General features: G+C 66.9%; 102 protein-coding genes and 1 pseudogene (2 of these 103 running past the window's edge). 47 read left to right on the plus strand and 56 right to left on the minus strand.

Annotated elements, in window-relative coordinates; translation table 11 throughout:
• Together JC881_RS13755 and JC881_RS13760 are read left to right on the plus strand one after the other, a co-directional pair.
• Positions 1 to 527 carry the final stretch of an amidase gene (locus JC881_RS13755; protein WP_198786264.1) on the plus strand. The gene continues 652 nt to the left of window position 1, outside the view, so 527 of the gene's 1179 nt are visible here — the last part of the coding sequence; the start codon falls outside the window, past its left edge; its stop codon occupies positions 525 to 527.
• A gap of 67 nt (positions 528 to 594) precedes the next feature.
• Complete coding sequence (locus JC881_RS13760) at positions 595 to 984, plus strand: cupin domain-containing protein (RefSeq protein ID WP_198786265.1); 390 nt, start codon at positions 595 to 597, stop codon at positions 982 to 984.
• A gap of 3 nt (positions 985 to 987) precedes the next feature.
• Here the strand turns inward: JC881_RS13760 and JC881_RS13765 are convergent, their stop codons facing one another.
• Genes JC881_RS13765 through JC881_RS13775 form a run of 3 tightly spaced genes read right to left on the minus strand, consistent with a single transcriptional unit; the run spans position 988 to position 4215 of the window.
• A complete protein-coding gene (locus JC881_RS13765; RefSeq protein ID WP_198786266.1) occupies positions 988 to 1503 on the minus strand; it encodes an ureidoglycolate lyase in 516 nt (171 codons plus the stop codon).
• Entirely contained in the window at positions 1500 to 2945 is a 1446-nt protein-coding gene (locus JC881_RS13770) for a UdgX family uracil-DNA binding protein (RefSeq protein WP_198786267.1), read from the minus strand. The genes JC881_RS13765 and JC881_RS13770 overlap by 4 nt, the downstream gene beginning before the upstream one ends.
• Positions 2946 to 2955: 10 nt before the next feature.
• On the minus strand, positions 2956 to 4215 hold the full coding sequence (locus JC881_RS13775) for a putative DNA modification/repair radical SAM protein (protein ID WP_198786268.1): 1260 nt from the start codon (positions 4213 to 4215) through the stop codon (positions 2956 to 2958).
• 124 nt (positions 4216 to 4339) lie between these two features.
• Between JC881_RS13775 and JC881_RS13780 the strand changes: the two genes are divergently transcribed.
• Genes JC881_RS13780 through JC881_RS13790 form a run of 3 tightly spaced genes read left to right on the plus strand, consistent with a single transcriptional unit; the run spans position 4340 to position 5558 of the window.
• The gene (locus JC881_RS13780) at positions 4340 to 4690 is read left to right on the plus strand and encodes a Rieske (2Fe-2S) protein (protein ID WP_198786269.1); all 351 of its coding nucleotides are present in this window, start codon (positions 4340 to 4342) and stop codon (positions 4688 to 4690) included.
• Between the two features lie 23 nt (positions 4691 to 4713).
• Entirely contained in the window at positions 4714 to 5274 is a 561-nt protein-coding gene (locus tag JC881_RS13785; RefSeq protein ID WP_198786270.1) for a YbhB/YbcL family Raf kinase inhibitor-like protein, read from the plus strand.
• Between the two features lie 50 nt (positions 5275 to 5324).
• On the plus strand, positions 5325 to 5558 hold the full coding sequence (locus tag JC881_RS13790; RefSeq protein WP_198786271.1) for a hypothetical protein: 234 nt from the start codon (positions 5325 to 5327) through the stop codon (positions 5556 to 5558).
• On the opposite strand, the gene JC881_RS13795 is transcribed toward JC881_RS13790, so the two are convergent.
• The gene (locus tag JC881_RS13795) at positions 5543 to 6487 is read right to left on the minus strand and encodes a LysR family transcriptional regulator (RefSeq protein ID WP_198786272.1); all 945 of its coding nucleotides are present in this window, start codon (positions 6485 to 6487) and stop codon (positions 5543 to 5545) included. The genes JC881_RS13790 and JC881_RS13795 overlap by 16 nt on opposite strands.
• A gap of 145 nt (positions 6488 to 6632) precedes the next feature.
• Here JC881_RS13795 and JC881_RS13800 point away from each other — a divergent pair, with 145 nt between their 5' ends.
• The 22 genes and pseudogenes from JC881_RS13800 (at position 6633) to JC881_RS13905 (ending at position 30745) form a co-directional block, all read left to right on the plus strand.
• Complete coding sequence (locus tag JC881_RS13800) at positions 6633 to 8777, plus strand: 3-hydroxyacyl-CoA dehydrogenase NAD-binding domain-containing protein (protein WP_198786273.1); 2145 nt, start codon at positions 6633 to 6635, stop codon at positions 8775 to 8777.
• Positions 8778 to 8789: 12 nt separating this feature from the next.
• Positions 8790 to 9980, plus strand: coding sequence for an acetyl-CoA C-acyltransferase (locus JC881_RS13805; RefSeq protein WP_198786274.1), 1191 nt, complete (start codon positions 8790 to 8792; stop codon positions 9978 to 9980).
• A gap of 10 nt (positions 9981 to 9990) precedes the next feature.
• Positions 9991 to 11199, plus strand: a complete 1209-nt coding sequence (locus JC881_RS13810; protein ID WP_198786275.1) for an acyl-CoA dehydrogenase family protein — start codon at positions 9991 to 9993, stop codon at positions 11197 to 11199.
• Between the two features lie 11 nt (positions 11200 to 11210).
• Positions 11211 to 12365, plus strand: a complete 1155-nt coding sequence (locus JC881_RS13815) for an acyl-CoA dehydrogenase family protein (RefSeq protein ID WP_198786276.1) — start codon at positions 11211 to 11213, stop codon at positions 12363 to 12365.
• Positions 12362 to 13174 carry an oxepin-CoA hydrolase, alternative type gene (locus tag JC881_RS13820; RefSeq protein WP_198786277.1) on the plus strand — a complete coding sequence of 271 codons (813 nt, stop codon included), beginning with the start codon at positions 12362 to 12364 and terminating at the stop codon, positions 13172 to 13174. The genes JC881_RS13815 and JC881_RS13820 overlap by 4 nt, the downstream gene beginning before the upstream one ends.
• Before the next feature lie 142 nt (positions 13175 to 13316).
• The gene (locus JC881_RS13825; protein WP_198786278.1) at positions 13317 to 14525 is read left to right on the plus strand and encodes a CaiB/BaiF CoA transferase family protein; all 1209 of its coding nucleotides are present in this window, start codon (positions 13317 to 13319) and stop codon (positions 14523 to 14525) included.
• Between the two features lie 52 nt (positions 14526 to 14577).
• Positions 14578 to 15576 carry a Bug family tripartite tricarboxylate transporter substrate binding protein gene (locus JC881_RS13830; protein ID WP_198786279.1) on the plus strand — a complete coding sequence of 333 codons (999 nt, stop codon included), beginning with the start codon at positions 14578 to 14580 and terminating at the stop codon, positions 15574 to 15576.
• 48 nt (positions 15577 to 15624) lie between these two features.
• Positions 15625 to 17568, plus strand: coding sequence for an acyl-CoA synthetase (locus tag JC881_RS13835; RefSeq protein ID WP_198786280.1), 1944 nt, complete (start codon positions 15625 to 15627; stop codon positions 17566 to 17568).
• Between the two features lie 46 nt (positions 17569 to 17614).
• Complete coding sequence (locus JC881_RS13840) at positions 17615 to 18604, plus strand: Bug family tripartite tricarboxylate transporter substrate binding protein (protein WP_198786281.1); 990 nt, start codon at positions 17615 to 17617, stop codon at positions 18602 to 18604.
• A 34-nt stretch (positions 18605 to 18638) separates the two neighbouring features.
• Positions 18639 to 19388, plus strand: a complete 750-nt coding sequence (locus tag JC881_RS13845; protein WP_198786282.1) for an electron transfer flavoprotein subunit beta/FixA family protein — start codon at positions 18639 to 18641, stop codon at positions 19386 to 19388.
• Between the two features lie 2 nt (positions 19389 to 19390).
• On the plus strand, positions 19391 to 20323 hold the full coding sequence (locus tag JC881_RS13850; protein WP_198786283.1) for an electron transfer flavoprotein subunit alpha/FixB family protein: 933 nt from the start codon (positions 19391 to 19393) through the stop codon (positions 20321 to 20323).
• Positions 20324 to 20327: 4 nt separating this feature from the next.
• Positions 20328 to 21289 (plus strand): annotated as a pseudogene (locus tag JC881_RS13855) (NAD(P)H-dependent flavin oxidoreductase).
• A 471-nt stretch (positions 21290 to 21760) separates the two neighbouring features.
• Positions 21761 to 22030 (plus strand): hypothetical protein, encoded by a 270-nt coding sequence (locus JC881_RS13860; RefSeq protein ID WP_198786284.1) that lies wholly within the window; start codon positions 21761 to 21763, stop codon positions 22028 to 22030.
• 910 nt (positions 22031 to 22940) lie between these two features.
• On the plus strand, positions 22941 to 23591 hold the full coding sequence (locus JC881_RS13865; protein WP_198786285.1) for a hypothetical protein: 651 nt from the start codon (positions 22941 to 22943) through the stop codon (positions 23589 to 23591).
• 120 nt (positions 23592 to 23711) lie between these two features.
• The gene (locus JC881_RS13870) at positions 23712 to 24314 is read left to right on the plus strand and encodes a tetratricopeptide repeat protein (RefSeq protein WP_233101772.1); all 603 of its coding nucleotides are present in this window, start codon (positions 23712 to 23714) and stop codon (positions 24312 to 24314) included.
• Positions 24315 to 24458: 144 nt separating this feature from the next.
• Positions 24459 to 24896, plus strand: a complete 438-nt coding sequence (locus JC881_RS13875; protein ID WP_198786287.1) for a hypothetical protein — start codon at positions 24459 to 24461, stop codon at positions 24894 to 24896.
• Between the two features lie 141 nt (positions 24897 to 25037).
• Complete coding sequence (locus tag JC881_RS13880) at positions 25038 to 25481, plus strand: hypothetical protein (protein ID WP_198786288.1); 444 nt, start codon at positions 25038 to 25040, stop codon at positions 25479 to 25481.
• 39 nt (positions 25482 to 25520) lie between these two features.
• On the plus strand, positions 25521 to 25943 hold the full coding sequence (locus JC881_RS13885; RefSeq protein WP_198786289.1) for a hypothetical protein: 423 nt from the start codon (positions 25521 to 25523) through the stop codon (positions 25941 to 25943).
• Positions 25944 to 26475: 532 nt separating this feature from the next.
• Positions 26476 to 27063 (plus strand): TRAP transporter small permease, encoded by a 588-nt coding sequence (locus JC881_RS13890; protein WP_198786290.1) that lies wholly within the window; start codon positions 26476 to 26478, stop codon positions 27061 to 27063.
• Complete coding sequence (locus JC881_RS13895) at positions 27060 to 28358, plus strand: TRAP transporter large permease (protein ID WP_198786291.1); 1299 nt, start codon at positions 27060 to 27062, stop codon at positions 28356 to 28358. Before JC881_RS13890 ends, JC881_RS13895 begins: the two co-directional genes overlap by 4 nt.
• Before the next feature lie 47 nt (positions 28359 to 28405).
• A complete protein-coding gene (locus JC881_RS13900; RefSeq protein ID WP_198786292.1) occupies positions 28406 to 29443 on the plus strand; it encodes a DctP family TRAP transporter solute-binding subunit in 1038 nt (345 codons plus the stop codon).
• Between the two features lie 246 nt (positions 29444 to 29689).
• Positions 29690 to 30745 carry a nucleoside hydrolase gene (locus tag JC881_RS13905; RefSeq protein WP_233101773.1) on the plus strand — a complete coding sequence of 352 codons (1056 nt, stop codon included), beginning with the start codon at positions 29690 to 29692 and terminating at the stop codon, positions 30743 to 30745.
• Positions 30746 to 30874: 129 nt separating this feature from the next.
• On the opposite strand, the gene JC881_RS13910 is transcribed toward JC881_RS13905, so the two are convergent.
• The 6 genes from JC881_RS13910 to JC881_RS13935 form a co-directional block, all read right to left on the minus strand.
• The gene (locus JC881_RS13910; RefSeq protein WP_198786436.1) at positions 30875 to 31612 is read right to left on the minus strand and encodes an amino acid ABC transporter ATP-binding protein; all 738 of its coding nucleotides are present in this window, start codon (positions 31610 to 31612) and stop codon (positions 30875 to 30877) included.
• A gap of 35 nt (positions 31613 to 31647) precedes the next feature.
• Positions 31648 to 32337, minus strand: coding sequence for an amino acid ABC transporter permease (locus JC881_RS13915; RefSeq protein WP_198786293.1), 690 nt, complete (start codon positions 32335 to 32337; stop codon positions 31648 to 31650).
• A gap of 1 nt (position 32338) precedes the next feature.
• Positions 32339 to 33070, minus strand: coding sequence for an amino acid ABC transporter permease (locus JC881_RS13920; RefSeq protein WP_198786294.1), 732 nt, complete (start codon positions 33068 to 33070; stop codon positions 32339 to 32341).
• A gap of 91 nt (positions 33071 to 33161) precedes the next feature.
• Positions 33162 to 34061: an amino acid ABC transporter substrate-binding protein gene (locus tag JC881_RS13925; protein ID WP_198786295.1), complete on the minus strand. Its 900-nt coding sequence runs from the start codon at positions 34059 to 34061 to the stop codon at positions 33162 to 33164.
• Positions 34062 to 34240: 179 nt separating this feature from the next.
• The gene (locus tag JC881_RS13930; RefSeq protein ID WP_198786296.1) at positions 34241 to 35695 is read right to left on the minus strand and encodes an aspartate ammonia-lyase; all 1455 of its coding nucleotides are present in this window, start codon (positions 35693 to 35695) and stop codon (positions 34241 to 34243) included.
• Between the two features lie 172 nt (positions 35696 to 35867).
• Positions 35868 to 36860: a LysR substrate-binding domain-containing protein gene (locus JC881_RS13935; protein ID WP_198786297.1), complete on the minus strand. Its 993-nt coding sequence runs from the start codon at positions 36858 to 36860 to the stop codon at positions 35868 to 35870.
• Positions 36861 to 36921: 61 nt separating this feature from the next.
• Between JC881_RS13935 and JC881_RS13940 the strand changes: the two genes are divergently transcribed.
• On the plus strand, positions 36922 to 38364 hold the full coding sequence (locus tag JC881_RS13940; RefSeq protein ID WP_198786298.1) for an amidase: 1443 nt from the start codon (positions 36922 to 36924) through the stop codon (positions 38362 to 38364).
• Positions 38365 to 38487: 123 nt separating this feature from the next.
• On the opposite strand, the gene JC881_RS13945 is transcribed toward JC881_RS13940, so the two are convergent.
• Together JC881_RS13945 and JC881_RS13950 are read right to left on the minus strand one after the other, a co-directional pair.
• Positions 38488 to 39426, minus strand: coding sequence for a 2-hydroxyacid dehydrogenase (locus JC881_RS13945; protein WP_198786299.1), 939 nt, complete (start codon positions 39424 to 39426; stop codon positions 38488 to 38490).
• A 43-nt stretch (positions 39427 to 39469) separates the two neighbouring features.
• A complete protein-coding gene (locus JC881_RS13950; protein ID WP_198786300.1) occupies positions 39470 to 41302 on the minus strand; it encodes an ABCB family ABC transporter ATP-binding protein/permease in 1833 nt (610 codons plus the stop codon).
• A gap of 41 nt (positions 41303 to 41343) precedes the next feature.
• On the opposite strand from JC881_RS13950, the gene JC881_RS13955 reads away from it, so the two are divergent.
• Entirely contained in the window at positions 41344 to 41769 is a 426-nt protein-coding gene (locus JC881_RS13955) for an acyl-CoA thioesterase (RefSeq protein WP_013539309.1), read from the plus strand.
• Positions 41770 to 41878: 109 nt separating this feature from the next.
• Here the strand turns inward: JC881_RS13955 and JC881_RS13960 are convergent, their stop codons facing one another.
• The 13 genes from JC881_RS13960 to JC881_RS14020 all read right to left on the minus strand — a co-directional run bounded on the left by JC881_RS13960 (position 41879) and on the right by JC881_RS14020 (position 55476).
• A complete protein-coding gene (locus JC881_RS13960; RefSeq protein ID WP_198786437.1) occupies positions 41879 to 42985 on the minus strand; it encodes an ABC transporter substrate-binding protein in 1107 nt (368 codons plus the stop codon).
• 197 nt (positions 42986 to 43182) lie between these two features.
• Positions 43183 to 43947 (minus strand): enoyl-CoA hydratase, encoded by a 765-nt coding sequence (locus JC881_RS13965; RefSeq protein WP_198786301.1) that lies wholly within the window; start codon positions 43945 to 43947, stop codon positions 43183 to 43185.
• A 43-nt stretch (positions 43948 to 43990) separates the two neighbouring features.
• On the minus strand, positions 43991 to 44584 hold the full coding sequence (locus tag JC881_RS13970; protein WP_198786302.1) for a 2-hydroxychromene-2-carboxylate isomerase: 594 nt from the start codon (positions 44582 to 44584) through the stop codon (positions 43991 to 43993).
• A 34-nt stretch (positions 44585 to 44618) separates the two neighbouring features.
• Positions 44619 to 45365: an SDR family oxidoreductase gene (locus tag JC881_RS13975; RefSeq protein WP_198786303.1), complete on the minus strand. Its 747-nt coding sequence runs from the start codon at positions 45363 to 45365 to the stop codon at positions 44619 to 44621.
• Between the two features lie 4 nt (positions 45366 to 45369).
• On the minus strand, positions 45370 to 46206 hold the full coding sequence (locus tag JC881_RS13980; RefSeq protein ID WP_198786304.1) for an acyl-CoA thioesterase: 837 nt from the start codon (positions 46204 to 46206) through the stop codon (positions 45370 to 45372).
• A gap of 31 nt (positions 46207 to 46237) precedes the next feature.
• The gene (locus tag JC881_RS13985; RefSeq protein ID WP_198786305.1) at positions 46238 to 47173 is read right to left on the minus strand and encodes an alpha/beta hydrolase family protein; all 936 of its coding nucleotides are present in this window, start codon (positions 47171 to 47173) and stop codon (positions 46238 to 46240) included.
• 156 nt (positions 47174 to 47329) lie between these two features.
• On the minus strand, positions 47330 to 48532 hold the full coding sequence (locus JC881_RS13990) for an acetyl-CoA C-acyltransferase (RefSeq protein WP_198786306.1): 1203 nt from the start codon (positions 48530 to 48532) through the stop codon (positions 47330 to 47332).
• On the minus strand, positions 48529 to 48948 hold the full coding sequence (locus JC881_RS13995; RefSeq protein ID WP_198786307.1) for an endonuclease domain-containing protein: 420 nt from the start codon (positions 48946 to 48948) through the stop codon (positions 48529 to 48531). Before JC881_RS13995 ends, JC881_RS13990 begins: the two co-directional genes overlap by 4 nt.
• 68 nt (positions 48949 to 49016) lie before the next feature.
• Positions 49017 to 51446 carry a 3-hydroxyacyl-CoA dehydrogenase/enoyl-CoA hydratase family protein gene (locus JC881_RS14000; protein ID WP_198786308.1) on the minus strand — a complete coding sequence of 810 codons (2430 nt, stop codon included), beginning with the start codon at positions 51444 to 51446 and terminating at the stop codon, positions 49017 to 49019.
• 102 nt (positions 51447 to 51548) lie between these two features.
• Positions 51549 to 51983: a DUF2147 domain-containing protein gene (locus JC881_RS14005; RefSeq protein WP_198786309.1), complete on the minus strand. Its 435-nt coding sequence runs from the start codon at positions 51981 to 51983 to the stop codon at positions 51549 to 51551.
• A gap of 40 nt (positions 51984 to 52023) precedes the next feature.
• A complete protein-coding gene (locus JC881_RS14010) occupies positions 52024 to 53820 on the minus strand; it encodes an acyl-CoA dehydrogenase C-terminal domain-containing protein (RefSeq protein ID WP_198786310.1) in 1797 nt (598 codons plus the stop codon).
• 78 nt (positions 53821 to 53898) lie between these two features.
• Entirely contained in the window at positions 53899 to 54591 is a 693-nt protein-coding gene (locus JC881_RS14015; protein WP_198786311.1) for a TetR/AcrR family transcriptional regulator, read from the minus strand.
• 126 nt (positions 54592 to 54717) lie between these two features.
• Positions 54718 to 55476, minus strand: coding sequence for an SDR family oxidoreductase (locus JC881_RS14020; protein WP_198786312.1), 759 nt, complete (start codon positions 55474 to 55476; stop codon positions 54718 to 54720).
• 116 nt (positions 55477 to 55592) lie between these two features.
• Between JC881_RS14020 and JC881_RS14025 the strand changes: the two genes are divergently transcribed.
• Positions 55593 to 56477 (plus strand): LysR family transcriptional regulator, encoded by an 885-nt coding sequence (locus tag JC881_RS14025; protein ID WP_198786313.1) that lies wholly within the window; start codon positions 55593 to 55595, stop codon positions 56475 to 56477.
• Between the two features lie 12 nt (positions 56478 to 56489).
• Here the strand turns inward: JC881_RS14025 and JC881_RS14030 are convergent, their stop codons facing one another.
• The 20 genes from JC881_RS14030 to JC881_RS14125 all read right to left on the minus strand — a co-directional run bounded on the left by JC881_RS14030 (position 56490) and on the right by JC881_RS14125 (position 76958).
• Complete coding sequence (locus JC881_RS14030) at positions 56490 to 57353, minus strand: isocitrate lyase/PEP mutase family protein (protein ID WP_198786314.1); 864 nt, start codon at positions 57351 to 57353, stop codon at positions 56490 to 56492.
• A complete protein-coding gene (locus tag JC881_RS14035) occupies positions 57350 to 58774 on the minus strand; it encodes an FAD-dependent oxidoreductase (protein WP_198786315.1) in 1425 nt (474 codons plus the stop codon). The genes JC881_RS14030 and JC881_RS14035 overlap by 4 nt, the downstream gene beginning before the upstream one ends.
• Positions 58771 to 59385: a cysteine hydrolase family protein gene (locus JC881_RS14040; protein WP_198786316.1), complete on the minus strand. Its 615-nt coding sequence runs from the start codon at positions 59383 to 59385 to the stop codon at positions 58771 to 58773. The genes JC881_RS14035 and JC881_RS14040 overlap by 4 nt, the downstream gene beginning before the upstream one ends.
• On the minus strand, positions 59382 to 61436 hold the full coding sequence (locus tag JC881_RS14045) for a hydantoinase/oxoprolinase family protein (protein ID WP_198786317.1): 2055 nt from the start codon (positions 61434 to 61436) through the stop codon (positions 59382 to 59384). Before JC881_RS14045 ends, JC881_RS14040 begins: the two co-directional genes overlap by 4 nt.
• Positions 61433 to 63118, minus strand: coding sequence for a hydantoinase B/oxoprolinase family protein (locus JC881_RS14050; protein WP_198786318.1), 1686 nt, complete (start codon positions 63116 to 63118; stop codon positions 61433 to 61435). Before JC881_RS14050 ends, JC881_RS14045 begins: the two co-directional genes overlap by 4 nt.
• Before the next feature lie 120 nt (positions 63119 to 63238).
• Positions 63239 to 64207: a Bug family tripartite tricarboxylate transporter substrate binding protein gene (locus tag JC881_RS14055; RefSeq protein WP_198786319.1), complete on the minus strand. Its 969-nt coding sequence runs from the start codon at positions 64205 to 64207 to the stop codon at positions 63239 to 63241.
• A 32-nt stretch (positions 64208 to 64239) separates the two neighbouring features.
• The gene (locus JC881_RS14060; protein WP_198786320.1) at positions 64240 to 65571 is read right to left on the minus strand and encodes an MmgE/PrpD family protein; all 1332 of its coding nucleotides are present in this window, start codon (positions 65569 to 65571) and stop codon (positions 64240 to 64242) included.
• Positions 65561 to 66073, minus strand: coding sequence for a LeuD/DmdB family oxidoreductase small subunit (locus tag JC881_RS14065; protein WP_198786321.1), 513 nt, complete (start codon positions 66071 to 66073; stop codon positions 65561 to 65563). The genes JC881_RS14060 and JC881_RS14065 overlap by 11 nt, the downstream gene beginning before the upstream one ends.
• Entirely contained in the window at positions 66070 to 67374 is a 1305-nt protein-coding gene (locus JC881_RS14070; protein WP_198786322.1) for a 3-isopropylmalate dehydratase large subunit, read from the minus strand. Before JC881_RS14070 ends, JC881_RS14065 begins: the two co-directional genes overlap by 4 nt.
• A complete protein-coding gene (locus tag JC881_RS14075; protein ID WP_042580266.1) occupies positions 67371 to 68327 on the minus strand; it encodes a tripartite tricarboxylate transporter substrate binding protein in 957 nt (318 codons plus the stop codon). The genes JC881_RS14070 and JC881_RS14075 overlap by 4 nt, the downstream gene beginning before the upstream one ends.
• A 40-nt stretch (positions 68328 to 68367) precedes the next feature.
• Entirely contained in the window at positions 68368 to 69078 is a 711-nt protein-coding gene (locus JC881_RS14080) for an ABC transporter ATP-binding protein (protein WP_198786323.1), read from the minus strand.
• Complete coding sequence (locus JC881_RS14085; RefSeq protein ID WP_198786324.1) at positions 69075 to 69836, minus strand: ABC transporter ATP-binding protein; 762 nt, start codon at positions 69834 to 69836, stop codon at positions 69075 to 69077. Before JC881_RS14085 ends, JC881_RS14080 begins: the two co-directional genes overlap by 4 nt.
• Positions 69829 to 70809 carry a branched-chain amino acid ABC transporter permease gene (locus JC881_RS14090; RefSeq protein WP_198786325.1) on the minus strand — a complete coding sequence of 327 codons (981 nt, stop codon included), beginning with the start codon at positions 70807 to 70809 and terminating at the stop codon, positions 69829 to 69831. Before JC881_RS14090 ends, JC881_RS14085 begins: the two co-directional genes overlap by 8 nt.
• On the minus strand, positions 70806 to 71678 hold the full coding sequence (locus JC881_RS14095; protein WP_198786326.1) for a branched-chain amino acid ABC transporter permease: 873 nt from the start codon (positions 71676 to 71678) through the stop codon (positions 70806 to 70808). The genes JC881_RS14090 and JC881_RS14095 overlap by 4 nt, the downstream gene beginning before the upstream one ends.
• Before the next feature lie 13 nt (positions 71679 to 71691).
• Entirely contained in the window at positions 71692 to 72897 is a 1206-nt protein-coding gene (locus tag JC881_RS14100; RefSeq protein ID WP_198786327.1) for an ABC transporter substrate-binding protein, read from the minus strand.
• A gap of 21 nt (positions 72898 to 72918) precedes the next feature.
• Positions 72919 to 73701: a GntR family transcriptional regulator gene (locus JC881_RS14105; protein ID WP_198786328.1), complete on the minus strand. Its 783-nt coding sequence runs from the start codon at positions 73699 to 73701 to the stop codon at positions 72919 to 72921.
• 53 nt (positions 73702 to 73754) lie between these two features.
• Complete coding sequence (locus JC881_RS14110; RefSeq protein WP_198786329.1) at positions 73755 to 74585, minus strand: AraC family transcriptional regulator; 831 nt, start codon at positions 74583 to 74585, stop codon at positions 73755 to 73757.
• A 21-nt stretch (positions 74586 to 74606) separates the two neighbouring features.
• Positions 74607 to 75455: a fumarylacetoacetate hydrolase family protein gene (locus JC881_RS14115; protein WP_198786330.1), complete on the minus strand. Its 849-nt coding sequence runs from the start codon at positions 75453 to 75455 to the stop codon at positions 74607 to 74609.
• Positions 75456 to 75480: 25 nt separating this feature from the next.
• Positions 75481 to 76227 carry an SDR family NAD(P)-dependent oxidoreductase gene (locus JC881_RS14120; protein ID WP_198786331.1) on the minus strand — a complete coding sequence of 249 codons (747 nt, stop codon included), beginning with the start codon at positions 76225 to 76227 and terminating at the stop codon, positions 75481 to 75483.
• Complete coding sequence (locus JC881_RS14125; RefSeq protein ID WP_198786332.1) at positions 76224 to 76958, minus strand: SDR family oxidoreductase; 735 nt, start codon at positions 76956 to 76958, stop codon at positions 76224 to 76226. The genes JC881_RS14120 and JC881_RS14125 overlap by 4 nt, the downstream gene beginning before the upstream one ends.
• Before the next feature lie 133 nt (positions 76959 to 77091).
• Here JC881_RS14125 and JC881_RS14130 point away from each other — a divergent pair, with 133 nt between their 5' ends.
• The 11 genes from JC881_RS14130 to JC881_RS14180 all read left to right on the plus strand — a co-directional run bounded on the left by JC881_RS14130 (position 77092) and on the right by JC881_RS14180 (position 89189).
• The gene (locus JC881_RS14130; RefSeq protein WP_198786333.1) at positions 77092 to 77799 is read left to right on the plus strand and encodes a FadR/GntR family transcriptional regulator; all 708 of its coding nucleotides are present in this window, start codon (positions 77092 to 77094) and stop codon (positions 77797 to 77799) included.
• A 60-nt stretch (positions 77800 to 77859) separates the two neighbouring features.
• Complete coding sequence (locus JC881_RS14135) at positions 77860 to 78873, plus strand: sialic acid TRAP transporter substrate-binding protein SiaP (protein WP_198786334.1); 1014 nt, start codon at positions 77860 to 77862, stop codon at positions 78871 to 78873.
• Positions 78874 to 78965: 92 nt separating this feature from the next.
• Positions 78966 to 79523 (plus strand): TRAP transporter small permease, encoded by a 558-nt coding sequence (locus tag JC881_RS14140; RefSeq protein WP_198786335.1) that lies wholly within the window; start codon positions 78966 to 78968, stop codon positions 79521 to 79523.
• A 45-nt stretch (positions 79524 to 79568) separates the two neighbouring features.
• A complete protein-coding gene (locus JC881_RS14145; RefSeq protein ID WP_198786336.1) occupies positions 79569 to 80966 on the plus strand; it encodes a TRAP transporter large permease in 1398 nt (465 codons plus the stop codon).
• A 2-nt stretch (positions 80967 to 80968) separates the two neighbouring features.
• The gene (locus JC881_RS14150) at positions 80969 to 82495 is read left to right on the plus strand and encodes a UxaA family hydrolase (protein WP_198786337.1); all 1527 of its coding nucleotides are present in this window, start codon (positions 80969 to 80971) and stop codon (positions 82493 to 82495) included.
• A 110-nt stretch (positions 82496 to 82605) separates the two neighbouring features.
• Positions 82606 to 83634, plus strand: coding sequence for an ABC transporter substrate-binding protein (locus tag JC881_RS14155; RefSeq protein ID WP_198786338.1), 1029 nt, complete (start codon positions 82606 to 82608; stop codon positions 83632 to 83634).
• 6 nt (positions 83635 to 83640) lie between these two features.
• Positions 83641 to 85152 (plus strand): sugar ABC transporter ATP-binding protein, encoded by a 1512-nt coding sequence (locus tag JC881_RS14160; RefSeq protein ID WP_198786339.1) that lies wholly within the window; start codon positions 83641 to 83643, stop codon positions 85150 to 85152.
• A gap of 74 nt (positions 85153 to 85226) precedes the next feature.
• Positions 85227 to 86141, plus strand: a complete 915-nt coding sequence (locus JC881_RS14165) for an ABC transporter permease (RefSeq protein WP_198786438.1) — start codon at positions 85227 to 85229, stop codon at positions 86139 to 86141.
• Positions 86138 to 87136 carry an ABC transporter permease gene (locus JC881_RS14170; protein ID WP_198786340.1) on the plus strand — a complete coding sequence of 333 codons (999 nt, stop codon included), beginning with the start codon at positions 86138 to 86140 and terminating at the stop codon, positions 87134 to 87136. Before JC881_RS14165 ends, JC881_RS14170 begins: the two co-directional genes overlap by 4 nt.
• Before the next feature lie 46 nt (positions 87137 to 87182).
• On the plus strand, positions 87183 to 88124 hold the full coding sequence (locus JC881_RS14175) for an SMP-30/gluconolactonase/LRE family protein (RefSeq protein ID WP_198786341.1): 942 nt from the start codon (positions 87183 to 87185) through the stop codon (positions 88122 to 88124).
• Positions 88125 to 88127: 3 nt separating this feature from the next.
• Complete coding sequence (locus JC881_RS14180; protein ID WP_198786342.1) at positions 88128 to 89189, plus strand: malate/lactate/ureidoglycolate dehydrogenase; 1062 nt, start codon at positions 88128 to 88130, stop codon at positions 89187 to 89189.
• 127 nt (positions 89190 to 89316) lie between these two features.
• Here JC881_RS14180 and JC881_RS14185 read toward each other — a convergent pair whose 3' ends face one another.
• The 5 genes from JC881_RS14185 to JC881_RS14205 form a co-directional block, all read right to left on the minus strand.
• Complete coding sequence (locus JC881_RS14185) at positions 89317 to 90840, minus strand: catalase (protein ID WP_198786343.1); 1524 nt, start codon at positions 90838 to 90840, stop codon at positions 89317 to 89319.
• 134 nt (positions 90841 to 90974) lie between these two features.
• Entirely contained in the window at positions 90975 to 91835 is an 861-nt protein-coding gene (locus tag JC881_RS14190) for a class I SAM-dependent methyltransferase (RefSeq protein ID WP_198786344.1), read from the minus strand.
• Between the two features lie 168 nt (positions 91836 to 92003).
• Positions 92004 to 92651, minus strand: coding sequence for a nucleoid occlusion factor SlmA (gene slmA, locus JC881_RS14195; RefSeq protein ID WP_198786345.1), 648 nt, complete (start codon positions 92649 to 92651; stop codon positions 92004 to 92006).
• Between the two features lie 66 nt (positions 92652 to 92717).
• Entirely contained in the window at positions 92718 to 93611 is an 894-nt protein-coding gene (gene argB / locus JC881_RS14200) for an acetylglutamate kinase (RefSeq protein ID WP_093441736.1), read from the minus strand.
• 47 nt (positions 93612 to 93658) lie between these two features.
• Positions 93659 to 94756: a glycosyltransferase family 4 protein gene (locus tag JC881_RS14205; RefSeq protein ID WP_198786346.1), complete on the minus strand. Its 1098-nt coding sequence runs from the start codon at positions 94754 to 94756 to the stop codon at positions 93659 to 93661.
• Positions 94757 to 94801: 45 nt separating this feature from the next.
• Here JC881_RS14205 and JC881_RS14210 point away from each other — a divergent pair, with 45 nt between their 5' ends.
• Together JC881_RS14210 and JC881_RS14215 are read left to right on the plus strand one after the other, a co-directional pair.
• Positions 94802 to 95572, plus strand: a complete 771-nt coding sequence (locus tag JC881_RS14210; RefSeq protein ID WP_198786347.1) for a glycosyltransferase family 2 protein — start codon at positions 94802 to 94804, stop codon at positions 95570 to 95572.
• Between the two features lie 79 nt (positions 95573 to 95651).
• Positions 95652 to 97706 (plus strand): acyltransferase family protein, encoded by a 2055-nt coding sequence (locus JC881_RS14215; protein ID WP_198786348.1) that lies wholly within the window; start codon positions 95652 to 95654, stop codon positions 97704 to 97706.
• A 3-nt stretch (positions 97707 to 97709) separates the two neighbouring features.
• Here JC881_RS14215 and JC881_RS14220 read toward each other — a convergent pair whose 3' ends face one another.
• The 3 genes from JC881_RS14220 to JC881_RS14230 are packed head-to-tail and all read right to left on the minus strand — an operon-like array spanning position 97710 to position 101612.
• The gene (locus JC881_RS14220) at positions 97710 to 98762 is read right to left on the minus strand and encodes a glycosyltransferase family 2 protein (protein ID WP_198786349.1); all 1053 of its coding nucleotides are present in this window, start codon (positions 98760 to 98762) and stop codon (positions 97710 to 97712) included.
• Positions 98763 to 98790: 28 nt separating this feature from the next.
• Entirely contained in the window at positions 98791 to 99795 is a 1005-nt protein-coding gene (locus tag JC881_RS14225; RefSeq protein WP_198786350.1) for a glycosyltransferase family 2 protein, read from the minus strand.
• Positions 99792 to 101612, minus strand: a complete 1821-nt coding sequence (locus JC881_RS14230) for a glycosyltransferase family 2 protein (RefSeq protein WP_233101776.1) — start codon at positions 101610 to 101612, stop codon at positions 99792 to 99794. The genes JC881_RS14225 and JC881_RS14230 overlap by 4 nt, the downstream gene beginning before the upstream one ends.
• 93 nt (positions 101613 to 101705) lie before the next feature.
• Here JC881_RS14230 and JC881_RS14235 point away from each other — a divergent pair, with 93 nt between their 5' ends.
• Genes JC881_RS14235 through JC881_RS14245 form a run of 3 tightly spaced genes read left to right on the plus strand, consistent with a single transcriptional unit; the run spans position 101706 to position 104632 of the window.
• Positions 101706 to 103124: a mannose-1-phosphate guanylyltransferase/mannose-6-phosphate isomerase gene (locus tag JC881_RS14235; protein ID WP_198786351.1), complete on the plus strand. Its 1419-nt coding sequence runs from the start codon at positions 101706 to 101708 to the stop codon at positions 103122 to 103124.
• Positions 103121 to 103924 (plus strand): ABC transporter permease, encoded by an 804-nt coding sequence (locus JC881_RS14240; RefSeq protein ID WP_198786352.1) that lies wholly within the window; start codon positions 103121 to 103123, stop codon positions 103922 to 103924. The genes JC881_RS14235 and JC881_RS14240 overlap by 4 nt, the downstream gene beginning before the upstream one ends.
• Before the next feature lie 3 nt (positions 103925 to 103927).
• Positions 103928 to 104632, plus strand: coding sequence for an ABC transporter ATP-binding protein (locus JC881_RS14245; RefSeq protein WP_198786353.1), 705 nt, complete (start codon positions 103928 to 103930; stop codon positions 104630 to 104632).
• Here JC881_RS14245 and JC881_RS14250 read toward each other — a convergent pair whose 3' ends face one another.
• From JC881_RS14250 to gmd, 3 genes are all read right to left on the minus strand, one after another.
• The gene (locus tag JC881_RS14250; RefSeq protein ID WP_198786354.1) at positions 104633 to 108643 is read right to left on the minus strand and encodes a glycosyltransferase; all 4011 of its coding nucleotides are present in this window, start codon (positions 108641 to 108643) and stop codon (positions 104633 to 104635) included.
• Positions 108644 to 108681: 38 nt separating this feature from the next.
• Positions 108682 to 111219: a glycosyltransferase gene (locus JC881_RS14255; RefSeq protein ID WP_198786355.1), complete on the minus strand. Its 2538-nt coding sequence runs from the start codon at positions 111217 to 111219 to the stop codon at positions 108682 to 108684.
• Between the two features lie 99 nt (positions 111220 to 111318).
• The gene (gmd, locus tag JC881_RS14260) at positions 111319 to 112356 is read right to left on the minus strand and encodes a GDP-mannose 4,6-dehydratase (protein ID WP_198786356.1); all 1038 of its coding nucleotides are present in this window, start codon (positions 112354 to 112356) and stop codon (positions 111319 to 111321) included.
• 453 nt (positions 112357 to 112809) lie between these two features.
• On the opposite strand from gmd, the gene JC881_RS14265 reads away from it, so the two are divergent.
• Positions 112810 to 113085 carry the beginning of an NAD-dependent 4,6-dehydratase LegB gene (locus JC881_RS14265; protein WP_198786357.1) on the plus strand. 723 nt of this gene lie beyond the right edge of the window, so only the first 276 of its 999 coding nucleotides appear in the window; its start codon is at positions 112810 to 112812; its stop codon lies beyond the right edge, outside the window.

Below are 113085 nucleotides of genomic sequence, written 5' to 3' on the forward strand. Positions count from 1 at the left end.
CGCTCCAGGCCGCGGCCGACCGCGTGCAAAGCCTGCTCGGCCCCGCGCAGGGCACGGCGGTGGCGATGGAATCCTTCGACGCGATGTACTGGCACTTCCGCTACCTGCAATCGCGCGAGGCCTGGCTCACCGACGGCCCGCTGATCGAGCGCTACGCGCCGCCGCTCGGCCCGGGCGTGGCCGAACGCTTTGCGTGGTCGCGCGAAGTGACCGATGCGCAGGTGGCGACGGCACGCGTCTTCCGCACGGCCTTTCGCGCGCACCTGAGCGACCTGCTCGGCACCGACGGCGTGCTGCTCCTGCCGACGATGCCCGACATCGCGCCGCTGCGCAGCGACAGCGAGGCCTCGCTGGAGGACTACCGCAACCGCGCGATCCGCATGCTGTGCATCGCGGGGCTGGCGGGCTTTCCGCAGCTCTCGATGCCGCTGGCCACGCGCGAGGGCGCGCCGCTGGGCATCTCGCTGCTCGGGCCGGCGGGGTCGGACCGGTCGTTGGTCGCGTTGGCCGAGCGCATCGCCGGGTAGCGGAGGGTAGTGCAGGGTCGTCCAGCCTGGGTTAGCCTGACGCTCCCACGTCCTGCACAAAAGCCCCATGCCGAACACCACCCAGACCACTCAGGTCACCACCCCCAAGGAAATCGCCGCCTCGCTCACCGAATTCTGGTCGCCGCGCGTCGTCGCCGAAGTCGACGATGCGTACATCAAGGTCGCCAAGGTCCACGGCTCGCTCGCGTGGCACAGCCATGACGACGAAGACGAGCTGTTCATGGTGCTCAAGGGGCACCTGCGCATCGAGATGGAAGCCGGCCCCGTCGAACTCGGCGAGGGCGAGATGTTCGTCGTGCCCAAGGGCGTGCGGCACAACCCGGTCGCCGACGAGGAATGCCACCTGATGCTCATCGAGCGCAAGACCACGCTGCACACCGGCAGCACGGTCACCGAGAAGACGCGCTCGCTGGCCGAGCAGCTGCGTCCGGTCTGAGCTCTAGCTGGTCATGACGCGGGCAGGCGCCCGCAGCCGGCAGACATCGCAGTCGACACCCGCCGCAGCCCGCTCGATCACCACGAAGTCCCCCGCATCGACCGCGAGCAGCGCGTGGTGCCAGGTGCCCGGCGCGAGCACCACGCCTTGATGCCCGTCGGTGACGAAGGCCGCGAGGTCGCTGTGCGACACAGGCGCATCGCCAGCCCGCGCCACCACGATCACGAAGCGCCGCTCGCCCAGGGGCACGAAGGTCTGGCTGCCCAGCGCGTGCCGTTCCATCTCCGCGACCTCGTGCGGAAAGCTTCGCGCCTGGGCGCGGAACAGCGCGAGCAGCGGCCGGCCGCCTTCGGCATCGAGCTGCAGATCGCCGAGCAGGTCGAAGCGCCGTGCGTTGCCGCCGTTGATCGGACGGCCTTCGCCGGCCGGCGCGCCGATCACGGTGCCATAGGGCGCGAAAGCCTTCGGTGTCAGCGGCTGCGCAACGCGCAGCGCTGCGGCGGGTGATTCGTCGTTCATGCCGCGGTTGCAGCAGAAACCGTGCCGCGCGCGCGTTCGAGGTCGTCCAGCCAGCGGGCATAGGCCTCGGCGCGCTCGCCGTCCGCGAGGCGCAGCAACGCGGAAGGATGCAGGGTCACGAACACGGGCCGGCCATCGCGGCGCTCATGCAGCCACGCCCCGCGCTCGGCCTGCACCGCGACCGGCCGGCCCAGCAAAGCGCGCGCCGCGGTCGCGCCGAGCGCCACCAGTCCCTGGGGCCTCACGAGCGAGATCTCGCTGTCGAGCCAGTGCGCGCAGGCTTCGGCTTCGCGCTGCGCCGCGGTCTTGTGGATGCGCCGCTTGCCGCGCAGCTCGTACTTGAAGTGCTTCACGGCATTGGCGAGGTACACGGTGTCGCGCGCCCAGCCCAGTTGCGCCATCGCGCGGTCGAGCAGTTGGCCGGCCGGGCCGACGAAGGGGCGGCCGGCCAGGTCTTCCTGGTCGCCGGGTTGTTCGCCGACCAGCATGTGCCGCGGCGCCAGCGGGCCTTCGCCGCACACGGCCTGCGTGGCGAGCGCGCCGATCGGGCAATCGCGGCAGGCGTGCGCGGCGGCGCGCAGTTCGGCCAGGTCGGCGGGCGCCACGCCATCGGCCGGCCGCAGGTGCAGCGCAATGGGCGCGCGGATGCGCCGCGCCGCCGTGGGCGGCGCATCGATCATCGACTGGCTGCGCGCCTGGGCCGCGCCCGTGATCGGCTGGATCAGCGCGGCCTCGGGCAGGTTGTGCCAGTAGCGGCGCGGCATCTCGCGCCGCATCATCGCGACCTTCAGCCGCGCCGGGTTGAAGATGTGCTCGTAGTAGGTGAGCCAGAGCTGCTCGCCCGCATCGGGCGGCGGCTTCTCTCGGCGGTCGGCGCCCTCGCCGAAAGCCAGCGCCTGGCCGTCCCACTCGACGCAGCGCTCGGGCGTGAGGATGGCCCAGCGCATCTGCGCGAAGCGCCGTGCGAAGAACGGCGCGTTGGCCTCGACGATGTGGTGGTCGGGCTCGAACCACGCGACGTGGCGCTCCAGCCCGTCTTCGCCCATGACCTTGGTGAAACGCACGAACGCGCGCATCTTGTGGATGTCGCGGTGCACGGCCTTGGCCATCAGCTGGGCCTGCATCATGTCGGCATCGAGCGGGTCGTGTCGCAATGCGGGCTCGTGCGCGAGACGCCAGAGCAGGCGGTACATCAGCGCGAAACGCTGCGGGTCGCGGTGCAGGATCACATCGCCGCACAGCGCGACGAAGGAGGCCGGCACGGCGTGCGGCGCGCCGGCAATGGACGGCGAAGGCGCGGCGTCGTTCGCTTCGTCGAACAGTCCGGCACCCCGCTCCCCGTTCCATTCGACACGGTCCGGCGGAACGCCCTCGGCCAGCAGTTGCCGCGCATGCTGCCGGAAGGCATCGAGATCGATCGGGTCATCGAGCCGCACGCGCATGACGTCGCATTCAGAACAGCGACGCCTGCGCCGCTGGCGGCCGCGCAACAGGCGCCGCCGCAGCCATGGCGCCCGCCGCGGGCCGGTGCCCGTCGGCCACCACGAACGGCAGCACCTTGCGCGCCGGCACGTGCAGCCTCCGCAGGTCGTCCGCGCGCACCCGGCGCACGCGCCGCGCCTGCAGCAGCCGCTCCACGGCTTTCACGCCGAGCCCCGGCACGCGCAGCAGCATCTCGCGCGGCGCGTGGTTCAAATCGACCGGAAAGCGCTCGGCATGCGCGAGCGCCCAGGCGAGCTTGGGATCGACATCCAGCCGCAGCAGGCCGTCGGGCGCGGCGACGATTTCCTGGTGCTCGAAGCCGTAGAAGCGCATGAGCCAGTCGGCCTGGTAGAGCCGGTGCTCGCGCATCAGCGGCGGCGCCACCAGCGGCAGCGCGCGCGCTGCATCGGGGATCGGGCTGAAGGCCGAGTAATAGACGCGCTTCAACTTGTAGGCGCCGTAGAGCGTGGCGCTGGAGGCCAGGATGTGCCGGTCGTCGGTGGCGTCGGCGCCCACGATCATCTGCGTGCTCTGGCCCGCGGGCGCGAAGGGCGGAGGCTTCGCGGCGGCGGGCGCCGCGCCGGGGAGCGCGCGGATGGGCACCACGCGGCGCGCCTCCTCGCGCGTGTCGTCGATGCGCAGGCGCAGCCGCGCCATCGAGCGGCGGATCGCGCTCTCGTCCTTCTCGGGCGCGAGCGCCTGCAGGCCTTCGGTGGTGGGCATCTCGACGTTGATGCTGAGCCGGTCGGCATAGCGGCCGGCGCGCGCGATGAGCTCGTCGCTCGCGTCGGGAATGGTCTTCAGGTGGATGTAGCCGCGAAAGTCGTGGTCCTCGCGCAGCTGGCGCGCCACCTCGACCACCTGCTCCATCGTGTGGTCGGGCGACTTGACGATGCCGCTCGAAAGAAACAGCCCCTCGATGCAGTTGCGCCGGTAGAAATCGAGCGTGAGCTGCACCACCTCCTCGACGCGGAACCGCGCGCGCGGCACGTTGCTCGATGCGCGGTTGACGCAGTAGAGGCAGTCGTACTGGCAGTGGTTGGTGAGCAGCACCTTCAGGAGCGAGATGCAGCGGCCGTCGGGCGCATAGCTGTGGCAGATGCCGGCGCCCTCGGTCGATCCGATGCCGCGCCCGCCCAGCGAATCGCGCGGCTGCGAGCCGCTGGACGCGCACGAGGCGTCGTACTTGGCGGCGTCCGCAAGGATGGCGAGTTTGCGCTGGAGGTCCACGGCAGGTTCGAGCTGGAAAATACTGTATGAATATACAGCTTTCAAATCCCCATGTCAGAAGAAGGCGCAAGCTGGCCGCGTTGCATTGCGCAGGGCCCGACCCCTCGGCTACGCTCGGCGGCAGATGACTTCCCCTGCCCCCAGCGACACCGCAACCCCCCGCCTGATTTCCCCGAGCCTCGCCGACGGCGGCCTCGCGGCCACATTCACGACGCCCGATGGCGCGCCGGCCTTCGCAGTGCGCTGGCACGGCACCGTCTACGGCTATCTCAACCAATGTCCGCACGCCGGCGGCCCGCTCGATTTCGAAGGCCAGGTCCTCGAAAGCTCCGGCCGCTTCCTGATGTGCGCGCGGCACGGCGCGATCTTCGAGCCGGACACCGGCAAGTGCGTCGGCGGCCCCTGCCGCGGCGCGCGGCTCGCACCGCTGGCGGTCCGTGAAAAAGCGGACGGCAGCGTGTGGCTCACCGATTGACAACAACCACCCCTGGAAAACACATGCGCACCCTCTCCCTCTCCCTTTCGACCCTCGCCGTCGCAGCCCTCCTCTCCGGCTGCGGCGCCATGGCCCCCGCCACCGGCGGCAAGGCCCCCACCGGCCTGAAGGTCACCTCGTCCGCCTTCGCCGACAACACCGTCATCCCGGCCGAACACGCCGGCGTGGGCGACTGCGGCGGCAAGAACGTCTCGATGCCCGTGGCATGGACGCAGTTGCCCGCCAAGGCAAAGTCGGTCGCCGTGCTGCTGTCGGACCCGGACGGCGCGCTGGGCCTGGGCGTCTCGCACTGGGTGGCCTACAACATCCCGGCCGAGCGCGGCCAGTTGAAGGCGAACGAGACGGGCGGCTTCACCGTGGGCCCGAACGTGGCGGGCGCGGCGGCCTACCGCGGCATGTGCCCGCCCGTCGGCGACCATCCGCACCACTACGTGCTGACCGTGGTGGCCTCCGACCTCGCGCCGGGCGCGCTGCCGGCGGGGCTCACGCGCGATGCGCTGCTCGCGGCGCTCAAGGGGCACGCGCTGGGCGGGCAGAGCGTGGTCGGGCTCTACAGCCGCTAAAGTCGCAGGCTCCTTTCACGTCACACATGCGCAGCGATGCGCATCCACCGATGCGCCGCTTCACCGCACTCCTGGCTCTTCTTCCCATCGCGCTCGTCGCCGCCGGCTGCGCCTCCTCGCGGCCCGCGCCGCGCGTCAGCTTCCTGGGCGACGGCGTCTTCAAGTCGCCCACCGCGCAGGACGCCGAAGCCTACTGCCGCAACTTCGGCGCGCCGCTGCGCTACCTCGACCCGAAGGCGGCGCGCCTGGCGCCCGACAGCGAAGTCACCTACCGCTGCGACTGAACGGCCATTTGAGCAGCCAGCTGACCGCCCGGCTGCGCGCCGGCCGCCCGCACCCGCTCCAGGATGAAGTCGATGAAGGTGCGGATCGCGCGCGTGTGCTGCCGGTTGGGCATGTAGAGGATGAACATCTGCGTGCCGAAGATCGACAGGCGCCAGTCGTCCAGCGTGGTCAGCACCTCGCCCTTGCGCACGTCTTCCTGCACCACGTAGTCGGGCACGAGGCCGATGCCCAAACCCGCGAGGATCGCCTGGCGCAGGAACAAAAAATTTTCCGAGATCAGCGTCGGCTCCAGGATCACCTCGCGCCGCGTTTCGCCCCGGTAGGCGGACACGCGCAGCTGCCGGCCGATGACCGCGGCGGTGACCACGGGCGCGCCCTGCAGTTCGTCCAGCTGCACGGGCAGCGGATGTTTTTCCGCATAGGCGCGTGAGGCGCACGCCACGTAGCGCACGGGCCCCAGGTCGCGCGCCACGAGGTTCTGCGGCGGCTCGGGAATCACGCGCACCGCGATGTCCACTTCGTCGCGCAGCAGGTCCTCGATGCGGTTCTCGAACACCACGTCCAGCACGATGCCGGGGTACTGCCGCTTGAAGTCGATGAGCCAGTCGGCCATCACCAGCTGCCCGTAGCCGCTGGGCACGCTCAGCCGCACGCGGCCCTGCAGGCCTTCGCCCAGCGTGGTGACCGACTCGCGCGCGGCGATCAATTCGGTCTGGATGGCCACGCCGTGCTGGTACAGGCGCAGGCCGATTTCGGTCGGCTCGGCGCGCCGCGTCGTGCGCCGCACGAGCTGCGCGCCGACCGAGCGCTCCAGCTGGTTCAGGTGGTAGCTGACGTTGGCGCGGCTCATCTTGAGCCGGCGGGCGGCGGCGCTCAGGTTGCCGGCGTCAAGGATTTCCACCAGCAGGGTGAGCGATTGGAGGTCCATGTGACGATTGTGTCAAAAATCCTTTGACAGTCTGTCAACTGTCTATGCAATTGTCAAAGCGCCGATGCGGGCCAAGAATGCGGGGTTCACCCCAGAGCCTCGGGCCCCTCACGCAGCAGGGCCCGCCAACGCAAGAGACAAGCACATGGCCACCACCACCCCGAGCACCCCCACGTCTTCCGGTCCCGTGACCTTCGAGCCGTCCCACCTTCACGGCGACGTGTTCGTGGTGACCATCGACAACCCGCCCGTCAACGCCCTGGGCGTGGATGTGCGCCGCGGCCTCGTGGCCGCCATCGCGGCGGCCAAGGCCGACAGCGGCGCGAAGGCGGTGTTGATCGTCGGCGCGGGCCGCAACTTCATCGCGGGTGCGGACATCCGAGAATTCGGCAAGCCGCCGCAGTCGCCCTCGCTGCCCGAGGTGTGCCTCGCGATCGAGAACTGCACGAAGCCGGTGATCGCCGCCATCCATGGCGCGGCGCTCGGCGGCGGGCTCGAGGTGGCGCTCTCGGCGCACTACCGCATCGCCTCGCCCACGGCCAAGCTCGGCCTGCCCGAAGTGGCGCTGGGCCTCCTGCCCGGCTCGGGCGGCACGCAGCGCGCGCCGCGCCTCATCGGCGTGAAGCCCGCGCTCGAACTGATGCTCAGCGGCCGCCATGCGGGCGCGAAGGAAGCGCTGTCGCTCGGCCTCGTCGATCGCCTCTGCACCGACGCCGACGCACGCGCCGAAGGCCTCGCCTACGCGCAGGAACTCATCGCCGGCAACGCCCCGGTGCGCCGCACGCGCGAAGCCGCGGGCCTGGCCGACAAGGACGCCGCCCGCGCCGCGCTCGACGCCGCGCGCGCCGACACCGCCAGGAAGAGCCGCGGCCTCTTCTCGCCGATGAAGATCATCGAAGCCGTCGAGGGCGCGCTCACGCTGCCCTTCGACGAAGGCATGGCGCTGGAGCGCAAGCTCTTTTTGCAGTGCATCGACAGCCCGCAGCGCGCGGGCCTCATCCACGCCTTCTTCGCCGAGCGCGAAGTGCTCAAGGCGCCCGAGACCCGGTCCGCGAGCCCGCGCAAGCTCGAATCGGCCGGCATCGTGGGCGGCGGCACCATGGGCGCGGGCATCGCGGTGGCGATGCTCGATGCGGGCCTGCCGGTGACCATGATCGAGCGCGACGAGCCCAGCCTCGCGCGCGGCCGCCAGCACGTGGAGAAGGTGTACGACGGCCTCATCGCCAAGGGCCGCATGACGCCCGAGGCCAAGGCCGCCGTCATGGCGCGCTTCAGCGGCTCCACCTCTTATGACGCGCTGGCCGACGTCGACATCGTGGTCGAAGCCGTGTTCGAAGAGATGGGCGTGAAGAAGGCCGTGTTCGCCGAGCTCGACCGCGTGTGCAAGAGCGGTGCGGTGCTCGCCACCAACACCTCGTACCTGGACATCGACGAGATCGCCGCGAGCATCAAGCGCCCGCAGGACGTGGTGGGCCTGCACTTCTTCTCGCCGGCCAACATCATGAAGCTGCTGGAGATCGTGGTGCCCGCCAAGGTGAGCGCCGACGTGGTGGCCACGGGCTTCGAGCTCGCCAAGAAACTGAAGAAGGTGCCGGTGCGCGCGGGCGTGTGCGACGGCTTCATCGGCAACCGCATCCTCGCGGTGTACCGCCAGGCGGCCGACCACATGATGGAAGACGGCGCCTCGCCCTACCAGATCGATGAGGCCGTGCGCGAGTTCGGCTACCCGATGGGCCCGTTCCAGGTGTCGGACCTCGCGGGCGGCGACATCGGCTGGGCCACGCGCAAGCGCAAGGCCGCCACGCGCGATCCGCAGGCGCGCTACGTGCAGATCGCCGACCGCATCTGCGAGCGCGGCTGGTTCGGCCAGAAGACCCAGCGCGGCTACTACCTGTACCCCGAGGGCGCGCGCACCGGCTCGCCCGACCCGGCGGTGCTGGCCATCATCGATGCCGAGCGCGAACGCGCGGGCATCGTGCGGCGCAGTTTCACGAACGAGGAAATCATCCGCCGCTACATGGCCGCGATGGTGAATGAAGGCGCCAACGTCGTGCTCCAGCGCATCGCGCTGCGCCCGCTCGACGTGGACGTGACCTTCCTCTACGGCTACGGCTTTCCGCGCCACCGCGGCGGCCCGATGAAGTACGCGGACACCGTGGGCCTGGCCAAGGTGCTGGCCGACATCCGCGAGTTCGCCAAGGAAGACCCGATCTTCTGGAAGCCATCGCCGCTGCTCGTGGAGCTTGTCGAACGCGGTGCCGATTTCTCGAGCTTGAACCAACCCGAATAAAGGAGATATCCCATGCGTGAAGCCGTCATCGTTTCCACCGCCCGCACCCCGCTCACCAAGGCGCACCGCGGCGAATTCAACATCACCCCCGGCCCCACGCTGGCGGCCTTCGCGGTGAAGGCCGCGGTCGAGCGCTCGGGGCTGGACCCCGCGCTGATCGAGGACGCGATCCTGGGCTGCGGCTACCCCGAAGGCACGACCGGCCGCAACGTCGGGCGCCAGGCGGTCATCCGCGCGGGCCTGCCGATCAGCATCGCCGGCACCACCGTGAACCGCTTCTGCGCCTCGGGCCTGCAGGCGATCGCGATGGCCGCGGGCCGCATCGTGGTGGACGGCGCGCCGGCCATGATCGCGGGCGGTGTCGAAAGCATCTCGCAGATCCGCTCGCGCAGCGCCACCGATGCCGGCGACAGCGGCATGGACCCGTGGATCGTCCAGCACAAGCCCGACCTTTACATGGCGATGATCGAGACCGCCGACATCGTGGCCAAGCGCTATGGCATCAGCCGCGAGGCGCAGGACCGCTTCTCCGCCGAGAGCCAGCGCCGGACCGAAGAGGCGCAGCTGGCCGGCCGCTACAAGGACGAGATCGTCGCCTGCACCACCACCATGGCCGTGACCGACAAGGAGACCAAGGAAGTCACCTACCGCGAAGTCACCGCCACCGAAGACAACTGCAACCGCCGCGGCACCACCTACGAGGCGCTGGCCAAGCTCAAGCCGGTGATGGGCGAGGACAAGTTCGTCACCGCCGGCAACGCCTCGCAGCTCTCCGACGGCGCCTCGGCCTGCGTGCTGATGGAAGCCAAGGATGCCGAGCGCGCCAACATCAAGCCACTCGGCGCGTTCCGCGGCCTCGCGCTGGCCGGCTGCGAGCCCGACGAGATGGGCATCGGCCCGGTGTTCGCGGTGCCCAAGCTGCTCGCGCGCCATGGCCTCAAGGTCGAGGACATCGGCCTCTGGGAACTCAACGAGGCCTTCGCATCGCAGTCGATCTACTGCCAGGACAAGCTGGGCATCCCGTCGGAACTGCTCAACGTGAACGGCGGCGCGATCTCCATCGGCCATCCGTTCGGCATGACCGGCGCGCGCCTGACGGGCCATGCGCTCATCGAAGGCAAGCGCCGCGGCGCGAAGTACGCGGTGGTCACGATGTGCATCGCCGGCGGCATGGGCGCGGCGGGCCTGTTCGAAATCTACTGAGGAGCCAGCGATGGACCTGAACTTCACCCCCGAAGAAGAAGCCTTCCGCGCGCAAGTGCGCGCCTTCCTGGCCGACAAGCTGCCCGCCCGCCTCTCAGCCAAGGTCAGCGGCGGCCAGATCCTCAGCAAGGCCGACATGCAGGAATGGCACGCCATCCTGAATGCGCGCGGCTGGCTCGCCAACCATTGGCCCGAGCAGTACGGCGGCCCGGGCTGGACGGCGGTGGAGAAGTTCATCTTCGAGAACGAATGCGCAGTGGCCTTCGCGCCGCGCATCGTGCCCTTCGGCGTGAACATGCTCGGGCCGGTGCTCATCAAGTACGGCAACGAGGCGCAGAAAGCGCACTGGCTGCCGCGCATCCTCGACGGCTCGGACTGGTGGTGCCAGGGCTATTCGGAACCGGGCGCGGGCTCCGACCTCGCGGCGGTGAAGACCTCGGCCGTGCGCGGCATCGATGCGCAGGGCGACCACTACATCGTGAACGGCCAGAAGACCTGGACCACGCTCGGCCAGCACGCCAACATGATCTTCTGCCTGGTGCGCACCAACCGCGAGGCCAAGAAGCAGGAGGGCATCAGCTTCCTGCTGATCGACATGACCTCGCCCGGCGTGGAAGTGCGCCCGATCATCACGCTCGACGGCGAGCATGAAGTCAACGAAGTGTTCTTCTCCGACGTGCGCGTGCCGGCCGAGAACCTCGTGGGCGAAGAGAACAAGGGCTGGACCTGCGCCAAGTACCTCTTGACCTACGAGCGCACCAACATCGCGGGCGTGGGCTTCTCGGTGGCCGCGCTCGAACAGCTCAAGGGCATCGCCGGCAAGCAAACGAAGAACGGCAAGCCGCTCGCCGAAGACCCGTCGTTCGCCGCGCGCATGGCGCGCGTGGAGATCGACCTGGAGAACATGAAGACGACGAACCTGCGCGTGATCGCCGCGGTGGCGGGCGGCGGCGTGCCGGGCGCTGAAAGCTCGATGCTGAAGATCCGAGGCACGGAGATCCGGCAGGAAATTTCGTCGCTGGCCCGCCGTGCGATGGGCGTTTACGGCCGCCCCTTCGTCGAGGAAGCGCTGCACGACGGCTTCGACGGCCAGACCTTCGGCCCCGCCTACGCAAAGGCCGCCGCCGCGCGCTACTTCAACAACCGCAAGCTGTCGATCTTCGGCGGCTCCAATGAAATCCAGAAGAACATCATCTCCAAGATGATCCTGGGCCTGTAAGGAGACATGCAGTGAACTTCGAACACACCGAAGACCGGCGCATGCTCGCCGACAGCCTGAACCGTTTCATCGCCGAGCAGTACGCGTTCGATGCGCGCGACCGCATCGCGAAGTCCGCGCACGGGTTCAGCAAGGAAACCTTCCAGCAGTTCGCCGAACTGGGCGTGATCGGCGCGCTGTTCAGCGAAGCCGATGGCGGCTTCGGCGGCGGCGGCTTCGACATCGCCGTGGTCTTCGAGGCGCTGGGCCGCGGGCTCGTGGTCGAGCCGCTGCTGGGCGCCGTGATGGTCGGCGAAGCGCTCAGCGCCGCCGGCAGCGATGCACAGAAGGAAAAGCTCGGCGACATCATCAACGGCGTCGCCGTCGCGGCCTTCGCGCACGACGAAGCCGACACGCACTACGAACGCGCGCATGTGGCGACCCGCGCCGAGCGCAGCGGCGATGGCTGGGTGCTGAACGGTGCCAAGGCCGTCGTGCCGCAGGGCGAGCAGGCCGATCTGTTCCTCGTCTCGGCGCGCACCTCGGGCAACGTGGACGACGAAGCCGGCATCTTGCTGTTCCTCGTGCCCGCGAAGACTGCCGGCCTCACGGTGCGCGGCTGCCCCGCCATCGACGGTGGCCGCGTCGCCGAACTCGCATTCGACGGCGTGAAGCTCGGCGCCGACGCATTGCTCGGCGCCGAAGGCCAAGGTGCCGCGACACTCGAACGCGCCATCGGCCGCGGCGTGCTCGCGCTGTGCGCCGAGGCCCTGGGCGCGATGGAAGCCGCCAAGACCGCGACGCTGGAGTACCTGCGCACGCGCAAGCAATTCGGCATCCTCATCGGCAGCTTCCAGGCGCTGCAGCACCGCATGGCCGACCTGCTGCTGGAGATCGAACAGGCGCGCTCGGCGGTCATCAACGCCGCGGCCGCCATCGACGGCACCGACCGCGTGGCGCGCGAGCGCGCGCTGTCGGCCGCCAAGTTCAGCATCGGCCGCATCGGCGCGCTGGTGGCCGAAGAGAGCATCCAGATGCACGGCGGCATCGGCATGACGTGGGAGCTGCCGCTGCCGCACTACGCCAAGCGGCTGGTGATGATCGACCACCAGCTGGGCGACGAAGACCATCATCTGCAGCGCTACATTGCCCTGAGCAAAGAGTCCGCCAAGGAGGTTGCGGCATGACGGACAAGACCGTCCTGATCTCGCAGGAAGGCGCCGTGCGCATCCTGATCAACAGCAACCCCGCCGCGCGCAACGCGATCACGCCGACGCTGTATGCCGAGCTCTCGGCCGCTCTCACCGATGCGCAGAACGACGCCGAAGTGGGCGCCATCGTCTTCACCGGCGCGGGCGATTTCTTCTGCGCCGGCGGCGACTTGAACCTGCTGGCCAAGCGCCGCGAGCTGCCCGCCTCGGCGCGCCGCGAAAAGCTCGAAGGCCTGCACGACCTGATCCGCGCGATCCGCGATTGCGGCAAGCCGGTGATCGCGGCCGTCGAAGGCGGCGCGGCCGGCGCGGGCCTCTCGATGGCGCTGGCTTGCGACATGCTGGTGTCGGCGCGCGATGCGTTCTACACGGTGGCCTACGTCAAGGTCGGCCTCACGCCGGACGGCGGCGCGACCGCGTTCCTCGCGGAGTTCGTCTCGCGCCAGGTGCTCACCGAGATGTGCCTCACCGGCGACCGCATGCCGGCCGAGCGCCTGCACGCGCTGGGCGCGGTCAACCGCCTGACCGACAAGGGCGCAGCGCTCGCCGAAGCCATCGCGCTCGCAGCCAAGGTGGCGAGCGGCCCGCAGCGCGCGAGCGCGCGCATCAAGACGCTGTGCCGACAGGCGCACAGCGCCACCCTCGAGGAACAGCTCGATGCCGAGGCCGTCTTCATGGTCGAGTCGCAAGCCGATACCGAAGCGGCCGAAGGCATCGGCGCCTTCCTCGGCAAGCGCAAGGCGGACTTCAGCGCGCTGCGTCACAACAAGCAGGACGCGCCCTGACGCCTCTGCCTGATTCACTCCGAACAAGAACCGTTCGGGCTGAGCCTGTCGAAGCCTCGCGCGGCGCTTCGACAAGCTCGGCGTGAACGGTTCTGGCGCATTTCATGGAACCCATCCGCTCTCACGTTTTCCTGGAGCCCTCATGCCACTGCTGAATTCCTCGCTGCCGCTCGCCGGCGTGCGCGTCCTCGACTTGTCCCGCATCCTCGCGGGCCCCTGGTGCGGCATGGTGCTGGCCGACATGGGCGCCGAAGTCATCAAGGTCGAGCACCCGGGCCGCGGCGACGACACGCGCGACTGGGGCCTGCGCGTGGGCAAGACCGAGACCGCCTACTTCAACAGCGTGAACCGCAACAAGCGCTCGGTCACGCTCGACCTGCAGACGCCCGAAGGCCAGCAGATCGCGCGCGATCTGGCCAAGCAGTGCGACGTGGTGATCCAGAACTTCAAGTTCGGCGGCATCGACAAGCTGGGCCTGGGCTACGCGCAGCTGCGCAAGGAAAACCCCGGCCTCATCTACTGCTCGATCTCGGGCTACGACCGCACCGGCCCCGAGGCCGCGCGCCCGGGCTACGACCTCGTCGTTCAAGGCGAGGCGGGCCTCATGGCGCTCAACGGCGAAGCGAACCAGCCGCCCCTGAAGTTCGGCGTGGCGGCGGTGGACCTGTTCACCGGCATGTACTCGGCGCAGGCCGTGCTCGCCGCGCTCTACCAGCGCGAGAAGACCGGCAAGGGCCGGCATGTGGAGATGGCGCTCTTCGACTGCGGCCTGATGATCACCGCCTACTACGGCCTCGAAGCGCTCCTGATGGGCGAAGACCCGCCGCGCTACGGCAACTCGCACCCGTCGATCGTGCCCTACGGCGTGTTCGATGCGGCCGACGGCCCGCTGGTGATCACCGTGGGCAACAACGCGCAGTTCGCGCGCTTCTGCACCGAGGTGATCGAGCGGCCCGACCTCGCGGCCGACGAGCGCTTCAAGACCAACATCCTGCGTTCGGCCAACCGCGCGGTGCTGCTGCCCGAGCTGCACGCCGAGCTGGCCAAGCGCCAGCGCGCGGACCTGCTCGCCAAGCTCACCGCCTCGGGCATTCCGTGCGGCGAAGTGCTGGGCCTGCTCGAAGCGCTGCAATCGAAGCGCGCGACCGATGCGGGCCTCGTGACCGAGCAGCCGCATCCGGTGGCCGGCACGGTCAACGTGCTCGCGCCGCCCTACCGTTTCGATGGCGAGCGCCTGCCGGTGCGCAGCGCGCCGCCCACCCTGGGCGAAGGCACGCACGACGTGCTCAAGTCCCTGCTCGGCCTGTCGGATGAGAAGCTGGCCGCGCTGAAAACAAGTGGCGTCGTCTGAAGAAGACGCCTGTGCATTCCCTGATCCCCTGAAGAAGTAGCAACTGAAGTCCATGGCCTCCCTCGTTTCCCGTTCCCTCCGCAATCCCGTTCGCCGTGCACTCCTCGCCCTGGCCCTTCCCCTCATCGCCGGCAGCGCCTTCGCGCAGGCCTGGCCCGCCAAGCCGATCACGCTGATCGTGCCCTTCCCGCCCGGCGGCCCGACCGACGTGGCCTCGCGCATCGTGGCGCAGAAGATGTCCGCCGCGCTCAAGCAGAACATCGTCATCGACAACCGCAGCGGCGCCTCGGGCACCGTGGGCGCCGCCGCCGCGGCACGCGCAGCGCCGGACGGCTACACCTTCGTGATGCTGGCCACGCCCACGCTGCTGGCCTCGCACCTCTACGGCCCCACGAGCTACGACATCTTCAAGAACTTCGCGCCCGTGGGCTCGGTGTACGACCTGCCGATCGTGCTGGTGGTGAACCCGAAATCGCTGCCCGACGTGACCACCCTGCAGGGCCTGATCGCCAAGGCCAAGGCCGAGGGCGGCAAGCTCAACTACACGACGGCCGGCGCCGGCAGCTTCGGCCATCTGACGACCGAGCAGCTGAAAACCATCGGCAAGTTCGACATGCAGCACGTGCCCTACCGCGGCAGCGCGCCGGCCGTGACCGACCTCATCGGCGGCCAGGTGCCCGCGATGTTCTCGGACCTGGTGGCCGTGCTGCCGCACATCCGCGCCGAGAAGCTGCGCGCCATCGCCGTGGGTTCGGGCCAGCGCGTGAGCCTGTTGCCCGATGTGAAGACGGTGGCCGAGCAGGGCTTTCCCGGCTTCGACGCGACCTCGTGGGGCGGACTGCTCGCACCCGCGGGCACGCCCAAGGAGGTGATCGACCGCATGAGCGCCGAACTGAAGACCGCGCTGGCCGACAAGCAGGTGCAGGAAAAGCTCGAGAGCGTCGGCTCCTTCGCGGCCTACCGCACACCCGAGCAGACCGGCGTTCGCATGCGGCAGGACTTCGAACGCTGGGGCAAGGTCATTCGCGACAACAAGATCACGAACCAGTAAAACAGGGCGCTTCGCGCGCGGCCCGCAAGACGACATCAAGGAGACAACATGACAGGCAATGACAAGAAGAATGCGGCCAGTGCGCCGTTCCGCCCCCTGTTCCCGGTGCGCGGCCTCGCCGACATCCGGCGGCTGGAAGAAACGCCGCTCGAAGAAGCGCTCACGGTGCGCAGCACCTACGAGCTCTTTTGCAATTCCGGCGCGGCCTTCGGCGACAAGACGGCGCTGACCTTTCTGCGCAGCGGCAATCCGGCCGATGAGCCGATCCGCTGGTCGTATGCCCAGCTGCTCGCGGGCATCCACCAGACCGCGAATCTGCTGCACACGCTGGGCGTGGGGCCCCAGGACGCGGTCGCGGTGCTGCTGCCCGGCTGCCTGGAATACCACCTGGCGCTCTGGGGCGGCGAAGCGGCCGGCATCGTGCAGCCGCTCAATCCTTTGCTGACCGACGAGAAGCTGGTCGCGCTGATGACCGCGGCGCGCGCGAAGGTGTTGATCGCCTACGGCTCGGACGCGGAGTCGGGCATGTGGTCCAAGGCGATGCGCCTGCGCGGCCAGGTGCCGACGCTCACCACCGTGCTGCGCGTGGCGCCGCACGACGAAGCACCCGGCGCCGCGGGCGCATTGCCCGAAGGCGTGGCCGGGTTCGACTTGCTGCGCGCAGCGCAGCCGAACGACCGCCTCGTGAGCGGCCGCGACATCGCGCCCTCCGACATCGCCGCCTACTTCCACACCGGCGGCACCACCGGCGCCCCCAAGCTCGCGCGCCACAGCCACGGCGCGCAGGTGTTCACCGCGTGGGCCAGCGTGCAGCTGGCGGGCATGAACGAACACGGCATCTCGATCAACGGCTATCCGCTCTTCCATGTGGCGGGTGTGCTGCCGGCCTCGCTCTCGTCGCTGTCGGCGGGCGTGGAGGTGATCATTCCGACGCCCTCGCTGCTGCGAAACAAGGAGGTGCTGGCCAACTACTGGAAGCTGGTCGCGAAGTACCGGCCGACCTCGCTCTCCGCCGTGCCCACGGTGCTCGCGGCGCTGGCGAACGTGCCGCTCGATGGCGCGGACATCTCATCGATCACCTACTGCCGCACCGGCGCCGCGGTGCTCGCGCCCGAGCTGGCCGCGCGCTTCGAGCGCCTGTTCGGCCTGCATGTGCACGAGAGCCTGGGCATGACGGAGATGGCGGGCATCTCGACCATCACGCCGCCCGGCGTGAACGGGCCCGCGGGCTGCGTGGGCTTTCGCCTGCCGTATTCGCAGGTCCGCATCGTCGCGCTGGACGAGAGCGGCAATGCGAGCGACCGCGACGTGGCGCCCGGCGAACAGGGCATGGTGCTGTTCAAGTCGCCCAACGTGTTCTCGGGCTTCGTCGATCCGGCGGACAACGCCAAGGCCTTCACCGCCGACGGCTGGCTCGCGACGGGCGACCTGGGCTGGATGGACGGCGAGGAGCGGCTGAACCTCACGGGCCGCTCGAAGGACCTGATCATCCGCAGCGGCCACAACATCGATCCGAAGACGATCGAAGACGCGCTCGGCGCGCACCCCGCGGTGCAGCTGTGCGCGGCGGTCGGCGCGCCCGATGCGTATGCGGGCGAGCTGCCGGTGATCTTCGCGACGCTGGTGCCCGGCGCCTCGGCGACCGAGGAAGAACTGCTCGCCTTCACGGCCGCGCGCGTGGACGAAGCGCCCGCCAAGCCCAAGTGGGTGTCGGTGATCGGCGCGATGCCAATGACCAACGTCGGCAAGATCTACAAGCCCGAGCTGCGCGCGATGGCCGCGCGGCAGGTGGTGGCCGCGACGGTCGCCGAGGTGTGCGCCGAACTCGGCGCGAGCGATGCGGCGCGGCCCGCGGTGACCGCCGAAGGCGAAAGCCTCGTACATGTGCAGATCGATGCCGCCGCGGCGGGCGCGCTCGCCGCGACGCTGCAGGAGCAGCTGCAGAAGGCGCTGGCGCCGCTGCCCTTCAAGACGCGCATTGCGCTGAAGTGAATCGCTGCCTCTTCAAGAATTTCTGAAACGCAAGGGAGACAAAACCATGGCCCATTCACGTCGCGCATTGCTGTGCGCTGCCGCATCGACCGCCGCGCTGTTCGCACTGGCACCCGCGCATGCGCAGGCGCCCTACCCCAACAAGCCGATCCGCATGGTCGTGCCCTTCCAGGCCGGCGGCGCGACCGACGTGCTCGCGCGCGTGCTGGGCCAGAAGATGTCGGCCGGCTTCGGCCAGCCAGTCGTCATCGACAACAAGCCGGGCGCGGCCGGCATCATCGGCACCGACGCGGTCGCCAAGTCGGCGCCCGATGGCTACACGCTCGTCTTCTCGCTGAGCAACGCGCTGCTGACCAACGAGTTCCTCTACGAGAAGCTGCCCTACGACACGCAGCGCGACCTCGCGCTGGTCTACCAGGTGGCGATGGGGCCGCTGGTGCTGGTGGTGCACCCGAGCGTGCCGGTGAAGACCGCGCCGGAATTGCTGAAGTACGTCGCGGCGAACAAGGGCAAGGTCGCCTATGGCTCCTACGGCGTGGGCGCGTACCCGCACCTGGCCGGCGCGCACATGAGCCTCACGCAGCAGGCCGACATGAACCACGTCGCCTACAAGGGCGAGGCGCCGATGATGCAGGACCTGATCGGCGGGCAGATCCAGATGGCCTATGCGAGCGCGCTCGTGGCCAAGCCGCACATCGACGCGGGCAAGGTGCGGGCCATCGGCGTGAGCGGCGAGCGCCGCATGGCCGCGCTGCCCAACGTGCCGACGATGGCCGAGCAGGGCCTCAAGGACGAGGCCTACCGCGTGACCGGCTGGCTCGCCTTCGCGGTGCCCGCGAAAACGCCCAAGCCCATCGTGGACCGCATCGCCGAGGAAGTGCGCAAGGCCACGCAACAGCCCGACGTGCGCGAGCGCGTGGCGGCCATGGGCTTCGAGCTGAAGGACAGCTCGCCCGAACTCTTCGCCGCCGCGTGGAAGCAGGAGCGGCCGGTGTGGGAGCGGCTCATCAAGCAATCGGGCGCGAAGCTCGAGTGAACCTCATCTCTCTCAGTTTTTTGAAGGAACAACCATGAAGATTCTTGTACCTGTCAAACGGGTCGTCGATTACAACGTGAAGGTGCGCGTCAAGAGCGACGGCACCGGGGTGGACATTGCCAACGTCAAGATGAGCATGAACCCCTTCGACGAAATCGCTGTCGAAGAGGCCGTGCGTCTGAAAGAGAAGGGCGTCGTGACTGAAGTCATCGCCGTCTCGTGCGGCGATGCCAAGTGCCAGGAAACGCTGCGCACCGCGATGGCCATCGGCGCTGATCGCGGCATCCTCGTCGAAACGACAGAAGAGCTGCAGCCTCTTGCCGTCGCCAAGCTGCTCAAGGCGCTGGTCGAGAAGGAACAACCGTCGCTCATCATCCTTGGCAAGCAAGCCATCGATGACGACGCGAACCAGACGGGCCAGATGCTGGCCGCACTCGCAGACCTGCCCCAAGCCACCTTCGCCTCCAAGGTCGATCTGGCCGCTGACAAGGTCACCGTGGCACGCGAAGTTGACGGCGGCATGGAAACGCTGACGCTCACACTGCCCGCGGTCATCACGACCGACCTGCGCCTCAATGAGCCGCGCTACGTCACGCTGCCCAACATCATGAAGGCCAAGAAGAAGACGCTCGATGTCTTCAAGCCTGAAGACCTGGGCGTGGATGTGAAGCCCCGCCTGAAGACCCTGAAGGTCAGCGAGCCTCCGAAGCGCGGCGCAGGCATCAAGGTGCCTGATGTGGCGACGCTGGTGGACAAACTGAAGAACGAAGCGAAGGTGATCTGAACATGACCGCACTTGTTATTGCCGAACACGACCACGCCAGCATCAAGCCGGCAACTTTGAACACCGTGACCGCAGCCCTCGCTTGCGGCGGTGAAGTGCACGTGCTGGTGGCTGGCGCCAACGCCGCTGAAGCCGCCAAGGCCGCCGCCCAGATCGTGGGCGTCACCAAGGTCATCGCCGCCGACAGCCCGAGCCTGGCCGAGAACCTCGCCGAGAACGTGGCCGCTCAAGTGCTGGCCATCGCCAGCAACTACAGCCACATCCTGTTCCCCTCGACCGCCAACGGCAAGAACGTCGCCCCGCGCGTGGCCGCCAAGCTGGACGTGGTGCAGATCAGCGACATCACCAAGGTCGACAGCCCCGACACCTTCGAGCGCCCGATCTACGCCGGCAATGCGATTGCCACGGTGCAGAGCAGCGACGCCACCAAGGTGATCACGGTTCGCACGACCGGCTTCGATGCCGCAGCCGCCACCGGTGGCAGCGCAACGGTCGAAACCGCTGAAGGCGTTGCAGACAGTGGCAAGAGCAGCTTCGTCGGCCGTGAAGTCACGAAGAGCGAACGCCCCGAGCTGACCGCCGCCAAGATCATCGTCTCCGGCGGCCGTGCCTTGGGCAGCGCCGAGAAGTTCACCGAAGTGATGGCGCCTCTCGCCGACAAGCTCAACGCAGGCCTCGGTGCCAGCCGCGCTGCCGTCGATGCGGGCTACGCCCCCAACGACTGGCAAGTGGGCCAGACCGGCAAGATCGTCGCGCCGCAGCTGTACATCGCCGCGGGCATCTCGGGCGCGATCCAGCATCTGGCCGGCATGAAGGATTCCAAGGTGATCGTCGCGATCAACAAGGACGAAGAGGCGCCTATCTTCTCGGTGGCCGACTACGGCCTCGTGGCCGACCTGTTCGTGGCCGTGCCCGAGCTGGTCAAGGCGCTGTGAGCCGATGAAGACCCGCATCACCGAACTGCTCGGCATCCGCTACCCGATCATTCAGGGCGGCATGCAATGGGTGGGCCGCGCGGAGCTCGCCGCGGCCGTGTCGAACGCCGGCGGGCTGGGCATCGTGACGGCGCTCACGCAGCCCACGCCCGACGATCTGCGCCATGAAATCGCGCGCACCCGCACGCTGACCGACAGGCCCTTCGGCGTGAACCTCACGATCCTGCCCGCGGTGAAGCCGCCGCCGTATGCCGAGTACGTGCAGGCCATCATCGACAGCGGCGTGAAGATCGTCGAGACCGCGGGCAACAGCCCGAAGGATTTCATCGAAGCGCTCAAGCGCCACGACGTGAAGATCGTGCACAAGTGCACCTCGGTGCGCCATGCGCTCTCGGCCGAGCGCAACGGCGTTGATGCGGTGTCGGTCGACGGCTTCGAGTGCGCGGGCCATCCGGGCGAGGACGACGTGCCCGGCTTGGTGCTGCTGCCCATCGCGGCGCGCAAGCTGCGCATTCCGATCATCGCCTCGGGCGGCATCGCCGACGGGCGCGGCATGGCGGCCGCGCTGGCGCTGGGCGCCGAGGGCGTGAACATGGGCACGCGCTTCTGCGTGACGCAGGAGGCGCCGATCCATCCGAACATCAAGGAGGCGCTGGTCAACGCGACCGAGCGCGACACGAAGCTGATGTTTCGCACCATGCGCAACACCGCGCGCGTGTTCCGCAACGCGATCTCCGAAGAGGTGGTGGCCACCGAGAACCGCCCCGGCGGCTGCGAGTTCGAGGAAGTGCGCCCGCTGGTGGCGGCCGCGCGGCGCTGGAGTCGGGCGAGGTGCATAACGGTGTGGTGTCGGCCGGCCAGTGCATCGGGTTGATCGACGACATTCCGACCTGCGCGGAGCTGATCGAGCGCATGGTGCGCGAGTGCCGCGAGCACCTGGAGCGGGCGCGCGGCTGGATGGGCTGAGTCCTTCTGCTCGCATCCGGGGCGCGCTCAGGCCGACGGGGCACCTTGCTCCGCGAATGTCCCCCGGCCTTCGGCCTCCTCCTTTATTTCGCTGCGCAAGGCACCCCATCGGCCTGAGCGTTCAGCGCAGTTGCGCACTGGGACCGCATGGCCCCTGAGGCACGCGCGCGGCGCGCTGCGGAAGCTGCATTTGTTGGCGATTGCCGAGACTTCGTGCGGCATGGAACGGCCACTGCGCCGGGCTCTTCTCTAAAGTGGATGCCCCTGTCACTCGATATCCCACCAAGGGAAGAAGAAAGGCGCAACACACCCACCCACCGAAATGTTTGAAGGCTGCTTGCCTCGCGGCAGGTTGTCGGTGCGAAAGCAGCGATGCAAATGCGAGGTATCAAAAGGCGACGGCCAGGGTGTTACTAGCACCCCAGCCGTCTAACCAAGTTCGTGCACAAACCTCTAAAGGACCGCACAAAAATGGCTACCAAGACTATAGCCCGGCGTCGCACGCCGGTAGCTTCCGAAGACAACGCCCAAGACCCGGCGGATCGTCTCGAAAACACCCTCTCGCAACTCGAAGCTCTTCTGTGGATCTGCCACGGTGAAGAGATCAACTGGTGCAGCGGTGACGGGCCTCGACAACTGGACAACCTGCTCTGGCTTGCAGCTGACCTTGCTCGCAAGGCTGGGGAGCTGTTTCAGTTGAGCGAGAAGGCGCGACGTGGAGCGCCTGAGACTGGCGGTTAGCGGCTGGTCTGCGGGCCGCGGGTATCGCGGCCCGCCTGGCAACCAGGCTCTTTGGGATGCGACGGCTGAAGCCTTCGTGATGGAGAGAATTCGGTTCGGTTGAGGCTGCTTGTAGGGTAGGCCTCGGCGGCAGCCACGTGTTCCATGCTGATCGTCCACGGACAACGAGAGCATCCGCTTTGCAGCGATTGCCGACATCCCTCGGCCTCGCGCGAATGGGTACTATCGGCCACAACCGGTCATTCGGCGTGCCGACGCAACGGGGCATTTGCGGTTACTAGCGCGCCGCCAGGTTGACACGCGCTGCGAAGCCAAGAATTGGGGCATGAATGCTTGAGCATCATTTCGACAAATCTGTGAGACGCATCGTTGAGCCGGTCGTAGCACCCTGGGGTTTTACGACTGGTGACGGGCGTGGCTGCACTTTCCATCGGCAGGTGCACGATGACCTGTTCCATTTCATCCACTTTTCGCAGCGGTCGAGCGGTATTGAGTTTGAGGTATGGGTCTTTCCCGGTACGCCTTTGCTCGGGCCCGAACAGTGGGCTCGCTTCCCAGACTTCGTGGGCGTTCCAACGGGTCGGGCCGCAGGCCTCAATGCGAAGCTCGGGGTGGGCGGCGGTGCGTCTCGTTTTCCCTGCAGAGATAGCAAAGTTCTGGACGTCGCGCTTTCGCGGGCAGCTGTGCCGGCACTGCAGATCCATGCTCGTCCCTACTTGGCCAACTTCCAGTCACTGAGGGACCTCGTTCCGGCGTTGGAGCATCCCCAATGGGCGAGCCTTCTCGTCCCCGGGGCAGGACGGCTGACCGGCATGGCAAATAAGGCGCTCTCGGCCCGCGACGTGGATAGCAGCGCTTCGACTACAGTCGGCCAGAAGCAGACTCTCCGCCGCAACCATCGCGGGACTCGATGAAGCAATCTGAACTAGATAAAAAAATCAACGCTTACCTGAAGCAGGAAGGCAAGGCGCTCGGATGGAAGACGAAAGGCTCCAGCGCGTTCCGCGTAGAAGGCAAGATGTTTTTCTCGCTCTTGGTTTCTGGCAGTGCGAAGGAAGACGTGCTGTATCGCAGGCTATCTTGCAAGCCAATGGCGTTCGACTTGGAGCTATGGCGAATCTTGGGCATGACGGCGAACTTGCAGGCGCCGTTGGGCCTTCGCACTGACGGTGCGTACACGTTGTACGGCGTTTCGCTGAATGAGGGCTCCATCGCGACTCCCAAATGGAGCGAAGAAGGGCTGCTGAACGCGAGTCGTGGATGCCTCGTGGAAGCGGAAGCCTGCATCAAGTCCAATCACCACCTGCGCAGCGACGATGCGTTCATGGAACTCGGAGAAGCCTTCAATCTGTGCATCCTGAAAAGCGTGCCGAACACGGCGTGGAACTTTTGGAAGGAGCGCTTGATTCACCATGTTCTCAAGGGAGAGAGAGACCAAGCAATGTCGATTGCTGAAGATCGCATCGCCGCTAGAGATTCGGGTGGCTTCATCGTCGGTGGGCAAACCTTCTACCAGCTCTCGCAGCGGCAACTGAAGGGTCACGCTGCATCAGTCGGATGACCGCAATGGGCCATTTCTCGACGACGTGAGCGGCTACAGTCGGCCAACAGCAGTCGTTGACTACCGATTCATGAACTACGAACGGTCTCTGTGGGCCTTATGTGCAGTTTGACGCGGTACATGCTCGTGCCACTCCTCGTCTTTTCGGTAGGCGCGTCTGCGCTTGCGAACGACTTCGCAGAGGCGGAAACGCTCAGAAAGGCCGGCTTCTACAACGACGCATTTCCGATCTATATGCGCCTCGCAGAAGCCGGCGATGCGCCTGCGCAAAATGCTGTCGGATTGATGCTTCAGGGGGGATTGGGAACACCCGAGAACATGGAGGCGAGCTTCGGCTGGCTGAAGCGATCCGCAGAGCAAGGGTACACACCTGGGCAAGCGAATCTCGGTGCAGCGTACAGGTTTGGGCGAGGCACCCCGCAAGACTTTGAAGAGTCCATCCAATGGCTGCGCAAGGGGGCGAATGGAGGATCGCCAACCGCGATGTACAACCTTGGCGTGATGCTCCATCAAGGAAGGGGAATACAGGTCGACGATGTAGAGGCTTTGAAATGGTTTCTACTGGCGCGCGAGTTTGGGCACAAGGATGGAGCGCACAACGTGACGGCTACTGCATATCTTGTCGATAGCGCCGGTCAGAAACGAGCCGAGGATGCCGCGAATGATTGGCTTGGCATGTATCGGAAGAAGAGGAATTCACCCCCAGCGGGGTCAGAGCAATAGAAGCCGCAGCCATGGGAACGGGCGGCTTTGGAGAAAAGCGTACAGCCGCTTGGGGCCGATCACGACGGCAGCGCGACCGGCTACAGTCGGCCACAACCGGTCAGTCGCGCCGTGGGACAAAATCCGGCCACCACCAGACATCTCATGGAAGCAGCCTCTTTATCAAACATTGACGCAATTCGGGCAGGTGTCGCCAAGGTCTCCGGGGATTTCACGGTCGCTTTAGAGTCGCTGGGCTTCAAGCGGACCAAGAAGATGGTCTGGCTTCGGCAACGGGGTAATGTTGTCGAGCGCATAGGAATGCTTCGTTTGGGTGCGACGGGGCCGGCACTGGATGCGTCAGTCCGCCTGCGCCTTATTTTTTCCGTCGATGACCTCAGCGGGCAGCGGTTGACGAGCGGACCGGATGATGGATTGATCTACGGTGATCACCTGAGAGATTCCGACGGTCGCGGATACCACCTCAGGTTCAACGCTTCTTCGTGGAGCACCTATGACAGGTGTGTAGCGGACCTGACCCGTATCGTGCGGGAGCAAGGGTTGCCCTGGTTCGATTCGCAGCAAGATGCAGCCGCCAATTAGGCGGTGCGGCAGACGCACGCGGGAACGTCCGCTTTGGCGTAACTCGTAGCTCTACTAAGGGCCCCTTCGCGAAGGCAGAGCCACCGGCTACAGTCGGCCAGAAGCGGACGTTCAACTACAACCACCCAAAACGACCTACACATGAGTTCTTTGACCTGGGACGACCTGTTCGTCGACGCGGCGCTTCTCGACTTCAACGGCCTGCTCGCGGAATGGCCGGGAAAGGTCACAGGGCAGGTACGACTGATTGGAGCATCTGCGTTTGGCGACCTATTCTTAGAACGCCGCTCCGGCGAGGTCATGAAACTGGACATGCTGGATGGCGACGTCCACCTCGTTGCTGACGACTTCCAGCGCTTCTCTGAACTCATGAACTCGCGCGAGTGGCAGCAGGAAAACCTGCTGAGTGAGGGTGTGGCTCTCCTCAAGGACAAAGGGGTGCTTCGCGGGAAAGGTCAGTTCTACGGCTTTGCTCCGCACCCCATCTTCACCGGTGCAATCGACTGGTCGAAAGTGATGCCGCTTGATGCCGTTGTTTGGAACTCGATATGTGCGCAGTCTGTGGCGAGTGCGGCGACGCCATAGATGGCTACAGTCGGCCACAAGCAGACCTACTACCGACACATGCACCTCGACGGAAAACTGAATCGCATCAGGCGCGACGGATACGAACGCACTCTCGAGGTCGTTGTCGATGGTTGGGCCGTTTATTGGGTTGGGGCCATCGAGTTTGAAGAGAAAAATAGCGAAGTTGAGCGTTTCGTGGAGGGAGGTGAATTTTCCTCTCAGATCAAGGTTCAATTTGTCACCGAGATCCGTCCGCAAGTTGCTTCAGCGCGCCACTCGTTTGAGCAACCTATCGCTTCGTCGCCCCACTGCCAGATCGCTACCACCGTTCTCGATAGTCCCGACTCCTACAGCTTCCGTTGTTCAATCTCAGAAGGCGGGCCGGCTATTCTTGTCGAAACGGAGAAGGCTCACTCCTTAAAAATGGGAGAAGCCATTGAGTTTGCCGGTGAACTCGCTGTACTTGAGATCGACGACTGAACGTCTGCTTTGGAGAATGACCGAGGACTGCTTCGGGCCCGAAGGCGACGGTCAGACGTCGTGACTAAAAGACAGCTCGCAGTCTGAAGCGAACATTGAGCGTAGTCGTGCCAATGTCGAGCGCAACCGACACCAACCCTTCGGACTTCTGCTTGTTCACCGCCCGTCTCTCACGAACGCTCATCAGTACGCCCCCGCACGTCCGCCTGCAATCCGCCAAAGCGGTCGAACCGCCAATCCCACAGCCGCACTCATCGTGCACAGGGCGTCGGGTGCTCCCCGCAGCGAAATAAAGGAGGAGCCCGAAGGGCGGGGGACATTCGCGGAGGGGAGTACCCGGCGCCCTGTGCACGCGCCCCTAATGCGCCTTCGCGCAAGCCCCAAAAGGGAGAGCCCAGCTAAGGAAACCCCCGATACATGAATGGTCATCGACCCTCTAGCATCGGCGGCTGCTCCCCCTTGTCGAGGTGTACGGACCGCGTCCCGGCGTCCGCCCGGTGACATGGCGCCTGCCTCACCTGCCCTTCCTGCGATGACAACTCCTCCCGAGTCCGGCCCCACGCTGGACGCCGCCAGCCCCCTTCCCCCCGACATCGAAGCCGCCGACGAACCCACCAAGGTGCCGCTCGCCATCGAAGACTGGCTCACCGTCATCATCATGGGCGCGCTGGCACTCATCACCTTCGCCAACGTGCTGGTGCGCTACTTCACCAGCTCGTCGTTCGCGTGGACCGAGGAGTTCTCGGTGTTCCTCATGATCATGCTGGCGCTGGTGGCCGGCTCGGCTGCGGTGGCGCGCGACCGGCACATCCGCATCGAGTATTTCTCCGAGAGCGGCTCGATGGCGCGGCGCAAGCGCCTCGCGCAATTCGGCGCGCTGATGATCGCGATCCTCTTCGGCCTGATCGGCGCGCTCAGCATCCGCATGGTGTGGGACGACTACCGCTTCGAGGAAACCACGCCGGGCATCGGGCTGCCGGCCTGGTGGTATTCGATGTGGCTGCCGATCGTGTCCTTCGCCATCGCGGGGCGGGCCATCGGCCTGATGGTCCGGCGCGGGCGCAAGACGAACTACGCGTCCGACGACAGCAGCAATAACAAAAAAGGCGACGCCAAGTGATCGCCACCCTGCTCTTCGTCGCCTTCGTGCTGATGATGCTGGTGGGCGTGCCCATCGGCGCCGCGCTCGGCCTGGCGGGCGCCGCCTGCATCGCGCTGGCCAACAGCGACGCGCAGTGGTTCGGCCTCCTGGCCGTGCCGCAGAACTTCTATGCCGGTCTCGGCAAATACCCGCTGCTGGCCATTCCGATGTTCGTGCTGGTCGGCTCCATCTTCGACCGCTCGGGCGTGGCGCTGCGGCTGGTGAACTTCGCGGTCGCCATCGTCGGGCGCGGCCCGGGCATGCTGCCGCTGGTGGCGATCGCCGTGGCGATGTTCCTCGGTGGCATCTCGGGCTCGGGCCCGGCCAACGCCGCCGCCGTGGGCGCAGTGATGATCGCGGCCATGTCGCGCGCCGGCTACCCGGCCGCGTTCTCGGCGAGCGTCGTGGGCGCCGCTGCGGCCACCGACATCCTGATTCCGCCTTCGGTCGCGTTCATCGTCTACTCGGTGCTGGTGCCCGGCGCCTCGGTGCCGGCGCTGTTCGCGGCCGGCATGATCCCCGGCATCATGGCCGGCCTCGCGCTGATGATCCCGGCCGTGTGGCTGGCCCGCACGCACAAGATGGGCGCGCTCGAGGCGACGCTGCCGCGCCCGCCGTTCTGGAAGAGTTTTCGCGAAGCCATCTGGGGGCTCGCCGCGCCGGTGCTGATCCTGGGCGGCATGCGCGCAGGCTGGTTCACGCCGACCGAAGCGGCGGTGGTCGCGGTGTTCTACGGGCTCTTCGTGGGCATGTGCATCCACCGGACCATCAAGGTGCGCGACCTCTTCGTGATCCTGCGCGAGTCGGGCGAGCTGTCGGCGGTGATCCTCCTGGTGGTGTCGCTCGCGGGCATCTTCGCGTACTCGCTCTCGACGCTGGGCATCATCGATCCGGTGACGCGCGCCATCGTGAATTCGGGCCTCGGCGAATACGGCATCCTGGCGTTGCTGATCCTCCTGCTCATCACCGTGGGCATGTTCCTCGACGGCGTGTCGATCTTCCTGATCTTCGTGCCGCTCTTGCTGCCCATCGTGCAGCACTACAAGTGGGACCCGGTGTGGTTCGGCGTGATCCTCACGCTGAAGGTCGCGCTTGGCCAGTTCACGCCGCCGCTCGCGGTCAACCTCATGGTCTCGTGCCGCATCGCCAAGGTGCGCATGGAAGAGACCGTGCGCTGGGTCGGCTGGATGCTGTTCTCGATGTTCGTGGTGATGGTGCTGGTCATCGCATTCCCCGAGCTTGCGCTCTGGCTGCCGCGCAAGCTGGGCTACTGATTTTTTTCGTTCCATATTTCGTTCCATCTACAAAGAGGAGACCTTCCATGAAATTCCGCCGCACCCTGCTGGGCCTCGCCGCCGTGGCCACCGCCCTGGGCATGTTCTCCACCGGCGCCATGGCGCAGGCCGCCTACAAGCCCGAGTACAAGATGTCGCTGGTGCTGGGCCCGCCGACGCCCTGGGGTCAGGCCGGAAAGATCTGGGCCGACCTCGTGAAGGAGCGCACCCAGGGGCGCATCAACATCAAGCTGTACCCGGGCGTGTCGCTCATCCAGGGCGACCAGACGCGCGAGTTCAGCGCGCTGCGCCAGGGCGTGATCGACATGGCCGTGGGCTCGACCATCAACTGGTCGCCGCAGGTCAAGCAGCTGAACCTCTTCTCGATGCCTTTCCTCATGCCCGATTACGCGGCCATCGACGCGCTCACGCAGGGCGACGTGGGCAAGGAAATGTTCAAGACCCTGGACAAGGCCGGCGTGGTGCCGCTCGCCTGGGGCGAGAACGGCTACCGCGAGATCACCAACTCCAAGAAGCCGATCAAGTCACCCGAGGACATGAAGGGCATGAAGATCCGCGTGGTCGGCTCGCCGATCTATTCGGACATGTTCACCGCGCTCGGCGCCAACCCCACGCAGATGAGCTGGGCCGATGCGCAGCCGGCGCTCGCGAGCGGCGCGGTGGACGGGCAGGAGAACCCGCTCTTCCTCTTCACCGTGCTCAAGATGCACACCGTGGGCCAGAAGTTCGTGACCACCTGGGGCTACGTGGCCGACCCGCTCGTGTTCGTGGTGAACAAGGAGATCTGGGCCTCGTGGACGCCGGCCGACCAGGCCATCGTGCGCCAGGCCGCCGTCGATGCGGGCAAGCAGGAAATCGCGATCGCGCGCAAGGGCCTCGTGGAAGCCGACAAGCCGGTGCTGAAAGACATCGCAGGCATGGGCGTGACGGTGACCAGCCTCACGCCGGCCGAGCGCGATGCCTTCGTGAAGGCGACGCGTCCGGTGTACGACAAGTGGAAGTCGACGGTGGGCGCGGACCTGGTGGCGCAGGCCGAGAAGGCGATCGCCGCGCGCAAGAAGTAAGCGGCGTTTTCACAACACTGCGCGGCCTTCGATGGCCGCGCCGAAGCCCCGCTTGCGGGGCTTTTTCTTTGCCGGTTGCGCACTTCCGACTGCAACGAAAATGGCGGGCGAAATCCTTGGTTTGCGGACCGCCCGATGCCCTCTGGCTGCGGCGAAAAACACGCCCTCGATTTCATGCCGCCGACGCGAATTGCTCTGGCAGACTGGTTTTCACCGCGCGTTTTTCGCGCTTCAAGGAAACCATTCATGCCCGTCTCTTCGCGCTGGAAAGCCGATCTTTTCTCGTTCCTTCTCGCGGGATTCGCCCTCTTGATGACCACCAGCATCGCCCCGACCGCAGCGCACGCCGCCGACGCCACCACGGTGCACACGCTCATCATCGACACCGACCCCGGCGCCGACGACGTGATCGCGCTGCTGTTCGCCATGGCATCGCCCGAGCGGCTCAAGATCCAGGCGCTGACCACGGTGGCCGGCAACGTGCCGCTCGCGAAGACCTCGCGCAATGCACGCCTCGCACGCGAGTGGGCGAAGCGCCCCGATATTCCGGTCTACGCCGGCGCGCCGCGTCCCCTGCTGCGCACGCCGATCTACGCGGCCGACGTGCACGGCAGCGAAGGCATCACGGGCGTGCAGGTGTTCGAGCCGAAGCAGCCGCTGGCCGAGGGCAACGCGGTCGACTACCTCATCCGCACGTTGCGTGCCGCGCCCGAGAAAAGCGTGACGCTCGCGATGCTCGGGCCCGAGACCAACCTCGCGCTCGCGCTCACGCAGGCCCCGGACATCGTGCGCGGCCTGCGCGAACTGGTGCTCATGGGCGGCGCGCACTTCAACGGCGGCAACATCACGCCGACGGCCGAGTTCAACGTGTTCGCCGATCCGCATGCAGCCGAGATCGTGCTGAAAAGCGGCGTGCCGATCACCATGCTGCCGCTGGACGTGACGCACAAGATCCTCACGAGCCCCGAGCGCATCGCCAAGCTGCGGGGCCTGGGCAACCAGGCGGGCAAGACGGTGGCCGACATCCTCGACGCCTATGTGCAGCACGACATGCAGTACTACGGCCTGCCCGGCGGGCCGGTGCACGACGCCACGGTGATCGCCTATTTGCTGCAGCCCTCGCTCTTCAAGGGCAGGCGGGTGAACGTGGAAGTCGACAGCCGCGAAGGCGTCGGCTTCGGGCAGACGGCGGTCGACTGGTACGGGGGCCTGAAGCGCCCGGCCAACGTGAACTGGATCGCCGAGGGCGATGCGCAGGGGTTCTTCGATCTGCTGACGCAGCGGATCTCGCGGCTGCCCTGATGCCCTGATGCCCTGATGCCCTGATGCCCTGATGCCCTGATGCCCTGATGCCCAGACTGCGCGCGCCGCCATGAAAAAAGCCACGCTGCAGAACAGCGTGGCTTTTGTCTTTGCGCCGCATCGAATCGATCAGTGCTGCAGGATCTTGTTCAGGAAATCCTTGGTGCGCGGCTGACGGTTCTCGGGGTGGTTGAAGAACTCGTCCTTCGGGCAGTCTTCCAGGATCTTGCCGCCCACGTCGATGAAGATCACGCGGCTGGCGACCTTGCGGGCGAAGGCCATTTCGTGCGTGACCACCATCATGGTCATGCCTTCCTTGGCGAGGGCCACCATCACGTCGAGCACTTCGCCGACCATCTCGGGGTCCAGCGCCGAGGTGGGTTCGTCGAACAGCATCACGATCGGGTCCATCGACAGCGCACGGGCGATCGCCACGCGCTGCTGCTGGCCGCCCGAGAGCTGGCCGGGGAACTTGTCCTTGTGCGCCATGAGGCCCACGCGGTCGAGCATCTTCAGGCCCCGGGTCTTGGCCTCGTCGGCCGTGCGGCCCAGCACCTTGATCTGCGCGATCGTGAGGTTCTCGGTCACCGACAGGTGCGGGAACAGCTCGAAGTGCTGGAACACCATGCCCACCTTGGAGCGCAGCTTGGGCAGGTTGGTCTTGGGGTCGTGCAGCGGAATACCGTTGACGGTGATCTCGCCCTTCTGGAAGGGCTCCAGCGCGTTCACGGTCTTGATGAGCGTGGACTTGCCGGAACCCGACGGGCCGCACACCACCACCACGTCGCCCTTGGAGATGTTCACCGAGCAGTCGTTGAGCACCTGCACCGGGCCATACCACTTGGAGACGTTCTTGATTTCGATCATTTTTTCGGACATTTCTTTCTCTCCGGTTCAGCCACTCAGCGAATGATGGCGATCTTCTTGTGGAGGCGTTTGACAAGCCACGACAAGGCATAACACATGACGAAGTACACGACGGCTGCAAGCAGGTACGCCTCGATCGGGCGGCCGAAATTCTTGCCCGCCGTCTCGAAGCCCTTGAGCATGTCGTAGGCACCGATGGCGTAGACCAGCGAGGTGTCCTGGAACAGGATGATGGTCTGCGTGAGCAGCACCGGCAGCATGTTGCGGAACGCCTGCGGCAGCACCACCAGGCGCATGTTCTGGCCGTAGGTCATGCCCACCGCCTGGCCCGCATTCACCTGGCCGCGCGGAATCGACTGGATGCCCGCGCGCATGATCTCGGAGAAGTACGCCGCCTCGAACGCGACGAAGGTGATCACGGCCGAGATTTCGGAGCGGTAGTTCGAGCCGAGCGAGCCGAACAGCGAATAGAACGACGCCGGCACCAGGAGGAAGAACCACAGGATCACCATCACCAGCGGAATGCTGCGCATGCCGTTGACGTAGATGGCGGCCGGCGTGTCCAGCCACTTCTTGCCCGACAGGCGCATGAGCGCGAGGATGGTGCCGAAGATCACGCCGCCGATCGTGGCCACCACCGTCAGCATGATGCTGAAGTAGAAGCCCTTGACGACGAAGTTGCTGATGACGTCCCAGTTGTAGAAGGACAGGTCGAGATTCATCATGTCAGTGACCTCCGCCGCCAGCGCTGGCCGAGACGATGAAGCCCGGCACGCGGGTCTTCTTCTCGATGAATGCCATGAGCCGGTTGATGGCCAGGGCCGAGACCACGTAGCACGCCGTCACCGCCAGGTAGACCTCGATGCCGCGCGAGGTTTCTTCCTGCGCCTGCATGGCGAACATGGTGAGCTCGGTGACCGACACGGCGAACGCGACGGACGAGTTCTTGAAGATGTTCATCGTCTCGCTCGTGAGCGGCGGGATGATGATGCGGTAGGCCATCGGCAGGATCACGTAGCGGTAGTACTGCACCGTGGTGAAGCCCACCGCCATGCCCGCGTAGCGCTGGCCCTTGGGCAGCGCCTGGATGCCCGAGCGCACCTGCTCGGCGATCCGCGCGGAGGTGAAGAAGCCCAGCGCCAGCACCACCAGGATGAAGCTCGGGACGCCCTTCATCACCGGGATCAGCGCCGGAATGACGTGGTACCAGAGGAAGATCTGCACCAGCAGCGGGATGTTGCGAAACAGCTCCACCCATGCATTGCCGAACCGCACCAGCCACGGGCTGTCGGGCAGCGTGCGGATGATGCCGATCAGCGAGCCCAGCACCAACGCCACGACCAGCGCCAGCAGCGCCACGGACACCGTCCAGCCCCAGGCCGAGAGCATCCACTGCCAGTAGGTCGGATAGTCACCCCCCGGGTCCTGCAGGAACACCTGCCAATCCCAGTTTCCCATTTCTTACTCCTTCACCGTCGTCGACAAAACCGTCCCTTGAAAAGAAACGCCCACCGCGAAAGGTGGGCGTCATTCACGCAGCGACGCGCGCTTATTCCTTGGTGACGTACTCTTCCGCGGGCTTGTCGTTCGGGTTGGCCCACGCGTTCTTGGTGGCTTCGCCCAGCGGCAGGTTGATCACGACGTTGGCCGGGGGAATCGGCTTCAGGAACCACTTGTCATAGAGCTTGGCGAGCTCGCCCGACTTGGCCTGTGCCTTGATGCTGTCGTCCACTGCCTTCTTGAAGGCGGGGTCGTCCTTGCGGATCATGATGCCGATGGGCTCCACGGCCAGCACGTCGTTCAGGATCTTGTAGTCCTTGGGCGCCTTGGACTTGGCGGCGAGCGCGGCCAGGATCGAGCCGTCCATCACGAACGCGTCGGCACGGCCGGTTTCCAGCAGCAGGAAGCTGTCGGAGTGGTCCTTGCCGTAGACCTCCTTGAAGGTCAGGTTCTCGGCGCGCTTTTGCTTGCGCACGGTCTGCAGCGGCGTGGTGCCGGTGGTGGTGGCCACCGTCTTGTCCTTCAGGTCGGCCAGCGAGTTGATGCCCGAGTTGGCCTTCACGACGATCTTGGTTTCTTCCACGTAGGTGGTCACGCCGAAGGCCACGTCCTTCTGGCGGGTGGCGTTGTTGGTGGTCGAGCCGCACTCGATGTCCACGGTGCCGTTCTGCACGAGGGGGATGCGGTTCTGCGAGGTGACCGGCTGGTACTTGACTTCGAGCTTCTTGCCGGAGGCCTTCTCCAGGTCCTTGATGATGTTGGCGCAGACGTCGTAATGGAAGCCGGTGTACTGGCCGTTGCCCAAGGTGTACGACAGGCCCGACGATTCACGCACGCCTTCGGTGATGGTGCCCGAGGCCTTGATCTTGGCCAAGGTGTCATTGGCCTGTGCGAAGGCGCCGCTGGTGGCGAACGCCGCGATTGCCAATGCCATTGCTTGTTTTTTCATGCAGAAAACTCCTGAGGGTGACTGAAACAGATACAACGAAATTCTAGACATTCATATTTTGCGTGATACCCGGACCAACCCGGTGCATCCGGGGGGCATCCCGCCGTGCATTGCACCGGCCGCGCGCATTGCAGCGCCAGCCTGGTGCGATCCTGCCTCCTGGCATTGTCCGACTTTCACTAAGCAGCCTTTGTGCCCGAAGGCTCGGCGGCGGGCGGAACCGGCGCGGCCGACAGGCGCACCGGCTGCGTGAGGTTCTCGGGCACGAGCAGCGCCTCCATTTCGGCGCGCGTCATGATCCCGAGCGATTCCGCCACCAGGTCGATCGGCCCGCCGGTGGCCAGCGCGGTCTTGGCGATGAGCGCGGCCTTCTCGTAGCCGATGAGCGGATTGAGCGCGGTGACCAGCGTGACCGACTCGCGCACCCGCTTGGCCAGGAATTCGCGGTTGGCCTCGATGCCGTCAATGCAATTGAGCTGCAGCGTGTTGCAGGCGTTGCCCAGGTGCTTGATGCTCTTGAAGAGGCTCCAGCCCATGATCGGCTCGAAGGCGTTGAGCTGCAGCTGGCCGGCCTCGGACGCCATGGTCACGGTGATGTCGTTGCCGATCACCTCGAAGGCCACCTGGTTCATGACTTCCGGGATCACCGGGTTGACCTTGCCCGGCATGATCGAGGAGCCCGCCTGCCGCGCGGGCAACCGGATCTCGCCGAAGCCGGCCTGCGGCCCGCTGGAGAGCAGGCGCAGGTCGTTGCAGGTCTTGCTCAGCTTGGTGGCCACGCGCTTGAGCACGCCCGACAACTGCACGAAGGCGCCCGTGTCCTGCGTGGCCTCGATGAGGTTGGCCGCCTGCTTGAGCGGCACGCCGGTCTGCTCGGCCAGGTACTGGCAGGCGAGGTTGGCGTAGCCGTGCGGCGCGTTGATGCCGGTGCCGATGGCGGTGGCGCCCAGGTTGATTTCCTCGATGAGCGCGCGCGCCTCGCCCAGGCGCGCCTCGTCCTCGCCGATCATGATCGCGTAGGTCAAAAACTCCTGGCCCAGCGTCATCGGCACCGCGTCCTGCAGCTGGGTGCGGCCGATCTTCAGGATGTCCTTGAACTCGAGCGCCTTGGCCTCGAAGCTGCGGCGCAGCGCGGCCATGGCTTCGAGCAGCTTGTCGATGGCGAACCACAGCGCCAGGCGCACCGCCGTCGGGTACACGTCGTTGGTGCTCTGGGAGGCGTTGACGTGGTCGTTGGGGTGCAGCACGTCGTAGCGCGCCTTCTCGTGACCGAGCTTTTCGAGCGCGAGGTTGCAGATCACCTCGTTGGCGTTCATGTTGGTGGAGGTGCCGGCGCCGCCCTGGATCACGTCGACCACGAATTCGTCGAGCAGCTTGCCTTCGATGAGGTCCTCGCAGGCCAGGATGATCGCCGCGGCGCGGTCGCGGTCGATGGCGCCCAGGTCGGCATTGGCGCGGGTGGCGGCCTTCTTCACGAAGGCCAGCGCGCGAATGAGGTCGGGCATGGCCGAGATGCGGGTGCCGGAGATCGCGAAGTTCTCGACGGCGCGCGCCGTGTGCACGCCCCAGTAGGCGGCGGCGGGAATCTGCTTCTCGCCGAGGAAGTCGTGTTCGGTCCGGAAATTGGAGCTCATACGGGGTTCCTCGGCTTAAAAAAAAGCACGCGAGTGGCGCGTGCCCGGAAGGATGCTGTGACAGCGATGAAAAACTGCCGCGACTGTAGTACCGCCGTGCTCATGACGCCAATGCTGAAAGCGGGGTGCCTCATGCGCGACATTTATAGATTGTGCGGCGCACAAATCCGCATCAAAGGGACGCCGGCTGGGTGCCGACGAGGTACGACCAGAGCGCATCGGCGGTGCGCTTGGGCTGGATGCCCTCGGACACCGCCGCGATCTTGGCGGAGCGGCCGTTGCCGGTCTTCACCGGCGCCGGCGCGCTCGGGCGCTCGCGGTAGGCGCGGATTTCCATCGTCGCCTCCAGGCTGTCGATCTCGGGCGGCAGCGCGCTCACGAGCTTGCGCGCCTTGATCTCCTTGCGCACCGCGCTCTGCGGCAGGAAGGCGATGCCGTGGCCTTCGAGCGCCATCACCTTCAGGCCCTCGGCCATGTCGGTCTCGTAGACACGGTCCAGGTGAATGGCCGTGCCCGATTCCTTCAACAGCTGGTCGACCACGCGGCCCAGGTAGGCACCGGGCGCATAGCCCAGGTAGGGCAGCGGCTGGCCCGGGCGGCCCGGCAGCCGGAAGCGCGGCGCGCCGTCGGCATCGGCCTTGACCCAGGGGGCGACGGTTTCCTCGCCCAGGCTCACCATCTCGTACTTGTTGTTGTCCAGCTGCAGCGGCTGCGAGGGGTGGTGGTAGGCGATCAGCAGGTCGCAGCTGCCTTCGACCAGCCGCAGCACCGCATCGTGCACGTTGAGCGCGATGAGCCGGCTCTTGATCGGCCCGAAGTGCTCGCGCAGGCTGGTCACCCACGAGGGGAAGAAGGTGAAGGCCAGCGTGTGCGGCACGGCGATCTCGATCACGTCCTGCCCGGCGGCCGAGTGGCCGCGCAGCATGGCCCGGGTGCTCTGCAGCGACTGCAGCATCTCGATGGCCTGGCTGTAGAGCGTCTGGCCCGCGGGCGTGAGGCGCGTGGGGTAGGAGCTGCGATCGACGAGGTCGGTGCCGGCCCAGCCTTCCAGCGCCTGGATGCGGCGGGAGAACGCCGGCTGCGTCACGTGCCTCAACTGGGCCGAGCGGCTGAAGCTGCGGGTCTCCGCCAAACTGATGAAGTCTTCAAGCCACTTTGTTTCCATACGCGGCGATTATGCGAGCGCCGCGCCATACTGGGCGCCCCCTCCTTTTCCCGCATCCGCCATGCCTTCAGACGACCTGCTCGCCCTCAGCGCTACCGCGCTCTCGCGCCGCATTGCGGCCCGCGACGTGTCCTGCCGCGAACTGATGCAGGCCTCGCTCGCCCGCATCGAGGCGCTGAACCCGCGCTTCAACGCGATCGTCTCGCTGCGCGAGCCCGAGCAGCTGCTGGCCGAAGCGGACGAGCGCGATGCAGACCTGGCGCGCGGCGAACGGCGCGGCTGGATGCACGGCTTTCCGCTCGCGGTGAAGGACCTGAGCCACGCCGCGGGCCTTGCGACCTCGATGGGTTCGCCCCTGTCGCCGCGCTCGCCCGCGCGCACCGACAGCCTCCACGTCGCCCGCATGCGCGCGGCCGGCGCCCTGGTCATCGGCAAGACCAACACGCCCGAGTTCGGCCTCGGCTCGCACACCTACAACACCGTCTTCGGCATCACCCGCAACGCCTACGCGCCCGAGCGCAGCGCGGGCGGCAGCAGCGGCGGCGCGGCCGTGGCGCTGGCCCTGGGCATGCTGCCGGTGGCCGACGGCAGCGACATGATGGGGTCTCTCCGCAACCCCGCCGCCTTCAACAACGTGATCGGCATGCGGCCCTCGCGCGGCCGCGTGCCCGGCGACCCGGAGCAGGAGCTGTTCTTCCAGCAACTGGGTTGCGAAGGCCCGATGGCGCGCACGGTCGAAGACACGGCGCGCCTCCTCGCGGTGCAATCGGGCTTCGACGGGCGCGTGCCGCTCTCGTCGCCGCACGCCCTGCCCTCGCCCGATGACATCGCGCTCGAAGGCGACGGCAAGGGCCTTCGCATCGGCTGGCTCGGCAGCATCTGGCCCGACCTGCCGCTCGCGCCCGGCATCCGCGAGCTCGGCGAAAAAGCGCTCGACACTTTCCGCGCCATCGGCTGCGAGGTCGAGCCCTGCACGCTCGACGCGCCGCGCGCGCACAACTGGAGCGCGTGGCTGCGGCTGCGGCAATTGCTGGTGGGCGGCAAGCTCGGCGCGTACCTGAGCGATCCGAAGCTGTTCGCGCAATTGAAGCCCGAGGCGCAGTGGGAAATCGAGCAGAGCCGGCACCTGGATGCCGCCTCGCTGTACCAGGCCTCGCTCTACCGCTCGAACGTGTACCGCGCGTTCCTCGCGCTCTTCGAGCGCTTCGACTTCGTCGTCGCGCCGACCGCGCAGGTCTTTCCGTTCGACGCCGAACTGCACTGGCCGGCCGAGGTGGATGGGGTGAAGAGCGACACCTACCACCGCTGGATGGAGATCGTCACGCCGTTCACGCTGGCCGGTTTGCCGACATTGAATGTGCGCGCCGGCTTCGGTGAAGGCGGCCTGCCCATGGGCCTGCAGCTCGCCGGCCCGATCCATGCGGACCTGGACGTGCTGCGGCTCGGGCATGCGTATGACCAGGCCTGCGGCTGGGGCGCGCACCGTCCTTCGGCCTTGGCTTGACTCCCTCCCCGCTGAGGGAGGGCTGGGGTGGGGGCAAGCGGCCGTCGATCGCGCGCTGCCTGCATTGCAAGCGCCGTCTGCCCCCATCCCGACCTTCCCCCAAAGGGGGAAGGAGCAAGACCTTCAGATCGGCGTCATGACACCGCGCCCCGCGAAGTGCCCTTGGGCATTCGCAAGGAAATGGTCCACCGACTTCTGCGTCGCCTCGGGCGACCAGCCGGCCATGTGCGGCGTGAGCAGCACGTTGTCCAGGCCGACGAGTGGCTCGGGGCGGTTGGGTTCGCTCTCGTAGACATCCACACCCGCGCCCGCGATGCGGTGCTCGCGCAACGCGGCGCCCAGCGCCTCGGTGTCGACCACGCTGCCGCGACCGATGCTCACGAGGTAGCCCTGCGGCCCAAGCGCATCGAGCACTTCGGCGTTGACCAGGTGCTTCGTCGCAGGCCCGCCCGGCGCGGCGAGTATCAGGAAGTCGGCCCAGGCGGCGAGCGACTTCAGGTCGTCGAAGTAGCGGTGCGCGGCGCCCTCGCGGGGCTTCCTGTTGTGATAGCCGATCTCCATGTCGAACGCCGCGGCGCGCTTGGCGATCTTCTGGCCGATGGTGCCCAGGCCCAGGATGCCCAGCTTCTTGCCCGACACGTTGGCCGGCTGCGGAATGGCCTCGCGCCACACGCCCTCGCGGCACAGCCGGTCGAGCTTGCGGAACTCGCGCACGATGCCGATGAGCAAGCCGAAGGCGTGGTCGGCCACGCAGTCGTCGTTGGTGCCGGCGCCGTTGGCGGTCACGATGCCGCGGGCGCGCGTCACTTCGAGCGGCACGCCCTCGTAGCCTGCGCCCAGGCAGCAGATCAGCTCGACGGCCGGCATGGCCGCAATCTCTTCGGGCGTGATGCCGATCACGCCGATGGTCAGCACCGCGCGGAATGCCTTGCCGCGCTCGGCAATGGCGGCCGCGCGCGCGGCGGGGTCGAAGGCGTAGGTCACGTCGTAGACCTCGGCAATCTGGGCCTGGTGGGCGCTCGAGAGGCTGTTGAGCACCAGCAGGGGAATCTTGATCGACACGTCTGAACTCCTGGATCGAGAAGGAAAGGGATGAATGATCGGACTAGAGCAAAGGCGCTGCTTCGCTCTTCTGCAAAGCCCACATCTGGGCGTAGCGGCCCTGCTTGGCGAGCAGTTCACCATGCGTGCCACGCTCGACGATCACGCCGGATTCGAGCACCAGGATCTCGTGCGCGTCGACCACAGTCGACAGGCGGTGCGCGATCACCAGCGTCGTCTTGTCCTGCGCGGCGCTCTTGAGCTCCGATTGAATGGCCCGCTCGTTGGCCGAGTCGAGCGCCGAGGTGGCCTCGTCGAAGATCACGATCGGCGGGTTCTTCAGGAGCGTGCGCGCGATGGCCACGCGCTGCTTCTCGCCGCCCGAGAGCTTCAGGCCGCGCTCGCCCACGGTCGTTTCGTAGCCCAGGGGCGTGGCCGAGATGAAGTCGTGGATGCGCGCGGCCCGCGCGGCGCCTTCCACCTCTTCACGGCTTGCGCCGGGGCGCCCGTACGCGATGTTGTATTCGACCGTGTCGTTGAAGAGCACCGTGTCCTGCGGCACGATGCCGATCGCGCGCCGAACGCTCGACTGCGTGACCTCGCGGATGTCTTCGCCGCCGATGGTGATGCGCCCTTGCTGCACGTCGTAGAACCGATAGAGCAGCCGCGCCAGCGTGGACTTGCCCGAGCCCGAAGGGCCGACCACCGCCACCGTCTTGCCGGCCGGGATCTCGAAGCTCACGTGCTTGAGGATCGGCCGCGCGGGCTCGTAGGCGAAGCTCACATCCTCGAAGCGGATGGTGGAATCGGCGCCGGCCAGGGGCTGCGCCGTGGGCGCATCGCGCACCTCGCGCTCCTTCTCCATCAGCACGAACATCTTGTCCAGGTCGGTCAGGCTCTGCTTGATCTCGCGGTAGATCACGCCCAGGAAGTTGAGCGGTATGTACAGCTGGATCATGAAGGCGTTGACCATCACCAGGTCGCCCAGCGTCATGCGCCCTTCGACCACGCCCGAGGTCGCGCGCCACAGCATCAGCACCAGGCTCACGGCAATCAGGAGCTGCTGCCCGGTGTTGAGCATGCTCAGCGTGCGCTGGCTCTTGATGGCCGCCTTGCGGTAGCGGTCCAGGCTCGCGTCGTAGCGCTTCGCCTCGAACTCCTCGTTGTTGAAGTACTTGACCGTCTCGTAGTTCAGGAGCGAATCGACCGCGCGGCTCTGGGCCGTCGAGTCGAGCTCGTTCATGGTCTTGCGGAACTGGGTGCGCCACTCGGTCACCGTGACGGTGAAGGTGATGTAGAGCACGAGCGCAGCGGCGGTGATCCACACGAACAGCGAATCGAACTTCACGCCCAGGATCGTGAGCACCAGCACCAGCTCGATGATGGTGGGCACGATGCTGTAGAGCGACATCGAGATGAGCGAATGCACCCCGCGCGTGCCGCGCTCGATGTCGCGCGTCATGCCGCCGGTCTGGCGCTCCAGGTGAAAGCGCAGGCTCAGCGAATGCAGGTGGCCGAACACCTCCAGCGCGATCTGCCGCGCCGTGCCCTCGGTGGCCTTGGCGAAGATCAGCTCGCGCAGTTCGCCGAAGAGCGCGGTCGAGAAGCGCAGGAGGCCGTAGGCCAGCAAGAGCCCGATAGGCACGATCAAGAGCGCCTGCGCCATGTCGGGCTTGGGCGTCATCGTGTCGATCAGGTTCTTCAGCAGCACCGGCACGCCCACGTTGGCCACCTTGGCGCCCACCATGAACGCGAGCGCGGCCATCACGCGCCACTTGTACTGCCAGAGATAGGGAAAGAGCCGGCGCAGCGTCGCCCAGTCGGAGCGGTCGCTTTTCGCCGGCGGATGGCCGGAGACGGTAGGGGGAGGAGGAAGGGCTTCGCCACTGCGGCGCATGAGGGACAATCGTGGTTGCTTGTTTGTTGCAGATTGTGCCCATGTCAGATACTTCCAGTGCTGCCGCCGCAGCGACCCTCAAAAGCCTGCCCACCGACATGGAGCTGGTGCTCAAGGTCATTCCGATGCCCGCGGACTGCAACGCCAACGGCGACATCTTCGGCGGCTGGGTCATGGCGCAGTGCGACCTGGCCGGCTCGGTGATTCCGGCGCGCTACGCCAAGGGCCGGCAGGCCACGGTGGCGGTCAACGAGTTCATCTTCAAGCAGCCGGTGCGCCTGGGCGACATCCTCTCGTTCTATTCGAAGCTGGTGCGCATCGGGCGCACCTCGGTCACGGTGACCGTCGAGGTGTTCGCCGAGCGCTTCCGGGCGCAGGGCGAGTACATCAAGGTGACGCAGGCCACGTTCACCTACGTGGCGATCGACGACAACGGCCGGCCGCGCGTGATCGAACAGCCCGCCTGAGAACCCAAACGGTTCGGGCTGCGCTTGCCGAAACCGTTCGGGCTGAGCTTGTCGAAGCCTTGCGCCCACACTTCGACAAGCTCAGTGCGAACGGCTCTGCGGCATCCCATCAGACCCCCGGGTCGCGCACGCGCTCGAAGCGCTCGAACTCGCGGTTGACCCAGCGCCCCTCGCGCCGCTCGGTGCGGCGGATGTAGACGGTCTGCACGATGTCGCGGGTGTGGGCGTCGATCTCGATCGGGCCGCGCGGGCTCTCGAACTTCAGGCCCCGGAACGCATCGACCAGCCGCTCTCCACCCGCGTTGGCGCGCAATGATGGCGAGCTCATCGCCGCATCGATGGCCGCGAGCGCATCGTGCGCCGCCACCGCGAAATAGCCCGGCCGCAGATGGCTGCCGTACTCCGTCTCGAACACGCCCGTGAAGCGCCGGTTGGCCGGCGAATCGTGGTCGAAGGAGTAATGGTGGCTGGTCACCAGCCCATCGGCCAGCTCGCCGATGCCTTCGAGGTAATGGTCGTCGGTGGCGTCGCCGGTCGCGAGCAGGCGGATGCCGGTGTCGGCCATGCCGCGGTCGCGCCAGAACTTCAGGAACGTCGCGGGCATCTGCCCCGAGGGCAGGAAGAAGAACACCGCCTGGGGCTTCAGCTCGCGCAGCCGCAGCATGTAGGCCGAGTAGTCGAGCGTGTTGAGCGGCACCCGCAGCATCGCGCCGACCTGCCCGCCCCCGGCGGTGATGCCCGCGACGAAGGCGCTCTCGGCATCGACGCCCGAGGCGTAGTCGGCCACCACGGTGCACACGTCGCGCAGGCCCTGCTGCAGCGCCCAGCGCGCGAGCGGCAGCGCGACCTGGGCGATGGTGAACGACAGCCGCACCGCATAAGGGCAGCGCGCCGTGATGCCTGAAGACGCCGCGTTCATCACCACCAGCGGCAGCTTCGCCTGCGCGGCGATGGTGCCGACGGCATAGGCGTTGGAGCTGAAGTCCAGGCCCGCGAGCAGATCGACGCGCTCGTTCTCCACGAGGTCCTGCGCCTGGCGGCGCGCATGCTCGGGCGCGCTGCCCGGCACGTCGCGGCGCAGCAGTTCGACCGGCCGCCCCGCGATCTGCTGGTTGTGCGCGGCCAGCCAGACCGACATGCCCGCATCGAACTGCCGCCCGCCGCCCGCATACGGGCCGGACCAGGAACCGATGACGCCGATGCGCAGCGGGCGAATGCGCGCGAGGACCACCGAAGGGGCCGCCAAGGTGCCCGCAAGCAAGCCCAAAGTACGCCTGCGCGCAGGGTCGAATGCTACTTTTTCAGTAGCATCGCATGCCCGCTGGCTGGGCGTTTCAAGCGGTCTTGTCTCGGAAACTTGCACGGCGGACAGTGTAAGGGGGCACTGTCCGCGGGCCAACGCGGGAGGAACCCTCAGAGCTTCGAGAAATCGGGCTTGCGCTTCTCCATGAAGGCGCCGAACGCTTCCTTGGCGGCGGGCTCGCGCAGCATGCGGCCGAAGCTCGCGCCCTCTTCGCCCATGCGCTCGAGCACGGCGGGCAGTTGCGCTTTCTTCAGCAGGCGCTTGCTCTCGACCAGCGCGCTCAGCGGCTTGGCCGCGAGCTTGCGGGCCTGCGTCTGCGCGATGCCGTTGGCTTCGGTCGGCGGCACGACGCGGTTGACCAGGCCCACCTCGAGCGCGGCCTCCGCCATGAAGGGCTCGCCCAGCAGCAGCGCCTCGGCCGCGCGGTGATAGCCGAGCATCTGCGGCACGAGCAGGCTCGACGCCGCTTCGGGGCACAGGCCCAGGTTCACGAAGGGCATCGAGAACGCCGCGTTGTCGCCCGCATAGACCAGGTCGCAATGGAACAGCATCGTGGTGCCGATGCCCACGGCCGGGCCGCAGACGGCCGCGACGATGGGCTTGGGAAAGGTGGCGATGCCGCGCAGGAACCGGAACACCGGCGACTCCTGGGTGGCGGGCGGCGCGTTGAGGAAATCGCCGATGTCGTTGCCCGCGCTGAAGATCGTCGGGTCGCCCTGGATCAGCACGCAGCGCACGGCCGCTTCGCTCTCGGCCGTGGCCAGCGCATCGGCCAGCTCGGCGTACATGGCGCTGGTGATCGAGTTCTTCTTGTCGACGCGGTTGAAGGTGATGGTCATCACACCGGCTTCGGTGTGAACGAGGATGTCGCTCATGGGAATGGTCCTTGGGTAAAAACGGTGGCTGCTGGCGATGCGCTCAGGCGTCGAGGGCTTCGCGCACGAAATCCAGGCGGTCCTGGCCCCAGAACATCTGGTCGCCGACGAACATGGTGGGGGCGCCGAAGACGCCGCGCTCCACGGCCTCCTGCGTGACGGCCTTCAGGCGGTCCTTCGTCTCCTGCGCGCCGGCCAATGCGAGCAGGCCCGCAGCGTCGAAGCCCGCATTCTGAAGCACCGCGCCGACCGTCGCCGGATCGTTGAGGTTCCGCGGCTCGACCCACATCGCGTGGAAGATCGCATCGACATACGCGCCGAAGCGTTCGGGCTCCTTCATCTGCAGGCCGGTCGCGCCGCGCATCAGCAGCAGCGTGTTGATCGAGAAGTGCGGGTTGTGCACGAACGGCACGCCGTAGCGCTTTGCGAAGCGCTTCAGGTCGATGTTCATGTACGGGCCCTTGGGCTTGATCTCCGCGGGCGAATGGTTGCCGGTGGCCTGGAACACGCCGCCCAGCAGCATGGGCTTCCACACCAGCTCGGCGCCGGTGTCGGCGCACACGTGCGGCAGCTGCGTGGCGGCCAGGTAGGCGGCGGGGCTGCCGAAGTCGAAATAGAACTCGACGGTCTTTGTCATGGGTGTCTCCACATCTCGATGTCTTTGGAATTCTTCAGAATTTCTCGGACCACGGCCGCAGATCGAGCTCGTGCGTCCATGCGTCGCGCGGCTGCGAATGCAGCATCCAGTAGCTGTCGGCGATGTGGTCCGGATTCAGGATGCCGTCGCTCTCCTTCAACGCATAGCGCTCGGGGAAATTGCTGCGGATGAACTCGGTGTCGATGGCACCGTCGACCACCACGTGCGCGACGTGAATGCCCTGCGGCCCCAGCTCGCGCGCCATCGACTGGGCCAGTGCGCGCAAGGCCATCTTCGCGCCAGAGAACGCACCGAAGTTCGCGGCGCCGCGCAGCGATGCGGTGGCGCCCGTGAAGATGATCGTGCCGCGATGCCTGCCCGCGGGCACCTCGCGCGCCACCATGCGCCTGGCCACTTCGCGCCCGTTGAGAAAACCCGAGAAGCACGCCATCTCCCACACCTTGAAGTACTTGCGCGCGGTCTCCGTGAGGATGCTCTCGGGCACGTTGGCGCCGATGTTGAACACCATCACCTCGATCGGGCCGACCGTGGATTCGATCTCCTCGATGAGCGCGACGACCTCTTCCTCTTTTCGCGCATCGCAAGCGAACGCATGGGCGCGGCCGCCATCGGCCTCGATCTGCGCGACCAGCGGTTGCAGCTTGTCGAGGCTGCGCCGCGTGACGCAGGCGGCGTAGCCTTCGCGCGCGAAGCGGCGGGCAATCGCGCCGCCAGTCGCATCGCCTGCGCCGACGATGAGTGCGGCCTTGGTGAGCGCCATGGTGTTATTCCTTGTAGTAGACGATCTGATTCGATGTGGCGAGCAAGACGCCCTTCTCGCTCCACAGATGCGCCGTCTGGTCGAAGAATCCGTTGAAGAACTGCTGCCCCGCCGCGCGGCCCAGCAGGTAGCCCGTGCCGACCTCGGCCAGTTGCTCCGGCCCGGCATGGAAATAGGTGGTGATCGACACCGTGCCCGCCGGCACATGCTTGGCGCGGCGCAGCCAGACGCGCGGATAGAACATGTCGCTCATCGCGGCAAGCGAAGGAAAGTCCAGCGGCCGCGGTTGCGCATCGCGCAGCCAGATGCGGGTCTCGCTGTGCTGCAGGCTGCCATCCCACTTCGCGGGAATGCCGCCGCTGCACGGGCGCATCTCGTACTGGTTGATCCAGGCCACGCCCGAGGGGCCGATGCTCATGCGATCGACCGTTTCTGGCGCGGGCGCCTCGGGCATCGGCATGTCGCTCTCGCCCCAGGTGTCGCGGCGCGCGGCCGTCACCACGGTGGCGGTGGTGGTCATGTTGGGCGCGCCGCTCGCGCCGGCCTGCGTGATCTGCACGGTCCAGTGCTGCGTCGAGCGATTGGTGCGCACGGCCGTGGCCTGGATGTCGAACGCGCCGGCCTCGATTGCGGCCGCGTAGTTGACGGTCAATGCGATCGGCGTGCCGAGCAGGTCGGGATGCCGCAGCACCGCCTGCAGCGCGAGGGCCGCCGTGGTGCCGCCGAACGGGCCGACCATGTTCCAGTAGTCGGGGCTGGTGCTGCCCGTGAAGTGGCCCGCGCGGATGTCGCTGTGCTGCAGGGCCAGGGCTTTGTCGAAGGGGTGTTGCGTGCTGCTCATGGTGCTTGCAGTGTGCCTCCGGAGGATGGCGTCACGCAGTCGTGTGCGGGACGCTGGCGTGCTGCACCGCGGCAGGCGCGGCAGGCGCGGCAAGTGCAACAGGTGCCGTAAGTGCGGCCAGCCGGTGCAGCTTGTCCACCATGCTCGGCCAGAGGCTCTGGCTGAACTGCTCGCGGAAAAAGCCGAAGTGGCCGATGCGTCGCGCCTGCACGTCGGCCGGCGCAATGCGCTCGACCGCGCTCGGCGCGCCCGCGTAGAAGCTCAGCAGGCTCTCGGTGCCCGCGAGCGTCATGAGTTCATCGTCGGTGATCGACAGCGCGAGCACCGGAAAGCGCACCCGCCCGTAGCTGCGCGCGGCCATGTCGCCTTCGGCGCCCAGGCTGTAGCGCGGGTTCAGGCACCAGCGCCGCCATTGCAGGATCACGCCGCGCGGCAGGTCGCCCACCTTCTTCAGCTTGCGGCCTGGAAAGTAGCCGCACAGCCGCGTGACCAGCGGCACCAGCACGAACCAGAAGTAGAGGATGCTGCGCCGCAGCTTCGGCGCGTTCTCGCGCCAGTAGCCGCTCCCGGCCGCGATGCTCACGAGGCCCGCGACCTGCTCGGGCCGCTGCAGGAAGCCCGGCAGTTGCGCGCCGAGGCTGTGGCCCAGCAGGTAGAGCGGTTCATCGGGCAGCGCGGCCTTGGCGGTGTCGATCACCGCTTCGTAGTCGCGCGCCCAATCGAACAGGTCGGCCTTGAAGCCGCGCAGCGGCGCACCGCCGCGCGAATCGCCCGAGCCCCGGTAGTCGAAGGTCCAGACGCGCAGGCCCTGCTGGGCGAGCCACTGCGCGAAGGGTTCGTAGAACGACTGGCGCACGCCCATCGCGCCACCGATCACGATGCTGGCGCGCGGTGCGCCGGCGGGCTCGTAGCGGCGCACCGCGAGTTGCTGCGCGCCGCCATCGACCGGGAGTTGTTGCGCTTGCATGCCTTTGCCTCTTTCTTCGTTGATCGACCACCGCCCCGCGGCGCAGCGAGCGGGATGAGATGCAAGGCGCGGGTGGCGGGAAACCGGAGCGACCTGAAGGTCGTGAGGATTTCCCGACGGGTCCCGCAACGCCGCAGATCGCCCGCGCAATAGCCGCTAGACCCGCTCGAAGATGCCCGCAGCGCCCTGGCCCATGCCCACGCACATTGTGACCATGCCGTACTTCAGGTTCTCGCGGCGCAGCGCATGCACCACGGTCGCCGCGCGGATCGCGCCGGTCGCGCCGAGCGGATGGCCCAGCGCGATCGCGCCGCCCATCGGATTGACCTTCGAGGGATCGAGCCCCAGCGTGTTGATCACCGCGAGCGATTGCGCGGCGAAGGCTTCGTTGAGCTCGAACCAGTCGATGTCCTCGTGCTTCAGGCCCGCATAGCGCAGCGCGGCCGGAATCGCCTCGATCGGGCCGATGCCCATGATGTGCGGGGGCACGCCCTTGCTCGCGAAGCTCACGAAGCGCGCGAGCGGCGTGAGGCCGTACTGCTTGACCGCCTTCTCGCTCGCCAGGATCAGCGCGCCCGCGCCGTCGGAGGTCTGCGAGCTGTTGCCGGCCGTCACCGTGCCACGTGCGGCGAACACGGTGCGCAGCTTGGCCAGGCCTTCGAGGCTGGTGTCGGGGCGCGCGCCTTCGTCCAGGTTCACGGTGCGCGTCTTGGCGATCGATTCGCCGGTTCCCAGGTCGGGCGAGCGGTCGGTCACCTCGATGGGCGTGATCTCGTCGGCGAACTTGCCGGCCTTCTGCGCGGCCAGTGCCTTCTGGTGCGAGGCGAGCGCGAATTCGTCTTGCGCCTGGCGGCTCACCTTCCACTGCTGCGCGACCTTCTCGGCCGTGAGGCCCATGCCGTAGGCGATGCCCACGTCGCCTTCGCGCTCGAAGATGGACGGCGACAGCGACGGCGAGTTGCCCATCATCGGCACCATGCTCATGCTCTCGACGCCGGCCGCGATCATCACGTCGGCCTCGCCCACGCGAATGCGGTCCGCCGCCATCTGCACGGCCGACAGGCCCGAGGCGCAGAAGCGGTTGACGGTGATGCCGCCGATGCTGGTGGGCAGGCCCGCGAGCACCGCGCCGATGCGCGCGACGTTCAGGCCCTGCTGCGATTCGGGAATCGCGCAGCCGCAGATGATGTCTTCGATGGCCTTCGGATCGAGCCCCGGCACGGCGGCCAGCGCCGCCTTCAGCGTGGTCGCGAGCAGGTCGTCGGGACGGTAGTTGCGAAAGTACCCGCGGTGCGATTTGCCGATGGGCGTGCGGGTGGCGGAGACGATGTAGGCGTCTTGTACTTGCTTGCTGCTCATGAAGAAGCTCCTGAATTTTCTTGCTCCTTCCCCCTCTGGGGGAAGGCTGGGATGGGGGCCGACGGCGTCAATTCGATAAGCCGGTTGGCGATGGCCTGACGAACCCCATCGAGATTGATGAACGGATCGTTCGATGCAAAGCGCAACACATCGAACCCCTGTGCGCGAAAGAACTCGTCGCGTCGCGCGTCGTAGCCTTGCTGCGTCTGATGCTGCGAGCCGTCGAGTTCGACGATCAGCCTCGGTGACAAACATGCGAAGTCCGCGATGTAGTTGCCCAGCGGATGCTGGCGACGAAACTTCACGCCCAATTGCTCCGCACGCAGTCCGTCCCACAGTTTGCGCTCGGAGTCCGTCATCTCGCGGCGAAGCACATGTGCATTCGCGCGGGCATTGGGTGTGGACTGGTTTTGCATCGTGCTTGGTTGGAGAGCCCCCATCCCGGCCTTCCCCCAGAGGGGGAAGGAGGAAGAGGAAAACCCCGTCAATTTCGCACCGGCTTCCCCGTGCTCAGCATGCCCATGATGCGTTCCTGCGTCTTGGGGTGCACGATGAGCGAGCAGAACGCCTTGCGCTCCAGCGTCATCAGGTATTCCTCGGTCACGAGCGAGCCCGCGTCCACGTCGCCGCCGGTGACCACGTTCGCGATCAGGCCGGCGATGTGGAAGTCGTGCGCGCTGATGAAGCCGCCGTCGCGCATGTTCACCAGCTGGCCCTTGATCGTCGCGGCGCCGCTGCGGCCGGCCACGCGGAAGGTGCGGCGCAGCGGCGCGCGGTAGCCGGCGTCGGCCATCGCCCTGGCCTGCTGCAGCGCGACGTAGAGCAGCTCGTCCTTGTTCGGCACGATCACGTCGCTCTCGAGCAGGTAGCCCAGCTTCTTCGAATCGAGCGCGCCGGTGCCGACCTTGGCCATCGCCGCGGCGGTGAAGCCTTCGGTGAGGAAGGGCAGCAGGTCGGTGCCCGTGGAGGCCGATGCGTTCTCGGCCGCGCGGCGTGCGATGTAGGTGAGGCCGCCCGCGCCGGGGATCAGTCCCACGCCCACTTCGACCAGGCCGATGTAGCTTTCCATCGCGGCCACGCGCCTGGCCGAATACACGGCCAGCTCGCAACCGCCGCCCAGCGCCATGCCGCGCACGGCCGAGACGACCGGCACGCTGGCGTAGCGGATCTTGAGCATCACGTTCTGCAGCTCTTCTTCCGCGCCCTCGACCGCGCCGATGCCCGCGACCACGAAGGCCGGCAGCATCGCCTGCAGGTCGGCGCCGACCGAGAACATCTCGTCGGGCGACCAGATCACCAGGCCCTTGTATTCGGCTTCGGCCAGCTCGACCGCGGCGCCGAGCGCCTCGGCCACGTCGGGGCTGATGGCGTGCATCTTCGAATGGATGCTCGCGATGAGCACCTCGCCATCGAGCGTCCACACGCGCACATCGCCTTCGTCGCTGATCGTGGTGCCGGCGGTGTTGGCATCGGGCGCGTTCGCGCCGAGCACGCTCTCGGGGAACAGCTGGCGGTCGTGCACCGGGAGCTTGCGCTGCGGCACGAACTGGCCCTGCGAGGCGCTCCACGAGCCTTCGGGCGTGTGCACGCCACCGGCCTTGGCCACGGCGCCTTCGAACACCCACTTGGGCAGCGGCACGGTGCTCAGTGCCTTGCCTGCGTCGATGTCTTCCTGCACCCACTGGGCGACCTGCGCCCAGCCGGCTTCCTGCCAGAGCTCGAACGGCCCTTGCTTCATGCCGAAGCCCCAGCGCATCGCGAAGTCGATGTCGCGCGCGCTCTCGGCGATGTCCGCCAGGTGCACCGCGGCGTAGTGGAAACCGTCGCGCAGGATCGCCCAGAGGAACTGGCCCTGCGGCCCTTCACTCTCGCGCAGGAGCTTCAGGCGTTCGCCCGCGGGCTTCTTGAGCATGCGGCCGTACACCTCGTCGGCCTTCGCGCCGGCGGGCACGTACTCGCCGCTCTGGAGGTCGAAGCGCAGGATGTCGCGGCCGACCTTCTTGAAGAAACCGGCCTTGGTCTTCTGGCCCAGGTTGCCCAACTCGAGCAGCTTGGCAAGCACCGGCGGCGTCGAGAAGTTCGCGTAGAACGGATCGCTCTCGGCGTTCAGGTTGTCCTGCAGCGTCTTCACGACGTGGGCCATCGTGTCCAGGCCCACCACGTCGGCGGTGCGGAAGGTGCCCGAGCTCGCGCGGCCCAGCTTCTTGCCGGTGAGGTCGTCCACCACGTCGGGCGTCAGGCCGAACTTCTCGACTTCCTTGAGCGTGGCCAGCATGCCGGCGATGCCGACGCGGTTGGCGATGAAGTTGGGCGTGTCGTGCGCGCGCACCACGCCCTTGCCGAGCGTGCTGGTGACGAAGGCCTCCAGGTCGTCGAGCACCTGGGGCTGCGTGGTGGGCGTGTTGATCAGCTCCACCAGGAACATGTAGCGCGGCGGGTTGAAGAAGTGGATGCCGCAAAAGCGCGGCTTCAACGCTTCGGGCAACGCCTCGCTCAGCTTGGTGATCGACAGGCCCGAGGTGTTGGAGGCCAGGATCGAATGCTTGGCCACGTGCGGCGCGATCTTCTTGTAGAGATCGAGCTTCCAGTCCATGCGCTCGGCAATGGCTTCGATGATGAGGTCGCACTCGCCGAGCTTGGCGAGGTCGTCGTCGTAGTTGGCCTGCTCGATCAGGCCCGCATCGGCCACGTCGCCGAGCGGCGCGGGCTTGAGCTTTTTGAGGTTGTCGATGGCGCGCGTGACGATGCCGTTCTTCGCTGCACCTTGAGCGACAGCGCCGGTCGCGTCCTTGGCCGCCAGGTCGAACAGCACGACCGGAACGCGCACGTTGACGAGGTGGGCCGCAATCTGCGCGCCCATCACGCCGGCGCCGAGCACGGCGACCTTCTTCACTTGAAATCGGGGATTTGTCATTGAGTTACTCGTTGTCTAACAGCCGACCGTTCGGGCTGAGCCTGTCGAAGCCTTTCACGCTCTGCCCGGCCCTTCGACAAGCTCAGGGCGAACGGGTTGTGGTTACTGTGCGCGGGTCCAGGTTTGGGTGCGCCAGAAAGGCCCCAAATAGCCGCGCACTTCGAGCTTCTTGCCGCCGTCGATCGGCGTGAAGCTCGCGCGGTATTCCTTGCCGTTCTCGGGGTCGAGGATCTTGCCGCCTTCCCAGACGTCCTTGCCCTCGGCCTTCTTGCCGCCGCGGATGATTTCCAGGCCCGTGATGGGCTTGCCCTTGCGGTCGTCGCTGCACTCGTCGCAGGTCGCGTCGGGCTTGGTGTCTTTCTTCAGCGACTTCTCGATGCGGCCGGTGAGCGCACCGTTGGTCTCGGCGATGCGGATCTCGGCCTTGACCTCGCCGGTCTTGTCGTCGGCGTTGCGCCACAGGCCCACCGGGGTGGTCTGGGCCATGGCCGTGAAAGAAGTGGCGGCGAGGACGATGGCTGCAAGCGTCGATTTCATGAGCGGCTCCCGGTTTGGACGATGAGGAAAGTCGGTGGCCTCAGGCCAGTGCGGCATCGGTGTCCATCAGCACCTTGCTGCCGGCGCGCGCGGTGCGCATCAGCGTCGCGGTCTCGGGGAAGAGCTTGGCGAAGTAGAAGCGCGCGGTCTGCAGCTTGGCGACGTAGAACGGATCGGTGTTGCCGGCGGCGATCTCGCGCAGCGCCACTTGCGCCATGCGGGCGAAGAGGTAGCCGAACACGAAGTGGCCGGCCACGCGCAGGTAGTCCACCGCGGCGGCGCCCACTTCGTCGGGATTCTGGAAGCCCTTGAAGCCGATCTCGGTCGTGAACTTGGTCAGCTGGTCGCCCAGCATCGCGATCGGGTTGATGAACTCGGCCATCTTCTCGTTCACGCCCTCTTCTTCCACCAGCCTGGCCACGAGCTTGCCGAACTTCTTGAGCGAGGCGCCGTTGTTGCCCAGCACCTTGCGGCCCAGCAGGTCCAGCGACTGGATCGTGTTGGTGCCCTCATAGATCATGTTGATGCGGTTGTCGCGCACGAACTGCTCCATGCCCCATTCCTTGATGAAGCCGTGCCCGCCGAACACCTGCATGCACGAATTGGTCGCGATGTGGCCGTTGTCGGTGATGAAGGCCTTCACGATGGGCGTGAGCAGCGCGACCAGTTCGGCCGAGTCCTTGCGCACCTTCTCGTCCGGATGGTTGTGCTCCTTGTCCAGCAGCAGCGTGCAGAAGATCTGCAGCGCGCGGCCACCTTCGGCATACGCCTTGGCGGTGAGCAGCATCTTGCGCACGTCGGGGTGCACGATGATCGGATCGGCTTCCTTGTCCTTGGCCTTCACGCCCGAGAGCGAGCGCATCTGGATGCGGTCCTTCGCATAGGCCAGTGCATTCTGGTAAGCCACTTCGGTCAGGCCCAGCGACTGGTTGCCCACGCCCAGGCGCGCGGCGTTCATCATCACGAACATCGCGGCCAGGCCCTTGTTGGGCTCGCCCACCAGCGTGCCGGTCGCGCCTTCGATCACGATCTGCGCGGTGGCGTTGCCGTGGATGCCCATCTTGTGCTCCAGGCCCACGCAGAAGATCGGGTTGCGTCCGCCGAGCGAGCCGTCGGCCTTGACGTGGAACTTGGGCACCACGAAGAGGCTGATGCCCTTGCTGCCCTTGGGCGCGTCCGGCAGGCGGGCCAGCACCAGGTGAATGATGTTGTCCGTCATGTCGTGCTCGCCGGCCGAGATGAAGATCTTGCTGCCGGTGATGCGGTAGGTGCCGTCGGGCTGCGGCTCGGCCTTGGTGCGCAGGAGCCCCAGGTCGGTGCCGCAGTGCGGCTCGGTCAGGCACATGGTGCCGGTCCATTCGCCGCTCGTGAGCTTGGGCAGGTAGGTCTTCTTCTGATCGTCGGTGCCGTGCGCCACGAGCGCTTCGTACGCGCCGTGCGAGAGGCCCGGGTACATGGTCCAGGCCTGGTTCGCGCTGTTGAGCATTTCGAAGAGGCACTGGTTCACCACGAACGGCAGGCCCTGGCCGCCGAAGGTCGGGTCGCACGACAGCGCCGGCCAGCCGCCTTCGACGTACTTGGCGTAGGCGTCCTTGAAGCCCTTGGGCGTCTTGACTTCGTGCGTGGTCTTGTCGAGCACGCAGCCCTCTTCGTCGCCGCTGATGTTCAGCGGGAAGGTCACTTCGGCGGCGAACTTGCCGGCCTCCTCGATCACCGCGTTGATGGTGTCGGCGTCGGTTTCGGCGTGGGCCGGCAGGGCCTTGAGTTCGTCTGCGACGTGGAGCACTTCGTGCAGCACGAACTGCATGTCACGCACGGGTGGGTTGTAGGTAGGCATCCGGAACTCTCCTGGTCGAAGCTAGATAGAAAGAAAGAAAAAGGGGGGAATCGAAAAAACGAAAACGGTGCCGCGCGCTCAGCGCACGGGCTTCAGGCGCCGGCCGACCGGTGCGGGCGCGGCGTTCTCGTCAGCGGGCGCCTCCGGCGTGGCGCTGCGCGCGAGGATGTTGTTGAAGCCGACGGTCGCGCGGCCGATGGAGCCGGGCACCTGCAGGAAGCGCGCTTCGTAGTGCAGCGCGAGGATGAGGCCGTGGATCTCGAACGCGACCTGGCGCTCGTCGGCGTCGGCGCGCAGGTGGCCTTCGGTCTGCGACTGCACGATGGCGCGCAGCACGGCGGCCTGCCAGATGCTGACCGACTCGACCAGCGCATCGCGCACGGGGCCGGGGCGATCGTCGAATTCGGAGGCGCCGCTGATGTAGATGCAGCCCGAGTCGATCTCGGTCGAGGTGCGCTTCATCCAGTTGGCGAACATGGCGCGAAGGCGCGGAAGGCCGCGCGGCGCCGAGAGCGCAGGAAAGAACACTTCCTGCTCGAAACGTGCGTGATACTCGCGCACCACGGAAATCTGCAGTTCCTCGCGCGAGCCGAAGTGGGCGAAGACGCCCGACTTGCTCATCTTGGTGATCTCGGCCACGGCGCCGATCGACAGGCCTTCGAGCCCGATCTGCGCGGCCAGCGCCAGCGCGGCGTCGACGATCACGGCCTTGGTCTGCTGGCCTTTCTGGGCGGCGCGGGCCGGCTTGGCGGGAACGGCATTGACAGACATCGTGGAGCTCCGAATAAAACGAACGGTCGTTCTATTTTGCGGGAGCTTTGCACTTTTGGCCGCAAATGACCTTCTATTCCTGAAGGTTAAATGATGCGAAGCGGGGCTGTGCTGGCCCCGCCCCCATCAGAAGTCCTGCGACACCGGCCGCACGACCACTTCGTTGATGTCCACGTTCGCCGGCTGCTCCACCGCGTAGACCACCGCACGGGCGATCGCATCGGCCGGAATCTGGTTGGCGTCGTAGAACGCCTTCACGCCGGCCGCGGCATCGGCGTCGGTGCTGCCGAACTTCAGTTCCGACTCGACCGCGCCCGGAGACACGACCGTCACCCGCACGCCGCTGTTGCCCATCTCCACGCGCAGGCCTTCGGAGATGGCGCGCACCGCATGCTTGGTGGCGCTGTACACCGTGCCGATCGGCGTGAACACCTTGATGCCCGCGATCGACGCGACGTTCAGGATGTGCCCGCTGCCCTGCGCCTGCATCCGCGGCAGCACCGCGGCGATGCCGTAGAGCACGCCCTTGATGTTGACGTCGATGGTGCGGTCCCACTCGTCCACCTTGAGCTTCTCGATGGGCGACAGCGGCATCACGCCCGCGTTGTTGACCAGCACGTCGATGCGGCCAAAGGCTTCTACTGTCGCGGCGGCCAGCTTTTCCAGGTCGACGCGCTTGGAAACGTCTGTGGCAATCGCGACCGCTTCGCCACCGGCTTCGCGGATTTCAGCAACGACCTTCTCGAGCCGGTCGGTGCGGCGTGCCGCGAGCACCACCTTGGCGCCGCGTGCGGCCAGGTGGCGCGCCATGGATTCGCCGATGCCGCTGCTCGCGCCGGTGACGATGGCGACCTTGCCCTTGATGTTGTCTTGAACGGATGTCATGGGAAATTCCTTTCGGGTGTGTTGAAGAAGTGCATGCAGTGTGGAAAATCCACGCGTTCCAGTAAATGAAACTCTGGCGACTTTAGAATTCCACATCCAGGAACAAAGGAACACCCATGTCCAACCGCCTCGAAGCCCTGCGCGTCTTCTTCACTGCCGCCGATGCCGCCAACTTCCGCGAGGCGGCCGTGCGGCTTTCCGTGTCACCGCAGGTGGTGACGCGCGCGGTGCGCGAGCTCGAAGAAGAACTGGGCGAGCCGCTCTTTCACCGCAGCACGCGCGGCGTGCAGCTCACCGACTTCGGCCGGCAACTCGCCGAGCGCGCCCGCGTGGCCGTGGGCGGCGTCGACGAGCTCTTTCACCGCATCGACCGGCGCGCGCTGTCGCAGCACGCGGGCACGGTGCGGGTCACGGCGCCGCATGTGTATGGCCGGCTCATTCCGCAGGCGCTCGCGCCGCTGCTGGCGAGTCACCCGGGTCTGGTGCTCGACCTGCGGCTGTCGGAGCAGCATGCCGATGTGGTCGACCAGCAGATCGACGTCGGCGTGCGCGTCGGGCCGATGCGCGATGCACGTTTCGTTGCGCGCAGCGTGGGCCGGATGCCGCTGCGCGTGGTGGGCTCGCCGGCGCTCATCGACCGGGTCGGCGCGCCGAGCAGCATCGATGCGCTGTCCTCGCTGCCGGTGACCGCGCTCATCGACCGCAGCTCGGGCCGCCCCTGGCCCTGGGCGTTCAGCAAGAAGCGCGTCTTCACCGTGTCGTCGCCCGCGTTCGTGACCGACAACATCGACGCCGAATGCGCCGCGGTGCTCGCGGGTGTCGGCTTCGGCCAACTCATCGGGCCGCTGGCGGACCCGTGGCTGCAATCGGGCGCGATGGTGGAGGTGCTGGAAGCCGATGCACCCGAGCCCTGGCCGATCAGCGTCTACCGGCCGCAGCGCGCGCCGGTGCCGGCACGCGTGCGGCTGGTGTACGACGAACTGATCCGCGTGCTGCGCTGAAGACGCGGCGCGTCAGTCGTACTTCTGGCCGGTGCGCATCAGCTCGGGCGTGCCGATCACGTCGTTGAGCGCATCGAAGTCCAGCATCTGCGGCCGCCACGGCTGCGTGGTGCGGTGCTTGTGCAGGCTCGCGTAGTAGCCCTGCAGCGTGTGCACCACCGCGCGCGCCGTGCCGCCCGGGAAGATCGCGATGCGAAAGCCGTGCTTGTGCAACGCGTCCGCATCCTGGATCGGCGTCTTGCCGCCTTCGACCATGTTGGCCAGCAGCGGCACGCGGTCGCCGAAGCGCCGGCAGGCCGCATCCATCTGCTCGGGCGAGCGCAGCGCCTCGATGAAGAGCGCATCCACGCCGCAGGCGAGGTATGCCTCGGCGCGGTCGAGCGCAGCCTCCAGCCCTTCGACCGCCACCGCATCGGTGCGCGCGAGGATCAGCGTGTCGCTCGAGGCGCGCGCGTCCAGCGCGGCCTTGAGCTTGCCGACCATCTCGCGCTCGGGCACCACGGCTTTTCCATCGAGGTGGCCGCAGCGCTTGGGAAAGGTCTGGTCCTCGATCTGCACCATCGCCGCGCCCGCGCGCTCGAAGCCGCGCACGGTGCGCTGCGTGTTCAGCGCATTGCCGAAGCCGGTGTCGGCATCGACGATCACCGGCAGGCTCACGCGCTCGGTGATGCGCGCGAGCGTGTCGGCCACCTCGGTGAAGGTGGTCAGGCCCACGTCGGAGCGGCCCAGCCGCGTGTAGGCGATGGAGGCGCCCGAGAGATACAGCGCCTCGAAGCCGGCCTGCTCGGCCACGAGGGCGCTGAGCGCGTCGTACACGCCGGGCGCAAGCACGATGTCGTTGCGCGCGAGCCGGGTCTTGAAGGAAGTGTTCGTCATGGGGACGCTTTCGTCGAATGGATCAATGCAGCGGCGGTGCGCGCCGCGATGTAGCCGCCGGCCACGGCGCTCAGCAGGCCGTTGCCGGAGAGATAGCCCCACACCGCATCGCCCGAGACGCCACCCGCCGCACCGCCGGCGGCGAGCAGGTTGGCGAAAGGTGTGCCGTCGTGACGCAGCACGCGCATGTCGGGCGCGGTGTCGAGGCCGCCTTGGGTGTGGAAGAGCGCGCCCGTCACCTTCACGGCGAAGTACGGGGCGTCGAGTCCGCGTGCGAAGACGCGGCCATCGGAAGATGCCGCGTTGCCACGCATGGCATCGAGCGTGGCCTGCAGAACGGTTTGCTCGCAGCCGATGCAGTCCGCCAGCGCCGCGACCGATTCGCAGCGGCGCAACGCACCCGCCGCTTCGGCCTCGCAGAAATCCGGAAAGACGCGTGCCAACGCAAGCAATGGCGCATCGAACACGTTCCACGCGATGCCGCCCGGCTGCGCGAGCACATGCACCGCCGCCTCCGAGTAGCCCAGCGTCTCGTCATGGAAGCGCCGGCCTTCGCAGTTGATCTGCACGCCGCCTTCCATCATCACGGCCCACGACATCAGCGCCCCCTGCGGCGTGACCCACGAGCCGTGGCCCTGGTAGCCGCCGAGGTCGCGCAGCCGCGCGCCCAACGATTCGCCCCAGAGGATCGCGCTGCCGTCATTGCCTGTGTAGCCGCCGAAGGTGGCCTCGGCCATCTCGGGCAGCAACGCGCGGACCATCTGCGTGTTGCCGCCGAAGCCGTTGCAGGCGAGCAGCAGCGCGTCGCAGGCCAGCGTCTCGCGGCTGCCGTCGGGCCGGGCGTAGTCGATGCCGATCACGCGATCTTCGGCATCGAGCACCAGTGTGTCGACCAGCGCCTGCGTCAGCACGGGGATGCCCGCGGCCTCGACCGCCGACTGCAGCGCGGCCATCAGCGACGCACCGGTCTTCTGCGGCAGCGCGTGCATGCGATGCACGCTGTGCCCCGGATAGAGAAAACCGTCGAGCAGCATCCACTGCAGCCCGTGCCGCTCCTGCAGCGCATCGAGCGCCGGCCCGATGGACTCCGCATAGGCCTCGACCAGCGCAGGCGCCGCGCGCCCGTGGGCCTTGGCCTGGATGTCGGCGGCGAAGCGTTCGGCGCTGTCGTCGTGCACGCCGTGGATGCCGTGTGCGCGCTGCGTGCGGGTGCCCGGCGCGGGGATGAAGCCCGAGGACAGCGCGGTCGATCCGCTGGGCAGCGCGTCGCGCTCCAGCACCACGCATTCCACGCCCGCATCGGCCAGCATCAGCGCGGCCGTGAGCCCGCAGGCGCCGCCGCCGACGATGGCGACCGGTACGTGCGCATCGGCCTCGACCCGTGCCGCGCGGCGGATGAGACGCGAGGGGCTTGCTGTCATGCGAGCGATGCGGTGAAGGCCGCGCAGTCCGTCACCTCGGCCACGTTGCGCATGTCGGCCAGCGAGGTCTGGTGGCGCTCCTCGCCGAAGGCCGCGCAGCCGTCGGCGAGCACCAGCGTGCGGTAGTCGCGCATGTGCGCATCGCGCACCGTGCTCGCGACGCCGCCGTTGGTGACGATGCCGCAGACCGCGACGGTGTCGATGCCCGCGCGGCGCAGTACCCAGTCCAGCTGCGTGTTGAAGAAGGCCGAGTAAGCGACCTTGCTGACCGTCACGTCGATGAGCCCGGCCAGCGCATCGACATTCGCCTGGCCCCAGCTGCCAGGCGCGAAGTCGCCCTTCTTCAGGTACGGGCGCAATGCCTTCAGGTGCGGCGAGACCATCGGCTCGCCGCCCGCATCGGGCCACAGCGTGAACTGGCTCGCGACCACGAGGCCGCCCGCCGCCTTGAGCGCGCGCGCCACCTCGGCCACGCGCGCCGGCAGCAGCAGCGCCGGCGGGTTGGTGTCGCCGCCGCGCGCATAGGCGCCGTTCGCATCGAGAAAATCGTTCTGCAGGTCGATGACGACCAGCGCCGTCTTCGCCGCGATGGGTTTGGTCGCTTCGCTCATGACAGCCTCACCAGCAGGTTGCCGTGCGCATCGACCTCGGCGTTGAAGCCGGGTTCGAGCCACACGGTGGTGTCGGCCTGCTCCAGGATCGCGGGGCCTTCGATGCGCGCTGCCACCGGCAGCTCGAGCCGCGCATAGCGCACCGCCTCGTGCCACTGGCCGTGGTGGAACACGCGCTGCGTGCCCAGCGGCGCGGTGCTGCCCTCCCCTTCGGGCGCGAGCACCTTCAGGTCGAACTTGGGCCGCACGCCGATGCGCGCGTAGCGCAGGTTCATCACGCGGATCGGAATGCCTTCGAGCACGCGGCCGAACGCTGCCGTGTAGCTGGCTTCGAACGCGGCGCGGATCGATGCAGCCGTGATCGGCGCCTTGCCTGCATCGGCCAGCACCACGGGCAGCGTGTGCGTCTGGCCCGCGTAGAGCATGTCGAGCGCGATCACTTCGCGCACTTCGTCGAAGCGCACGCCGGACGAATCGAGGCGCTGCTGGCAGCTCGCCGCCAGCTCGTCGATGCGGCGCTGCACGTCGCCCACGTCCAGTTCGGTCAGCGGCTTGTTGAGCGTCTGCACCGCGTCGTGGCGCATGTCGGCGATCACGCAGCCGAGCGCCGAGGTCACGCCGGGGTAGCGCGGCACGATGCCCGTGGCGACGCCCACCTCGCGCATCATCGCGCACACATGCAACGCACCACCACCGCCGAAGGGCATGTAGGCGAAGCGGCGCGGATCGTGGCCGCGCTCGATGGAAACGAGGCGAATGGCACCCGCCATGCGCGCATTCGCCACCGTGAGGATCGCCTCGGCCGCGGCGTGCACATCCAGGCCCAGCGGGCGCGCGACGTGCGCCTCGATCGCCTGGCGCGACTTCTCCGCATCCAGTGCCGCGAGCAGGCCGCCGCCCAGCGGACGGTCCGCCGCGATGCGCCCCAGCAGCACGTTCGCATCGGTCACCGTCGGGCGCATGTTGCCGCGCCCGTAGCACGCCGGGCCCGGCACGCTGCCGGCCGACTCGGGGCCCACCTGCAGCATGCCGCTCGCGTCCACCGAGGCGATGGAGCCGCCGCCCGCGCCGATGGTCTCGATCTGGATCATCGGCGAGCGGATCACCATGCCGAACTCGATGGCGGTCTGCGCGGCCAGTGCCGCTTCGCCGTTCGCCACCAGCGACACGTCGAACGAGGTGCCGCCCATGTCGCCGGTGATCGCGTTCGGAAAGCCGGCCGCGCGCGCGATGGCCGCGCAGGCGATGACGCCCGCCGCCGGGCCCGAGAGCGCCGTGCGCACCGGCAGGTCGCTCGCGGTCTGGCGCGACATCACGCCGCCGTTGCTCTGCACCACCAGCAATTCGCCCGCGAAGCCCTGGCCGCGCAGGTCGGATTCGAGCCGGCCGAGGTAGCTGCCCACCACCGGCTGCAGCGCGGCGTTGAGCGTGGCGGTCGAGCAGCGCTCGAACTCGCGGATCTCGGGCAGCACTTCGCTGGCCGAGGTGACGTGCGGGTTGGGCCAGAGCTCGCGCACCGCCGCGACGGCCAGGCGCTCGTTCTCGGGGTTCGCGTAGGTGTTGATGAAGAACACGCACACGGCCTCGCAGCCGGCTTCGAGCAGCGAGCGCGCTTCGGCGCGCACCTGTTCCAGGTCGACCGCGGTGTGCAGCGTGCCGTCGGCCAGCACGCGCTCGTCCACCTCGCGGCGCAGGTCGCGCGGCACCACGGGCGTGAAGCTGCCGCGCAGGCCCCAGGTTTCGGGGCGGTCGCGGCGGCGCATCTCCAGCACGTCGCGGAAACCGCGCGTGGTGATGATGCCGGTGCGTGCCACCTTGCGTTCGAGCAGCGCATTGGTGCCGACCGTGGTGCCGTGCACGATGGTGGAAATGTCCGCGGCCGAATCGGCCACGCGCGCCACGCCGTTCATGAAGCCGCGCGCTTCCTCGCCGCGCGTGGAAGGCACCTTGACGATGCGCGCCGTGCCGTTGGCCTCGTCGAGCACGAAGAGGTCGGTGAAGGTGCCGCCGACATCGACGCCGACGACAAGGGATTTACCAGTGGAAGTCATTCGGAGGCTTTCTTCTTGCTGCTGTCGGTCGTCACATAGCCCATCGCGCTGTCGGCTTCGCGCTGCGGCGCGGGCCGCTCGGCCGCATGGCCCCAGCCGCCGCCGCCGGGCGTTTCGAGCCGCACGCGTTCGCCGCGCGCAAGCTGGATGCCGCGCATCTTCGAGACCATGGGCGGCGTGTGCCACGTGCCGTCGTTCTCGTAGCTGAACCTGTTGACCGCGCCCTCGCCGCCGCCCGCGATGCCCTTGGGCGGCGAGGTGCCGCGCTCGCCGAAGACGAACACCTCTGCGTCCTTCTCCAGCAGTTCGATTTCGTACACGGCGCCCAGGCCGCCGCGGTGCCGGCCGTCGCCGCCCGAATCGGCGCGCAGCGACCATTCGGTGAAGCGCACCGGGTAAGCGGCTTCGAGGATCTCCAGCGGCGGAATCGTCGCGGTCGAGATCGGCGCGTTGCCGTGCGAGAGACCGTCGCCACCCGAGTGCCCGCCATGCCCGCCGCCGAAGAAGCTGAACATCACCCAGCGCTGGCCTTCGCGGCCCTTGTCGCTGCGGTGGCCCGCGATCGACAGCGCGTTGATGGTGCCGTAGGCCTGCGCCACCGCGCGCGTCGGGTCGGCCTGCGCGGCCGCGCTGAAGATCACGTCGATCATGCGCAGGATGGTCTCGGTGTAGCCGCCGACCGGGCGCGGGCGCTCGCAGCTGATCACCAGCTTGTCGGGAATATTGAAGTCCACCGCGTCGAGCACGCCGGCATTGGCGGGCACGTCGGGAAAGAGGTGCTTGAGCGCGACATAGCACGCCGCCACCGCGGTGGCGCGCGAGATGTTCACCGGCCCCGCGCATTGCGGGGAGGTGCGAGAGAAGTCGAGCAGGAGCCGGTCGCCCGCCACCGTCATGTCCAGCGCGATGGTGAGCGGCTCGTTGGTGATGCCGTCGTTGTCCAGCACGTCCTCGAAGCTGTAGCGCCCGTCGGGCAGCGACGCGATGTGCGAGCGCATGAGGCGCAGCGCGCGGCCGCGCAGCTCGCCCAGCGCGTTCAGCACGAGGTCGTCGCCGTATTCGTCGAGCAGGCCGTTCAGGCGCTTCTCGCCGAGCTCCAGCGCCGCGAGTTGGCCGTTCAGGTCGCCCCAGAGGCTGTCGGGCAGGCGCGTGTTGGCCTGCAGGATGGCGAGCACGTCCGCATCGAGCACGCCACCCCGCACGATGCGAACCGGCGGAATCTGCACCGCCTCCTGCCAGCACTCGGTGGCGGCCGGGTTGTAGTTGCCGGGCACCGCGCCGCCCACGTCGTGCCAGTGCGCGGCCGAAGCCATGTAGCAATAGAGCTTGCCGTTGCGAAAGAACGGCTTGACCAGCTTGAAGTCGTTGGCGTGCGTGCCGCCGTCGTAGGCGTCGTTGCTGATCCAGATGTCGCCGTCCTTCATGCCGCCGCGCGGCCCGGCCGCCTTGGCGGTCGCGCGCACGGCGAAGGCCATGGCGCCCACGAACACCGGCAGGCCCGACTTGCCCTGCACCAGCGTGTCGCCGCTCACCGCGTCGTACAGGCCGTGGCAGGCGTCGTGCGCCTCGGCAATGATGGGGTTGAACGCGCTGCGGTAGAGCGTGGCGTCCATCTCGTCGGCCACCTGTTCGAGGCGGCCGCGCAGCACGGCGAGCGTGACGGGGTCCAGGGTGTTGTTCATTCAGTTCTCCATGTCGATGCGGTCCTTCTCCAGGAATACCGCGGAACCGGCTTCGCCGGGCCGCCGGTATTGCCCCCTGGAAGGGGGTTGGCGGCCACACGAAGTGGGCAAGCCTGGGGGTCAGTCAACCTTTGCGCCGCTGGCCTTGACGACCTTGGCCCATTTGTCGATCTCACGTTTGACGTGAGCGGTGAATTCGGCCTGCGTGGAGCCGACCGGTTCGGCGCCGAGCGCGGCCAGCTTCTCGCGCACATCAGGCAGCTTCAGGATGCGCTGCACCTCGGCCGAGAGCTTGTCCACCACCGGCTGCGGCGTGCCCTTGGGCGCGAAGAGGCCCGACCACGCGTCGGCATAGAAGCCCGGGTAGGTTTCCGCGATGGTCGGCAGATCGGGCAGCGACGGCGAGCGGCGCAGGCTCGTGAGCGCAATGGCGCGCAGCTTGCCGGCCTTGACGTGCGGCAGCGCCGACGGCAGCCCGTCCACCATCATCTGCACCTGCCCCGCGAGCAGGTCGGACACGGCCGGCGCGCTGCCCTTGTAGGGCACGTGCGTGATGTCCACGCCGGCATCGGCCTTGAGCATCTCCATGCCCAGGTGCGCGGCCGTGCCGTTGCCCAGCGACGCGTAGTTGAGCTTGCCGGGCTCCTTCTTCGCGAGCGCCACGAGCTCGGCCAGGTTCTTCGCCGGCACCGACGGATGCACCACCAGCACGTTGGGCACGACGGCCACCTGGCTCACGGCGACGAAGTCGGCCACCGGGTCGTAGGGCATCTTGCTGTAGAGCGAGGTGTTGATGGCGTGCGAGCCGGTCACGCCCATCACCAGCGTGTAGCCGTCGGCCGGCGACTTGGCGACGATGTCGGAGCCCACGTTGCCGCCCGCGCCCGCGCGGTTGTCCACCAGCACGGGCTGGCCCCAGTGCTCGCTCATCTTCACCGCCACCAGGCGCGCCGCCGCATCGGTGGCGCCGCCCGGCGGGAACGGCACGACGAGGCGGATCGCCTTGGTCGGGAAATCGCCCGCCTGGGCGGCCGCGGCGAGCGGCAGGCAGACGAGGAGCGTGCTCGCGAGATAGCGCAGGAGTTTCATGATGGGGGTGGGCTGCAAGAGTGGGAAGAGGGTCAGGCCGCGAGCGCTTGCCACAGCGCGCGCAGGGCGGTGCCGGCGGGCGCATCGAGCGCGATGTCGCAGAAGCGCGCGGCCCTCGGGCCCGCGACGCTGTGGGCGGCGTAGTGCGTGAACTTGGCGGCAAGCGCCGCGCGGTCGAGCGGTTGCGCCGCATCGCCTGCGATGGTGCCCACGGTGTGCTGCAGCGTGCCGCCCGCGCGTGTCACGGCGAGCGTGGCGCCGCGGTGCTTTCGCGCTGTCAGGTCCGCATCGGTTTGGAGCACGACCAGCGCTTCGAGCCGCCGCAACTCGGCGTCGTCGAAGCGCGGCGCGGCATAGACCGAGGGATCGACATCGCCGAAGCGCAGCATCGCCGCGACGCCGAACGACAGGCTGAACTGCGCCTGGATCGGCGTGCGCGGCGCGCGGTTGCCGCAGTAGACGATGGCTTCTTCGTACACGGTGAGCACGATGGCTTCGATGCCCGCGGTGTCGCCGCCTAGCTGCTCGCGGATCTGGCGCGCCGCCGTCGCGCCGTAGTGCACATGGCGCACAGCTGCGAAAGGCTTGATGTAGGCGTCCTGCAGCAGCGACGTCGCCGCATCGGGCAACGGCTGCGCGGTCGCGGCCGAGTGCGTTTGCGCGTAGTGGGCCAGCGCGCCTTCGGGCGCGTCGATGCCGGCCGCGCTCGCGAACGCCGATTGAAGCCCGAGCGATGCGCTGTGGCCGAGGTAGGTGTTGCGCGCGGTGCGGCCTTCGCGCACCGGCAGATAGAGGCTGGTTGCGAGCTGGCACGCAGCGATGTCGATGGCCTGCACGATGCCCGCCGGCGCGAGGCCGAGCAGGCGCGCGACACCCGCCGCCACGCCCAGCGCGGGCCAGTTCGCATCGACATGCATGCCGGGCCGGATGCGCAGCCACGCGCCGCAGCGCGCGCCGACCTCGTAGCCGAGCACGAAGGCATCGACGAAATCGCCCAGGCTCGCGCCGCGCCGCAACGCCAGCGGCAGCAGCGCCGCCACCAGCGGCACGCCGGGGCGGCCGTGCGCGAGCGCGTGGCCTTCGCAGGCCTCGTCCCAGGTCGCGGCCATGGCCAGCACCTGCGCTGCCGCCTGCACGCCCATCGCGGCGCCGCCGGGGAAAGCGAAGTCGCCGGGCTCGCAGGCCGCGAGCGCCGCTTCGAGCCGCCGTACTTCGTCCGCATGCCGGCCCGCGAGTGCGCAGCCGGCCGTATCGACCAGCAGTCGCCGCGCCTGCGACGCAGCGTTGGCCGACGCAGGCCGTGCCGCGTGCAGCGCCACCACGGCCTGCAGCACCGCGCGTTGTGCGTCGGCGTCAGGCTGCATCGGTTTCTTTCTTCGCGGCCATGCGCTGGCGCAGGAGACGCAGCAGCCCGCCCGCATCGACCATGTCCATGAGGAAACCCGGCACGGGCTCGCACGCGAGCGTGCGCCCTTCGGCATTGCGCACGGAGGGGGTGCGGGTGTCGAGTGCGATGCGTTCTCCATCGACCAGCGATTCGGCTTCTGCGCAGGTCAGCAGCAGCAGGCCGACGTTGAAGGCATTGCGGAAATAGAGCCCGCTGTACGACGGCGCGATCACCGCCGCCACGCCCAGTTGCACGAGCACGGCCGCGGCCTGTTCGCGCGAGGAGCCGATGCCGAAGTTGGGGCCGGCCACGATCACGTCGCCCGGCTGCACCTCGCTCGCGAACTCGGGGCGGATGGCTTCGAGGCAGTGCTTCGCGATGATGTCGATGCCGTGCTTCATCGCATGGCCCGGCGCGAGCGCGTCGGTGTCGATGTCGGCGCCCAGGCGCCACACCCGGTGCAGGGTCTGATCGGTCATGCGAGCACCTCGCGCGGATCGGTCACGCAGCCGCGCAATGCAGCCGCCGCCACCGTGTAGGGCGAGCCCAGGTAGACCTGCGCGCTCGGCGAGCCCATGCGGCCCTTGAAGTTGCGCGCGGTGGTGGAGATGACGGTGACGTCGTCGCCCATCGGGTCGCCGTAGCCGGAGCAGGCGCCGCACGCGGTCGGGAAGAGCTCGGCGCCCGCATCCATCAGCACCTGCAGCACGCCCTCTTCGCGCGCCGCCTCCTGGTCGCGGATGCTGGCGGGCGCCACGATCAGGCGGATGCCGCTCGCCACCTTGTGGCCGCGCAGCACCTGCGCGGCGGCACGCAGGTCGTCGAGCTTGGCGCCGGTGCACGCGCCGATGTAGGCCACGTCGACCGGCGTGCCCACGTAGCGGCTCACGCCGTGCGCGTTGGCCGGACTGTGCGGCGCGGCGACGTAGGGCTCGAGCGTGGAGGCATCGAAGCGATGGTCCGAGAGCGCCGCGCCTTCGTCGGTGAACCAGGGCGCCATGTCGACGGGCGGCGCGCCGGCGCCGGCCAGGAATTCGGCGGTGGTTGCATCGGGCGCGATCAGCCCGGCCTGCGCGCCCAGCTCGGCGCTCATGTTCGAGAGCGTCATGCGCTCCTGCATCGACAGCGCGACGACCGCCGGCCCCGCGAACTCGACCGCCTGGTAGCGCCCACCGTTCATGCCGAAGCGGCCGATCATGTGCAGCATCATGTCCTTGGCGGTCACGCCCGCGGGGAGCGCGCCGTCCCACCACATGCGGATGGTCTCGGGCACGCGCAGCCAGATCTCGCCGGTCACCATCACGCCCAGCATCTCGGTGCTGCCGATGCCGAACATGTAGGCGCCGAACGCGCCGCCCGTGGGCGAGTGCGAATCGCCGCCCACGCACAGCATGCCGGGGCGGATGTGGCCGTGCTGCGGCACCACCACGTGGCAGATGCCCTGGCTGTCGTACACGTGCGGCAGCTGCTGGTCGCGCGCCCAGTCGCGCGCGATGCGCACGATGCGGCGCGAGTCGTCGTCGCGCTCGGGCACGTAGTGGTCCATGACCAGCACCACGCGCGAGCGGTCCCAGATCTGCGCGCCCAGTTCCTCGAGCATGGGTTTGAGGCGCCGCGGGCCCGAGGAGTCGTGGAACATCGCCAGGTCGACGCCGCAGGTGACGATCTCGCCCACCGACACCCGCTCGCGTCCGCTTGCGCGTGCGATGAGCTTCTGCGCCAGCGTCTGCTTCTGCGTCTGCGCGTGCGCCGGCGCGCGGGTTGGAGCCATCGATGTCATTCCGGCTTGGCTCCCGAGAACTTGACCACCTTGGCCCAGCGCGTGATCTCGCTCTGCACGAAAGCGGAGAACTGTTCGGTCGAATTGCCGACGGGAATGGCGCCTTCGGTGTCCAGCCGCTGGCGCATGTCGGCCTGCTGCAGCGCGTGGCGCGCGGCATCGCCGATCTGCTTCACACGGTCGGCGGGCATGTGCGCGGGGCCGAAGAGGCCGAACCACGCGCTCGACTCGTAGCCCGGCAGCGCCTCGGCAATCGCCGGCACGTTCGGAAAGGCCGGCAGCCGCTTGGCCGTGGTCACGCCCAGCGCCTTGAGCTTGCCGGCCTGGATGTGCGCCTTCACGTTGCCCACGGCCGCGAACATCAGCTGCACCTGGCCCGCGAGCACGTCTTGCACGGCGGGCGAGGTGCCCTTGTAGGGGATGTTCACGATGTCCACGCCCGACTGCATCTTGAAAGCCTCGCCCGCCATGTGCAGCGAGGAGCCCACCGCGCCGATCGCGAAGTTCAGCTGCCCGGGCTTCGCCTTGGCGAGCGCGATGAGCTCGCGCACGTCCTTGGCGGGCAACGACGGGTGCGCCACGAGGATCGAGGGCGAGGTCGCCACGCAGGTGAGCGCGGTGAAGTCCTTCACCGGATCGAAGGGCAACGTCGGGTAGAGCGTGGCGTTGATCGCGTGGCTGGTGAAGCTCATCAGGAGCGTGTTGCCATCGGGCGCGGCCTTGGCGACCGCATCGGCGGCGATGTTGCCGCCCGCGCCGGGCCGGTTCTCGACGATCACCGTGCGGCCGAGCGCCGGGCCCATGCTCACGGCGAGCGAGCGCGCGAGCGTGTCGGTCGAGCCGCCCGCGGGCGCGCCCACCAGGATGCGCACCGGCGCATTGCCGATCTGCGCGAAGGCGCCGCCGGCCCATGCCGCGGCCAGCGACGAGAGGAGGATGTCGCGTCTTTTCATGTGTTGTTCTCCGGGGGAAATCGGGGGTGTTTCGCGGGGGTCAGAGCCCCAGGTAGGCGCGCCGCAGTTCGTCGCTGCCGAGCAGTTCGCCCGGCAGGCCCGAGAAGCGCACGCTGCCGTTCTCCAGCACGTAGGCGCGGTCGGCGATCTCCAGCGACTGGCCCACGTTCTGCTCGACCAGCATCACGGCGAGGCCGCCGTCGCGCAAGTTGCGGATCAGCGAGAACATCTCTTCGACCAAGAGCGGCGAAAGACCGAGCGAGGGCTCGTCCAGGATCAGCAGCACCGGCTCGGCCATGAGGCCGCGCGCGATGGCCAGCATCTGCTGCTCGCCGCCGCTCATCGTGCCGGCGTGCTGCGCCATGCGCTCGCGCAGCCGCGGGAAGATGTGGAACATCTTCTCGACGTTGGCCACGCGCCGCTCGCGGGCGCGGGTGAAGGAGCCCAGCTCCAGGTTCTCCAGCACGCTCAGGTTGGGAAACACCTTGCGGCCTTCGGGCACCTGGATGAGGCCGGCCTTCACCACATCGCGGTAGTGCGCGCCGCTCAGGTCCTTGCCGTCGAAGCGCACCGTGCCGCCCCAGGCGGGGCACAGGCCGCAGACCATCTTGTTGAGCGTGGACTTGCCCGCGCCGTTGCTGCCGAGCAGCGCGACCATCTCGCCCGCGTTCACCGCGAGGTCGACGCCGCGCAGCACCTCGACGCGGCCGTAGCCGCCGCGCAGGCCTTGAATCTCCAGAAGCGCGCTCATGCCTCGACTCCCGATGCGGCCTTGCGCAACCGCGCCGCGGTGCCATGGCCCAGATAGGCTTCGACGACCTTGTCGTCGGAGGTCACTTGCGCCGGGCTGCCCTCGGCGATCAGCTGGCCCTGCGCGAGCACCCACACGTGTTCGGCCAGGTGCATCACGGCCTGCATGACGTGCTCGATCATCAGCACGGTGACGCCGCTGTCGGCGATGCCGCGCACCACCGGCATCATCTCGGCGATCTCCTGCGGGTTGAGGCCCGCGAGCACTTCGTCGAGCAGCAGCAGGCGCGGCTTGGTGGCGAGCGCGCGCGCCAGTTCGAGGCGCTTGCGGCCGGCCACGGTGAGGTCGGATGCGGGCTTGTCCAGCTGCGGCGCGAGGCCCACGCGCAGCGCGACGGCTTCGGCGTTTCGCAGCGCCTCGGCGCGGCCGCGCACATGCAGGTGCGCGCCGACGGCGATGTTCTCGCGCACGGTCTGCGCGGCGAAGGGCTTCACGATCTGGAAGGTGCGGGTCATGCCGAGCGCCGCGTTGCGGTGCGGCTCGCGGCCGGTGATGTCCTCGCCCGCGAAGCGCACGGTGCCGGTGTCGGGTTTCAGGAACCCCGACATCAACGCGAACAGCGTGGTCTTGCCCGCGCCGTTCGGGCCGATCAGCGCGCTCAGGCTGCCCTCGCGCACCGAGAGGCTCACGTTCTGCACGGCTTTGAGGCCGCCGAAGGAGCGCGAGAGGCCGTCGATGGCCAGCAGGGCGTCAGTCATGGCGGCCTCCCTTCGGCTTCCACAACTGCCGCACCGACAGCCCGATGCCCGCGATGCCGCGCGGCACGAAGATGACGATGAGCACCAGCACCGTGCCGTAGATCACCATGTTGATGCCCGGCAGTTCGCCGAAGAGGTTGCGCGTGAGGTCCGACAGCAGGTGCAGCACGACCGCGCCGAGCACCGGGCCCCACATCGTTCCCATGCCGCCGACGATGGCCGCGACCAGCGCCTCGATCGACACGGCCGGCCCGTAGGCGATGCCCGCGTCGATGTACTGGAACACCTGCACGTAGAAGGCGCCCGCCGCGCCCATGAACGCCGCCGACAGGCCGATGGCGCCGAGCTTCACGCGGAACGGATTGACGCCGACGGCGCGCGCGGCGTCTTCGTTGTCGCGCACCGCCTGCAGGTACGCGCCGAAGCGGCCGTTGCGCAGCCACCAGGTGACCAGCAGCGCCGCGACGACCATCGCGAGCACCACCCAGAGGTAACCCGCACGCGAGGAGAACTGCAGGTTGCCCACCGATTCGCGCAGCGGCACCATGAGCCCGACGCCGCCGCCGGTGAAATCGACCGACAGCGCGAGGATGCGGAACACCTCGGCGAAGGCCAGCGTGACGAGCGCGAAGTACGAGCCCTTCAGGCCGTAGCGGAAGGTGAGCGCACCCATGAAGAGCCCCACCAGCGCCGCGCCGACGATGGCCAGCGGCAGCGCGACCCAGGCGTTGATGCCGCCCTGCAGCTGAGCAATCGCCTGGATGTACGCGCCGGTGCCGAAGAACAGCGCATGCCCGAACGAGAACTGCCCGCCGAAGCCGCCCAGGATGTTCCAGGCCTGCGCGATGAGCGTGGCATAGAGCGCCATCATCACGAAGTTGAGCGTGACGCCCGACTTGGTGACGAACGGCACGCACGCGACCAGCACCGCGAAGAGCGCGATGCCCGCGAGTTGCTTTGCGCCCGCGTTCATGCCTTGGCTCCGAACATGCCCTGCGGCCTGAAGAGCACCACGCCGATGAAGATCGCGAAGATGCCGATCTGCCCGAGCGATTCACCGAGGTACAGGCCGCCGAGCGATTCGACGATGCCCACAAGGAAGCCGCCGATCAGCGCCCCCACGAAGCTGCCCATGCCGCCGAGCACGACGATGGTGAAGGCCACCAGCACGAAGCCGCCGCCCACCTGCGGGTTGACGTAGTACGCCGGCAGCAGGAAGCACGCGGCGGCGCCAAGGCACGCGAGGCCGATGCCGAAGCTCATCGCGTAGACATGGTCCACGTCGATGCCCATGAGCTTGGCGCCCTCCTTCTCTTTCGCGACCGCGCGGATGGCGCGGCCCAGGTCGGTGCGGCCCATGATCCAGAACAGGATGCCCGAGACCACGAGCGCACCCGCGAAGGCCACGAGCTTGGGCACCGCGATCATCGCGGGGCCGATGGCGACGGTGGTGAGCGAATAGGCCGTGTCGATGTTGCGCGTGTCGGACTTGAAGAACAGCAGCGCGAGGTTCTCCATGACGATCGCGATGCCGAGCGTGGCCAGCAGGATGTTCTCGTCCTTGCCGTGCCCCGCGCGGTTGATGACCACGCGCTGCAGCGCATAGCCGAGCGCGAACATGCCCAGCACGACGATGGGCAGCGCGAGGTAGGGGTCGATGCCCAGCTTCTCTTTCAGGAAGTACACCGCGTACAGCGCCAGCATCAGGCTGGCGCCGTGCGCGAAGTTGATGATGTGCAGGACGCCGTAGATCAGCGTGAGCCCCAGCGCGATCAGTGCGTACACCGCGCCCGTCGTCAGCCCGTTCAGGACCGACGGGAAAAGAATGCCGAAATCGAACATCCCGCCTTCCGCCTCAGGCCGCGCGCAGCGGGAACACCGGGTCCACTTCGCGGTAGTCGCGCGGGATGATGACCTTGATGTCGTTCTTCACCACCTGCGTCATCAGCGGCTGCGCACCTTCGTTCTGGCCGTTGACGAACTTGGTCGGGCCGTAGGGCATGAAGTGGTTCGAGAAGGTGCTCTTCTCCAGCGCATCGACGATGGCCGCGCGCTCGGTGGACTTGGCGCGCTCCAGCGCATCGGCCAAGAGCCACATCGAGGCGTAGGTCATGAAGACCTCGTAGCTGAAGAACTGGCCCTTGGCCTCCACGCGCTTGCGCAGGTCCTGCGCGCGCTTGTCCTTGGGGTTGAACCAGTGGTTGCAGTCGATGATGCCGTTGGCCGCGTCCGGAAATTCCTTCACGAACTTGTAGCTCGAGGCCGCGCCGCCCAGCACCGAGAAGATCGCCTTGGGCACCACCTTCTGCTGCTGCATGGTGCGCACGAGCAGCGCGTACTCGTTGTAGTAGTTGGCCGGGATCACGATGTCGGGGTTGATCGACTTCATGCGCAGCACGATGTTGTTGAAGTCGCGCGTGGGGTTCGCGTGCTTGACCACTTCCTTCACCTCGAAGCCGTAGCCCGGCAACTCGCGCGAGAGCAGCTGCGCGGTGCCGGCGCCGAAAAGCGACTCCTCGTGGATGATCATCACGGTCTTGGCCGGGTTGCCCGCAGCCTTGTTGAGCACCAGCAGGTTGGCCATGGCCACCTCGGTCGATTTCTTGTAGCCCGGGCCGAAGCGGAAGGTGTTCTTCAGGCCGCGCTCCACGATCTGGTCGGCCACGCCCACGTCCACCACGTGCGGCAGGTTGTACTTGGCCGCGGCCTGCGTGGTTGCGAGGCAAATGGCCGAGGCATACGCGCCCACGATGGCCGAGACGCCGGCCTCGTTCATCTTCTCGACCTCGGCGGCGCCGGCCTGCGGCTGCGACTGCGCATCGCCCAGCAGCGCTTCGAGCTTCGCGCCGCCGAGCGACTTGATGCCGCCGGCCGCGTTGATGTCCTCGATGGCCATGAGCGCGCCGAGGCGGCACTGCTGGCCCGAATAGGCGAGCGCGCCGGTGACCGGGTGCAGCACGCCGACCTTGACGGCCTTGGGCTGCGCGCCGGCCACGAGCGGGAAGGCAACGGCGGTCGCCAGGGCGGCGGACTGCGACACGAAACTGCGGCGGTTCTGCATGGTGGGCTTTCCTTTTTCTCTTCAGTTGAACTGGGCTGACACGTCTTTGCTGACCCACACCTTCGCGTCGATGCTGCCCACGCGGGAGAGCTGCATTTCGTAGGTGTAGCGGTCGGGGCGGTAGAGGCCGTGCAGCCACTGCACGGGCCGCTCGTCTTCGTCGTAGATGAGGCGGCGCACCGCGAGCAGGGCCGAGCCGACCGAGACATCCAGGTGCTGCGCGATCACGTTGTCGGCCAGGCGCGCGGAGATCGTCTGATGCGCGCGGCCCACCTTGACGCCCGACTCCTCCAGCAGCACGAGGATCGGCTTCTTGGAGAGCTCGCGGCGGCCGAAGCGGCGCGCGATGGTGTCGGGCACGTAGGTGGTGATGTGGGAGAGCGGCCCCTCCTTGGTGGCGCGCACGCGCACCGCCTTCTGCACCGCGTCGCCCAGCTTCAGCTGCAGCGCCTCGGCCACCTGCGTGGAGGCGGTGATGGTCGCGACCTCGATCACCTTCACCGAGGTGTGCAGGCCCATGGTGACCAGGTTCTCCAGCAGGCCGCGCAGGTTGGCGCGCTCCAGGTTCTTCGTGCCCGGCTGTTCACCGGCGGCCGGTGGCGGCAATGCGCGCGTGCGGCGGCCGGGGTTGCGTTCGATCAGCCCTTCGGAGGAGAGCTGCTCGAGCGCGCGGCGCACCGTGACGCGGGCCACGCCGAACTGCGCCATGAGCGCCAGTTCGCCGGGAAGGCCTTCCGCAAAACGCCCCTCGTGCAACTGCTCACGCAGGACCAGATAGATCTGGTGGTATTTCGGCAAAGGCATTTGCGACATGCCTTTGATGTTTTTGCAGTTTCAATGTTCTGTCAATGGGACATTTAAAACCGAAGGCCGCGCTGCCAGGCGCCGGGGGTGAAACCGAACTGGCGCGTGAAGATGCGCGTCATGTGGCTTTGGTCGGCGAAGCCGCTGGCCGCCGCGGCCTCCGCAAGACCGGCGCCGTGGCGGATCAGGTGGCGCGCGCGTTCGCTGCGCTGCAGCACGAGCCATGCGTGCGGGGGCACGCCGTACGTTTTCTCGAAGCGCCGCAGCACCTGGTAGGTGCTCAGGCCCGTCATCGCGGCGAGTTCGGCGAGCGTGGGCGGCGCGAGCAGTTCGTCGGCGAGGCGCTCGCGCACCTGCCGCACGTCGGCGGATGCTTCGCGCGAAGGCGCGGCGGTGGAGTGGTTGTCTCGCAGCAGGCCGCAGACTTCGGCCATCGATTCTTCGCAGGCGAGCGATTCGGCGCGGCGCGCGTCCGGCGAGGCGATGCGCCAATCGTCGAGCCGGGTGAACAGGCGGCGCAATGTGTCGCCGAGCCTTGCGTCCTGGATGACGGGACGCGTCAACGCCACATCGGCGGCGACATCGCCATTCATCGCGGCCATGACGCCGGCATCGAAATACACCATGCGCCAACGGCGCGACGGCCCGCCGAGCGGCTGGCCGTCATGCACTTCACCGGGGTTGGTGGCGATCAAATCGCCGACATACGCATCGACCTTGCCGCGCCCGCTGGCCGAGCGCTGCGCGCCCTGCTCCAAGAGGCCCAATCCGTAGGTGGAATGCCAGTGCCGGCCGTAGTGGCGGGCACTCTCGATCGCGGTGCCGTGCACGCCCTCCCAGGGCGTGCCGAACACCTGCGATCGATGGTCCGGCGGCGTCTTCATCCGCCGGATGATCGCAGAGGATCAGAGCTTGAAGGGAATCACTTCCTGGCGTTGTTCGCCGAGGCCCTCGATGCCCAGCGTCATCACGTCGCCCTTCTTCAGGAACAGCGGCGGCTTCATGCCCATGCCGACGCCGGGCGGCGTGCCGGTGGTGATCACGTCGCCGGGCATCAGCGTCATGAACTGGCTCACGTAACTCACGATCTTGGCGACCGTGAAGATCATGGTCTTGGTGCTGCCCGTTTGCACGCGCTGGCCATTGAGGTCGAGCCACATCGCGAGCTTCTGGGGGTTCTCGATTTCGTCGCGCGTCACGAGCCACGGGCCGAGCGGGCCGAAGGTGTCGCAACCCTTGCCCTTGTCCCAGGTGCCGCCGCGCTCGATCTGGTATTCGCGCTCGCTCACGTCGTTGATCGTGCAGTAGCCGGCCACGTAGTCGAGCGCGCTCTTCTGCGAGACGTAGCGCGCCTGGGTGCCGATGACCACGCCGAGCTCGACTTCCCAGTCGGACTTGACCGAGCCCTTGGGCAGCATCACCGGGTCGTTCGGGCCCTGGATGCAGCTGGTGGCCTTCATGAAGACCACGGGTTCCTTGGGCACCGGCAGGCCCGATTCGGCCGCGTGGTCCGCATAGTTCAGGCCGATGGCGATGAACTTGCCGACGTTGGCCACGGGGCTGCCCAGGCGCGGCTTGCCCTTGACCAGCGGCAGCTTGTCCAGCTTGGTCTTGCGCAGCTTGGCAATGGCGGCATCGCCGAGCTGGTCGGGACCGATGTCCTTGACGATGGCGCTCAGGTCGCGCAGCTTGCCTTCGCTGTCGATGAGGCCGGGCTTCTCCTTGCCGGGGTTGCCGTAACGGACGAGTTTCATGCTTTCCTTTCAGTGCATTGAATGATCAATAAGTGGAGCGGCCACCCGACAGGTCGAAGACCGCGCCGGTGGAGAACGAGCAATCCTCGGTGCAGAGCCAGCCGACCATCGCGGCCACCTCCTCCACCGCGCCGAATCGGCCCATGGGTATTTTCGACAACATGAACGCGATGTGCTCGGGCGTCATCTGGTCGAAGATCGCGGTCTTCACCGCCGCGGGCGTCACGCAGTTCACGCGGATGCCGGTGTCGGCCAGTTCCTTGCCGAGCGACTTGGTGATGCCGATGACGGCGGCCTTGCTCGCGCTGTAGGCGCTGGCGTTGGGGTTGCCCTCCTTGCCCGCCACCGAGGCGATGTTGACGATGCGCCCGTAGCCCTGTTTGCGCATCTGGCCGACCACCTCGCGGCAGCACAGGAACACGCCGTTGATGTTGACCTCCATCACCTGGCGCCAGTCGTCCACCGGGTAGTCCCACAGCTTGACGTTGGGACCGGTGATGCCGGCGCTGTTGACCAGCGCGTCGATGCGCCCCGCGTGCGCGAGCGTCGCGGCCACGGCCTTGGCGACCGAGGGCTGCTGCGACACATCGACCTTCAGCGCGAAGGCCTTGTCGCCGAGCGCCTCGGCGGCATGGTTGGCTGCCGCCTCGTCGCGGTCCCACAGCGTGACGCTGCCGCCCGATGCCACCAGCCGCTGCGCGATGCCCAAACCCAGGCCTGTGGCGCCGCCGGTGATGACCGCGTGCCGGCCGGTGAAGTCGAGCTGGTTCATATCGTGATGCCGCCGTCGACGGTGAAGAACTGGCCGGTCGCGAAGATCGATTCGTCGCTCGCGAGGAACACCACCACGGGCGCGATTTCTTCGGCCTGCGCGAGCCGGCCCATCGGCTGGCGCGCGATGAAGGCCTTGCGCGCCTCCTCGGGGTCGGCGTTGGCGTTGATGCGGTCGCCCAGCGACGGCGTATCGACCGTGCCCGGGCACACCGCATTGCAGCGGATGCCCTTGGTCACGTAGTCGGCCGCCACGCTCTTGGTGAGGCCGAGCACCGCGGCCTTGGTGGTGCCGTAGACGAAGCGGTTGGGCAGGCCCTTCATGCTGGAGCACACGCTCGCCATGTTGATGATGCTGCCGCGCCCGGCCTTGAGCATGCCGGGCAGCACGGCCTGGATGGTCCACATCTGCGCGCGCACGTTGAGCGCGAAGGCAAAGGCCAGGTCGTCGTCGCTCGCCTGCTCGATGGTGCCGTTGTGCACCACGCCCGCGCAGTTGAAGAGCACGTCCAGCGCGGGAAGCCTGGCGAACAGCCCGCCGATGGCGGCCTTGTCGAGCACGTCGAGCTTCACGGCCGTGACGTTCGCGACGCCGGCGTAGCGCTCCAGCAGCTTCTCGTTGACGTCGGTGGCCCAGACCTGGGCGCCTTCGGCGGCGAGCGCCAGCACGCTCGCGTGGCCGATGCCCTGGCCGGCGGCAGTGACGAGCGCGGTCTTTCCCTTCAATCGCATGGTGTCTGTCTCCAATTCGGGTTTGGCCCGATGGGTGACACGGGCGGCACATCGTATTCTGAATTGGCCTTACCACTTGTCCAATTCAGGACAACCCTTAACCCTGTTCGTTCACCCACCCCTCGCTCCCCTCGTGCCCCTCCAGACTGTCGAACCCCAGCGCCTCTATCGCCAGATCGCCGACCAGCTGCGCGCGCTGATCGCCAAGGGCGAGTTCGCCGTGGGCGCGCGCCTGTCCGCCGAGCGCGACCTGGCCAAGCAGCTGGGCGTGAGCCGCCCCTCGGTGCGCGAGGCGCTGATCGCGCTCGAAGTCGAGGGCTGGGTCGAGGTGCGCACGGGCTCGGGCGTGTACGTGCTCGACCGCTCGCACCGGGCCGCCGCGCCGGTCGCGCCCACCGAATGGGGGCCGCTCGAGCTGATCCGCGCGCGCCGCGTGATCGAGGGCGAGACGGCCGCCATCGCCGCCCTCGCCGGCAAGCGCAAGGACGTCGATGCGATGACGCGCGCCATCGAAGTGATGCGCGAGATGGCCGACCGCAAGGTGATGCCGCTGGAGGGCGATCGCGCTTTTCACCTGTCCATCGTCAATGCCAGCGGCAACGCGGTGCTGGTGGAGACGGTGCAGAACTTCTGGGACTCGCGCAACGGCCCGATCTTCACGCGCCTGGGCGGCTACTTCGAGAACGTTTCTTCCTGGCGCTCGGCCATTTCCGAGCACGAGGCCATCCGCGATGCGGTGGCCGCCCGCGACGCCGAGGGGGCACGTGCCGCGATGCACGCGCACATGGACAAGTCGCACCAGCGATTCAGCGCGAGCTGGCGACGCGCGAAGCCTTCCTGATTTTTTCGCCAGCGGTTTACCTGAATTTTTTCTGCCATGACTACAACGGAGACAAGCCACATGACCAGCAACAGCAGCAAGAACAGCAAACGCACCGCCCTCAAGGCCCTGGCCGCCTGCGCCCTCGCGGCCGGCGCACTGGGCGTTTCGGGCATCGCCTCGGCTCAGACCAAGCTCAAGTGGGCCCACGTCTACGAGACCTCCGAGCCCTTCCACAAGTACTCGGTGTGGGCGGCCGAGGAGATCAAGAAGCGCACCAACGGCAAGTACGACATCCAGGTGTTCCCGGCCTCCACGCTCGGCAAGGAAGCCGACATCAACCAGGGCCTGACGCTGGGCACGGTGGACATCATCCTGTCGGGCGCGAGCTTCGCGGGGCGCACCTACACGCCGCTGGCGATCTCGTACTTTCCCTTCATCTTCCGCGACGCCGAGCACCAGCTGAAGTACGCCAAGAGCGACGTGTTCAACGAGCTCGCCAAGGGCTACGACGACAAGAGCGGCAACCACATCACCGCGCTGAGCTACTACGGCGCGCGCCACGTGACATCGAGCGCCGCGCGGCCGGTGAGCAAGCCCGAGGACATGAAGGGCCTGAAGATCCGCGTGCCCGACGCGCCGGCCTACCTCGCCTTCCCGAAGGCGCTGGGCGCCAACCCGACGCCGATCGCCTTCGCCGAGGTGTACCTGGCCCTGCAGAACAACACGGTCGATGCGCAGGAGAACCCGCTGCCCACCATCGAGGCCAAGAAGTTCTTCGAGGTGCAGAAGAACATTTCGCTCACGGGCCACATCGTCGATTCGCTGCTCACGATCTGCTCGGGGCAGCTGTGGGCGAAGCTCTCGGCGGATGAAAAGAAGATCTTCACCGACGTGATGCAGGAGGCCGCCGAGAAGACCGGCCGCGAAATCATCGCCTCCGAGGCGCGGCTGGTGGAAGAGTTCAAGAAGAAGGGCAACAACGTGATCACGGTCGACAAGAACGCGTTCCGCGAAGCGGTGCTGAAAGCCACCAAGCCCACCGACCAAGGCTACCGCCAGCAAGACTACGACCGCATCCTCGCCATCAAGTGAGCTAACCCCCTTGCAGGGGGCGATACCTGAGGCCCGGCAAAGCCGGTTCCTCGGTATCCCCATGAAACACCCATCGCACCATCTGGATCTGTATGACTGAACAAAAGATCATCGACGACGAAGGCCACTTCCATGCGCAGGACGAGGTGGTCGACCTGTCGGACACCATCGCCGAGGGCTGGATCTCGCTGGCCATCTTCTGGCTCCTGGGCCTCACGGTTTTCTACCAGTTCGTCACGCGCTATGTGATGAACGACTCGGCCGCCTGGACCGAGGAGGTGGCGCGCTACATGCTCATCGGCGTGGTCTTCATCGGCGCGGCGGTGGGGGTGGCGAAGAACAACCAGATCCAGGTCGACTTCTTCTACCGCCACATGCCGCGCGCCATGGGCCGCGTGCTCTCGATGGTGGTGGACGTGCTGCGCACCGCCTTCTTCGTGGCGGCCGTGGTGATGACCATCCAGATGATGATGAAGATCGGCAACCAGACGCGCATGACCATCGTGGACCTGCCGATGAACGTGGTGTACGCGCTGTGCGTCTTCGGCTTCGCCGCCATGGCGTGGCGCTCGCTGCAGGTGCTGCGCATCCACTGGAAGCGCGGCTACAGCGTGCTGGAGCGCCCCGAGTCGACGCTGTCCGACCACTGACCGCGCGACCGCTGACCACGCACTGCAACGCCAAGAAAAAGACCCATGCTGAAAATCATCTTCCTGTTCTTCATGGCCGGCGGCATCCCCGTGGCCATCGCCATGGCCGGCGCCTCGCTGGTCTACATCCTGGTGAGCGACAGCACGTTGCCGCCCTTCGTGGTGATCCACCGGATGGTGAGCGGCATCGACAGCTTTCCGCTGCTCGCGGTGCCCTTCTTCATCCTGGCCGGCAACCTGATGAACAACGCCGGCATCACCACCCGCATCTACAACTTCGCGCTCGCGCTGGTGGGCTGGCTCAAGGGGGGCCTGGGCCACGTGAACGTGCTGGGCTCGGTGATCTTCGCGGGCATGAGCGGCACGGCCATCGCCGATGCCGCGGGCCTGGGGACCATCGAGATCAAGGCGATGAAGGAGCACGGCTACTCGACCGAGTTCGCCGTGGGCGTGACGGCCGCTTCGGCCACGCTGGGCCCGATCATTCCGCCGAGCCTGCCCTTCGTGATCTACGGGATGATGGCCAACGTGTCGGTGGGCGCGCTGTTCCTGGCGGGCATCCTGCCCGGCGCGATGCTCGCCGTCCTCATGATGCTCACGGTGGCCTACTACGCGCACAAGAACAAGTGGGGCGCGGACGTGAAGTTCTCGCGCACCCGGCTCTTCAAGGCGCTGATGGAGCTGGCCGTGGTGATCGGCTGGCCCATGCTGCTGTGGGTGCTGGTGGTCAAGCTGGGCACGCCACCGCAGCTCACGGTGTTCGCGGGGCTGGCCTCGCTCTTCGTGCTGGACAAGATCTTCAACTTCGAGGCGCTGCTGCCCATCATGACGCCGGTGCTGCTGATCGGCGGCATGACCACGGGCCTCTTCACGCCCACCGAGGGCGCCATCGCGGCCTGCGTGTGGGCCATGATCCTCGGGTTCGCGTGGTACCGCACGCTCTCGTGGAAGATGTTCGTGAAGGTGTGCCTGGACACCATCGAGACCACGAGCACGGTGCTCTTCATCGTGGCGGCGGCATCGATCTTCGGCTGGATGCTCACGGCCACGGGCGTGACCACCGACATCGCCGCGTGGGTGCTGGGCTTCACCAAGGAAGCCTGGGTGTTCCTGCTGCTGGCCAACCTGCTGATGCTCTTCGTGGGGTGCTTCCTGGAGCCGACCGCGGCCATCACGATCCTCGTGCCCATCCTCTTGCCCATTGCCACGCAGCTGGGCGTGGACCCGATCCACTTCGGCCTGGTGATGGTGCTCAACCTCATGATCGGCCTCTTGCACCCGCCCATGGGCATGGTGCTGTTCGTGCTGGCGCGCGTGGCGGGCCTGAGCTTCGAGCGCACGACGATGGCGATTCTTCCGTGGCTGGTGCCGCTCTTGCTGAGCCTGGGCGTGATCACCTACATGCCCAAGCTCGTGCTGTGGCTGCCCAAGATGTTCTTCTGACCATGACCCCCTACATCCGACTCCATCCCGCCGACGACGTCGTCATCGCGCGCTCGCAATTGCTCGGCGGCACGCTCGTCGAGGACGTGGCCGTGCGCGGCCTCATACCGCCGGGCCACAAGGTCGCGATGCGCGCGATTGCGCAGGGCGAACCGGTGCGGCGCTACAACCAGATCATCGGCTTCGCGAGCAAGCCGATCGCGCCCGGCGAACACGTGCACACGCAGAACCTGGACATGGGGCCGGACAAGGGGGACTTTGCGCGCGACTACGCCTTCGGCGCCGACGTGAAGCCCGCGCCCGCCAAACGCGAGGCGACGTTCATGGGCATCAAGCGCGCCGACGGCCGCGTGGCCACGCGCAACTACATCGGCGTGCTGACCAGCGTGAACTGTTCGGCCACGGCTGCGCGCGCCATTGCCGATCACTTCTCGCGCCGGACCAACCCTTCCGCGCTCGCAGCATTCCCCAACGTGGACGGCATCGTCGCGCTGACGCACGGCACTGGCTGCGGCATGGACACCGAGGGCATGGGCATGCAGGTGCTCTCGCGCACGCTCACGGGCTACGCCACACACCCGAACTTCGCGGGCGTGCTGGTGGTCGGGCTCGGCTGCGAGGCCAACCAGATCAACGCATGGCTCGCGACCGGTCACCTGGCCGAAGGCGAGAACTTCCGCACCTTCAACATCCAGGACACGGGCGGCACGCGCAAGACGGTCGAGAAGGGCGTGGCGCTCATCAACGAGATGCTGCCGCGCGCCAATGCGGTGAAGCGCGAGCCGTGCAGCGCGGCGCACATCACCATCGGGCTGCAGTGCGGCGGCTCGGACGGCTACTCGGGCATCAGCGCGAACCCGGCGCTCGGCGCCGCGGTCGATCTGCTGGTGGCGCACGGCGGCACGGCGATCCTGAGCGAAACGCCCGAGGTCTACGGCGCCGAGCACTTGCTCACGCGCCGCGCGGTGAGGCGCGAAGTGGGCCAGAAGCTGGTGGACCGCATCAAGTGGTGGGAGCACTACACCGAGATCAACGAAGGCGAGATGAACAACAACCCCTCGCCGGGCAACAAGGCGGGCGGGCTCACCACGATCCTGGAGAAGTCGCTGGGAGCGGTCGCCAAGGGCGGCACCAGCAACCTGGAGGCGGTGTACGAATACGCGGAGCCCGTGACCGCGCACGGCTTCGTCTACATGGACACGCCCGGCTACGACCCGGTGAGCGCGACGGGCCAGGTGGCCGGCGGCGCGAACCTGATCTGCTTCACCACCGGCCGCGGCTCGGCCTACGGCTGCGCGCCCTCGCCTTCGCTCAAGCTCGCGACCAACTCGGCGCTGTGGCAGCGGCAGGAAGAGGACATGGACATCAACTGCGGCGAGATCGTCGACGGCACGGCCTCGATCCAGGAGATGGGGCAGCGCATCTTCGAGCTGGTGCTGGCCACCGCTTCGGGCACGCAGTCCAAGAGCGAGCAGCACGGCTACGGGCAGAACGAATTCGTGCCGTGGCAGGTCGGCGCCGTCATGTAACCCCACACCGCCTTGATGCCGCGCTCTGGCCGGCGCGTCATCGCACCACGGGCATCCGCAGGAGACAACTGGAGTCGGGACAGCGGCTTCAGCCAAAGAAGGACAACCCCATGAACAAGATCCGACTCTCATCCACCGCACTGGCCGCCGCGCTCGTGCTGGGCGCCGCCGCACTGCACCTGCCGGCCAGCGCGGCCGACACCAAGGCCAGGAAGATCGCGCTGTCGAACAACTTCGCGGGCAACTCGTGGCGACAGGCCATGCTCAAGAGCTGGGACAAGGTCACCAAGGACGCGGTCGCCAAGGGCGTGGTGGCGCAGGCGCCCAGCTTCACCACCTCGGAGAACCAGGCCACCGAGCAGGCCGCGCAGATCCAGAACATGATCCTGCAAGGCTTCGACGCCATCGTGATCAATGCGGCATCGCCCACCGCCCTGAACGGCGCGGTCAAGCAGGCCTGCGACGCGGGCATCGTGGTGGTGTCGTTCGACGGCATCGTGACCGAGCCCTGCGCCTACCGCATCGCGGTGGACTTCAAGCAACTGGGCCAGATGCAGATCGACTACTTCGCCAGCCGCGGGCTCAAGGGAAACCTGCTGGAGGTGCGGGGCCTGGCGGGCGTGTTCGTGGACGACGAGATCCACCAGGGCATCACCGCGGCCGTGGCCAAGCGGCCCGAGTACAAGATCGTCGGCTCGGTGCACGGCAACTGGACGCAGACCGTGGCGCAGAAGGAGGTGTCGGCCATCCTCTCGACGCTGCCGCAGGTGACGGCGGTGGCCACGCAGGGCGGCGACGGCTACGGCGTGGCGCAGGCCTTCAAGGCCGCGGGCCGGCCCACGCCGGTGATCTTCATGGGCAACCGGCAGGACGAGCTTGCGTGGTGGAAGGAGCAGCGCGACGCCAACAAGTACCAGACCATGTCGGCCAGCATCGCGCCGGGCGCCTCGACCTTCGCCTTCTGGGTGGCGCAGCAGATCCTCTCGGGCGCCAAGGTGCCCAAGGACATGAAACTGCCGATCAGCGTGGTGACCCAAGAGACGCTGGACGATGCGGTCAAGAAGACCGAGGTCGGCAGCGTGGTGAACGTCGAGTACTCGCAGAAGGAAGTCATCGACTTCATTGCCAAGGCCAAGTAAGCCGCGATGCAAGTCTCATCGCAAGCTTTCGCGGGCTCGGTGCTGGCCGATGTCCGCGGCGCCGCGCGCGCCTTCGGCGCCGTTCAGGCGCTGCGCGGTGTCGACCTGCAACTGCGGCGCGGCGAATGCGTGGGCCTGGTCGGACACAACGGCGCGGGCAAGTCCACGCTGGTCAACATCCTGTGCGGCGCGCTGGCACCGGACCGTGGCGAGCTGCACTTTGCCGGCCGGCCGGCGGACGGCGCCGCGTGGAGCCTGCGCGAGGCGCGGCGCTGGGGGCTGCGCTGCGTGTTCCAGGAACTGTCGCTGTGCGACAACCTCACGCTCGCGGAGAACATGCGAATCGCGCAGCCGCAGTCGGCCGAGTGGGCCTGGCGCAAGCGCGCGGGCGCGCAGCTGATGGCCACGCTGGAGCGCATCTTCCCGGGCCACGGCCTGCGGCCCGACGACGTGGTGGGCGAGCTGCCGATCGGCAAGCGCCAGATCGTGGAGGTGGCGCGCGCATTCACGCCGGGCGCGCAGCCGCTCGAATTGATGATCCTGGACGAGCCGACCTCCTCGCTCGACGGGCAGGCCGCCGCGCAGCTGCTGGCCTACATCCGCAGCTTCGTGGCCGAGGGCAAGACCTGCGTGCTGATCACGCACAAGCTGCGCGAGATCTTCGCGGTGACCGACAGGCTGGTCGTGATGCGCGACGGACAGGTGGTGCGGGCCACGCCGACCGCCGAGACCGACCGAGAGCGGCTGGTTTCGGCGATGGGGCAGGCGGTGGTCAACGACGCGCCACAGGCCGCGGCGGCTCGCACGCGCACGGGCGGCGGCCACGCGCAAACCGTGCAGGACGTGGTGCAGGTGCGGGCCTCCCCGCAGCGCGGCATCGCCCTGCGCGCGGCGCGCGGCGAGGTGATCGGCCTGGCGGGGCTGGCCGGGCACGGGCAGACCGAGATGCTGCTCGCGCTGCAGGAAACCTCGCAGCACAGGAACACGGACGCGATGCGCGTCCAGGGCGGCACCGCGTTCGTGGCCGGCGACCGGCAGACCGACGGCGTGTTCGCGCTCTGGTCCATCGCCCGCAACATGACGGTGGGCTGGCTCGCGCAACTGCGCGCCCGCAGCCCGCTGATCGACCTGAAGCAGGAGCAGCAGCAGGCCCAGCAATGGCGCCAGCGCCTGGGCCTGGTCACGCCCGACATGGACCTGCCCATCGGCTCGCTCTCGGGCGGCAACCAGCAGAAGGTGCTGTTCGCGCGGGCGCTGGGCTCCCGGGCGCCGGTGATCTTGATGGACGACCCGATGCGCGGCGTCGATGTCGGCACCAAGCGCGACGTGTACGCGCTCATCCGCCAGGAGGCCCGGGGCGGGCGCACCTTCGTCTGGTACACGACCGAATTCGACGAGCTGCACCATTGCGACCGCGTCTACGTGTTCAGCAACGGGCGCGTGGTTGGCGAACTGGCCGGCGACGACATCAGCGAGGAGCGCGTGGTGGCACTTTCCTTCGAGGAGGCCGCGGCATGAGCGCGGTTCCGGCAGTCCCCACGGTTGCCGCGGTTGCTTCGCGCAACGGCCGCCATCCCGCGCGCCGCGTGGCGATCCTGCATGCGCTGCTGCCGGCCGTGGCGCTCGCGCTGCTGCTCGCGGCGGTATTCCTGAAGCAGCCGCGCGCGATGTCCTACTTCGGCATCAACCTGCTGCTGAACCTGGCGATCCCGGTGATGTTCGCCACGCTCGCGCAGATGATGATCCTGGCGGTGAGCGACCTGGACCTGTCCATCGGCCCGTTCGTGTCGCTGGTGGCCTGCATCGGCGCCACGCTGATGCCCGCGCAGCCGGCGCTCGCGGTGCTGGCACTGGTCGCGGCGGTGGGCGTCTATGCGTTGGCGGGCGCGGTGATCCAGGCCAGGCAACTGCCGTCCATCGTGGTCACGCTCGGGCTCTCGTTCGTGTGGCTGGGCTGCGCCGTGCTGCTGCTGCCCACGCCCGGCGGCACGGCGCCCGAGTGGCTGCGCGCCGCGATGAGCTGGCGCACGCCGCTCCTGCCGATGCCGATCTGGATGGCCATCGCCACGGCCATCGTGGGTCACCTGCTGATCACGCGCAGCGCCTTCGGCACGCTGGTGCGCGGGCTGGGCGGCAACCCCGGCGCCATTGCGCGCGCGGGCTGGAACATGGTGCGCGTGCGCGCCGGCGTGTATGCGATCGCCGGCGTCTTCGGCGTCTGCTCGGGCCTGATGCTGGTGGGCCAGGCCACCTCGGCCGATGCCAACATCGCCTCGCGCTACACGCTGGTGGCGATCGCGGCGGCGATCCTGGGCGGCGCGGAATTCGCGGGCGGCAAGGTGGCGCCGGTGGGCGCGGTCATCGGCGCGCTCACGGTGACGCTGGCGGCCTCGTTCCTGACCTTCCTGAACATCGCGCCCGACTGGCAGGTGGGCATGCAGGGCCTGATCCTGGTGGCGGTGCTCGCGCTGCGCGCCGCCATCGACCTGCTCGGAGGCAAGCGATGAGCGCGGCGAACGAACGCATCGCCGCCGCTGCAGCTGCCGGCCCGGCGCCTGCCCGATGGAAGCGCCTTGCGCGCAACCGCCCGTGGCTGGGCTCGTGCGTGGCCGCAGTGCTCGCCTGGGGCGCGACGGTGTGGAGCGGGCACGGCCAGGGCTCGGGCGACCTGCTGACCGCGGCGCTGGCGTTCTCGGCCTTCACGGTGCTGGTCTCGCTCGGGCAGATGCTGGTGATCAGCGTCGGGCCGGGCAATGCGGACCTGTCGATTCCATCGACCATCGCGCTCTCGGGCGCGGCCGCGATGATCGTGATGGACGGCAGCAACGCGATGCTGGTGCCGGGCCTCTTGGCGGCGGGCGCCGTGGGCATCGGCGTGGGCCTGTTCAACTTCGGGTTGATCCGGCTGCTGCGCATTCCGCCGATCATCGCCACGCTCGCGGCCTCGCTGATCGTGATGTCGGTGGCCATCAACGTGGGGCGCGGCTTGAAGATGAAGCCGCCCGCGCTGTTCTCGGACCTGATGGCGCAGCGCGTGGCGGGCATCCCGCTGGTGGCGATCGTGGCGCTGGCCGTCACGGTGCTGGTGGCGGTGATGCTGGAGCGCACGGTGCTCGGCCGCTCGATCGCCGCGGTGGGCCAGAACCGCCGGGCCGCTCAGCTCGCGGGCCTCCATGTGGAGCGCACGCGCCTCCTGGCCTACGTGATCTGCGCCGGCCTCGCGGGCCTGACCGGCGCGCTGATCGCGGGCTTCTCGGGCGGCAACTCGCTGGACCAGGGGCAGGAGTACCTGCTCATGACCATCGCCGTGGTGGTCATCGGCGGCACGGCCGTGGCGGGCGGGCGGCCCAGCGTGCCGGGCATCTGGGGCGCGGCCATGTTCATGTTCCTGCTGGTGGCGCTGCTCAACGCCGTCGGCGCCGGGCCGGGGCTGCGCATGCTCTTGACCGGCGTCATCATCATCGCGGTCATCGTGCTGGCAAGCGGTCGCCCGGGCCGCTGAAGCCGCTGCCGCCTATTGCTTTTTTGCAAGAAGAGAAACGACACCCATGGCACCTCTGCAAGATCTCCCCTTCGGCTTCCTGGAAGGCACCGGCTTCGAACGGCTGGATGCGCGCTTCAACACCTGCATCCCCAGCCCCGAGCGCGTGGAGCGCCTGTGGACCGGCGCGCGCTGGTGCGAGGGACCGGTATGGTTCGGCGCGCACCGCACGCTGCTGTGGTCGGACATTCCGAACAATCGCATGCTGCGCTACGACGAGGTGAACGGCACGGTCGGCGTGTTCCGCGAACCGTCGAACAACACGAACGGCCACACGGTGGACCGCGAAGGCCGGCTCGTGAGCTGCGAGCACTTGACGCGGCGCGTGACGCGCACCGAGCACGACGGATCGGTCACCGTGCTGGCCTCGCACTGGCAGGGCAAGCGCCTGAATTCGCCGAACGACGTGGTGGTGCATTCGGACGGCGGCGTGTGGTTCACCGACCCGAGCTACGGCATCCTCTCGGACTACGAGGGCGTGCGCGCCGAGAGCGAGATCGGCGCCTGCCACGTCTACCGCATCGACCCCGCGAGCGGCGACGTCGAGCGCATGGCCGACGACTTCGTCAAGCCCAACGGCCTGGCGTTCTCGCCCGACGAATCGCTGCTCTACGTCGCCGACACCGGCGCGAGCCACCTGAAGGACGGGCCGCGCCACATGCGCCGCTTCAAGGTGGGCGCCGACGGCCGCAGCTTGAGCGGCGGCGAGGTGTTCGCCGAATGCACGAGCGGCATGTTCGACGGCTTCCGGCTCGACACCGAAGGCCGCATCTGGACCAGCGCGCTGGACGGCGTGCACGCCTACCACCCCGACGGCACGCTGCTGGGCAAGATCCTGCTGCCCGAGCGCGTGGCCAACGTCTGCTTCGGCGGACCCAAGCGCAACCGCCTTTTCATCTGCGCGACGACGTCGCTCTACGCCATCACATTGAACGCAAAGGGAGCCTGATCCATGCCCAGAACACTGCCGGCCGAGGGCCTGCAAACCAACGTTGCCCGCATCCTCGAAGCCGCGGGCAGCAGCGCCGCCGAGGCGCAGCAGGTGGCCGCCAACCTCGTGCTGGCCAACCTGAGCGGGCACGACTCGCACGGCGTGGGCATGCTGCCGCGCTACATCGATGCGGTGGCCGAGGGCGGCCTCAAGCCCAACGCGGCCGTGAAGGTCAACCTGGACATCGGCACGCTGATGGGCCTCGATGGCCAGCACGGCTACGGGCAGATCGTCGGCGTGCAGGCGATGGAACTGGGCATCGCGCGGGCCAAACAACACGGCAGCTGCATCTTCACGCTCTCGCATGCGCACCACCTGGGGCGCATCGGGCACTTCGCCGAGATGGCGACGGCGCAAGGGCTGGTGGCGATGCACTTCGTCAACGTGCTGTCGCGGCCCGTCGTCGCGCCCTGGGGCGGCGGCGATGGGCGCTTCGGCACCAATCCGTGCTGCATCGGCGTACCGCTCGCGGGCGCGGAGCCCTTCGTGCTCGACTACGCGACCAGCCGCGTGGCGCAAGGAAAGATGCGCGTGGCCCACAACAAGGGCGAGCAGGTGCCCGACGGCTACCTCATCGACGAAAAAGGCGCACCGACCAACGACCCGGGCGTGGTGGTCGTGCCGCAGGGCAACGGGCTCTTCGGTGCGCTCATGACCTTCGGCGAGCACAAGGGCTACGGCATGGCGGTGGCGTGCGAGCTGCTCGGCGGCGCGCTGACGGGCGGCGGCACCTGGCACCGCCCGGCGGACACGGCGCGCTCGGTGCTGAACGGGATGCTGACGGTGCTGATCGATCCGGTGAAGCTCGGGACGCAGAAGGCTTTCGACGAGGAGGCGCACGAGTTCATCGACTGGTTGAGGCAGAGCCCGCCGGGGCAAGGCTTCGACGCGGTGCAGATCGCGGGCGAACCGGAGCGCAAGGCGCGTGCGGCGCGCAAGCAGGACGGCATCTGGGTCGACGATGCGACGTGGGGAGAGATCGTCGCGGCCGGTGCCAAGGTGGGCGTGGCCGTCACGGCCTGAGCCCTCTTGCTCCTTCCCCCTCTGGGGGAAGGTTGGGATGGGGGCAGGCAGAGCGTGCCCCATGGAAGCGCCGCTTGCCCCCCACCCCTGCCCTCCCCCAGAGGGGGAGGGTGAAAGACCGCCGACTTCAGCTGTTGCTGCTGTCGTGCGCCGGTTTGCCGATCTGCACGCTCACATCCTCGCCCTTGATCTTCGCCTGCACCGCCTTGATCGCCTTTTCGAGCCGTGCACCGTAGTCCGCATCGGCCTGGCGGAAATAGCTCACCGAGCGGTCGATGATGTCTTGCCGCGTGACCGCGCCCAGACCACCCGCGATGCTTTGAATCAACCGCTCCTTCGCGGCCTCGTCCATCAGGCGATAGAGATCGCCGGCCTGCGCGAAGTCGGTGTCGGCCTCGTGCTGCTGCCACTGGTGACTGCCGGTCCAGCCGTGGATCTCCAGCGGCGCGTAGACCGGCTCGTTCGTCTGCTTGGGCGCATCGCTGAAGCTGTTGGGCTCGTAGTTCGGGCCGCGTCCGCCGTTGCCGTCGCCGCGCATCGCGCCGTCGCGGCCGTAGTTCTGCGCGGTCGTGGCGTGCGGGCGGTTCACCGGCAGTTGCGTGTGGTTGATGCCCAGGCGGTAGCGCTGCGTGTCGCCGTAGCTGAAGAGGCGCCCCTGCAGCATCTTGTCGGGCGAGGGGCCGATGCCGGGCACGAAGTTGGCCGGGTTGAAGGCGGCCTGCTCGATCTCGGCGAAGTAGTTGTCGGGGTTGCGGTCGAGCGTGAGGATGCCGATGTCGATCTTCGGGTAGTCCTTGTGCGACCAGACCTTGGTGAGGTCGAAGGGGTTGAAGCGGTAGGTCTGCGCCTCGGCCACCGGCATGATCTGCACCTGCACACGCCAGCTCGGAAATTCGCCGCGCTCGATGGAGTGCAAGAGGTCCAGGTGGTGGTGATTCGGGTTCTCGCCGCCCACGCGCTGCGCCTCTTCGGCCACGAAGGTCTCGATGCCCTGGTTGGTCTTGAAGTGGTACTTGACCCAGAAGGCCTCGCCCTTCGCGTTCACCCACTGGTAGGTGTGCGAGCCGAAGCCGTCCATGTGGCGGTAGCTCTTCGGAATGCCGCGGTCGCCGAAGAGCCAGGTGAACTGGTGCGTGGCCTCGGGCGAGTGCGAGAAGAAATCCCACGCGTTGTTGGGCTCCTGCACGTGGCTGTAGGGGTCGCGCTTTTGCGAGTGGATGAAGTCGGGGAATTTCAGCGGATCGCGGATGAAGAAGATCGGCGTGTTGTTGCCCACGAGGTCGTAGTTGCCGTCTTCCGTATAGAACTTGAGCGCGAAGCCGCGCGGGTCGCGCACGGTATCGGCCGAGCCGAGCTCCAGCGCCACCGTCGAGAAGCGGGCGAGCACCTCGGTCTTCTTGCCGACCTGGCCCATGAATCTGGCCTTGGTCCATTTCGAGACATCGGCCGTGACCTCGAAGGTGCCGAAGGCGCCCGAGCCGCGGGCATGCACCACGCGCTCAGGAATGCGCTCACGGTCGAAGCGGGCCAGTTTCTCGATGAGGTTATGGTCCTGCATCAGCACCGGACCGTTGACGCCAGCCGTCTGCGACTGCTGGTTGTTTTCGATGGGGGCACCGCTTTCGGTGGTGAGCTTGCGGGTGTCTGTCATGCGCGCTGTCCTCTGATGAAGTTGTCGGGGTCCATCGATTTTGTCAATGAACATGGCGACATGGCATCAGATTCGGCTATCGTCTTGATAGAACGCGTTCGTAGCGCCTACGCGACCAGCGCAGCTCAAAAGGACTAGGCAGAGGGCGGCTTCCTGGCCTCGAAGATCAATGCACCGGGACCGACGATGCCGTGGGTCGACTCATCCAGATCCCATTCCGTCGCCTCGAAGCCCAACGATCGCAAACGCGCGAGCATGCTCAGGCCGAAGATCGTCCAGACCAACACGCCTTCATCAGGCCGGACCGGATCGCCGTGGAAGGCCTTCTCTTCGAGGTAGACGATTTCTCCATCGACGATTTTGGCGCGTACTTGGTCCTCGACCAGCAACGGATTGTAGGGAACCGTGAAGATGTGACGCCCCCCGGGTTTCAGCACACGAAAGATTTCTGCATGCGCGGCGTACGGCTCGGGCATGTGCTCCATCACGTCGCTCGACATCACGAGGTCGAGCGAGTTGTCGGCAAAAGACAGCGCCTGAAGGTCTTCATGACGACGGCCGTCGACCATCTCGCCGGACCTGTATTCGTCGCCAAAGTACTCCGAGCACACATAGCCGGGCAGTCCATTCAATTGGAGGTGCAGCGCGCCGGTCGTCTCGGTGTTGTAGATGACAAGGCCAGAGGGGAAGTGCCAACTGCCCCCTTGAGACAGCCCGCACTGCTGGCGAATCAGATAGGCCATCTGCCGCTGTCGATTGAACGACTGGCAATTCGAGCATCGGCCCGATTCACGCGGGTTGTCGGTAAAGCCGGTGAAACGGGCATTCATGCCGCAGACGGGGCAAACGCCCGAAAGCACGAGCCCTTCCTCCACCGGCTCGGCGACGGGGGACTGTTCCAGCGAATCCGCGGCAGCTGTCCGCGGAGCGTGTCGCCTGTGCCAACCCGGAACGGCCAGACGCAATTTGCGCAGAGCCCTTTCTACGATGCCCATGGTCTCTTGCCCCCGGTTCTTTGATCGAACGGCCGCAGTCTACGTCCTTGCACATGGCGCTGATCGGCAATGTGCCAGTCAAGCATGTCGATCTTCTGGCAGGTAAGCAACCGACGGCCGGGCTTGTTGCCTGTCTCGGCGTGCGACGACGTCGCGCGCCAGGCGCGCTCAGACGATTAGCGCGATCGTGGCTTCGAGGTGTTCGGAAGGCGCGCGGCGAAAGCCCGAGCGCGCAAAGCGCTGCAGCTGCCCGACCACGAAGGCCGTGAGCGCCGCGGCGCGCACCTGCGCATCGACGGTGGGCGTGGCCGAACCTTCGGCGCTCGCCGCGCCGCGCAGCACCTGGCGCAGCGTGGCTTCGATCTTGTCGAAGAACTGGTTCATGCGCTGCTGCAGGCGCTCGTTCTCGTAGACCAGCGCATCGCCGACCATGACGCGCGTCATGCCCGGGTTGCGTTCGGCGAACTGGACCAGCAGCGTGAGGATCTTGGCGGCCTGCTGGGCGCCGGTGGCGCCTTCGCGTTCGAGGATCTGGTTCACCAAGGTGAACACGCTCTGCTCGATGAAATCGATCAGGCCTTCGAACATCTGGGCCTTGCTCGCGAAATGGCGGTAGAGCGCAGCCTCGCTCACCTCGAGCCGCGCGGCCAGTGCAGCGGTCGTGACCCGCTCGGCGCCGGGTTGTTCCAGCATGGCGGCCAGCGCCTGCAGGATCTGCACGCGCCGCTCCCCCGGCTTCGGACGCTTGCGCGTGGCGGGGGCTGGCGTTTCCGCTGGGGTCTCTACGCCGGGAGCAGCTGTCTCTTCGTTCTGCATGGGAGCGCGTGCAAAGATGTAATCAATTGATTCTCGCACAGCGCAACAAGCGCTCCCCTCGTCCGTTCAGCGGGCGCGGATCATCGTCCCGTAGGCCTGGTCGGTCAGGATCTCGAGCAGCATCGCGTGCGGCACGCGGCCGTCGATGATGTGCACCGCGTTCACGCCGCTCTTGGCCGCGTCGAGCGCGCCTTCGATCTTGGGCAGCATGCCGCCCGAGATGGTGCCGTCGGCGAAGAGGTCGTCGATTTCGCGGGCGCTCAGGTTGGTGAGGAGCTTGCCGTTCTTGTCGAGCACGCCGGGCGTGTTGGTCAGGAGCATGAGCTTCTCGGCCTTGAGCACGGTGGCCAGCTTGCCGGCGACGACGTCGGCGTTGATGTTGTAGCTCTCGTTCTCCTCGCCGAAGCCGATCGGGCTCACAACGGGGATGAACGCGTCGTCCTGCAGCGCCTTCACGACGCTCGGGTCGATGGAGACGATATCGCCGACCTGGCCCACGTCGTGGTGCACATTGGGATCGGTGCGGTCGGCCAGCTTGAGCTTCTGCGCGCGAATGAGGCCGCCGTCGCGCCCGGTCAGGCCCACGGCCTTGCCCCCGGCCTGGTTGATGAGGCCCACGATGTCCTGCTGCACTTCGCCGGCCAGCACCCATTCGACGACTTCCATGGTCTCCGCGTCGGTCACGCGCATGCCCTGGATGAAGCTGCCCTTCTTGCCCAGGCGATTGAGCGCGGCCTCGATCTGCGGGCCGCCGCCGTGCACCACCACCGGGTTCATGCCGACCAGCTTGAGCAGCACCACGTCTTCGGCGAAGTCGGCCTGCAGGGCCGGATCGGTCATGGCGTTGCCGCCGTACTTGATGACGATGGTCTTGCCGTGGAACTTGCGGATGTACGGCAGCGCCTGGGCCAGGATCTCGGCCTTGTCGCGCGGGGGGATGTTGAGGACGGGGTCGGTCATGGGCGGTCAGGCTCCAAGTTGAACGATGGGAACGAACGGAAATTCTCTCAAGGTCGCAGCCAGCGCGGCACCTTGAATCGCACGATCATCAGGTACGCACCCACGTACGTCGTGACGAACAGCAGGCAGAACAGCACCAGCACGATGGTGTTGTTCCAGAACAGCACCGCGGGCACCACCGAGAGCGCCGCGAACATCCAGAGGTAGGGCGAGGTGCGGTTGTTGCGCGCGAGCAGTTGCCGCGCCTCGTCGTCCGCCAGCGCCACGCGCACGATGCGGCGGAAGATCAGCTGGTGGAAGTGCAGCGCATCGGCCGTGCCGGGCGACTGGCCGCGCGCGAGCTTGCGGTAGATGGAGAAGAGCGTCTCCCACACCGGGTAGATCAAGAGCAGCATCGGGAACCACGGCGAGACCACGCGGTGGCGCTGCACCAGCGTCACGCAGGCCACGGCGATCACCATGCCCCAGACGTAGGCGCCGCCGTCGCCGGCGAAGATCTTGCCGCGCGGGTAGTTCCAGACCAGGAAGCCGAAGGTCGCGCCCACCAGGCAGATCACCATCGCCGCCAGTTGCCGGTCGCCCACCTGCAGGGCCACGTGCGAGATCGCCAGGCATACCAGCACGGCGACCGTGCCGGCCAGGCCGTTGTAGCCGTCGATGATGTTGAAGGCATGCGGCAGGCCGCCGATGGCGAGCGCCGCGAACAGCACCGTGGCGTACGGCAGCATGGCCAGCCAGCCGTCCACCAGCGGGACGCCGGTGCGCGAAACGCCCAGGCCGAGCAGCCAGCACACCAGCAGCGCCGAGCCGATCGTGAGGCCCAGCCGATAGCGCACCTTCACCTGCTGCGTCATGTCTTCGACGATGCCGCCCAGCACCGCGGGCGCGATGCACAGCAGCGTGAGCATCGAGGTCTTGACCGGCCACGACACGTTGAAGGGGTCGGTGCCGGTGATGCCCGCAGCCAGCCAAGCCGCCCCCATGCCCAGCAGGATGCCCGCACCGCCCAGGCGCGGCACGTGGCCCTTGTGGAAGCGCTGCGGCATGTCGGCGCCGTAGAGCCGTGCGTGCCTGCGCGCCCGGCGCATGAAGAGCTGGACCGCGAAGGCGGCGACGAAGAAACTGATGACGATCAGGGCAATCATGTGTGGGAGTTGGGGAACCCTAGAATTCCCGAGCGAAATTAGACCATGCCAACGCCCCCCTCCCCCGTCTCCCCACCGCCGTTGCCCCCGATCACCATTTCCATCGTGAGCCACGGCCAGCTCGCCCTGGTGCGCCCGCTGCTCGACCAGCTGGACCGGCACAGCCGCGCGTCGATCGCCAAGGTCGTGCTCACGGTGAACATCCCGGAGCCCGACGTGCTGGCGGGGCAAAGCTGGGGTTTCGAGGTCGAGCGGATCGAGAACGCGAGCCCCATGGGCTTCGGCGCCAATCACAACCAGGCCTTCAAGCGTTGCGCCACGCCGTGGTTCCTGGTGCTCAACCCGGACATCCGCGTCGACAGCGACGTGCTCGCGCCGCTGATCCTGCAGGCCGCGCCTGACGCCGGCCTGATGACCCCGCGCATCCTGGAGCCCGGCAAGCCCGCGCCCGAGCCGCACCGGGCGCTGCTCACGCCCCTGGAGATCCTCGGGCGAAACAAGCCGGGCTATGTGCGGCCGGCGGTGCCCGCGTGGATTCCGGGCCTCTTCATGCTGTTTCGAAGCGATGCCTACCGCCAGGTCGGCGGCTTCGACGAGCGCTTCTTCATGTACGGGGAAGACTTCGACATCTGCGCCCGCACCCGCCTGGCGGGCTGGAAGCTGCAGGTCGGCGAAGACCTGCTCGCGCGGCACGACGCCCAGCGCGCGAGCCACCGCAGCAAGCGCTATCTGTACTGGCACGTCACCAGCCTGCTGAAAGTGTGGCGCTCGGGCGCCTTCTGGCGCTACCGGCGGATGCAGCCGCCCGACGCTTGAGGAGGGCGTCAATCAGGGCGAAAAGCGTTTGCGAAGACAATCGGGAACCAAAAAAGCAAGCGCGCTTTCAACACCGACGATGACGACGACAACGACGAGCCCGACGTTCCACAACGAACACGCCCACCTGGTTCACCCCAAATACCGCCCGGACATCGACGGGCTGCGCGCCGTGGCGGTGCTCTCGGTTCTGGGCTACCACGCGTTCCCGCAATGGATCAAGGGCGGCTTCATCGGCGTCGACATCTTCTTCGTCATCTCGGGCTTCCTGATCACCACGATCATCCTGGCCAGCTTCGAGGGCGCGGGCTTCAGCTACCGCGAGTTCTACGCCCGACGCGTGAAGCGGATCTTCCCGGCGCTCGCGCTGGTGCTGGCGGCAACGCTCGCCTTCGGCTGGTATGCGCTCCTGCCCAACGAGTGGGAACAGTTGGGCAAGCACGTGGCCTCGGGCGCCGGATTCGTCTCGAACTTCGCGTTCTGGAGCGAGGCCGGCTACTTCGACAACGCGGCCGAGACCAAGCCGCTCTTGCACCTCTGGTCGCTGGCCATCGAGGAGCAGTTCTACATCTTCTGGCCCGTGCTGCTGGGCCTGGCGTGGAAGCGCAAGTGGCGCGTGCTCTGGGTGGTGGGCATCGTGGCGGCGGCGTCGTTCCTGCTCAACGTGACGACCATCCACAGCCACCGCGAGGCCGCGTTCTATTCGCCGCTCTCGCGCTTCTGGGAGTTGATGATCGGCGGCATGCTCGCGTACATGCGGCTGCACCGGCCACTGCCCAAGCCGGGCTGGGGGCGCCATGCGCAGTCCATCGCCGGGCTGGCGCTGATCGTGCTGGGCCTGTGCTTCATCCGTGGCGGCAAGGCGTTCCCGGGCTTCTGGGCGATCCTGCCGACGCTGGGCGCCTTCTTCTGCATCGCCGCCGGTCCGACCGGCGTGCTGAACCGCTACGTGCTCGCGTCCAGGCCGATGGTGTGGGTCGGGCTCATCAGCTATCCGCTGTACCTGTGGCACTGGCCGCTGCTGGCGTATGCGCGCATCCTGGAGGGCAAGCTGCCTTCGGACGGCATCCGCGCGCTGATGCTGGTCGCCGCCTTCGTGCTCGCGTGGCTGACCTACCGCTTCATCGAACGCTACACGCGCAAGACCGAGAACCCCACGGTGACCTCGGGCCTCGTGGCCGCGATGGTGGGCTTCGTCGTGCTCGGCCTGCTGGCCACTTCGGGCTACTACGTCGGACGCCACAGCGACCCGTACTTCAACAAGACGGCGGCGGCGGCCAAGGACTGGGGCTACCCCGATGGCCTGAGCCCGATCAAGGTCGATGGCGAGGTGCTGCAGCAGATCGGCCACGGCAAGCGCCGCGTGCTGTTCTTCGGCGACAGCCACATCGAGCAGTACGGCCCGCGCGCGGTGGAACTGAGCAAGACCGCGCCCGACACGCTCGACTCGCTCTCCTTCGTGACCTGGGGCGCCTGCCCGCCGATTCCCAACGTGGTCGACGAGCAGAACAACCTCTGCGCGGAACGCCGCGACGGCGGCATGCGCCTGGCGGTGAGCGACAAGTTCGATGCGGTGGTCTTCGGCGGCTGCTGGAACTGCTACTTCTCGGAAACCGGCAAGCCCAACGCCGACAACGCCGCGGCCGACCGCTACTACTACCTGGACGGCAAGAACAAGCGCCGCTTCATGGGCGGCGGCGGCGCGGACTTCGCGCTCAACACGCTGGAGACGGTGATGACGGCGCTCTCCAAACACAAGCAGGTCTACCTGCTGTTGGACAACCCGGTCGGCGAAGGCTTCGGGCCCGAGGAGTTCGTCAAGGGCGGGCGCCTGGGCAACATGACCGTCGGGCGCATGTCGCCGACCGCGCCGTGGGTGCCGGAGCAGAAGGCGCTGCACGAGCGCATGCGGCAAATCGCCAAGCGCAGCGGGGCCATCGTGATAGATCCGATTCCGACGCTGTGCGAGAAGGACTGGTGCACGCGGGCGGATGCCGATGCGACGCCGATCTACAAGGACGCGGGGCACCTGCGGGCGCAGTACGTGAGCAAGTTCGCCACCTACATCGACCCCGCGATGACCACGCCGAAGCAGCCGGCAGCGGCTGCCCCGGCCGCGACCCCTGCTCGCTAAGCGCTAGGCGTACAGGCGCCGCAGGCTTCGGATGCCGGGCAGGCGCGTGATGGCGCCGACCAAGCGAACCACGCCCGGCGGGCAATGGTTGAGCAGGAACAGCGTGATCCGCAGGCGCAGCTTCTTCTTGCGCCCCACATAGGGGTTGGCCAGCACCATGGCGCCGTACTCGTTGAGGATCGCGCTCATCTCCGCGCGGTACTGGTCGTCGTTCTTGATCGACTCGATCGCGTGGTTGACGAAGTACGGCTGGAACCGCGGCACCAGGCAATCGCGGAAGTAGTAGCGCCCGCGCAGGTGCTCGTCGGGGAACATCTGGGTGAGCTTCTTGAAGTACTTGAAGCGGCTGCGGATCATCCGGATGCCGAACGACGTGCTCGCCGTGTGGATGCACCAGACGGTCACGGCCTTGTCCACGAAGTAGTTGCTGAACCCCTTGCGGAAGATGCGCAGGAACAGGTCGTCGTCCTCGAAGCCCATGAACTGCGAATCGAAACCGTCGACGGCCTCGAAGGCCTTGCGGCTCACCAGCGCGGCCGAGGGCAGCACGAACATGTCGTTGCGCAGCAGGTCGTTGATGTTGCGCTTGGGGTGCGTCGCGTGCTCCTTGATGACACCGGTGCGAATCACGTTGCCGTCGGCGTCGGCTTCGTACAGATCGGCGTAGACATAGCCGAACAGCCGGTCGCCGGGCGGAATCGAAGCGGCCAGCGTCTCGATGTGGTTGGGCAGGTAGAAGTCGTCCTGGTCGAGAAAGCAGATGAAGTCCGAGGTGGAGGCCTTCACGCCGGCGTTGCGGGCCGACCCCTGCCCGCCGTTTTCCTTGTCGATGATGCGGAACGGATAGCGCGCGGCCAGGCCGTCGAGCGCGGCGCGCTCCTCGGGGCGCGAGCCGTCGTTGACCACGATCACCTCGGCTGCGGGCACCGATTGCTCGAAGACGCTCTTGACCGAACGCTCGATGAAATCGGCGCCGTTGTAGAACGGGATGATCACCACGACGCTCGGCCAGGCCGTCGGGTGCGCTGCGAGGGTGGAATCTGGAGAGGCGTTCATTGGGTTCATGGTTCTTTGGGGGCGGAGCCTACACAGATTCGAAAAGGTCGCGGACCACGCCGCGCACGCCGCGGCCGAACTTGTCGTAGCGGCCGGTCAGCGCTTCGCGCGCGATCGGCACGATGCGCGCGAGGCGCGATGCGGGCAAGGCGGCGCGAAAACGCTGGTGCTCGATCTTGCTGCGCACTTTGGCAAGGATCTCGGGCGGGACCCGGTCGCCCAGCTGCACCAGCCGCGCGAGCAGAAGCTCGGCCTTGACCGCCCTCTCCACGTGCGTGTTGCCCCGGGAGGCCAGTGCCTTGCGCACTTTTTCCGCAAAGGTGTCGCGCCGCGCGCCGATCTGGTTGGATTCGTGCTGGCGGTATTCGATGAAGGGCTGCTCCAGCAGGTCGACCCGCGCCGTCGTCGAGGCGACGATGCCCAGCCACTCGTCGTGCACCCACTCGACCGGCAGCGGCAGCGCGTCGGCCAGCAGCGTGCGGCGAAAGACGGTGGTCGCGCCGGTCACGAGGTTGCGCCGCAGCAGCACCTCGAAGGCGTTGCCGGCGTGCACGCGCGCCAGCTCGGAGGGCGTGACTTCGAGTGCGTGGAACAGCGTCTGGTTCAGGTCGCGGCGCTCGGCGTCGACCAGGCGCGCATCGGTGTGCAGCAGCAGCAGGTTGGCGTCCTGCTCGAAGCGGGCCACCATTTCTTCGAGCCGGTCGGGCATCCACACGTCGTCCTGGTCGCTCAGCGCGACGAGCTCGCTGGTGCAGGCGCTGATGGCCTGCTCGAAGTTCTTGACGACGCGCAGGGCGACCGGGTTCTCGAAGACCCGCAGCGCGATCGGCGGGCCCGGGCGCTCGGCCGCGCATTCGGCGACGGCGGCGCGCACCACCTGGACCGAACCGTCGCGCGAGGCATCGTCGGACAGCACGATCTCCACCGGCGGCCGGGTCTGCAGGCAGATGCTGCGCACCTGCTCGCGCAGGAACCGGGCGCCGTTGTAGGTGCACAGCGCGACGGAGACTTCGAGGGGACGGGGAGCGTTCATGAAGAGGTTGTGGGGCGCGGTGGCCACGCCAGGTCGAAATCTTCGGTGTCGAGCGTGAGGTTGGGGTTGTAGGCGGGGTCGCGGTCGATCAGGCCGGCCCAGCGGCTTCGCATGAAGGCGGATTCGCGCGCCAGCCGGTCGCGCGATTCGGCCGCCACCTCCAGGCCGCGGCTGGCCGACTCGTGGTGCAGCAGCTCGGCGTAGGGCGTCCAGACATTGCGGTAGCCGGCCTCGCGCAGGCGCAGGCAGAAGTCGACGTCGTTGTACGCCACGCCGAGTTCTTTTTCATTGAGCCCGCCGACCTGTTCGTAGAGCGCCTTGCGCACGACGAGGCAGGCCGCGGTGACCGCGGAAAAGTTCTGCACCAGCTGCGCGCGGCCGCCATGGCCCGCGATGGTCGATGGCAGGTGCTTGTGCGCGTGCCCCGCCATGCCCCCGATGCCCAGGACCACGCCGCCGTGCTGGATGGTCATGTCGGGGTAGAGCAGCTTCGCGCCGACCGCGCCCACGCCCGGTTGCAGCGCGAGCGAGACCATCTCGTGGAGCCAGTCCGGCGAGATGACCTCGATGTCGTTGTTGAGGAGGCCGACGAGTTCCCCGCGGGCTTGCGCCACGGCCGCGTTGTTGAGCGCCGAGTAGTTGAAGGGGCGGTCGTCGCGAATCACGGTGATGCCTGGCTGCGCGTCGAGTGCCGCGAAGTACGCGAGGGCCTCGGGATCGTCCGAGCCGTTGTCGACCAGAAGGATCTCGTAGTTCGGGTAGGCGGTTTCCAGGATGATGCTCTCGATGCATTGGCGCACGAGGTTCAAGCCGTCGCGGGTCGGGATGACCAGCGAGACGAAGGGCGGCACCTCGGGCAATGCATAGCGTGTGCGCAGGCCGTGAGGCATGGCCTCGGCGGAGGCCGCGGTGCCTGTGCGCTGGAAGTGACGGTCGAGCGCTTGCACATCGGCCACGCCCACTGCTGCGAGCGGCGCGCGGGAATGGCTGAGGATGCGCGGGATGTGGCGGATCTGGTCGGGTCGAACTCGCTCCACGCAACGCAACGCCAAGTCGAACCCCTGCGCGCCATCAGCGGCTGCATCGAGCCCCCCGGCCTCCTCGAACAGGCGGGCCTCGATCACGCCCATCGGCGAGAAAAGATTGCGGGACAGGAACAGGTCCGGGTTCCAGTCGGGCTTGAAGCAGGGGTCGCCGCGGCGGCCTTCCGCGTCGATCGCGTCCGTGTCGGCATACAGCATGCGGGCCTCGGGATGCGCAACGATTTCCTTCGCGACAGCGAAGAGAGCGTGGGCGGGCAGCGTGCAGCCGGGTTCGAGCCAGACGACCCAGTCCGCATCCACCGCACCGGCGAAGGGACCCGTCTGAAGCTTCCACTGCGCATAGGCCTGCGCCGCCAGGGACCGGGTCGTTTCTTGCAACGACGCTGCATTTGCACCGGAGGTGCCGGTCAACACCAGGAAGCGCAGATGCACAGGCCACTTGGCCATCTCCACGCGCCGGCTTTCTTCATGGGCATCGCTTCCGGGGCCGTCATAGCGCGCCACCCAGTCGGCATAGGTGCCGCGATGGACAGGAACAGCCGCCTGCGGCACGCCCCGCACAATGCGCTGAAAATGACCGCCCAGCCACCGCAAGGGGGCAGTCAGGCGCCAGCTGCTGGACTGCGTCATGCTGCGCACCTGCGCATCCAGGGCCTTGACCTGCACTTCCAGCAAACCGATCTGCCGCTGCAGCTGCGCATTGCTCGAAGCGACATCGAGCCCGCGCCGCCGGGAGGAAGGCTGCGCAGGCGGCAGCGTAGGCTTACTGAACATTGCTCGAGATCACGAAAATAGACGCTTCCAATCGTTACGGGGTCGCCCCGTGGGGGCCGGTAAAATTATCCCCTCATCACAACCTATAAAAAAATGCGCGTCCTTTCAGTTGTGCTTTCAGGGGGGGCAGGTTCCCGGCTTTGGCCAGCGTCTCGGCAAGCCTTTCCCAAGCCCTTCATGAAACTGGGTGGCACCACCCTGCTCCAGCAGGCCATCGAGCGGGGCCAGGCCTGCGGCACGGGCGACCTGATGGTCGTGACCAACAAGGACCACCTGTTTCTCACCAAGGACGTGCTGCGCCAGATGTCCGACCCGCCCGAGGCCACGCTGCTGCTGGAGCCCCGGGGCCGCAACACCGGGCCGGCGATTGCACTGGCCGCGCTGCAGTGCATCCGGCAGTTCAGCGGCGACACCGTGATGCTCGTGCTGTCGGCCGACCACCTGGTGCCCGACGTGGAGGCCTTCGTGGCCAGCGCCAACCAGGCGTTCCGCCTCGCCACGCAGGGCAAGCTGGTGGTGTTCGGCATCAACCCCACGGGGCCCGACACGGGCTTCGGCTACATCGAGGTGGCCAAGGTCTCGCGCGAAAGCCAGGCGGCCAAGCGCTTCGTTGAGAAACCCGACCTCCAGACCGCGCAGGAGTACCTGGCCACCGGCCGCTACTACTGGAACAGCGGCATGTTCTGCTTCACCGCCGACGCCATCGTCGCGGCCTTCGAGCGCCACGCGCCCGAATTGCTGGCCGCGGCACGCCGCGCGCTCGAATCGTCGCAGGCGGCGGGCGAGACGATCCAGTTCGATCTGCACACCTTCGGGCTACAGCCGGACATCAGCATCGACTACGCGGTCATGGAGCCGGCCGACAACGTGCACGTGGTGCCCGCCAAGTTCGGCTGGAGCGACGTCGGCTCGTGGCCCGCGCTGGCCAACGCGCTCACGCCCGATGCCAGCGGCAACACCATGCCCTCCAACGTCGTGGCCATCGACACCACCGGCACCCACGTGCAGGTGGACAGCCACTCTCCAAAGGTGGTCGCCACGGTCGGCGTGCATGATCTGGTCATCGTCGACACGCCCGATGCGCTGCTGGTCGCGCACAAGGACAGCGCCCAGCTGGTAAAAAATGTTGTCGATACCCTGAAAGCGCGCCAGCACGAGACCGTTCATTCGCCTGCCGTAGTCAACCGCCCTTGGGGAACCTACGCAGCGCTGAAGGAAGAAGAAGGCTACAAGGTCAAGCGGATCACGGTCATACCCGGCCAGTCGCTGTCCTTGCAATATCACCACCACCGCGCGGAGCACTGGGTCGTGGTGCAGGGCCGAGGCATCGTCCAGATCGGCGATGTCGAGCACGAGACCCTGCCCGGGCAGTACCGCTACATCCCCTTGAAAGAGAAACACCGCTTGACCAATATCGGCGACGAAGAACTTGTGCTCATCGAAGTCCAGTGCGGCGGCTACCTTGGCGAGGACGACATCGTTCGCCTCGCAGACACTTACGGACGCGCATGAGCCAAGTTCACTCCAATCTGCATCGAAGCCCCCTGTCCGACTGGTGGGAGGGCACGCGTCGTACCGACATCTGGTGGACGCTCGCCTGGTTCGATATCGTGCTGCGCTACCGCCGCTCCATGCTGGGGCCGCTGTGGCTCACCCTGAGCATGGGCGTCATGATCGGTGGCATGGGGCCGCTGTACAGCTCCCTGTTCGGCAGCGAACTGTCGCGGTTCTTTCCGCACCTGGCACTCGGCGTGATCTTCTGGGGCTTCTTCTCCAGTGTGGTTACCGACGCCTGCAACGCCTTTGTCGGCTCGTCCAACTACCTAAAGCAAGGCTATTTTCCGATCAGCCTTTTCGTTTGGCGCGGTCTTGCGCGCAACCTGATCCAGTTCGGTCACCAGATCGTGCTGTACATCCCGGTCGCCATCTGGGCCGGCGTCTCGCTGTCATGGTCAGTGCTGTTGATCGTTCCAGCCTTTCTGATCCTGATCGTCAACGCCCATGCTCTCGGCCTCCTTCTGGGGCTCATCTGCACCCGCTACCGCGACGTGACCCAGATCGTCACCAGCGTCATGCAGATGCTGATGTTCCTCACCCCCGTGTTCTGGCTGCCCGAAAACCTTCCGAGCCGCGCCAAGTATGTGCTCTGGAACCCTTTCGCGCAGATGCTCGACCTGCTGCGCACGCCGCTGATGGGCGGCGTGGCGCACATCCACAGCTGGATCGGCATCGGCGTGTGGACGGTGCTGTGCCTGACCGCCGCGAGCCTTCTGTTCATCAAATACCGCCGCCGCGTTGTCTACTGGCTCTGATCCATGGCATTCATTTCACTCAAGAACGTCGCCGTCAACTTTCCCATCTACGGCGCCGGTGCGGCGTCGCTCAAGAAAACACTCGCCGCATCGGTCACCGGCGGGCGCTTCGGCAAGGAAACCGGCGTCACCGTGGTGCAGGCACTCAGCGGCATCAACCTCGAGCTCAAGAGCGGCGATCGGCTGGGGCTGGTTGGTCACAACGGCGCTGGCAAGTCGACACTGCTGCGCACGCTTGCGGGCGTCTATGAGCCGTCCGCCGGTGAGTTTGCACGGCAAGGCTCGGTGGCAAGCCTGATCGACCCGTCGCTGGGCATCGAAATGGATGCAACGGGTGTCGAAAACATCATGCTGCGCGGCCTCGTGATGGGCATGAGCAAGAAAGAGGTCGACCGACTCACGCCGGAGATCTGTGAATTCAGCGGGCTGGGCGAATACGTCAATATGCCCGTGCGCACTTACTCTACCGGCATGATGATGCGGCTGGCGTTCTCGATCTCCACCAGTGTGGAGGCCGACATCCTGCTGATGGACGAGTGGCTGTCTGTCGGCGACGCAGAATTCACCGAGAAGGCCGAGAAGCGCATGCGGGATGTGGTCTCGAAGTCAGGCATCCTGGTGCTGGCATCGCACTCCCCGGAATTGATTGCCAAGGAGTGCAATCGCGTGATTCACATGGAGCACGGTCGGATCGTCGAGGTTTCCTGATCAACGCCGCTTGCCGGCGCCGCTGCTGCGACGCAGCGCCCTGATTTCCGCCAACCGGGCCGCGACTTTTCGGCCCGCCACATCCAGGGACAACGACATCTCCGCATCGGACTTGGCCCTGGTGCCGAGTTCAATGGCCCAAGCCTGATTGTCGAAAACACGCCTCATGAGTTGCGCAGCGTGCTCCTCCGAAGGCTCCGCCCACTCCAGATGGGCGTCGTAAGGGGGAATCGCTTTGCCCAGTTGAACAAGCTTGTAGTTCACCGGCAGGCTGTTGCTTTCGTCCATGAAATCCACGTTGCCCGAGAAGTTGGTTGCAATGACGGGCTTTCCCATCAGCATCGCCTCGGCCATCGTCAGCCCCAGGCCCTCGCTGCGGTGCAGCGACACGTACGCGTCGCAAGCGTTCATCAAGGACAGCACGTCCTCCTGGCTGTAGACCTCGTTGATGATGGTGACGTTGGGCGCGAGCGCCGCGGCCTGCAGCTCCTGGAATTGCGCCGGATGGCGGTCGCCGAACGAGGTCTTCAGCACAAGGTGCACGGCGTCGCTCCTGCCGAAAGCCCGCTCGAACGCACGGATCAGCCCCAGTGGATTCTTGCGCTCCATGACACTCATCATGTGGAAGGTGAAGAGAAAGGTGTACGGCGCCTCCTGCAGACCGAAATACGAGCGCGGTCGTTTTTCATATTGCCCCAGCTTGACTCCGGGGAACAAGGTGTGGACGGGGAGCGAGAGCCGCTTGCGCAGGCCGCGCGCCACAAACTCGGTAGCGGCCCACACTTCGTCGATGTTCTGGGCATGCGCGGCCCAGGACTCGGGAATGGAATCGAATTCCCAGTACCAGTACGCAATGCGATGTGTTCGAGGCACCCGCTCACACAGATCGCTGCGGACAAACGCCTGATCGAAATAAGGATCCGGCTGCACGTGGATGAGGGTCGTTTCGTACTCCTCGAAGCCGCGAAAGTTCACGTGCGTCGGATCGTCTTTCTGATCCGTCCTGAGATCGCGCAATGCACTTCGGACGCCCACACGCTGCAAGCCTTCGACAAGGGCTTCGACCGAAACGCGAAGGCCCGAGGGATAGGAGAAGTGGCCGATGACATTGAGGCCGAGCTCGACCAGCTCGATGGCGGTCGTTTCCGTATCGAGACGGGCGCACCACTCGACGACTTCGCGAGGCTGAGCGGCCTCGGGCGATTGCAGCCACTCGATCAAGGCGGCAGCATGGTGTGGATCGTCCAGGCCCTGCGGGTGCCGGCGGCTCCAATCTTCACGGGCCAGATAGGCCAGCCGTATCTGTTGCGCAGCACTCATGTCGACGGGCCAGCACGAGGGATCTACCCAGGCCTGCGTCACCCTGTAGGCCGAGCCAAACCAGGCCGCAAACGCTCGGCGGCCGAAGACGGTCAGTCCGTCCGGATAGAGCGCCTGCCACGCTGGCGTGAATTCATAGGCACGCACCAACTCCCGGGCAGGCCGCTCCGACGCCTCCCAGAACAGCCACCAAATCTCCTCGAACCGCAAACCGGCCAATCGCCGCCCGCGCCGCATGAACCAGTGGAACAGCTCGAATTGCCCCGCCGGCAGCAGCCCATAAGGCAATGCGCTCCTGATTTCGTCATGGAACAGAAAAGCCTGCCGCGCGCGCGCCCCGAGGTCTGCAGCCAGGCACTCGATCAACGCCGATCTCGCTGCGTCCGACAGCTGCAGCGCGCGGCCGCCCTCACCTCCGATCCAGCGGCCGAAGTCGCCATTCGCACCGTCGGAAAGCGCAGTTGGAAAGCGTCTGGCGATGTCGGGGCAGGTGCGCACGAGATCCAGGCACCAACGCGCCGCGGACCAGATGTCCCTGATTGCATGCGCCGGCTGCGGCAGCCACACCACGTCCTGGCGCCCCAGCCCGGCGGCCTCCAGGCCGGTGCGGTCGCATGACAAAACCAGCGTCGAGGCAGGCAGCGTGGGTGAACCGAGCGCGCGCACGTCCGCCGCCAGACTTTCACGAACCGTCGGAGCCGCCCGAAGGCGCAACGAAGGGATCGGGTTTCGGGCATCCAATTCGGGATGAAGGTAGGGATCCTCGTCGATGCCCAAAATTCGGATGTCGTCCGCAAAACGCTGCAGGTCGGGCGTCGGATTGACGGTGCCGCGCGTGGCGCCCTCGTGATGGACAAGACAGGCATGCGGCGCGTAGGCAATGCGGTAGCCCGCGCGCCAGATGCGAAGGCACAACATGACATCGCTGACCGCGACCAAGTAGGCCTCGTCGAAGCCGCCTACGCGCTCGAATGCATCGCGTCGTACCAACTGGCATGCGCCCATGATCGCCAGCCAGTTCCTGGGGTGCTCGGCGGAGCCAAAAACCCCCCACTCGCCTTCTTCTGCGGCGCGATACATCAGCCCGCCCAGGTTGATTCCGATTCCGACACCGCCATGCTGGATTTCCCCACTCGGGTAGCGCAGCTTGGTGCCGACAACCCCCACGCCGGGACGGCAGGCAAACCTCACCATTTCCTGCAGCCAGTCGCGCGACATCACTTCGATATCGTTGTTCAGGAACATGAGCAACTCGCCCGCCGCGAAAGAAGCGCCGTGATTGCACGCTGCGGAGTAGTTGAACTTCTTGCTGAAATGGACGACCGACACGTCGGCGTGGCACGCCAGTTCTTCGTAGTACGCCCAGGTCCTGGGCTCGACCGAACCGGTATCGACCAGAATGATCTCCCTGTTGGCATAGTCGGTGCCATGGAGCAGGCCTTCGACGCAGGTGCGCAGCAGTTCGACCTTGTCCTTGGTCGGAATGACGATCGACACCCGTGGCGGTGCCGTCAATTCCCAAGTGGCACGCTGCGTGCCGTCCGGCTGGGTCTCGATGGCGGCGTCGATCCCCGTGCGCGCCCAGAACCTGCGCAACGCCTCCCGGTTTTCCGCAGCCGCATCCGTACCGGCGCTCGCTCGATCACGTGCGACGCCCGCTGGCGTCCGGTGACACAACACCTTGGGAATGCGGGTAACGATGCCTGCAACATCGCTCACCCGAAGATTCAGGTCCCATTCGACATTCGCGCCCGAAGCCGTATCCACGCCGCCAACGGCGTCCACCAAATGCCTTCGCAGCAACGTCAGTCGTCCGAAGTAGTTGAACGCATAGAGCAGATCGGGCGACCAGCCAGGCTTGAAGTAGGGCTTTCGGCGAAAGCCTTCCGCGGAAATTTCGTCTTCGTCGCCATAGAGGATGTCGCTGTGCGGCAACCTGGCCAGCTCACCGGCAACCTCGGCGAGCGCACCGGCGGCCACGATGTCACCTGCATCCAGAACGGCGAGAAAATCGCACGCAGCAGAGGCTGCGCACGCTGCGAGAGCCTGCGAGCGCGAATCCCCGTCGCCCATCGGGATTCGCACAATGCGCTGCTCTTTGGAAAATGCGTCCAACACGACCTGGATTGCAGGAGCGGCGCCTGACTCAATGGCGATCAAAGCTTGCCAGCGCTCGAAGGCCTGCGACCGCAATGACTCGAGGGTACGGCTCAGTGCATGCGGATCCGCTCCTGCGACGAGGATGAAGGAAAGTGAAGGCCCCGTCGAAAGGTCGCTCACGATCGGTGTACGGCTTTCGATCTCCGCAATCCAGCGAGCATATGCATCGTCAGCGTCGAGAGATCCGCCCAGCGCCTCTTCCACACGCGGCCTCACGCGCATTGCACGCAGGCGCTGCGGCATGCGCCAAGGCGTCAGTGCCCACCAAGCCGCCTTTACCATGCGCCGCGCATTCACCCGGACCGACGGCGGAACTGCCGTCGAGACTTTTCTCAGTGGCGCGGTCACGCGCCAGGAGATGGAATCGTGCATCGCGCGCTGCTGGCTCAGAGCTGCATCGGCTCGCTGATTGGCCGCCTCGAGCAACGCCTCGAAGGCCAACGCATTGCCGCCTTCCAGGTTGCCTGGCTCATCAACACGGATCCCGTTTGGGGGAACCGGTTGATCCTGCTTGGACCCGTTATCGTTCATTTGAATTGCGGGTAGATCGAGAATAAGGCCCGCACGCCTCAGTCGGTCCTGGCCGCGTCGAGCAAACCGTTTTCCCTCATGATCTTTTCGAGCGAACGCTGGCACTGCAGCTCCTGGCGGGCGAGCCAGGTTTTGTCGGCCACATTCAACGCGTGCAGGCAAATCTTCGAAGTTGCTGCTCGCGAATAGTTGTCCTCGACATAGCGAAGGCCCGCTTCGCGCATGCAATTCCAAGCCGACTCATCGCCATAGATCCGAAGGACTTCGCTGGCGAACTGCAAAGGGTCGTCGGCGATCGACAAATGCTCGTCTTGCGCGTGTGCGATGCCTTCCGCAGCAATGTTCGTCGCCACGCTCGGCACACCGTGTGCGAGTGCCGTCACGAGCTTGCCCTTGATACCTGCCCCGTAGCGCAAAGGCGCCACGAAGACTCTGGACGCCTGAAAATACGGCTCAAGCTCTTCGACGAATCCGGTGACGATCACCCGGTCGGACGCCAATGCCAGCACTTCGGCCGGAGGCTTGTTGCCCACAACCAGGAGCTTGGCATGGGGCGGAAGACTGGGAAGCAATTCGGGCCAGATCGACTTCACGAAGAACAGAACCGAGTCCACGTTGGGCGTGTGTGGGAAGTTACCCAGGAACATGACATCGGCCCGCGCCGAAAAGCCGGGGGTTTCCCGGTACACCTCGGCAATCCATGGAAGCACGACCAGATTGTCGAGAGGCAGGGGAAGCGCCTTCTGGATCACTTCCTGCTCGAACTGGGTGTGGATGAATGAAGCGTCCGCGTGCGCGAACATCTCCAGTTCCTTCTTCTTTGTCAGTTGGGCCGCGAACAGCGCCTGCATGTCGTTGGCGGTTTCCGCGGCACGGGTTTCCCGCAGGTAATGCAAGTCGACGTTGGCAAACAGCACCCGCGTGGCCGGTGCCTTTGCACGCAGGCTGCGATAGATCGGATGAGCGACGTTGTAACGATAGAGCAGCGCGTAATCGAAGGCGTTGTCGACATCGAGCACCTGCTCGACACTTTCGAAGAATGGCTTGTAATAGCAGCACACCCCACGCCGCTGCAGCGCCGCGGTGTATTTTTTCGACCAGTAAGGCGAATGCTCCGGAAAGAAGCTTTCGCCGAAACCAGCCTGGCGGTATGCGCTCATCACCTCGTTGGTCACGATCGAGCCCGAATCCTGGTCAGGTGTCGGCGTCAATGCATCGACGATCAGAATGTTCCGCTTGCTGCGCCAGCAAGCTGCTCGCATCGAGCTGCTGCCCGGAATGGGATGCTCCGTCAGCTCCGCACTGAAGCGCTTGGCGAGCTTCTGCAGATTGGTGACCTGGTAGGCCTTGATGCCCTTCGTTGTGTCGCGCCCGTGCGTGATCCCCTCGTAGTGAACGGCGCGCGAGGTCGGGACAAACCACACTTCGTAGCCCGCACGGCGCAGCCGGAATGCAAGATCGGCGTCTTCGCAATATGCCGGCTTGTATTCGGGATCGAAACCGCCCAGTTCGTTCCAGACCGTTTTGCGAACGGCAATGGACGCGCCCGAAATGAAATCCGCCTGCCGGGCGAAACAGTACTGCGGCAGGTTCGGGTCGGCGTTGCGGCCATAGTTGTGTGCAGACCCGTCGCGCCAGAAGATGCCCCCAGCCTCCTGCAGCGTGCCATCGGCATTGAAGAGCTTGGAGCCCACCATGCCGGCTTTGGGAAACAGGTCGAAAGCCGCAACAAGCTCATCGAGCCAACCCGCGGCAACGCGGGTGTCACTGTTCAGCAGAACGACAAACTCGCCTCGAGCCTGTGCGACCGCCCAGTTGCAACACTCCAGAAAACCGCCGTTCGCAGCGCGCCGCTCATAGCGAATCCAAGGAATGCCGCCCAAGGCCTCCGTCTGTGATGACGCTGGAGAGGCATCGTCGGCAACGATCACCTCGATCGAATACCTGCTCTGCAGCCGCGCGAGCGAATCCAGGCAGTTCAATGCGAAGTGTGCCTGCCCATACACCGGGATGATGATGGACACCTTGGGCGTGGACAGATCGACGGTGAATGCCGGCACCCGCGCGGCCATTGCCTTAACCGCCTCTGCGACGCCGTTGCCTGCTTCGCGCTGCCCGAAATCGAATCCTGCACCCGCGAAATATGCATGGCCTGCCACGAGCTCATATTGGATAACGTCGTCAGGCAGGGGATATGGACGATCCCTCTCCATCCAAGCGTAGTCTGGCTCCGGGCTGGTCGGAAGTTCTCGCATCTCTCTGCGGCCGAACTCCACCCAATGAATCAGCGGATTGAGCGTTGCCCCCCGCACATCTGGATTCTTTCCCGAATAAGCTCGCATCGAGAACTTGGCCGACGGCTCGAGGCCCAGTTTCCAACCACTGGAGAGATAGTGTTTCAGCGGATCGGCGCCGCCTGCAACCGCTGCCGGGTACTCCCGCCGATAGAAGTCGGCGTCGAACAAACCGGCCTCCCTGATTGCCGCTGCGGCTGACGCGTTGCCAACCAGCTTCGCTCGCATGATGCGCAGTGCTTTCCTTGAAAGCCGTGCGGCCTGCTTGAGTTCTTTGATCAAATCTTCTCCACTTTTTCAGCGTCTTATGCGCCGATTCCTGATTGCGAAACCTCGAACCGGAGCGCGGTCCGGCAGCCACTCAGAAAAGAGAGCCCTTCGTCAGAAGGAATGACCTTCCTTGTTGCGACGAAGATCCGCCTTCACCATCATCGTGCAGAGTTCCTCGAGCGTCGTCTTGGGCTCCCATCCCAGCTTCTGCTTGGCGCGCGCAGGATTACCGATCAACAGATCGACTTCCGAAGGGCGATAGAACTTCGGATTGACTCGCACCATGGTCTTGCCGGATGCGATGTCGATGCCAACTTCGTCCTGCTCTTCCCCCTCGAAGCGCAACTCGTAGCCGGCCGCCTTGAAAGCCAGGTCGACAAAAAGCCGCACCGTCTCGGTCCGATTGGTCGCGAGTACGAAAGTATCAGCCTCGTCCGCTTGCAGCATGCGCCACATGCCCTCGACATACTCCTCGGCGAAGCCCCAGTCTCGCTTGGCGCCCAGATTCCCCAACTCCAGCACATCCAGCTTGCCTAGCTGGATCTTGGCCACGGAATCGGTGATCTTTCGCGTCACGAACTCGCGCCCCCGCAGCGGGCTCTCATGGTTGAAAAGGATGCCGCTGGAGCCGAAGATGTTGTAGCTTTCGCGGTAGTTGATCGTCATCCAATGAGCGAACAGCTTGGCTACACCATAGGGGCTGCGGGGATAGAAAGGCGTTTCTTCCACCTGCGGAATTGCCTGGACCTTGCCGAACATCTCGGAGGTGGATGCTTGGTAAAAACGAATGCTCCGGTCCGTCAGCCGAATGGCTTCGAGCAGATGGAGCGCGCCCATCCCGGTGATCTGGGCAGTGGCATCCGGCTGATTGAAGCTCACGCCCACAAAACTCTGGGCCGCCAGGTTGTAGACCTCTTGCGGCTTGGCCTCCTTGATGAGGGTCAGCGAGCTACCCAGATCCGTCAGGTCGTGCTCAACCAGTATCAGGTCTGGGTGGTTTTGAATGCCCAGTTCCTCGATCCGCCAGAAGTTGACGGAGCTAGTCCGTCGGAAGGTGCCATGCACCACATAGCCCTTGCTCAAGAGAAGTTGGGCCAAATAGGCGCCATCCTGACCTGTGATACCGGTGACTACTGCGTGCTTCTTCATTGGGAGCGGTCGATTTCTTGTGTATGCGGCAAACCGCGGGAAGCGTAATTGTGCCGCAATGAATATGCGCTCAAGTCGATGCTCGGCAACAGATGTTGCAGCAAACAATGCGCTTCGTTAAATGTTGCCAATGTCTTGCCCCGCCTCGTGAAAGACCTGGTGACCAAGCCCCGGAGGACGGCGCCTACAGAAGGGCACATCTCGAAACAACCGTTTCAGCGTCGCCTCGGTGCGCGCTTCAGGAGGCCGGCGTCTTCGGATGTTTACGATTCGGCTTAACAAACTGCTGATCTAGAATGTGTCCGCCGGCCACTACTGGGGACGCACTGTTTTCCCCATGCATTTCGGCCGATTTGCAGGGCCTTACGAGGTGCCTCCCCCGACCCACGGTGCCGCGCTTCGCAAGCGTGCCGGGTGGGTTGTGGCTACAACTTTCAAGAAGAGATTCGAATCATGCACCTCAAGGGCAAAAAAGTATTGGTGACAGGTGCTGATGGGTTCATCGGCAGTCATCTGGTGGAAGCATTGATCGCGCACGGCTGCGACGTTCGTGCCTTCGTCTACTACAACTCTTTCAGCAGCTGGGGCTGGCTGGATTCGCTGCCCCAGGAGGTCGTGCGCAACCTGAACGTGTTCTCGGGCGATATCCGGGACCCGAACGGCGTGTTCGAAGCAATGACGGGTTGCGATGTTGTCTTTCATCTGGCCGCGCTGATCGCGATTCCGTTC

The organism is Variovorax sp. IB41 (genome assembly GCF_016405905.1).
Classification (GTDB): Bacteria; Pseudomonadota; Gammaproteobacteria; order Burkholderiales; family Burkholderiaceae_C; genus Variovorax.

What these genes read in the sequence shown, in the direction of transcription:
- JC881_RS13760 (WP_198786265.1), top strand. Translation starts at nt 595, where the DNA reads ATGCCGAACACCACCCAGACCACTCAGGTCACCACCCCCAAGGAAATC.
- JC881_RS13765 (WP_198786266.1), bottom strand. Translation starts at nt 1,503, where the DNA reads ATGAACGACGAATCACCCGCCGCAGCGCTGCGCGTTGCGCAGCCGCTG.
- JC881_RS13770 (WP_198786267.1), bottom strand. Translation starts at nt 2,945, where the DNA reads ATGCGCGTGCGGCTCGATGACCCGATCGATCTCGATGCCTTCCGGCAG.
- JC881_RS13780 (WP_198786269.1), top strand. Translation starts at nt 4,340, where the DNA reads ATGACTTCCCCTGCCCCCAGCGACACCGCAACCCCCCGCCTGATTTCC.
- JC881_RS13785 (WP_198786270.1), top strand. Translation starts at nt 4,714, where the DNA reads ATGCGCACCCTCTCCCTCTCCCTTTCGACCCTCGCCGTCGCAGCCCTC.
- JC881_RS13790 (WP_198786271.1), top strand. Translation starts at nt 5,325, where the DNA reads ATGCGCCGCTTCACCGCACTCCTGGCTCTTCTTCCCATCGCGCTCGTC.
- JC881_RS13795 (WP_198786272.1), bottom strand. Translation starts at nt 6,487, where the DNA reads ATGGACCTCCAATCGCTCACCCTGCTGGTGGAAATCCTTGACGCCGGC.
- JC881_RS13800 (WP_198786273.1), top strand. Translation starts at nt 6,633, where the DNA reads ATGGCCACCACCACCCCGAGCACCCCCACGTCTTCCGGTCCCGTGACC.
- JC881_RS13805 (WP_198786274.1), top strand. Translation starts at nt 8,790, where the DNA reads ATGCGTGAAGCCGTCATCGTTTCCACCGCCCGCACCCCGCTCACCAAG.
- JC881_RS13810 (WP_198786275.1), top strand. Translation starts at nt 9,991, where the DNA reads ATGGACCTGAACTTCACCCCCGAAGAAGAAGCCTTCCGCGCGCAAGTG.
- JC881_RS13820 (WP_198786277.1), top strand. Translation starts at nt 12,362, where the DNA reads ATGACGGACAAGACCGTCCTGATCTCGCAGGAAGGCGCCGTGCGCATC.
- JC881_RS13825 (WP_198786278.1), top strand. Translation starts at nt 13,317, where the DNA reads ATGCCACTGCTGAATTCCTCGCTGCCGCTCGCCGGCGTGCGCGTCCTC.
- JC881_RS13830 (WP_198786279.1), top strand. Translation starts at nt 14,578, where the DNA reads ATGGCCTCCCTCGTTTCCCGTTCCCTCCGCAATCCCGTTCGCCGTGCA.
- JC881_RS13835 (WP_198786280.1), top strand. Translation starts at nt 15,625, where the DNA reads ATGACAGGCAATGACAAGAAGAATGCGGCCAGTGCGCCGTTCCGCCCC.
- JC881_RS13840 (WP_198786281.1), top strand. Translation starts at nt 17,615, where the DNA reads ATGGCCCATTCACGTCGCGCATTGCTGTGCGCTGCCGCATCGACCGCC.
- JC881_RS13845 (WP_198786282.1), top strand. Translation starts at nt 18,639, where the DNA reads ATGAAGATTCTTGTACCTGTCAAACGGGTCGTCGATTACAACGTGAAG.
- JC881_RS13850 (WP_198786283.1), top strand. Translation starts at nt 19,391, where the DNA reads ATGACCGCACTTGTTATTGCCGAACACGACCACGCCAGCATCAAGCCG.
- JC881_RS13860 (WP_198786284.1), top strand. Translation starts at nt 21,761, where the DNA reads ATGGCTACCAAGACTATAGCCCGGCGTCGCACGCCGGTAGCTTCCGAA.
- JC881_RS13865 (WP_198786285.1), top strand. Translation starts at nt 22,941, where the DNA reads ATGAAGCAATCTGAACTAGATAAAAAAATCAACGCTTACCTGAAGCAG.
- JC881_RS13870 (WP_233101772.1), top strand. Translation starts at nt 23,712, where the DNA reads ATGCTCGTGCCACTCCTCGTCTTTTCGGTAGGCGCGTCTGCGCTTGCG.
- JC881_RS13875 (WP_198786287.1), top strand. Translation starts at nt 24,459, where the DNA reads ATGGAAGCAGCCTCTTTATCAAACATTGACGCAATTCGGGCAGGTGTC.
- JC881_RS13880 (WP_198786288.1), top strand. Translation starts at nt 25,038, where the DNA reads ATGAGTTCTTTGACCTGGGACGACCTGTTCGTCGACGCGGCGCTTCTC.
- JC881_RS13885 (WP_198786289.1), top strand. Translation starts at nt 25,521, where the DNA reads ATGCACCTCGACGGAAAACTGAATCGCATCAGGCGCGACGGATACGAA.
- JC881_RS13890 (WP_198786290.1), top strand. Translation starts at nt 26,476, where the DNA reads ATGACAACTCCTCCCGAGTCCGGCCCCACGCTGGACGCCGCCAGCCCC.
- JC881_RS13900 (WP_198786292.1), top strand. Translation starts at nt 28,406, where the DNA reads ATGAAATTCCGCCGCACCCTGCTGGGCCTCGCCGCCGTGGCCACCGCC.
- JC881_RS13905 (WP_233101773.1), top strand. Translation starts at nt 29,690, where the DNA reads ATGCCCGTCTCTTCGCGCTGGAAAGCCGATCTTTTCTCGTTCCTTCTC.
- JC881_RS13910 (WP_198786436.1), bottom strand. Translation starts at nt 31,612, where the DNA reads ATGATCGAAATCAAGAACGTCTCCAAGTGGTATGGCCCGGTGCAGGTG.
- JC881_RS13915 (WP_198786293.1), bottom strand. Translation starts at nt 32,337, where the DNA reads ATGATGAATCTCGACCTGTCCTTCTACAACTGGGACGTCATCAGCAAC.
- JC881_RS13920 (WP_198786294.1), bottom strand. Translation starts at nt 33,070, where the DNA reads ATGGGAAACTGGGATTGGCAGGTGTTCCTGCAGGACCCGGGGGGTGAC.
- JC881_RS13925 (WP_198786295.1), bottom strand. Translation starts at nt 34,061, where the DNA reads ATGAAAAAACAAGCAATGGCATTGGCAATCGCGGCGTTCGCCACCAGC.
- JC881_RS13930 (WP_198786296.1), bottom strand. Translation starts at nt 35,695, where the DNA reads ATGAGCTCCAATTTCCGGACCGAACACGACTTCCTCGGCGAGAAGCAG.
- JC881_RS13935 (WP_198786297.1), bottom strand. Translation starts at nt 36,860, where the DNA reads ATGGAAACAAAGTGGCTTGAAGACTTCATCAGTTTGGCGGAGACCCGC.
- JC881_RS13940 (WP_198786298.1), top strand. Translation starts at nt 36,922, where the DNA reads ATGCCTTCAGACGACCTGCTCGCCCTCAGCGCTACCGCGCTCTCGCGC.
- JC881_RS13950 (WP_198786300.1), bottom strand. Translation starts at nt 41,302, where the DNA reads ATGCGCCGCAGTGGCGAAGCCCTTCCTCCTCCCCCTACCGTCTCCGGC.
- JC881_RS13955 (WP_013539309.1), top strand. Translation starts at nt 41,344, where the DNA reads ATGTCAGATACTTCCAGTGCTGCCGCCGCAGCGACCCTCAAAAGCCTG.
- JC881_RS13965 (WP_198786301.1), bottom strand. Translation starts at nt 43,947, where the DNA reads ATGAGCGACATCCTCGTTCACACCGAAGCCGGTGTGATGACCATCACC.
- JC881_RS13970 (WP_198786302.1), bottom strand. Translation starts at nt 44,584, where the DNA reads ATGACAAAGACCGTCGAGTTCTATTTCGACTTCGGCAGCCCCGCCGCC.
- JC881_RS13975 (WP_198786303.1), bottom strand. Translation starts at nt 45,365, where the DNA reads ATGGCGCTCACCAAGGCCGCACTCATCGTCGGCGCAGGCGATGCGACT.
- JC881_RS13980 (WP_198786304.1), bottom strand. Translation starts at nt 46,206, where the DNA reads ATGAGCAGCACGCAACACCCCTTCGACAAAGCCCTGGCCCTGCAGCAC.
- JC881_RS13985 (WP_198786305.1), bottom strand. Translation starts at nt 47,173, where the DNA reads ATGCAAGCGCAACAACTCCCGGTCGATGGCGGCGCGCAGCAACTCGCG.
- JC881_RS13990 (WP_198786306.1), bottom strand. Translation starts at nt 48,532, where the DNA reads ATGAGCAGCAAGCAAGTACAAGACGCCTACATCGTCTCCGCCACCCGC.
- JC881_RS13995 (WP_198786307.1), bottom strand. Translation starts at nt 48,948, where the DNA reads ATGCAAAACCAGTCCACACCCAATGCCCGCGCGAATGCACATGTGCTT.
- JC881_RS14000 (WP_198786308.1), bottom strand. Translation starts at nt 51,446, where the DNA reads ATGACAAATCCCCGATTTCAAGTGAAGAAGGTCGCCGTGCTCGGCGCC.
- JC881_RS14005 (WP_198786309.1), bottom strand. Translation starts at nt 51,983, where the DNA reads ATGAAATCGACGCTTGCAGCCATCGTCCTCGCCGCCACTTCTTTCACG.
- JC881_RS14010 (WP_198786310.1), bottom strand. Translation starts at nt 53,820, where the DNA reads ATGCCTACCTACAACCCACCCGTGCGTGACATGCAGTTCGTGCTGCAC.
- JC881_RS14015 (WP_198786311.1), bottom strand. Translation starts at nt 54,591, where the DNA reads ATGTCTGTCAATGCCGTTCCCGCCAAGCCGGCCCGCGCCGCCCAGAAA.
- JC881_RS14020 (WP_198786312.1), bottom strand. Translation starts at nt 55,476, where the DNA reads ATGACATCCGTTCAAGACAACATCAAGGGCAAGGTCGCCATCGTCACC.
- JC881_RS14025 (WP_198786313.1), top strand. Translation starts at nt 55,593, where the DNA reads ATGTCCAACCGCCTCGAAGCCCTGCGCGTCTTCTTCACTGCCGCCGAT.
- JC881_RS14030 (WP_198786314.1), bottom strand. Translation starts at nt 57,353, where the DNA reads ATGACGAACACTTCCTTCAAGACCCGGCTCGCGCGCAACGACATCGTG.
- JC881_RS14035 (WP_198786315.1), bottom strand. Translation starts at nt 58,774, where the DNA reads ATGACAGCAAGCCCCTCGCGTCTCATCCGCCGCGCGGCACGGGTCGAG.
- JC881_RS14040 (WP_198786316.1), bottom strand. Translation starts at nt 59,385, where the DNA reads ATGAGCGAAGCGACCAAACCCATCGCGGCGAAGACGGCGCTGGTCGTC.
- JC881_RS14045 (WP_198786317.1), bottom strand. Translation starts at nt 61,436, where the DNA reads ATGACTTCCACTGGTAAATCCCTTGTCGTCGGCGTCGATGTCGGCGGC.
- JC881_RS14050 (WP_198786318.1), bottom strand. Translation starts at nt 63,118, where the DNA reads ATGAACAACACCCTGGACCCCGTCACGCTCGCCGTGCTGCGCGGCCGC.
- JC881_RS14055 (WP_198786319.1), bottom strand. Translation starts at nt 64,207, where the DNA reads ATGAAACTCCTGCGCTATCTCGCGAGCACGCTCCTCGTCTGCCTGCCG.
- JC881_RS14060 (WP_198786320.1), bottom strand. Translation starts at nt 65,571, where the DNA reads ATGCAGCCTGACGCCGACGCACAACGCGCGGTGCTGCAGGCCGTGGTG.
- JC881_RS14065 (WP_198786321.1), bottom strand. Translation starts at nt 66,073, where the DNA reads ATGACCGATCAGACCCTGCACCGGGTGTGGCGCCTGGGCGCCGACATC.
- JC881_RS14070 (WP_198786322.1), bottom strand. Translation starts at nt 67,374, where the DNA reads ATGACATCGATGGCTCCAACCCGCGCGCCGGCGCACGCGCAGACGCAG.
- JC881_RS14075 (WP_042580266.1), bottom strand. Translation starts at nt 68,327, where the DNA reads ATGAAAAGACGCGACATCCTCCTCTCGTCGCTGGCCGCGGCATGGGCC.
- JC881_RS14080 (WP_198786323.1), bottom strand. Translation starts at nt 69,078, where the DNA reads ATGAGCGCGCTTCTGGAGATTCAAGGCCTGCGCGGCGGCTACGGCCGC.
- JC881_RS14085 (WP_198786324.1), bottom strand. Translation starts at nt 69,836, where the DNA reads ATGACTGACGCCCTGCTGGCCATCGACGGCCTCTCGCGCTCCTTCGGC.
- JC881_RS14090 (WP_198786325.1), bottom strand. Translation starts at nt 70,809, where the DNA reads ATGAACGCGGGCGCAAAGCAACTCGCGGGCATCGCGCTCTTCGCGGTG.
- JC881_RS14095 (WP_198786326.1), bottom strand. Translation starts at nt 71,678, where the DNA reads ATGTTCGATTTCGGCATTCTTTTCCCGTCGGTCCTGAACGGGCTGACG.
- JC881_RS14100 (WP_198786327.1), bottom strand. Translation starts at nt 72,897, where the DNA reads ATGCAGAACCGCCGCAGTTTCGTGTCGCAGTCCGCCGCCCTGGCGACC.
- JC881_RS14105 (WP_198786328.1), bottom strand. Translation starts at nt 73,701, where the DNA reads ATGCCTTTGCCGAAATACCACCAGATCTATCTGGTCCTGCGTGAGCAG.
- JC881_RS14110 (WP_198786329.1), bottom strand. Translation starts at nt 74,585, where the DNA reads ATGAAGACGCCGCCGGACCATCGATCGCAGGTGTTCGGCACGCCCTGG.
- JC881_RS14115 (WP_198786330.1), bottom strand. Translation starts at nt 75,455, where the DNA reads ATGAAACTCGTCCGTTACGGCAACCCCGGCAAGGAGAAGCCCGGCCTC.
- JC881_RS14120 (WP_198786331.1), bottom strand. Translation starts at nt 76,227, where the DNA reads ATGAACCAGCTCGACTTCACCGGCCGGCACGCGGTCATCACCGGCGGC.
- JC881_RS14125 (WP_198786332.1), bottom strand. Translation starts at nt 76,958, where the DNA reads ATGCGATTGAAGGGAAAGACCGCGCTCGTCACTGCCGCCGGCCAGGGC.
- JC881_RS14135 (WP_198786334.1), top strand. Translation starts at nt 77,860, where the DNA reads ATGACCAGCAACAGCAGCAAGAACAGCAAACGCACCGCCCTCAAGGCC.
- JC881_RS14140 (WP_198786335.1), top strand. Translation starts at nt 78,966, where the DNA reads ATGACTGAACAAAAGATCATCGACGACGAAGGCCACTTCCATGCGCAG.
- JC881_RS14145 (WP_198786336.1), top strand. Translation starts at nt 79,569, where the DNA reads ATGCTGAAAATCATCTTCCTGTTCTTCATGGCCGGCGGCATCCCCGTG.
- JC881_RS14150 (WP_198786337.1), top strand. Translation starts at nt 80,969, where the DNA reads ATGACCCCCTACATCCGACTCCATCCCGCCGACGACGTCGTCATCGCG.
- JC881_RS14155 (WP_198786338.1), top strand. Translation starts at nt 82,606, where the DNA reads ATGAACAAGATCCGACTCTCATCCACCGCACTGGCCGCCGCGCTCGTG.
- JC881_RS14160 (WP_198786339.1), top strand. Translation starts at nt 83,641, where the DNA reads ATGCAAGTCTCATCGCAAGCTTTCGCGGGCTCGGTGCTGGCCGATGTC.
- JC881_RS14170 (WP_198786340.1), top strand. Translation starts at nt 86,138, where the DNA reads ATGAGCGCGGCGAACGAACGCATCGCCGCCGCTGCAGCTGCCGGCCCG.
- JC881_RS14175 (WP_198786341.1), top strand. Translation starts at nt 87,183, where the DNA reads ATGGCACCTCTGCAAGATCTCCCCTTCGGCTTCCTGGAAGGCACCGGC.
- JC881_RS14180 (WP_198786342.1), top strand. Translation starts at nt 88,128, where the DNA reads ATGCCCAGAACACTGCCGGCCGAGGGCCTGCAAACCAACGTTGCCCGC.
- JC881_RS14185 (WP_198786343.1), bottom strand. Translation starts at nt 90,840, where the DNA reads ATGACAGACACCCGCAAGCTCACCACCGAAAGCGGTGCCCCCATCGAA.
- JC881_RS14190 (WP_198786344.1), bottom strand. Translation starts at nt 91,835, where the DNA reads ATGGGCATCGTAGAAAGGGCTCTGCGCAAATTGCGTCTGGCCGTTCCG.
- slmA (WP_198786345.1), bottom strand. Translation starts at nt 92,651, where the DNA reads ATGCAGAACGAAGAGACAGCTGCTCCCGGCGTAGAGACCCCAGCGGAA.
- argB (WP_093441736.1), bottom strand. Translation starts at nt 93,611, where the DNA reads ATGACCGACCCCGTCCTCAACATCCCCCCGCGCGACAAGGCCGAGATC.
- JC881_RS14205 (WP_198786346.1), bottom strand. Translation starts at nt 94,756, where the DNA reads ATGATTGCCCTGATCGTCATCAGTTTCTTCGTCGCCGCCTTCGCGGTC.
- JC881_RS14210 (WP_198786347.1), top strand. Translation starts at nt 94,802, where the DNA reads ATGCCAACGCCCCCCTCCCCCGTCTCCCCACCGCCGTTGCCCCCGATC.
- JC881_RS14215 (WP_198786348.1), top strand. Translation starts at nt 95,652, where the DNA reads ATGACGACGACAACGACGAGCCCGACGTTCCACAACGAACACGCCCAC.
- JC881_RS14220 (WP_198786349.1), bottom strand. Translation starts at nt 98,762, where the DNA reads ATGAACGCCTCTCCAGATTCCACCCTCGCAGCGCACCCGACGGCCTGG.
- JC881_RS14225 (WP_198786350.1), bottom strand. Translation starts at nt 99,795, where the DNA reads ATGAACGCTCCCCGTCCCCTCGAAGTCTCCGTCGCGCTGTGCACCTAC.
- JC881_RS14230 (WP_233101776.1), bottom strand. Translation starts at nt 101,612, where the DNA reads ATGTTCAGTAAGCCTACGCTGCCGCCTGCGCAGCCTTCCTCCCGGCGG.
- JC881_RS14235 (WP_198786351.1), top strand. Translation starts at nt 101,706, where the DNA reads ATGCGCGTCCTTTCAGTTGTGCTTTCAGGGGGGGCAGGTTCCCGGCTT.
- JC881_RS14240 (WP_198786352.1), top strand. Translation starts at nt 103,121, where the DNA reads ATGAGCCAAGTTCACTCCAATCTGCATCGAAGCCCCCTGTCCGACTGG.
- JC881_RS14245 (WP_198786353.1), top strand. Translation starts at nt 103,928, where the DNA reads ATGGCATTCATTTCACTCAAGAACGTCGCCGTCAACTTTCCCATCTAC.
- JC881_RS14250 (WP_198786354.1), bottom strand. Translation starts at nt 108,643, where the DNA reads ATGAACGATAACGGGTCCAAGCAGGATCAACCGGTTCCCCCAAACGGG.
- gmd (WP_198786356.1), bottom strand. Translation starts at nt 112,356, where the DNA reads ATGAAGAAGCACGCAGTAGTCACCGGTATCACAGGTCAGGATGGCGCC.